The sequence below is a fragment of the Brevibacterium sediminis genome, from assembly GCF_024895295.1.
In the GTDB taxonomy this organism is placed as follows: Bacteria; Actinomycetota; Actinomycetes; order Actinomycetales; family Brevibacteriaceae; genus Brevibacterium; species Brevibacterium sediminis.
The window spans coordinates 115,344-230,016 of record NZ_JAHQRN010000002.1; the positions used below are offsets into that span (position 1 = coordinate 115,344).

104 protein-coding genes and 1 tRNA gene (2 of these 105 only partly in view) are annotated in these 114,673 nt (G+C 65.5%); 67 read left to right on the plus strand and 38 right to left on the minus strand.

Annotated elements, in window-relative coordinates:
* From KTJ89_RS04875 to KTJ89_RS04905, 6 genes are all read right to left on the minus strand, one after another.
* On the minus strand, window positions 1–379 hold the 5' portion of the coding sequence (locus KTJ89_RS04875) for an MFS transporter (protein ID WP_101546367.1). Its footprint begins 833 nt before the window's first position; 379 of the gene's 1,212 nt are visible here — the first part of the coding sequence; the start codon lies at window positions 377–379; the stop codon falls past the left edge of the window.
* Window positions 380–487: 108 nt separating this feature from the next.
* Complete coding sequence (gene pcaDC, locus KTJ89_RS19395) at window positions 488–1,792, minus strand: bifunctional 3-oxoadipate enol-lactonase/4-carboxymuconolactone decarboxylase PcaDC (protein ID WP_445607644.1); 1,305 nt, start codon at window positions 1,790–1,792, stop codon at window positions 488–490.
* A gap of 44 nt (window positions 1,793–1,836) precedes the next feature.
* Complete coding sequence (locus KTJ89_RS04890) at window positions 1,837–3,207, minus strand: lyase family protein (protein ID WP_259356950.1); 1,371 nt, start codon at window positions 3,205–3,207, stop codon at window positions 1,837–1,839.
* Between the two features lie 6 nt (window positions 3,208–3,213).
* On the minus strand, window positions 3,214–3,798 hold the full coding sequence (gene pcaG / locus KTJ89_RS04895; protein ID WP_139907066.1) for a protocatechuate 3,4-dioxygenase subunit alpha: 585 nt from the start codon (window positions 3,796–3,798) through the stop codon (window positions 3,214–3,216).
* Window positions 3,791–4,615 (minus strand): protocatechuate 3,4-dioxygenase subunit beta, encoded by an 825-nt coding sequence (gene pcaH, locus KTJ89_RS04900; RefSeq protein WP_259356951.1) that lies wholly within the window; start codon window positions 4,613–4,615, stop codon window positions 3,791–3,793. Before pcaH ends, pcaG begins: the two co-directional genes overlap by 8 nt.
* A 63-nt stretch (window positions 4,616–4,678) precedes the next feature.
* On the minus strand, window positions 4,679–5,863 hold the full coding sequence (locus KTJ89_RS04905; RefSeq protein WP_259356952.1) for a 4-hydroxybenzoate 3-monooxygenase: 1,185 nt from the start codon (window positions 5,861–5,863) through the stop codon (window positions 4,679–4,681).
* A 288-nt stretch (window positions 5,864–6,151) separates the two neighbouring features.
* Here KTJ89_RS04905 and KTJ89_RS04910 point away from each other — a divergent pair, with 288 nt between their 5' ends.
* The 4 genes from KTJ89_RS04910 to KTJ89_RS04925 all read left to right on the plus strand — a co-directional run bounded on the left by KTJ89_RS04910 (window position 6,152) and on the right by KTJ89_RS04925 (window position 9,361).
* Window positions 6,152–6,757, plus strand: coding sequence for a SipW-dependent-type signal peptide-containing protein (locus KTJ89_RS04910; protein WP_139469219.1), 606 nt, complete (start codon window positions 6,152–6,154; stop codon window positions 6,755–6,757).
* Between the two features lie 65 nt (window positions 6,758–6,822).
* Window positions 6,823–7,473, plus strand: coding sequence for a SipW-dependent-type signal peptide-containing protein (locus KTJ89_RS04915; protein WP_259356953.1), 651 nt, complete (start codon window positions 6,823–6,825; stop codon window positions 7,471–7,473).
* A 14-nt stretch (window positions 7,474–7,487) separates the two neighbouring features.
* Window positions 7,488–8,819, plus strand: a complete 1,332-nt coding sequence (locus tag KTJ89_RS04920) for a signal peptidase I (RefSeq protein ID WP_259356954.1) — start codon at window positions 7,488–7,490, stop codon at window positions 8,817–8,819.
* Window positions 8,816–9,361, plus strand: a complete 546-nt coding sequence (locus KTJ89_RS04925; protein ID WP_259356955.1) for a hypothetical protein — start codon at window positions 8,816–8,818, stop codon at window positions 9,359–9,361. Before KTJ89_RS04920 ends, KTJ89_RS04925 begins: the two co-directional genes overlap by 4 nt.
* 86 nt (window positions 9,362–9,447) lie before the next feature.
* On the opposite strand, the gene KTJ89_RS04930 is transcribed toward KTJ89_RS04925, so the two are convergent.
* Both KTJ89_RS04930 and KTJ89_RS04935 read right to left on the minus strand, forming a co-directional pair.
* Complete coding sequence (locus KTJ89_RS04930) at window positions 9,448–10,284, minus strand: phosphosulfolactate synthase (RefSeq protein ID WP_139907072.1); 837 nt, start codon at window positions 10,282–10,284, stop codon at window positions 9,448–9,450.
* Between the two features lie 69 nt (window positions 10,285–10,353).
* A complete protein-coding gene (locus KTJ89_RS04935) occupies window positions 10,354–11,754 on the minus strand; it encodes an MmgE/PrpD family protein (protein ID WP_259356956.1) in 1,401 nt (466 codons plus the stop codon).
* A gap of 205 nt (window positions 11,755–11,959) precedes the next feature.
* On the opposite strand from KTJ89_RS04935, the gene KTJ89_RS04940 reads away from it, so the two are divergent.
* From KTJ89_RS04940 to KTJ89_RS04955, 4 genes are all read left to right on the plus strand, one after another.
* A complete protein-coding gene (locus tag KTJ89_RS04940; RefSeq protein WP_259356957.1) occupies window positions 11,960–13,015 on the plus strand; it encodes a YeeE/YedE family protein in 1,056 nt (351 codons plus the stop codon).
* On the plus strand, window positions 13,012–13,236 hold the full coding sequence (locus KTJ89_RS04945; RefSeq protein WP_259356958.1) for a sulfurtransferase TusA family protein: 225 nt from the start codon (window positions 13,012–13,014) through the stop codon (window positions 13,234–13,236). Before KTJ89_RS04940 ends, KTJ89_RS04945 begins: the two co-directional genes overlap by 4 nt.
* Window positions 13,237–13,327: 91 nt before the next feature.
* Window positions 13,328–13,861 carry an O-acetyl-ADP-ribose deacetylase gene (locus KTJ89_RS04950; protein ID WP_259356959.1) on the plus strand — a complete coding sequence of 178 codons (534 nt, stop codon included), beginning with the start codon at window positions 13,328–13,330 and terminating at the stop codon, window positions 13,859–13,861.
* 4 nt (window positions 13,862–13,865) lie between these two features.
* Window positions 13,866–14,219: a VOC family protein gene (locus tag KTJ89_RS04955; RefSeq protein WP_259356960.1), complete on the plus strand. Its 354-nt coding sequence runs from the start codon at window positions 13,866–13,868 to the stop codon at window positions 14,217–14,219.
* 18 nt (window positions 14,220–14,237) lie between these two features.
* Here KTJ89_RS04955 and KTJ89_RS04960 read toward each other — a convergent pair whose 3' ends face one another.
* The 3 genes from KTJ89_RS04960 to KTJ89_RS04970 all read right to left on the minus strand — a co-directional run bounded on the left by KTJ89_RS04960 (window position 14,238) and on the right by KTJ89_RS04970 (window position 16,466).
* Entirely contained in the window at window positions 14,238–14,489 is a 252-nt protein-coding gene (locus KTJ89_RS04960; protein WP_139469233.1) for a hypothetical protein, read from the minus strand.
* Between the two features lie 121 nt (window positions 14,490–14,610).
* Window positions 14,611–15,291, minus strand: coding sequence for a response regulator (locus tag KTJ89_RS04965; RefSeq protein ID WP_259356961.1), 681 nt, complete (start codon window positions 15,289–15,291; stop codon window positions 14,611–14,613).
* Window positions 15,288–16,466, minus strand: a complete 1,179-nt coding sequence (locus tag KTJ89_RS04970) for a sensor histidine kinase (protein ID WP_259356962.1) — start codon at window positions 16,464–16,466, stop codon at window positions 15,288–15,290. The genes KTJ89_RS04965 and KTJ89_RS04970 overlap by 4 nt, the downstream gene beginning before the upstream one ends.
* A 152-nt stretch (window positions 16,467–16,618) precedes the next feature.
* Between KTJ89_RS04970 and KTJ89_RS04975 the strand changes: the two genes are divergently transcribed.
* Complete coding sequence (locus KTJ89_RS04975) at window positions 16,619–17,023, plus strand: hypothetical protein (RefSeq protein WP_259356963.1); 405 nt, start codon at window positions 16,619–16,621, stop codon at window positions 17,021–17,023.
* Window positions 17,020–18,528: a multicopper oxidase family protein gene (locus tag KTJ89_RS04980; RefSeq protein ID WP_259356964.1), complete on the plus strand. Its 1,509-nt coding sequence runs from the start codon at window positions 17,020–17,022 to the stop codon at window positions 18,526–18,528. Before KTJ89_RS04975 ends, KTJ89_RS04980 begins: the two co-directional genes overlap by 4 nt.
* A gap of 36 nt (window positions 18,529–18,564) precedes the next feature.
* Here KTJ89_RS04980 and KTJ89_RS04985 read toward each other — a convergent pair whose 3' ends face one another.
* Window positions 18,565–19,323 carry an SDR family NAD(P)-dependent oxidoreductase gene (locus KTJ89_RS04985; protein WP_259356965.1) on the minus strand — a complete coding sequence of 253 codons (759 nt, stop codon included), beginning with the start codon at window positions 19,321–19,323 and terminating at the stop codon, window positions 18,565–18,567.
* A gap of 198 nt (window positions 19,324–19,521) precedes the next feature.
* Between KTJ89_RS04985 and KTJ89_RS04990 the strand changes: the two genes are divergently transcribed.
* The gene (locus KTJ89_RS04990) at window positions 19,522–20,100 is read left to right on the plus strand and encodes a dihydrofolate reductase family protein (protein ID WP_259356966.1); all 579 of its coding nucleotides are present in this window, start codon (window positions 19,522–19,524) and stop codon (window positions 20,098–20,100) included.
* On the opposite strand, the gene KTJ89_RS04995 is transcribed toward KTJ89_RS04990, so the two are convergent.
* On the minus strand, window positions 20,081–20,812 hold the full coding sequence (locus tag KTJ89_RS04995; protein ID WP_172175104.1) for a GTP pyrophosphokinase: 732 nt from the start codon (window positions 20,810–20,812) through the stop codon (window positions 20,081–20,083). The two genes, KTJ89_RS04990 and KTJ89_RS04995, sit on opposite strands and share 20 nt — an antisense overlap.
* Before the next feature lie 81 nt (window positions 20,813–20,893).
* On the opposite strand from KTJ89_RS04995, the gene KTJ89_RS05000 reads away from it, so the two are divergent.
* Entirely contained in the window at window positions 20,894–21,157 is a 264-nt protein-coding gene (locus tag KTJ89_RS05000) for a DUF2277 domain-containing protein (RefSeq protein WP_039207958.1), read from the plus strand.
* Window positions 21,154–21,540 carry a DUF1304 domain-containing protein gene (locus KTJ89_RS05005; RefSeq protein ID WP_139907082.1) on the plus strand — a complete coding sequence of 129 codons (387 nt, stop codon included), beginning with the start codon at window positions 21,154–21,156 and terminating at the stop codon, window positions 21,538–21,540. The genes KTJ89_RS05000 and KTJ89_RS05005 overlap by 4 nt, the downstream gene beginning before the upstream one ends.
* A 16-nt stretch (window positions 21,541–21,556) precedes the next feature.
* Here KTJ89_RS05005 and KTJ89_RS05010 read toward each other — a convergent pair whose 3' ends face one another.
* Window positions 21,557–22,327, minus strand: a complete 771-nt coding sequence (locus tag KTJ89_RS05010) for an IclR family transcriptional regulator (protein WP_259356967.1) — start codon at window positions 22,325–22,327, stop codon at window positions 21,557–21,559.
* A gap of 131 nt (window positions 22,328–22,458) precedes the next feature.
* Between KTJ89_RS05010 and KTJ89_RS05015 the strand changes: the two genes are divergently transcribed.
* The 3 genes from KTJ89_RS05015 to KTJ89_RS05025 are packed head-to-tail and all read left to right on the plus strand — an operon-like array spanning window position 22,459 to window position 26,396.
* Window positions 22,459–23,916, plus strand: a complete 1,458-nt coding sequence (locus KTJ89_RS05015; protein ID WP_172175101.1) for a benzaldehyde dehydrogenase — start codon at window positions 22,459–22,461, stop codon at window positions 23,914–23,916.
* A gap of 28 nt (window positions 23,917–23,944) precedes the next feature.
* The gene (locus KTJ89_RS05020; RefSeq protein ID WP_259356968.1) at window positions 23,945–25,225 is read left to right on the plus strand and encodes an MFS transporter; all 1,281 of its coding nucleotides are present in this window, start codon (window positions 23,945–23,947) and stop codon (window positions 25,223–25,225) included.
* A 4-nt stretch (window positions 25,226–25,229) separates the two neighbouring features.
* The gene (locus tag KTJ89_RS05025) at window positions 25,230–26,396 is read left to right on the plus strand and encodes a PrpF domain-containing protein (protein WP_259356969.1); all 1,167 of its coding nucleotides are present in this window, start codon (window positions 25,230–25,232) and stop codon (window positions 26,394–26,396) included.
* A 3-nt stretch (window positions 26,397–26,399) separates the two neighbouring features.
* Here KTJ89_RS05025 and KTJ89_RS05030 read toward each other — a convergent pair whose 3' ends face one another.
* Both KTJ89_RS05030 and KTJ89_RS05035 read right to left on the minus strand, forming a co-directional pair.
* Entirely contained in the window at window positions 26,400–29,078 is a 2,679-nt protein-coding gene (locus tag KTJ89_RS05030; protein WP_259356970.1) for an ExeM/NucH family extracellular endonuclease, read from the minus strand.
* 241 nt (window positions 29,079–29,319) lie between these two features.
* Entirely contained in the window at window positions 29,320–32,727 is a 3,408-nt protein-coding gene (locus KTJ89_RS05035; RefSeq protein ID WP_259356971.1) for a bifunctional proline dehydrogenase/L-glutamate gamma-semialdehyde dehydrogenase, read from the minus strand.
* Between the two features lie 154 nt (window positions 32,728–32,881).
* On the opposite strand from KTJ89_RS05035, the gene KTJ89_RS05040 reads away from it, so the two are divergent.
* The 5 genes from KTJ89_RS05040 to KTJ89_RS05060 all read left to right on the plus strand — a co-directional run bounded on the left by KTJ89_RS05040 (window position 32,882) and on the right by KTJ89_RS05060 (window position 39,013).
* Window positions 32,882–34,423 (plus strand): FCD domain-containing protein, encoded by a 1,542-nt coding sequence (locus KTJ89_RS05040; protein ID WP_259356972.1) that lies wholly within the window; start codon window positions 32,882–32,884, stop codon window positions 34,421–34,423.
* 51 nt (window positions 34,424–34,474) lie between these two features.
* Complete coding sequence (gene udk / locus KTJ89_RS05045) at window positions 34,475–35,086, plus strand: uridine kinase (protein ID WP_139469259.1); 612 nt, start codon at window positions 34,475–34,477, stop codon at window positions 35,084–35,086.
* Between the two features lie 86 nt (window positions 35,087–35,172).
* Window positions 35,173–36,777, plus strand: coding sequence for an HNH endonuclease (locus tag KTJ89_RS05050; protein ID WP_259356973.1), 1,605 nt, complete (start codon window positions 35,173–35,175; stop codon window positions 36,775–36,777).
* Window positions 36,778–36,909: 132 nt separating this feature from the next.
* Window positions 36,910–37,413, plus strand: a complete 504-nt coding sequence (locus KTJ89_RS05055; RefSeq protein WP_259356974.1) for a hypothetical protein — start codon at window positions 36,910–36,912, stop codon at window positions 37,411–37,413.
* 73 nt (window positions 37,414–37,486) lie between these two features.
* Complete coding sequence (locus KTJ89_RS05060; protein WP_259356975.1) at window positions 37,487–39,013, plus strand: hypothetical protein; 1,527 nt, start codon at window positions 37,487–37,489, stop codon at window positions 39,011–39,013.
* A 19-nt stretch (window positions 39,014–39,032) separates the two neighbouring features.
* Here KTJ89_RS05060 and KTJ89_RS05065 read toward each other — a convergent pair whose 3' ends face one another.
* Together KTJ89_RS05065 and KTJ89_RS05070 are read right to left on the minus strand one after the other, a co-directional pair.
* Entirely contained in the window at window positions 39,033–40,967 is a 1,935-nt protein-coding gene (locus KTJ89_RS05065) for an FAD-binding monooxygenase (RefSeq protein WP_259356976.1), read from the minus strand.
* Window positions 40,968–41,012: 45 nt separating this feature from the next.
* Complete coding sequence (locus KTJ89_RS05070) at window positions 41,013–42,416, minus strand: MFS transporter (protein WP_259356977.1); 1,404 nt, start codon at window positions 42,414–42,416, stop codon at window positions 41,013–41,015.
* 118 nt (window positions 42,417–42,534) lie between these two features.
* On the opposite strand from KTJ89_RS05070, the gene KTJ89_RS05075 reads away from it, so the two are divergent.
* Genes KTJ89_RS05075 through KTJ89_RS05100 form a run of 6 tightly spaced genes read left to right on the plus strand, consistent with a single transcriptional unit; the run spans window position 42,535 to window position 48,942 of the window.
* Window positions 42,535–44,025 carry a fumarylacetoacetate hydrolase family protein gene (locus tag KTJ89_RS05075; protein ID WP_259356978.1) on the plus strand — a complete coding sequence of 497 codons (1,491 nt, stop codon included), beginning with the start codon at window positions 42,535–42,537 and terminating at the stop codon, window positions 44,023–44,025.
* Window positions 43,986–44,726 carry a GntR family transcriptional regulator gene (locus tag KTJ89_RS05080; protein ID WP_139469271.1) on the plus strand — a complete coding sequence of 247 codons (741 nt, stop codon included), beginning with the start codon at window positions 43,986–43,988 and terminating at the stop codon, window positions 44,724–44,726. Before KTJ89_RS05075 ends, KTJ89_RS05080 begins: the two co-directional genes overlap by 40 nt.
* On the plus strand, window positions 44,723–46,228 hold the full coding sequence (hpaE, locus tag KTJ89_RS05085; RefSeq protein ID WP_139907095.1) for a 5-carboxymethyl-2-hydroxymuconate semialdehyde dehydrogenase: 1,506 nt from the start codon (window positions 44,723–44,725) through the stop codon (window positions 46,226–46,228). The genes KTJ89_RS05080 and hpaE overlap by 4 nt, the downstream gene beginning before the upstream one ends.
* Window positions 46,229–46,235: 7 nt before the next feature.
* The gene (gene hpaD / locus KTJ89_RS05090) at window positions 46,236–47,372 is read left to right on the plus strand and encodes a 3,4-dihydroxyphenylacetate 2,3-dioxygenase (protein WP_259356979.1); all 1,137 of its coding nucleotides are present in this window, start codon (window positions 46,236–46,238) and stop codon (window positions 47,370–47,372) included.
* Between the two features lie 11 nt (window positions 47,373–47,383).
* On the plus strand, window positions 47,384–48,169 hold the full coding sequence (locus KTJ89_RS05095) for a fumarylacetoacetate hydrolase family protein (RefSeq protein ID WP_139469275.1): 786 nt from the start codon (window positions 47,384–47,386) through the stop codon (window positions 48,167–48,169).
* A complete protein-coding gene (locus tag KTJ89_RS05100; RefSeq protein ID WP_139469277.1) occupies window positions 48,154–48,942 on the plus strand; it encodes an HpcH/HpaI aldolase family protein in 789 nt (262 codons plus the stop codon). Before KTJ89_RS05095 ends, KTJ89_RS05100 begins: the two co-directional genes overlap by 16 nt.
* On the opposite strand, the gene KTJ89_RS05105 is transcribed toward KTJ89_RS05100, so the two are convergent.
* Window positions 48,933–49,406 carry a DUF6194 family protein gene (locus KTJ89_RS05105; RefSeq protein WP_259356980.1) on the minus strand — a complete coding sequence of 158 codons (474 nt, stop codon included), beginning with the start codon at window positions 49,404–49,406 and terminating at the stop codon, window positions 48,933–48,935. The genes KTJ89_RS05100 and KTJ89_RS05105 overlap by 10 nt on opposite strands.
* A 47-nt stretch (window positions 49,407–49,453) precedes the next feature.
* Here KTJ89_RS05105 and KTJ89_RS05110 point away from each other — a divergent pair, with 47 nt between their 5' ends.
* A complete protein-coding gene (locus KTJ89_RS05110; RefSeq protein ID WP_229664014.1) occupies window positions 49,454–50,179 on the plus strand; it encodes a MerR family transcriptional regulator in 726 nt (241 codons plus the stop codon).
* Window positions 50,180–50,188: 9 nt separating this feature from the next.
* On the opposite strand, the gene KTJ89_RS05115 is transcribed toward KTJ89_RS05110, so the two are convergent.
* Window positions 50,189–52,135, minus strand: coding sequence for an LPXTG cell wall anchor domain-containing protein (locus KTJ89_RS05115; protein ID WP_259356981.1), 1,947 nt, complete (start codon window positions 52,133–52,135; stop codon window positions 50,189–50,191).
* A gap of 891 nt (window positions 52,136–53,026) precedes the next feature.
* Here KTJ89_RS05115 and KTJ89_RS05120 point away from each other — a divergent pair.
* A complete protein-coding gene (locus KTJ89_RS05120) occupies window positions 53,027–54,286 on the plus strand; it encodes a PrsW family intramembrane metalloprotease (RefSeq protein ID WP_259356982.1) in 1,260 nt (419 codons plus the stop codon).
* A gap of 9 nt (window positions 54,287–54,295) precedes the next feature.
* Entirely contained in the window at window positions 54,296–55,486 is a 1,191-nt protein-coding gene (locus KTJ89_RS05125) for a MarP family serine protease (RefSeq protein ID WP_259356983.1), read from the plus strand.
* Window positions 55,487–55,492: 6 nt separating this feature from the next.
* Here the strand turns inward: KTJ89_RS05125 and KTJ89_RS05130 are convergent, their stop codons facing one another.
* The 3 genes from KTJ89_RS05130 to upp all read right to left on the minus strand — a co-directional run bounded on the left by KTJ89_RS05130 (window position 55,493) and on the right by upp (window position 58,254).
* Entirely contained in the window at window positions 55,493–56,434 is a 942-nt protein-coding gene (locus KTJ89_RS05130; protein WP_259356984.1) for an endonuclease/exonuclease/phosphatase family protein, read from the minus strand.
* Between the two features lie 75 nt (window positions 56,435–56,509).
* Window positions 56,510–57,328: a winged helix-turn-helix transcriptional regulator gene (locus KTJ89_RS05135; protein WP_139469285.1), complete on the minus strand. Its 819-nt coding sequence runs from the start codon at window positions 57,326–57,328 to the stop codon at window positions 56,510–56,512.
* A gap of 287 nt (window positions 57,329–57,615) precedes the next feature.
* Window positions 57,616–58,254: a uracil phosphoribosyltransferase gene (gene upp, locus KTJ89_RS05140; protein WP_139469287.1), complete on the minus strand. Its 639-nt coding sequence runs from the start codon at window positions 58,252–58,254 to the stop codon at window positions 57,616–57,618.
* A 73-nt stretch (window positions 58,255–58,327) separates the two neighbouring features.
* Here upp and KTJ89_RS05145 point away from each other — a divergent pair, with 73 nt between their 5' ends.
* The 13 genes from KTJ89_RS05145 (at window position 58,328) to KTJ89_RS05205 (ending at window position 73,830) form a co-directional block, all read left to right on the plus strand.
* Window positions 58,328–58,879: a tRNA adenosine deaminase-associated protein gene (locus KTJ89_RS05145; RefSeq protein ID WP_139469289.1), complete on the plus strand. Its 552-nt coding sequence runs from the start codon at window positions 58,328–58,330 to the stop codon at window positions 58,877–58,879.
* A gap of 11 nt (window positions 58,880–58,890) precedes the next feature.
* Window positions 58,891–59,343 carry a nucleoside deaminase gene (locus tag KTJ89_RS05150; RefSeq protein WP_374990250.1) on the plus strand — a complete coding sequence of 151 codons (453 nt, stop codon included), beginning with the start codon at window positions 58,891–58,893 and terminating at the stop codon, window positions 59,341–59,343.
* 63 nt (window positions 59,344–59,406) lie between these two features.
* Window positions 59,407–59,497, plus strand: a tRNA-Ser gene (locus KTJ89_RS05155).
* Between the two features lie 287 nt (window positions 59,498–59,784).
* Entirely contained in the window at window positions 59,785–61,245 is a 1,461-nt protein-coding gene (locus tag KTJ89_RS05160) for an NCS2 family permease (RefSeq protein ID WP_139469292.1), read from the plus strand.
* A 195-nt stretch (window positions 61,246–61,440) separates the two neighbouring features.
* Window positions 61,441–62,898, plus strand: a complete 1,458-nt coding sequence (locus KTJ89_RS05165) for a xanthine dehydrogenase small subunit (protein WP_259356985.1) — start codon at window positions 61,441–61,443, stop codon at window positions 62,896–62,898.
* Complete coding sequence (gene xdhB, locus KTJ89_RS05170) at window positions 62,898–65,276, plus strand: xanthine dehydrogenase molybdopterin binding subunit (RefSeq protein WP_259356986.1); 2,379 nt, start codon at window positions 62,898–62,900, stop codon at window positions 65,274–65,276. The genes KTJ89_RS05165 and xdhB overlap by 1 nt, the downstream gene beginning before the upstream one ends.
* A complete protein-coding gene (gene xdhC, locus KTJ89_RS05175) occupies window positions 65,273–66,058 on the plus strand; it encodes a xanthine dehydrogenase accessory protein XdhC (protein WP_172174173.1) in 786 nt (261 codons plus the stop codon). Before xdhB ends, xdhC begins: the two co-directional genes overlap by 4 nt.
* A gap of 49 nt (window positions 66,059–66,107) precedes the next feature.
* Window positions 66,108–67,391: a guanine deaminase gene (gene guaD / locus KTJ89_RS05180; RefSeq protein ID WP_259356987.1), complete on the plus strand. Its 1,284-nt coding sequence runs from the start codon at window positions 66,108–66,110 to the stop codon at window positions 67,389–67,391.
* 169 nt (window positions 67,392–67,560) lie between these two features.
* A complete protein-coding gene (locus KTJ89_RS05185; RefSeq protein ID WP_259356988.1) occupies window positions 67,561–68,385 on the plus strand; it encodes a hydroxypyruvate isomerase family protein in 825 nt (274 codons plus the stop codon).
* 35 nt (window positions 68,386–68,420) lie between these two features.
* Window positions 68,421–69,308, plus strand: a complete 888-nt coding sequence (locus tag KTJ89_RS05190; RefSeq protein WP_139469302.1) for a 2-hydroxy-3-oxopropionate reductase — start codon at window positions 68,421–68,423, stop codon at window positions 69,306–69,308.
* Window positions 69,309–69,434: 126 nt separating this feature from the next.
* Window positions 69,435–71,228: a glyoxylate carboligase gene (gene gcl, locus KTJ89_RS05195; RefSeq protein ID WP_259356989.1), complete on the plus strand. Its 1,794-nt coding sequence runs from the start codon at window positions 69,435–69,437 to the stop codon at window positions 71,226–71,228.
* Between the two features lie 112 nt (window positions 71,229–71,340).
* A complete protein-coding gene (gene allB / locus KTJ89_RS05200) occupies window positions 71,341–72,696 on the plus strand; it encodes an allantoinase AllB (protein WP_259356990.1) in 1,356 nt (451 codons plus the stop codon).
* A 144-nt stretch (window positions 72,697–72,840) separates the two neighbouring features.
* Window positions 72,841–73,830, plus strand: a complete 990-nt coding sequence (locus KTJ89_RS05205; RefSeq protein WP_259356991.1) for a DUF559 domain-containing protein — start codon at window positions 72,841–72,843, stop codon at window positions 73,828–73,830.
* A 91-nt stretch (window positions 73,831–73,921) separates the two neighbouring features.
* Here KTJ89_RS05205 and bcp read toward each other — a convergent pair whose 3' ends face one another.
* Entirely contained in the window at window positions 73,922–74,401 is a 480-nt protein-coding gene (gene bcp, locus KTJ89_RS05210; RefSeq protein ID WP_259356992.1) for a thioredoxin-dependent thiol peroxidase, read from the minus strand.
* Window positions 74,398–75,591, minus strand: coding sequence for a glycerate kinase (locus KTJ89_RS05215; protein ID WP_259356993.1), 1,194 nt, complete (start codon window positions 75,589–75,591; stop codon window positions 74,398–74,400). Before KTJ89_RS05215 ends, bcp begins: the two co-directional genes overlap by 4 nt.
* Before the next feature lie 199 nt (window positions 75,592–75,790).
* Here KTJ89_RS05215 and uraD point away from each other — a divergent pair, with 199 nt between their 5' ends.
* The 4 genes from uraD (at window position 75,791) to aceE (ending at window position 80,482) form a co-directional block, all read left to right on the plus strand.
* Window positions 75,791–76,282 (plus strand): 2-oxo-4-hydroxy-4-carboxy-5-ureidoimidazoline decarboxylase, encoded by a 492-nt coding sequence (gene uraD, locus KTJ89_RS05220; protein WP_139469311.1) that lies wholly within the window; start codon window positions 75,791–75,793, stop codon window positions 76,280–76,282.
* Window positions 76,279–76,602, plus strand: coding sequence for a hydroxyisourate hydrolase (gene uraH, locus KTJ89_RS05225; protein WP_181270990.1), 324 nt, complete (start codon window positions 76,279–76,281; stop codon window positions 76,600–76,602). The genes uraD and uraH overlap by 4 nt, the downstream gene beginning before the upstream one ends.
* 155 nt (window positions 76,603–76,757) lie before the next feature.
* Entirely contained in the window at window positions 76,758–77,642 is an 885-nt protein-coding gene (gene pucL / locus KTJ89_RS05230) for a factor-independent urate hydroxylase (RefSeq protein ID WP_139907127.1), read from the plus strand.
* Window positions 77,643–77,737: 95 nt separating this feature from the next.
* Complete coding sequence (gene aceE / locus KTJ89_RS05235) at window positions 77,738–80,482, plus strand: pyruvate dehydrogenase (acetyl-transferring), homodimeric type (RefSeq protein ID WP_139907128.1); 2,745 nt, start codon at window positions 77,738–77,740, stop codon at window positions 80,480–80,482.
* 25 nt (window positions 80,483–80,507) lie between these two features.
* On the opposite strand, the gene KTJ89_RS05240 is transcribed toward aceE, so the two are convergent.
* On the minus strand, window positions 80,508–81,287 hold the full coding sequence (locus KTJ89_RS05240; RefSeq protein ID WP_139907129.1) for an IclR family transcriptional regulator: 780 nt from the start codon (window positions 81,285–81,287) through the stop codon (window positions 80,508–80,510).
* A gap of 162 nt (window positions 81,288–81,449) precedes the next feature.
* Between KTJ89_RS05240 and KTJ89_RS05245 the strand changes: the two genes are divergently transcribed.
* The 3 genes from KTJ89_RS05245 to KTJ89_RS05255 all read left to right on the plus strand — a co-directional run bounded on the left by KTJ89_RS05245 (window position 81,450) and on the right by KTJ89_RS05255 (window position 85,105).
* Complete coding sequence (locus KTJ89_RS05245; protein WP_139469319.1) at window positions 81,450–82,829, plus strand: NAD-dependent malic enzyme; 1,380 nt, start codon at window positions 81,450–81,452, stop codon at window positions 82,827–82,829.
* A gap of 109 nt (window positions 82,830–82,938) precedes the next feature.
* Window positions 82,939–84,246, plus strand: a complete 1,308-nt coding sequence (locus KTJ89_RS05250; protein WP_259356994.1) for a DUF6986 family protein — start codon at window positions 82,939–82,941, stop codon at window positions 84,244–84,246.
* A 34-nt stretch (window positions 84,247–84,280) separates the two neighbouring features.
* Complete coding sequence (locus KTJ89_RS05255) at window positions 84,281–85,105, plus strand: bifunctional allantoicase/(S)-ureidoglycine aminohydrolase (protein ID WP_139469323.1); 825 nt, start codon at window positions 84,281–84,283, stop codon at window positions 85,103–85,105.
* Between the two features lie 108 nt (window positions 85,106–85,213).
* Here the strand turns inward: KTJ89_RS05255 and KTJ89_RS05260 are convergent, their stop codons facing one another.
* Entirely contained in the window at window positions 85,214–86,689 is a 1,476-nt protein-coding gene (locus KTJ89_RS05260) for a malate:quinone oxidoreductase (RefSeq protein WP_259356995.1), read from the minus strand.
* A gap of 214 nt (window positions 86,690–86,903) precedes the next feature.
* On the opposite strand from KTJ89_RS05260, the gene KTJ89_RS05265 reads away from it, so the two are divergent.
* The 3 genes from KTJ89_RS05265 (at window position 86,904) to KTJ89_RS05275 (ending at window position 90,490) form a co-directional block, all read left to right on the plus strand.
* On the plus strand, window positions 86,904–87,965 hold the full coding sequence (locus KTJ89_RS05265; RefSeq protein WP_139907131.1) for a pyridoxal phosphate-dependent aminotransferase: 1,062 nt from the start codon (window positions 86,904–86,906) through the stop codon (window positions 87,963–87,965).
* 2 nt (window positions 87,966–87,967) lie between these two features.
* On the plus strand, window positions 87,968–89,374 hold the full coding sequence (locus KTJ89_RS05270; RefSeq protein ID WP_259357224.1) for an FAD-binding oxidoreductase: 1,407 nt from the start codon (window positions 87,968–87,970) through the stop codon (window positions 89,372–89,374).
* Between the two features lie 108 nt (window positions 89,375–89,482).
* Window positions 89,483–90,490 carry an isopenicillin N synthase family dioxygenase gene (locus KTJ89_RS05275; protein WP_259356996.1) on the plus strand — a complete coding sequence of 336 codons (1,008 nt, stop codon included), beginning with the start codon at window positions 89,483–89,485 and terminating at the stop codon, window positions 90,488–90,490.
* Window positions 90,491–90,499: 9 nt separating this feature from the next.
* Here the strand turns inward: KTJ89_RS05275 and mmuM are convergent, their stop codons facing one another.
* Window positions 90,500–91,435, minus strand: coding sequence for a homocysteine S-methyltransferase (gene mmuM / locus KTJ89_RS05280; RefSeq protein ID WP_259356997.1), 936 nt, complete (start codon window positions 91,433–91,435; stop codon window positions 90,500–90,502).
* A gap of 21 nt (window positions 91,436–91,456) precedes the next feature.
* On the opposite strand from mmuM, the gene tgt reads away from it, so the two are divergent.
* Window positions 91,457–92,713 carry a tRNA guanosine(34) transglycosylase Tgt gene (gene tgt, locus KTJ89_RS05285; RefSeq protein WP_259356998.1) on the plus strand — a complete coding sequence of 419 codons (1,257 nt, stop codon included), beginning with the start codon at window positions 91,457–91,459 and terminating at the stop codon, window positions 92,711–92,713.
* A gap of 228 nt (window positions 92,714–92,941) precedes the next feature.
* Here the strand turns inward: tgt and KTJ89_RS05290 are convergent, their stop codons facing one another.
* Complete coding sequence (locus KTJ89_RS05290) at window positions 92,942–93,703, minus strand: queuosine precursor transporter (protein ID WP_248284022.1); 762 nt, start codon at window positions 93,701–93,703, stop codon at window positions 92,942–92,944.
* Window positions 93,684–96,257, minus strand: coding sequence for a M3 family metallopeptidase (locus tag KTJ89_RS05295; RefSeq protein WP_259356999.1), 2,574 nt, complete (start codon window positions 96,255–96,257; stop codon window positions 93,684–93,686). The genes KTJ89_RS05290 and KTJ89_RS05295 overlap by 20 nt, the downstream gene beginning before the upstream one ends.
* A 95-nt stretch (window positions 96,258–96,352) precedes the next feature.
* On the opposite strand from KTJ89_RS05295, the gene KTJ89_RS05300 reads away from it, so the two are divergent.
* The 5 genes from KTJ89_RS05300 (at window position 96,353) to KTJ89_RS05320 (ending at window position 99,556) form a co-directional block, all read left to right on the plus strand.
* Window positions 96,353–97,423, plus strand: coding sequence for an AI-2E family transporter (locus KTJ89_RS05300; protein WP_139469331.1), 1,071 nt, complete (start codon window positions 96,353–96,355; stop codon window positions 97,421–97,423).
* A gap of 6 nt (window positions 97,424–97,429) precedes the next feature.
* On the plus strand, window positions 97,430–97,777 hold the full coding sequence (locus KTJ89_RS05305) for a nuclear transport factor 2 family protein (RefSeq protein ID WP_259357000.1): 348 nt from the start codon (window positions 97,430–97,432) through the stop codon (window positions 97,775–97,777).
* 86 nt (window positions 97,778–97,863) lie between these two features.
* Window positions 97,864–98,031, plus strand: a complete 168-nt coding sequence (locus KTJ89_RS05310) for a ribbon-helix-helix domain-containing protein (RefSeq protein WP_259357001.1) — start codon at window positions 97,864–97,866, stop codon at window positions 98,029–98,031.
* Window positions 98,028–98,375, plus strand: coding sequence for a VOC family protein (locus KTJ89_RS05315; protein WP_259357002.1), 348 nt, complete (start codon window positions 98,028–98,030; stop codon window positions 98,373–98,375). The genes KTJ89_RS05310 and KTJ89_RS05315 overlap by 4 nt, the downstream gene beginning before the upstream one ends.
* The gene (locus KTJ89_RS05320; protein ID WP_259357003.1) at window positions 98,375–99,556 is read left to right on the plus strand and encodes an MFS transporter; all 1,182 of its coding nucleotides are present in this window, start codon (window positions 98,375–98,377) and stop codon (window positions 99,554–99,556) included. The genes KTJ89_RS05315 and KTJ89_RS05320 overlap by 1 nt, the downstream gene beginning before the upstream one ends.
* Before the next feature lie 134 nt (window positions 99,557–99,690).
* On the opposite strand, the gene KTJ89_RS05325 is transcribed toward KTJ89_RS05320, so the two are convergent.
* Window positions 99,691–99,915, minus strand: a complete 225-nt coding sequence (locus tag KTJ89_RS05325; protein WP_259357004.1) for a hypothetical protein — start codon at window positions 99,913–99,915, stop codon at window positions 99,691–99,693.
* A 58-nt stretch (window positions 99,916–99,973) separates the two neighbouring features.
* On the opposite strand from KTJ89_RS05325, the gene KTJ89_RS05330 reads away from it, so the two are divergent.
* The 5 genes from KTJ89_RS05330 (at window position 99,974) to KTJ89_RS05350 (ending at window position 103,798) form a co-directional block, all read left to right on the plus strand.
* A complete protein-coding gene (locus tag KTJ89_RS05330) occupies window positions 99,974–100,480 on the plus strand; it encodes a GNAT family N-acetyltransferase (protein ID WP_259357005.1) in 507 nt (168 codons plus the stop codon).
* Window positions 100,480–101,055 carry a GNAT family N-acetyltransferase gene (locus KTJ89_RS05335; RefSeq protein ID WP_259357006.1) on the plus strand — a complete coding sequence of 192 codons (576 nt, stop codon included), beginning with the start codon at window positions 100,480–100,482 and terminating at the stop codon, window positions 101,053–101,055. The genes KTJ89_RS05330 and KTJ89_RS05335 overlap by 1 nt, the downstream gene beginning before the upstream one ends.
* Window positions 101,056–101,075: 20 nt before the next feature.
* Complete coding sequence (locus KTJ89_RS05340) at window positions 101,076–101,729, plus strand: HAD family hydrolase (protein ID WP_259357007.1); 654 nt, start codon at window positions 101,076–101,078, stop codon at window positions 101,727–101,729.
* Between the two features lie 126 nt (window positions 101,730–101,855).
* On the plus strand, window positions 101,856–103,379 hold the full coding sequence (adh, locus tag KTJ89_RS05345) for an aldehyde dehydrogenase (RefSeq protein WP_259357008.1): 1,524 nt from the start codon (window positions 101,856–101,858) through the stop codon (window positions 103,377–103,379).
* A complete protein-coding gene (locus KTJ89_RS05350) occupies window positions 103,379–103,798 on the plus strand; it encodes a DUF779 domain-containing protein (RefSeq protein WP_139469337.1) in 420 nt (139 codons plus the stop codon). Before adh ends, KTJ89_RS05350 begins: the two co-directional genes overlap by 1 nt.
* Before the next feature lie 98 nt (window positions 103,799–103,896).
* Here the strand turns inward: KTJ89_RS05350 and KTJ89_RS05355 are convergent, their stop codons facing one another.
* Genes KTJ89_RS05355 through KTJ89_RS05380 form a run of 6 tightly spaced genes read right to left on the minus strand, consistent with a single transcriptional unit; the run spans window position 103,897 to window position 111,639 of the window.
* Window positions 103,897–105,234 carry an alkylhydroperoxidase domain protein gene (locus KTJ89_RS05355; protein WP_259357009.1) on the minus strand — a complete coding sequence of 446 codons (1,338 nt, stop codon included), beginning with the start codon at window positions 105,232–105,234 and terminating at the stop codon, window positions 103,897–103,899.
* A gap of 1 nt (window position 105,235) precedes the next feature.
* Window positions 105,236–106,303 (minus strand): putative FMN-dependent luciferase-like monooxygenase, encoded by a 1,068-nt coding sequence (locus KTJ89_RS05360; protein WP_259357010.1) that lies wholly within the window; start codon window positions 106,301–106,303, stop codon window positions 105,236–105,238.
* A gap of 5 nt (window positions 106,304–106,308) precedes the next feature.
* Entirely contained in the window at window positions 106,309–108,003 is a 1,695-nt protein-coding gene (locus KTJ89_RS05365; RefSeq protein WP_259357011.1) for a dipeptide ABC transporter ATP-binding protein, read from the minus strand.
* Complete coding sequence (locus KTJ89_RS05370) at window positions 108,000–108,860, minus strand: ABC transporter permease (protein ID WP_374990251.1); 861 nt, start codon at window positions 108,858–108,860, stop codon at window positions 108,000–108,002. Before KTJ89_RS05370 ends, KTJ89_RS05365 begins: the two co-directional genes overlap by 4 nt.
* A complete protein-coding gene (locus KTJ89_RS05375) occupies window positions 108,857–109,936 on the minus strand; it encodes an ABC transporter permease (RefSeq protein WP_139907140.1) in 1,080 nt (359 codons plus the stop codon). Before KTJ89_RS05375 ends, KTJ89_RS05370 begins: the two co-directional genes overlap by 4 nt.
* Window positions 109,933–111,639: a TIGR04028 family ABC transporter substrate-binding protein gene (locus KTJ89_RS05380; protein WP_259357012.1), complete on the minus strand. Its 1,707-nt coding sequence runs from the start codon at window positions 111,637–111,639 to the stop codon at window positions 109,933–109,935. The genes KTJ89_RS05375 and KTJ89_RS05380 overlap by 4 nt, the downstream gene beginning before the upstream one ends.
* 192 nt (window positions 111,640–111,831) lie before the next feature.
* On the opposite strand from KTJ89_RS05380, the gene KTJ89_RS05385 reads away from it, so the two are divergent.
* From KTJ89_RS05385 to KTJ89_RS05395, 3 genes are all read left to right on the plus strand, one after another.
* The gene (locus tag KTJ89_RS05385) at window positions 111,832–112,533 is read left to right on the plus strand and encodes a VOC family protein (protein ID WP_172174091.1); all 702 of its coding nucleotides are present in this window, start codon (window positions 111,832–111,834) and stop codon (window positions 112,531–112,533) included.
* Window positions 112,521–113,189, plus strand: coding sequence for a VOC family protein (locus KTJ89_RS05390; protein ID WP_259357013.1), 669 nt, complete (start codon window positions 112,521–112,523; stop codon window positions 113,187–113,189). The genes KTJ89_RS05385 and KTJ89_RS05390 overlap by 13 nt, the downstream gene beginning before the upstream one ends.
* Before the next feature lie 103 nt (window positions 113,190–113,292).
* Window positions 113,293–114,078: a DUF3152 domain-containing protein gene (locus KTJ89_RS05395; protein ID WP_172174085.1), complete on the plus strand. Its 786-nt coding sequence runs from the start codon at window positions 113,293–113,295 to the stop codon at window positions 114,076–114,078.
* Window positions 114,079–114,168: 90 nt separating this feature from the next.
* Here KTJ89_RS05395 and KTJ89_RS05400 read toward each other — a convergent pair whose 3' ends face one another.
* On the minus strand, window positions 114,169–114,673 hold the end of the coding sequence (locus KTJ89_RS05400; protein WP_259357014.1) for a DHA2 family efflux MFS transporter permease subunit. The gene runs 1,244 nt beyond the window's last position; 505 of the gene's 1,749 nt are visible here — the last part of the coding sequence; its start codon lies beyond the right edge, outside the window; it ends in the stop codon at window positions 114,169–114,171.

The following is a 114,673-nucleotide window of genomic DNA, read 5'->3' on the forward strand; positions in this document are numbered from 1 at the left end:
CGGCGACGACGGCTCCGATGCCCAGGTAGGCTCCGTGCGGCAGTCCGGAGACGAAGCGCGCGATGTTGAACAGCCCGGCTGTCGGGGCGAGCATCGAGGCGAGATTGCCCAGAGCGAAGAGACCCATCATGCACAGGAGCAGCAGCTTGCGATCCATATGCGCGGCGATGGTCGTGATCAGTGGTGCGCCGACGACGACGCCGATCGCATAGAACGACACCGCATGCCCGGCCTGGGGGACCGTGATGCCCAGCTCCTCGGCGATCATCGGCAACAGGCCCATAGTCGCGAATTCGGTCACCCCGATGGCGAAGGCGCCGATCGCCAAGGCGAAGACAGCGAACTTGTAGACTCCGCGGGAGACCGGGGCATCACTCATGGGGCTCCTTCAAGGAAACGCGGGATCGGGGAGGCAACCGCACCAGCCTATTGCCCGCAGCGGTTCCTCGGAACCCCTCGGGCGCCCAATGTGACGATTCGAACAGCCTCAGTCGACGTTCGCTTCCTCGGCGTCGTATTCGGCCAGAGCCTGCGAGGCGACGGAGAAGGCGGTGTTGGCGCTCGGCACGGAGCAGTAGATGGCCGACTGGAGGAGGACCTCCTTGATCTCATCGCGGGTGAGCCCGTTGCGCAGCGCAGCCTTGACGTGCATCGCCAGCTCCGCCTCGTGGCCACCTGCGATCATCGCCGTGAGCGTGATCGCCGAACGCATCCGCCGCTCGAGTCCCGGACGGGTCCAGATCTCTCCCCAGGCGTAGCGGGTGATGAGGTCCTGGAAGTCGCTCGTGAAGTCGTCGACCTTCGCATTTGCGCGGTCGACATGGGCATCGGAGAGCACCTGCCGTCGCACGGCCATTCCCGCCTCGCGCACGTCGTCGCGGCTGGCCTCCCGCGGCCCCGAGGCTGTCGGCAGCTCGGGACCGGCTTCCGGGGAAGCGGCTCCGCCGGCCCCTGCGCCGAGTCCCTTGCCCTGCAGAAAGTCAGCGAGCAGACCCGCGGTCACGACCGGAGCCTCGGCTGGCACGAGATGAGCGGCGCCGTCGATGACCTCGAGCAGCGCCCCGGGAACTCCGTTTGCGATCTCGGCGAGCTTCGTCGCCGGAGTCGGCTGATCCTGTGAACCCGCGACTGCGAGCAGGGGACGCGTGATCTCGGGCAGTCGCGCGCGGACATCGAAGTCGGCCAGTGCATAACAGAGGGAAGCATAGGAGAAGCGGTCGGCGTCCTGCAGCGAATGAAGAAGCGCAGCCGAGGCCTCCGGTTCCCGGTCCATGAACCCTTCCCCGAACCAGCGCTGTGCCGAACCGATGACCTGAGTCGGGGTGCCCGAGGTCGCCACCGTCTGGGCGCGTTCCTCCCAGGCCGAGGCCTCACCGATCTTCGCGCCCGTGCAGAACACCGCGATGCGGCCGAAGCGGTCGCCGTGATCGAGCGCCAGCTGCAGGGCCGTTGCTCCGCCGATCGAATCGCCGGCGAGGTCGACGGGAGCGCCGGGGGCGGCCACATCGGGAAGGACCCGATCGAGGGTGCCCAGGACCGCCTCGGCGAGGTCGGACATCGTCACCCGCGGAGTCATGGACGTCCCCGCGGGGACATCGATCGGTGCCGAACGGCCGTGACCGGGCAGGTCGATGCCGATGACCGTCGTCTCCGGACTGAGTGCGGTCAATTCGGTGGCGGCCTGCTGCCATAGGGCTGCCACGGAGGTACCCAGCGAAGGCAGGACGACGAGCACTCGGGCATCGGCAGCGGGGGAAGCTGGTGCGGAAAGAACGGATGCGGTGAGGTCCATGGGTGTCACTTTCTTCGGTCGGTTCTCAAGTCGGGCTGCAGGTCTCAGTCGAAGGACGGCAGGTCGATCTCCTGCGGCCCGGAGCTGTCGATGGTCGCCAGGATGGTGCGGCGAATGTCCTCGGCCTCACCGAGGTAGGACTCGGGGGTGAAGAATTCCTTGATTCCATCCTCGTCGCCGATCTCGGCGCGCAGTGCTGCGACAGGGTCGGAGCCGGGGGCGATGATGGCTGCGCGGGTGTCTTTGTCGATCCGGTCGCCGAAGACGATGCCGAGCTTCTCCCCATAGATCCCGGGAGAGGCGGCGTCGAGGTTCGCGCGCATGGCCTCGGCGTTGACCTGCAGGCCCGCGATCATCTCGTCGAGGATGATGAGCGAGGAGATCGCCAGGGTCATGAGCTCGGACAAGGCCGGCCACTCGGCATGCCAGGCACCGTCGGAGCGTTCTTCGATGGCTTCGGCGGCGGCCGTGGTCAGGGTGGACAGTGATCCGGGGACGCGCATTCCGTTGCGGTGGAGCAGCACCGCCGAGGTGGGATTCGACTTGTGCGGCATCGTCGAGGATCCGCCGGTGGAGGCCAGGGACAGCTCACCGATCTCGGGGCGCACGCCGATGAGGACATCGCGGGCGATGGAGGCCCCGACGGTGACGCATTGGGCGAGGTGGGAGCCCCAAGACAGGATGCGAACGCGATCGGTGTGCCAAGGGACGGGGATCTGGGTGAGTGCCGCGTCGGGACCGACCATCTGCACGTGGAATTCGCGGAGCAGGGATTCGGTGGAGTCGCCGGCGAACCAGCGGATCGCGGCGCGGGTGCCGGCGGCCCCGCCGACCTGCACATAGTCGACGTAGGGCGCCTGACCTTGGACTTCATTGACCTCGGCGGCCCAGGCGGCGGCCTTGAGGCCGAAGGTCGTCGGCAGGGCCGGCTGGGTGAGGGTGCGGGCCAAGCACAGGGTCTTCGCGTGAGCGTCGGAGAGTTCGACGAGGGAGGTGCCGATGACTTCGAGGCGCGCCTGCATCTGCCGCACGACGCGGGAGACGAGCAGGCCGATGGCCGTATCGATGACGTCTTGGCTGGTCAGTCCCCGGTGCAGGCATCGTGAGGCCTCGGGGGAGAGTCGGGAGCGGACGCGGGCGAGAAACGGGATGAGTGGGTTGCCGCCGGATTCGGCGGCCTCGCCCAAGGACTCGAGCTCGGTGTGATCGTCCGTGAGCGTGCGGATCGTGGCATCGATGGCGGCGGCCACCTCGGCGCGGATCTCCGACGACACCAGCCCCACCCGTGCCTGTGCGACGATCCATGCGGTCTCGACTTGGCCGATCGCGGTGATGAACGCGGCGTCGTCGATGGCTTCGGATCCGCGCAGATCGCCGGGGGCGAAGAGAAACCGGGTGTGGGCGGTGTCGGTCATGTCGCTTCAGTCCTCGTGGCTGGGGAATCGGAGGAAGGGAGTTTCCTCCTCACCCTGCAACCGTATGTCGAAGTGCAGCGATCCGTCAGCCCCTCGAGTGGCGATGAGGCGGGTGCGCTCGTCTTCGTCGAGCGAGGACAGGAGCGGGTCGGCGGCCAGTGCCGCGGTGTCCTCTGGCAGGTAGATGCGGGTGAACAGCCGGTTGAGCAGCCCTCGGGCGAAGATGACGACGCTGATGAAGGGTGCCTTGCCCGCTTCGGTGGGGCCGGGATCGACCGTGGAGAAGCTGAACTCGCCTTCCGGGTCGACGGCGGCGCGGCCGAAGCCGGTGAAGGTGAAGCCGTTGCGGCGCAGCGATCCCGTCTCGCGGGGGACAGCGCCGTGCTCATCGGGCTGCCAGATCTCAAGAATGGCATCGGGGACCGGGGCACCGGCCCCGTCGAAGACGGTTCCCGTCAGCTGCACGGCGCGAGCCGAGCCTGGCGGGACGAGCTCATTATCGTGCTCGAAGGGCAGCGCGTAGCCGTAGAACGGGCCGACGGTCTGGCCCGGGGTCGGCGTGAGATCAGGGGTCGTGGGGGTGTCAGTCATCGTCCTCTTCTTCCATCCAGGTCCGGTTGGCGCCGGTGAGCACGATGTCCCAGTTGTAGCCCATGAGGAATTCGTGTTCGGTGATGTTGTGGTCATAGGTCGCCACGAGGCGGTCGCGCGCCTTCTGGTCGGTGATCGACTGGTAGATCGGGTCGAGGGCGAAGAGCGGATCCCCGGGGAAGTACATCTGGGTGATCATCCGCTGTGTGAACTCGGATCCGAAGAGCGAGAAGTGGATGTGGGCCGGTCGCCAGGCGTTGTGGTGGTTCTTCCACGGGTACGGACCCGGTTTGATCGTCGTGAACGAGTAGGAGCCGTCGTCGCCGGTCAGGGTGCGGCCGACGCCGGTGAAGTTCGGGTCGATCGGGGCCGGGTGCTGGTCGCGCTTGTGGATATAGCGTCCGGCCGAGTTCGCCTGCCAGATCTCGACCAGCTGGTTGCGCACGGGGCGGCCTTCCCCGTCGAGGACCCGACCGGTGACGCGGATGCGCTCGCCGATGGGGTCGCCGTCGGCCTGGATCGTCAGGTCGGATTCGAGGGTGCCGATGTCCCGGTGTCCGAAGGCGGGGGAGAAGAGCTCGATCGTCTCGGGGTCGGTGTGGCGGGGGTCCTTCGTCGGGTGACGCAGGATCGATGACCGGTAGGGCCGGTAATCCAGCCGCGGCTGGGTCTCGGGCTTCTTGCCGCCGGCGACATCCTGCTTGTACTGCGCTTCGATGCCGTCGATCTCGGCGGACAGAGTCGCCTGCGATTCGGCTGCGTCGTCGGGGCCTTTCACGGTTTGATCTTCGTTCTCCGAGGACTGGTGCTGACTCATCGTCGAACCTCTCTTCGTCTCTTCGTCGGTTGACATCGTGGTGGGGTCGGTGGGGGGTGCGGGTCAGCCGTGCGGCCAGCCGGTGTAGCACTCGGCCAGGTAGCGGCGACCGTGGTCGGATTCGAGGATGGACCGGAGTTCGCCGAGGCTGCGCTTCGTTTCGAAGGCATCCTGAGTCGGGTCGGTGTGGAGCATCCGTGTCATCTGGTAGGAGAAGTTCTGGGCCTTCCAGACGCGTTTGGTCGCGGTCTGCGAGTAGCCGGCCAGCGCCTCGGCGTCGGAGTCCTTGAGTGCCGAAATGAGAGCGGGGGCGAGCACGGCGACGTCGGCGAAGGCGAGGTTGAGGCCTTTCGCACCGGTCGGTGGGACGGTGTGGGCGCTGTCGCCGGCGAGGAACATCGAGCCGTGCTGCATCGGCTCGGTCACGGCCGAGCGGAAGGGGAGCACGGTCTTGTCGAAGATCGGCCCGGTCTTGAGTTCGAACCCGTCGGGGCCGTCGACGCGGGCCTGGAGTTCGGTCCAGATCCGATCGTCGGACCAGTCGGCGACGTCGGTGTCGGGGGAGGCCTGGAAATACATGCGCTGGACGTTGTCGGAGCGCTGGGAGATGAGTGCGAAGCCGCGTTCGGAGCGGGAGTAGATGAGGACTTCGTGGCTGGGCGGGGCTTCGCAGAGGATGCCGAACCAGGCGAACGGGTACTCGTGGAAGAAGCGCTGCCGGGTGCCGTCGGGGATCATCGAGCGGCATGGTCCGCGAGAGCCGTCGGCGCCGACGACGTAGCGGGCGTCGATGCGCAGTTCGTCGCCGTCCTCAGTGGTGGCGGTGGCCCAGGGACGTTCGGTCTCGATATCGCCGAGGCGGGTGTCCGTGACCGAGTAATAGGTGGGGCGGCCGGTCCGTTCGCGGGCGGCCGAGAGGTCGACGAAGATCTCGTTCTGGGGGTAGAGCCAGACGGATTCGCCGACGAGTTCGGGGAAGTCGAAGTGGTTCGAAGAGCCGTTGACTCGAATGTCGATTCCGTCGTGTCGGTGCCCGTCCGTGTGGACGCGCGATTCGACGCCTGCGGCCTCGAGCATGCGCACGGATCCTGCTTCGAGGATGCCGGCGCGGTGGGTGTGGGCGATGTCGTCGCGGCTGCGGTTGTCGATGACGACGGATTCGATGCCTGCATTGTGCAGCAGGTGCGCGAGCATGAGCCCCGCGGGTCCGGCCCCGACGATTGCGACGTCTGTCTGAAGTTGTGCCACCTTGGCCTCCTTGCCTGTCTCTTCCCAACAGTGTGCGCCCAGTCACGGACGCGAGGCGATGACGTTCTCAATGAATGGGAGGAGGGGGTTGGGGTGGGCGGAGGGGGCCAACGGGATTATCGGTGTGGCGCTTTTGGGCATTACTTCCCAAAGTCACTTTTCGATAACAGATTACAGAAGTGATGGAAAAAAGTTCTACGAAAGTAATTCATAAGTCATCATGAAGTCATTCCCCACAATATTTCATCGTGACAAGGCGCTGGAGCGCCCGACAATGAGGAGTCCCCAGTGACCACAAAGACCACGCGTTCGCGCAAATTCAAAGCCATCCTCGCCGGCGGCATCGTCCTCGGCGTCGGCGCTGCCGTGACGCTGGCGGCCTGGACCGACGACGAATGGGCCGAAGGCGTCTTCGGCGCAGGTTCATTCAACGTCCAGGGCAGCACCGACGGAACGACATTCGCTGACCATGAGAGCAGTGACGGTGCCGCGGCGCTGACTTTCGACCTCGACGGTGGGGACAATATGTCGCCCGGCGATACCGTGGCGGCGCCTTTCGTGCTGCGCCTCGACGGACCGACGAGCTACGACGCGACTGTCTCTCTCGAGTCGGCGGCAGGAGGCGGGGACAACGCTGCGGCGCTGACCTACGCGATCGTTCAGGTCGCCTCGGCGGGTGACTGCTCGGCCACCGCAGAGGGCACTTCGATTGTGCCCGAGGGGACGGCGCTGGACTCGACTACGGGCGCTGCGGAATTCAATCTCACCGCGGGCGCAGACACTGCGACCGGCGACCCGGTCACGCTGTGCTTCCAGGTCACTGCCGGTGACTCGCTGGAGCAGGGGCAGAACACAACCGCTCAGTGGCAGTTCACCGCCACCTCGGCCGAATGACGACGCTGAGCTGATCGATGAGGTCGCTTCTGCCGACGCTGCATAGATTCTTCTCGTCCCGGCGGGTGTCTGAGGACGCCGGCCCGGTCAGTCGACGGCAGCTGCGTCAGCGACGGCAGCTGCGAGGCCGCCGCATCAAAGCGATTCTCGCCGGCGGCCTCGTCTTCGGCGTGGGCGCGACAGCCACGGTGGCCGCGTGGACGGATTCGGAGGAGGCCTCCGGCTCTTTCGAGGCCGGGCGGTTCAATATCGAGCTCCGGGCCGGCGGCGAATGGAACGGCACGAATGAGATGACCTTCAATGCGGGCAACATGTACCCGGGGCAGAAGGTCTACGCGCCGGTGTCAGTGCGCACCACGTCGAATACGTCGATCGACGGCAAGCTCACGGTCTCAGCACGCGGTATCTCCAATCCGAATAGCTTCGCCTCTGCGCTCACATACCGAGCCGTGGCCCGATCGACTTCGGGTGTCGCCTGTAACGCGGGCAATTTTCCTGGTCCGGGCACCTTCGTCTTCGGCAGCGCTGCTGCTGCAATCCCGCTGACCTCCACGACCACAGCCGACTCCACCCAGACCCTCAAAGCCGCCTCAGCGTCGGTCCAGGACTATTGCTTCGAGGTGACACTGGCAAGCAACGCTCCGAGCTCTGCTCAGGGTCTGCAGGCGGGCCACACCTGGACGTTCACAGCCGAGTCCACCGCGCCGGGGAATTGACCATGCCAGGCTCTATGACACGCAAGAGGAACGTGGGTGCATGGCTCGGAGGAGCCGTGCTCAACATCCTCGCCGTCCTCGGCGTAGTCTGCATCGTGCTTGTCGTCCTCAGCTTCGTGTTCAACGTGTCGATCATCATGTTCAAAACCGGGTCGATGAGTCCGACGATCCCGGCCGGATCGGCCTCGCTCGTCCGTGAGATCCCCGCAAAGGACATGAAGATCGGCGACATCGTCACCGTCGATCGCGGGGATAAGGTCCTACCGGTGACCCACCGCATCACCGAGATCCAGCACATTGACGAGTCCACCGGTGCCGTGACTTTCGAGATGAAGGGTGACGCGAACGCCGAGAAAGACCCTGACCCCTACACCGCCGAGACGGTCCGAACGGTGATGTTCTCCGTTCCCGGGGTTGCTCCGATCCTCCAGCAGTGGCGCAACCCGTTCCTGCTCGGCGGCATCACGATCGTGGCGAGCCTCCTCGTCGTGTGGGCATTCTGGCCACGGCGAGATGAGGATGACGAAGACAATCTCGCTGAGGTGGCTCGCCCCCGGGCACGGTCACCGCGGCATGCGATTGCACTGCCAATGGTGTTGGCCATGGCCGTTGGAGGGCAGGTTATTCCTGGGCCATGGTTCGCCGAGGATGCTCTGTCCGTAGACGCGGATCATTCCCTGTCCGCGTCGTCAGGAGCGGCAGATGACATCCTGCGTATGCGCGACTTCGGTGATGCCGAGAAGATGCGCAACCTCAGTCCCGGAAGCTCGGCCACATGGTCGGTTGACGTCTGGGCCGACGCGCCCGAACCTGGAGACATAACGGTCTCAATCGCGTCGGGGGCAGGGGCGGAGGCGCTGGCGGATTCGCTGTCGATCGATGTGCGGGAATGCGCGATGACTGAAGCGGAGGCCCCGTGTCCAAGTGGTTCGAAAATGTTGATTCGCGGAATGCTGCTCAGCGAATTGGAGCCAGCTGTTGACGACGGTCTCAACCTGCTGGAAATGGACAGTTATGACTCTCGCCGAATCGAGATAACGGCGACTCTCGCTGGCGACGCTGATGTTCGCGCGGTAGCTGGCGCCACCGCGGGTGTGCGCGTGTTGGCGGAAGGACTCGGCGACAAGGTTTCGACAGGTCCAGGAGATCCAGGTGATCCTGGCGCGCCGGGCGATTCTGGCTCTGATTCTGATGGCACTGTCGAGGGCGAAGCCGATGGCGGCGGTTCCGGCGAGCTGCCGTGGACCGGAATCGATGGTTGGCAGTGGATTCTGCTCGCAGCATTCTTGCTCGTTGTCACCGGCTCAGCGATCGTGTCGCGAACCAGGAAGGCGAGGATGTCATGACGGGCAGGAACTCGCCGCGACAATCTTGGAGACGAGCTCGTCTGCTGTTGGCAGTAGTCGCATTGCTCGCCCTCGTCGCCGGTCCAGCCGCAGTCAACGGCACCCTCGCCGGTTGGAATGATGAGAAGATAAGCCAGGGGACGTTCACTGCGGGCAAGGTCCCGGCACCGGTGTTGACCGGCAACTGCCAGTTCCGTCCGGGTATTCTTGGTATCGGTGCTAGTGTGCGAGTCTTTTGGAAGCCTCCGGCGGGTTACTCACTCAGCAACATCATTGTCACTGCATCTACGAGCGGTCTTGGGTCCGTCTTGGCACCGATCACCGGCTTCAATCTGACATCGAACACGACCTCGAACAGCGATGGATCGTACACGACAGACGTGCCCACCAACCTACTTGGCGGATTGCTCGGACTCGGATCCGAATTGGAGATAGCCTTTCAGGCCAAACATGCCAGCGGTTGGGTTTCGACATCTGCCTCTGTCGCTAGTAACGCCGGGTTGCTGGGCGGAATCGGCGGAAACTGTCGCAATCTGACGTGATTCCGAGGTCTGACGATCTTTCGTACTGGCAGATGTGCGGGTGTCCGTTCTCGGGGACACCCGCACACATATGCAGCAGTACGGCCTCACGGGCGTGGGTTGATCACCCGACCCCAGGTTGACTTATTGCCCCAGATGTTCTGGCGCAGGCCCTCGAGCTGGAGGATCTGCGAGTGGTCGACGAACAGGTTGCATTCGTTGCCGTAGTTCTTGATGTACCACTCGAAGACCGGTCCGTCGGCGGCTTCGAACATGACGTTCTCGAGGCCCAGACCGTTGATGATCGAGGCGGCCGCGGCGGTGTTCCATTCGTCGACGTTCTCCGTGATGCCCTCGGATTCGATCATGATGATCGAGGCTCCGGCATCGAGCGCCCGCTTGCCGCGGTCGACGAGATCGCCGATGTCCTTTGCGGACTCCGCAGCCAGTTCGGCCTCACCGGAGTCTCCGCCGGAGCCGATCTGGATGCCCAGCTCCGGCTTCGCCTTCAGCCCGGCCTTGACGACCTTCTCGACGAGACGCTCAAGGCCCGAGGTCGGGAGCATGATGAATCCGGTCGAGATCTCGATGACGTCGAAGCCGACCTCCTTGGCCTCCTTGAGATACTGATCGACCGCATCATCTCCGTAGCGCAGGACCGTCTCGATCCATCCGCCCGAGGACACGTACGCCCCGTTCTCATGAGCGATGTCGCTGAAGGCCTTCACCTGATCAGCCGGGACGAGCGAGAACGATCCGCCCGCCCACTTGATGCCGTCGACCCACTGACCGGCGACATCGAAGACGTCCTGCAGATGTCGGGTGCCGAAAGTGGAGTAGTACGGGGCGCGGATCTCGGTCATCCCGATGGTGCGGGGTTTGGCCGAGCGGTGGGCGCGGGGAACGAAGTTCATGGACACATCGAAATCGATGGCGTTCGACATGGTCTTTCCTTTCTTCGGGTGTCGGCGGTCGCCGACGGGGTGCCGGGTTCTCCGGCAGGTGACGCAGCCTCAGCTGCGAGCTTGGGGGACGTGCGCGAGGACCGCGGTCAGCTCTCGGATCTGATGGTTCTCGAAGTCGTGGACAAGGTCGGCGATTTCGTCACGCAGGTCCGCCTCGGCGAAGGGGGACGTCAGGGCATCGAACTTCTTCCGGGCTCCCGTCCAGTCGAGAGGATGCGTGGTGAAACCTTCATAGTCGTCGGTGTTCGCACGGAACTGGGTCCCATCGCCGAGAGTGACGACGAGGTCGGCGCACATCTGCTCGGGGAACCGATCGCTGAACTCCGTGGAGGGAGTGATCGTGACCTTGTGCATGAGGTCCTGGACATCGTCGGCGACAATCCGTTCAGACTCGTACTGCGCCGGATTGAGCTCACCGTCGAGGAGGACGACCGCGAGCATCCACGGCAGCGAATGATCGGCCTCCTCTTTCGTGCGGATGGAGCGCTTGTCGCCTTCTTCGCCGCCGCCGATGATCGAGTATGCGACATCGAAGGTCGTCAGCTCGACGCTGGCGATGGCATCGGCGCGGAATCCCTCCTGGGAGCGGACGTCCTGTGCGGCGTTGAGGGCCGACTGCGAGTGGATCTCCGCATTGTGCTTCTTGATGATCGTGTCCGTGACCTTTTCGAGATCCTCCGCCGACCAGTCGAGCTCGAAGTCCCCGGCCAGGGCCTTGAAGCCCTTGTTGCCCTCGAAGACCTCGGCCGGTCCGGTGATTCCGCGTGAGGCCAGGAGCGCGTTGAAGACGCCTTCCTTCGATACGTGCGGGTACGCCAGTCCCTTCCAATGACTGAGGTCGCCCGTGCGCGTCACCCTGAGGGCTACATTCGCGGTGCCGGCCATGGCGGCAGCATTCGCGATCTGTTCGACGCCCAGGCCCAGTGCCTTCGCCGAGGCGGCCGCCGCAGCGAAAGCGCCCTGTGTCGTGTGGTCGAAGCCGAGGTCTCTCACCGGTGCGACATCCGAGAGCCGGGTGTGGATCTGATAAGCCACGGCGAAGGCCGTGAGAAAGTCCGCGCCCGAGGCGTCGGCCAGCTCCGCGGCCGCGAGGACCGCGCCCATATTGTCCGACGGGTGGTTGGTTTCGCCCTTGGCCAGATAGGCATCCATGAAGTCGAGATATCGGCTCAGGGCGGAATTGAAGAACGCGGCGTGATCGGGGCTGGCCTGGCCCCCGCCGATGAGCGTAGCTCCGCGTCCGTCCCCGAGGTCCTCGATGAGGGTTCTGATCTCCTGCAGCGGGGGAGCGTCCAGGGCGCCGATGGCGACGCCGATGGTGTCGAGGACGCGGATCTTGAGCTGTTCGAGGGCGGTATCGCTGAGCATGTCCAGCGAGGCATCGGCGACGAACTGAGCGAGTGATTGCACCTCTGTCGGTGCGTGGTGCTGGTCCATTGTGACCTTCATTGTGACCCCTCCTTATTAGGTAAGGCGTACCTAAATAATGACTCCAAAAGTATCTTGACGTCAAGATACTTTTGCTGAGAGCTGAGTCACATAGGACTGAATGGGGGTGCTGTGCCCGGCCGTGGTTGACTGATCATTGATTGTTGAGCAAAATGGACGGTTGTTGTGTTCGTCCGCGAACCTGCCGTGAACAGAAAGCAGCTCAATGATCATCACCGGACTCATAGTCGGCCTCGTCCTCGGATTCGTCTTCCAACGTGGGCGTTTCTGCGTGACCGGCGCCTTCCGCGATCTCACGCTGACGGGGAACACGCGCTGGTTCTCCGCCCTCATCGTGCTCATCGCCGTGCATTCCATCGGCCTGTTCCTGCTCAACAGCTTCGGAGTCATCACCCTTGAGGCGGCGCCGTTCCCATGGCTGGCTTCGATCGTCGGCGGACTGATCTTCGGCTGGGCCATGGTCTACGCCGGAGGCTGCGCGACTGGCACCTACTACCGGGCCGGTGAAGGACTCGTCGGCAGCTGGTTCGCCCTCATCTTCTACGCGCTCTTCTCCGCTGTCATGAAGCTCGGCCCGCTCGCCGGCTTCACCGAAGGCATCCGCGGTATCACCCTGGACAACGGCAGCCTGCAGGCGAGCACCGGCATCAGCCCCTGGGTCTTCGTCGCCATCATCTCTGCATTGGCGATCTGGCTGACCGTCCACCATGCCCGCAAACTCAAGACTCCGATGGCCACCCTGCCTCCGCGCAAGACCGGCCTGGCGCATCTGCTCACCGAGAAGCGCTGGAACCCCTTCGCCACGGCCGTGGTCATCGGCATCATCGCCACGATCGCCTGGCCGCTCTCCGCCGCCACGGGTCGCAACTCGGGTCTGGGCATCACCACTCCCTCGGCGAACCTCGTCGGATACCTCACCACGGGTGACACGCAGCTCATCGACTGGGGCGTCATGCTCGTCATCGGCATCCTCGTCGGCTCCTTCATCGCGGCCAGGGCCTCCGGCGAGTTCCGGGTCCGTGTGCCGGACAAGAGCGTGATCATCAAGTCGATCATCGGCGGAATCGGCATGGGCGTCGGCGCAGCCATCGCCGGCGGCTGCACCGTCGGCAACGCGATGGTCTCGACCGCACAGTTCGAATACCAGGGCTGGGTGTCGATGGTCTTCATGATCGTCGGCTCCGGAATCGCAGCGAAGGTCTCCATCAAACCGAAGAAGTCGCAGGCCGCAGAGCCCGCGGCGGAAAGCAGGACAGTATGAAGCAAGTACTCGAAACCGACGGCCAGGTCTGCCCCTTCCCCCTCGTCCAAGCCAAGGACGCGATGACCGGTCTGGAAGCCGGTGACGAACTCGTCATCAACTTCGACTGCACCCAGGCCACCGAGGCGATCCCGCAGTGGGCCGCCGAGAACGGCTACCCCGTCACCCACTTCGACCGGGTCACCGACGCCAGCTGGACCATCACCGTCCAGAAGGCCTGAATCGCAGGAGATGCCAACCACATCGGCCGGCGCAGCTGCAAAGCTGCGCCGGCCGATGTGCAATGTCAGTGCCGATGTCTAGACTCAAGACATGAAGATCACGGTTCTCGAAGGCGATATCACCGAGGTGGCCGTCGACGCGATCGTCAACGCCGCGAATTCTTCGCTGCTCGGTGGCGGCGGAGTTGACGGAGCCATCCACCGCGCGGCCGGTCCCGCGCTCCTCGAAGCCTGCCGCGAGGTCAGGCGGACCACCCATGTGCGCGGTCTGCCGCCGGGCCAGGCCGTGGCCACCTCAGCGGGGGAGTTGCCTGTCCGCTGGGTCATCCACACGGTCGGACCGAATCGGAACGCGGGCGAGGCTGATCCTGAGATCCTCGAGTCCTGTTTCGAATCGAGCCTCAACCTCGCCGAGGAGCTCGGCGCCTCCTCGATCGCGTTCCCGGCCATCGGCGGCGGAGTCTACGGCTGGGCGCCCAGGGACGTCGCCGAGGCGGCTCATTCCGTCATCGTCTACGGACGGTCCCGCGGACGCTGGGACTCGATCGACGAGGTGCAATTCGTTCTCTTCAGCGATCAGATGACCAGCGTGTTCTGCCAGGTCTTCGACCACGATCAGTGGTGATGTCATGAAGGTCAACAGGGTCATTCCCGACATCGCGGTCGACGACCTCGACGCGGCGCGGGAGTTCTATGCGGGCTTCCTCGGGGTGAGCAGCGAGGAATTCAATCTCGGCTGGGTCGCACGCTTCACCTCACCGGGCACCGGCGCCAGCGTGCAGGTGCTCACCGACGATGAGACCGGGCAGACGAATCCCGTGGCTTCGGTGCTCGTCGAGGACGTCGACATTGCCTTTGCCGAAGCCCAGCAACAGGGCATCGAGATCGTCCACCCGCTCACCCACGAGGAATGGGGAGTACGGCGGTTCTTCGTCCGCGCACCCGACGGCAACGTGTTCAATATCGTCGCGCATCCGGAGTGAACCCACGCGGGGCAGTGTTCACGCTGCCCTGTGCCGCACTCTGTGTACGACCGCCAGCGCCAGCGCGCTGACGGCACAACCGGCGGCGATGAGCAGCGGGATTCCGGAGACGGCGGCCTCGACGACATATTCGGGGCCGGTCTGCAGAACCGGACCGACGATCTTGACGAGGAGGAAACCGAGGACGCCGATGAAGAGGAACAGCGCCGCCCTCTTGCCGAGAACCACCGCCAGGGGCTTCGGATACTGATAGGTCTGTGTCGTGCTCATGGTCGATCACCTGATGTTTTCGTCCACGGTCCAAACCATTTGGGCTGTGCCTGCCACGCTACGCCTGCAAGCAGAGTGTGCACTGGGGGATCTGAGGACGTTCGATGGGAGCCGCCAACGTTTACCCGCGTGAAGCATCGCCCGGCCGAACCAGCCCCGTCTCATAGGCGAGCACGATGAGCGCGGCACGGTCCCGGGCATCGAGACGAGTGAGCAGACGACTGACATAGGTGCGAGCAGTGGCGGGGCTGAGGAAGAGTTCGGCAGCGATCTCGTCATTGGTCAGCCCACGCCCGATTCCGCTGAGGACCTCGACCTCCCGTTCAGTCAGCTCATCGAGCCCATGCCCGTCCGGATCGGGTGAATGCCCCTCCGCGACGACCCGCATGACCGCGGCGGTGACAGATGGAGACAACAGGGCATCACCTGCGGCGACCGTGCGGATCGCAGCGCGCAGATCGTCGGGAGAGACGTCCTTGAGTAGGTACCCTGCGGCACCGGCGCGGATGGCGGCGAAGACGTTCTCGTCCTCGTCGAAGGTGGTGAGCACGAGCACCCTGACCCCGTTCAACGCACCATCGTCGACGATGGCCCGCGTCGCCTCGATCCCGTCCATCACGGGCATGCGGATGTCCATGAGTACGACATCGGGGCGCAGCTCCCGCACATGCGACAGCCCTGACCTCCCGTCCGCCGCCTCGGCGATGACCGAAATGTCTCCGTCGCGTTCGGCCAGAGGTCGCAGACCCGCTCGGACCAGCTCCTGATCGTCGACGATGACGACGCGAATCGTCTCGGTCATTCGTTCTCCTCCACGTTGATCGGCAGATGCGCGATCACTTCAAATCCTTCACCGTTCGCTCCGGCACCGAGGCGACCGCCGAGCAGCCCCGCCCGTTCCGACATCCCGCGGATGCCGGCACCGGCGACCGTGTCCGCGGCCCCGCCGTGACCGTCATCGCGGATGCGCATGATGAGCTCGTCGCCGTGTACCTGCCCGGAGATGCGGGCCGCGCTCGCCCCGGAATGGCGGAGCACGTTCGTCACCGATTCCTGGACGATCCGAAATGCCGCGGCGTCGACGGCCCGCGGCAGCCGTGCCGGATCGACATCGAGGTCGACCGTGACGTCGAGGCCGGCGGCTCGGGCCGACTCGATGACGGAGGAGATCGAAGCCAACCCCAGCGCCGAGGCGGGTCCCGGGTCGGTCGCACCCGCGGACTCCTCGCGGAGGACCTTGACCGTGCGACGCAGTTCCCGCAGTGCCTCCGAGGTGGCACCGCGCACCCGTTCGAGTGCGGCCCCGCGGTCGTCCGGGTCCACGGCCTCGGCCGCCACTGAGGTGTGCAGGGAAGCCACGGACAGCGTGTGACCGATCGTGTCGTGGAGGTCGCGGGCGATGCGCACTCGTTCGGAGTGCATCCGCGCCTCGGCGGCTCGGGACTCCTCGGCAGTGGTGAGGGCGGCGATGCGCGCCGACTGCGTACGGGTCTCCCGGACCAAGCGGACCACGGACCCCAGGGCGATCGCGGCGGCTGCCAGGGCAAGTTCAGTGACGAAGCCGTACCCGGTCAGTTGGGCGCGCGGATCGAGGTCGTCGAATCGGTAGAACGTCGACACGGCAATCAAGACCGCAGCACCGAGCACCGCCCATGAGGTGCGCCGCACCTCGGCAGTCGAGTAGAGGGCACCGACCGCGGGCAGGACCATGCCGATCGGCGGCAGATTCAGAGCGTAGTAGGCGAAGATCCCGAACACGGTCACGGCCAGAACGGTCAGCGGCAGACGGCGACGCAGGAGCATCAGGGCACCGAAACCGATCGCCCAGGCGACGCCGGGCAGCGGGGAGGACTCGGCATCGGCGGCGATGACCAGCGAGATCACCAGGGTCACCGCAACAGCCAGGGAGGCATCGGTTAGCCACGGTTCGAGGCGCTCGCGCTCCTCACCCGTCTCACTCACATCTGCCGAACCCATAGTCCAAGACTACGGAGCATTCGCGTCCGCCGCAGTCGTTCGGCGTCGATCGGGCAATCGCCTCCAGGCGACTCGAGCCTCGCCTCGGGGCAGGAGGAACTGACGCCTCAGTGTCGATGTGGCAGATCCGGCCGACCGGAAGAGTGGGGGACATGAATACGACAACACATTCGAAACGTCCCCTGTCCTGGCCGCTCATCGTCGGTCTGTCCTCTCTGGCACTGCTGTGGCCGCTGACCGGACTGTGGCCCATCCTCGGTGACGGTGCCGTCCGCGCCCTCACTCTGCTCGGTCTCACCGGAGCGGTGTGGATCGGGACCGTCGGCTTCGCCCGCGTCGCTCGGCCCGTACTCACCCTGACGATCTGCGGCGCGGCGCACGGCTTCCTCACCCTCGCATTCGGCGGACTGCTCGCCGGGACCGGGCTGATCAGCAGCGGGCCGGCGGTGTTCATGGCACTCATCCCGAGCCTCGGAACGGGCGCAGGGATCGGCGCCCTCACCGGACTGGCAGCCTACGGAATCCAGGCGATGCTCGGGAAGCGGGAGCAGCGATGAGACGGCGCCCGCACGCCTCGGTCGCTGTCGGGGCCGCTGTCGCGGTGGTCGTTGCGGTCGGGCTGGCTGCATGCGGAGTGTCGACCACCTCGGTGACGGAGGCCGAGTTCGACAACGAACTGGCCATCCCACCCTTGGCGGAATCGACGGTCAAGGACGGGGTGCGCACCTTCGACCTTACCGCTGAGAAAGGGTCGACGGAGTTTCCCGGTCAGGACGGGCCGACGGAGACCTGGGGATTCAATGGGTCATTTCTCGGGCCCACTCTGCGGGCCGAACGCGGGGAGAAAGTCGCCGTCGAAGTCGCGAACGACCTCGACGAACCGACGAGCGTGCACTGGCACGGGATGCATCTGCCGGCGACGATGGACGGCGGTCCGCACCAGATGATCGATCCTGGTCAGTCGTGGAAGCCGCACTGGACGATCGACCAGCAGGCCTCGACCCTGTGGTACCACCCGCATCCACATGGAAAGACCGAGGACCACGTGTACAAGGGGTTGGCCGGGATGGTCATCCTCGACGACGATGCCAGCGCCGACGCGGATCTGCCGGACGAGTACGGCGTCGACGATCTCCCGCTCATCGTGCAGGACAAGTCCTTCGACGACGGCGAGCTCGAGCTCAGCGACGACGGGGCCGAACCGGGGATGCTCGGCGACACCGTCATGGTCAACGGCACCATCGGCGGGGTGCAGGAGGTGACATCGGAGAAGGTGCGGCTGCGCCTGCTCAACGGATCGACGGCGAGGACGTACGCCTTCGAATTCCCCGATCGGTCGATGGACCTCATCGCCGGTGACGGCGGACTCCTCGACGGGCCCGCAGAGATCGATCGGCTGAGGTTGGCGCCAGGGGAGCGCGCCGAGGTGGTCGTCGACTTCACCGCAGGTGAGACGGTGCGGATGCGCTCGGCCGAGGTCGACCTCGGCGGGGTGGCGGTGCCGGCGACGATGGGCGGACACGATTCCTTCGACGTTCTCGAATTCCGTGCGGCCGAGACCCTGACACCTGCTCCGGAACCCGCATGGTCGCCGTCGTCGCATGCTGGGGACGATGCCCTAGTTGAGACTGAGGCAGCCACGACTCGGAAGTTCGAACTCGAGGAACGTGAGATCAACGGTGAGCGGATGGACATGAACCGCATCGACGAGGTGGCCTACGTCGGTGACACCGAGGTGTGGGAGGTGCGCAGCAAGCAGCCGATCCCGCACAGCTTCCACATCCACGATGTGCAGTTCGAGGTGCTCTCGGTCGATGGGGAGGCGCCGCCGGTGGAGATGAGCGGAAGGAAGGACACGATCTACCTCGAACCGAATCGCGACTACCGGCTGCTCATGCGATTCGAGGACTTCGCCGACCCGACGATGCCGTACATGTATCACTGCCACATGCTGCTGCACGAAGACGAGGGCATGATGGGTCAATTCGTCGTCATCGAGCGAGGTCAGGAGGCAGAAGTCGGGGTGCCGACCGGGCATGACGGGGCCGGGCACGAGCACTGAGGTGGCGACAGTGCTCGTGCGTCATCGACAGAGCGGTCAGACCGCGGTGTAGCCGCCGTCGATGAGGTAGTAGGCGCCGGTGACGAACGAGGCATCATCGGAGAGCAGGAAGGACACGACCTTCGCTACTTCATCGGCGGTGCCCAGGCGGCCGAGGGGGTGCTTGGCCTTGAGTCCTTCAAGCGTTTCGGCGTCCAGGCTCGATTCGAGCAGGGGAGTCGTGATATAGCCGGGGCCGACTGTGTTGATGCGCAAGCCTTCGGCGCCGTACTCGGCGGCGGCATTCTTCGTGATGCCGACGACGCCGTGCTTGGCTGCGGTGTAAGCGCCGTTATTGATCGCGGCGACGGTTCCGTGAACCGAAGCCATATTGACGATCGCCGACTCCGCTGCGCCGTTCTCGAGCATGGCCGGGATCTGGAAGCGCATTCCGTAGAGGACGCCGTTGAGGTTGACGTCGATGACCTTGTCCCACGAATCGAGGTCGGTCTCGCCGACGGGCACCTGCTTGCCGCCGATGCCGGCATTGTTCACTGCGAAGTTGAGCCCGCCGTAGGTATCGACAGCGAACTGGACGGCCTTCTCCGAGTCTTCCTTCGAGGACGTGTCCTGCTTGATCGCCGAGGCGGTGCCTCCGGCCTCGGTGACCTCACCGGCGACACGCTCGGCTGCCTCGAGGTTGATGTCGGTGATGACGACCTTCGCGCCCTTGGAGGCGAGGTCCTTGGAAATCGCCTCTCCGAGGCCCGATCCGCCTCCGGTGACGAGTGCGACCTTGTTCGTGAAATCTGCCATGGTGGTGACTCTCTTTCTCGAAAATCCTCGGGCCCAGCTGATGTGGCTCTCACCAGGCGTAACGAGGAAGAGTCGGAGAACATTCCGCTGTAAGTCGGCCTGTTCGGTCGCACGGGGCATTGATCGAGGCCGGCAACAATGGTTAACTGGTTGCAATCTGCAACTAGATTGATGATCGTTGCGGCTCGAGGGGGAGCGATGGGAAAAGTGGCATGGGGTTTCACCTGTTCGATCGACGGATTCATCGCCGGGCCAGGCCATGACATGTCGTGGCTCTCGGCCTCCGAGCCGAACGCCGAAGGCACCACCGAGGGCATGGCGTCGAAAGTCGCCGTCATCATCTCCGGCCGCAGCGGCTACGACGCGGCCAAGGCGCAGGCCGCCGAACGCGATGAGCTGACGTCCGAGCCATACGGAGGTGCGTGGTCGGGGACGGAGTTCATCCTCACTCATCGTCCCGAGGATTTGGCCGGGGACGCCTCGGTGACCGCGCTGAACTGCACCATCACCGAGGCGGTCGAGCGTGCCCAGCAGATCGCCGGTGACCGCGACATCCAGATCATCAGCGCCGATATCGCCCGGCAGGCACTCGAGGTCGACCTCATCGACGAACTCCAGGTCTACGTCGCCCCGGTCTTCCTCGGCGACGGCACCCGGATCTTCGATGTTCCCGGCGGACGGCGGGTCGATTGGGAGCTCGAGGCGATCGATACGGCGAATGCCCGCAGCTTCGGTCGGACGTACCGACCCAAGAGGCCTAGCCCTCCCGCCGACTGAGGTCCCAAAGGATCCGCAGAGCCTCCTCGTCGAACTCCTCACCGGAATCGACATCCGGTGAACCGCTCCTGACCTCGGCGTGGAGGCGTTCCATCTTCCGGTCGAGTTCGCTGGCCGCGTCGGCCGCCTCGGTGAGTTCGCCGACGAGACGTTCGGGAACGTCGCCGTCGAATTTGTAGTGGATCTTGTGTTCGAGGCTCGCCCAGAAGTCCATCGCGATCGTGCGGATCTGCACCTCGCAGATGACCGGGGTCGGCCCGCTGCGGAGGAACACCGGGACCTCGAGGATCGCGTGCAGGCTGCGGTAGCCGTTGGGCTTCGGCTCTGCGATGTAGTCCTTGACTTCGACGAGGCGGACGTCGTTCTGCGCGGTGAGCAGCTCGAGGACGTGGTAGGTGTCGGCGATGAAGCTGCAGGTGATGCGGATGCCTGCGATGTCGGTGATCTCGCGGCGGATGATCGCGGTGTCGAGCGGCAGGCCCCGACGGTGGACCTTCTCCAGCAGGCTCCGTGGCGACTTCACGCGAGAGGAGATGTGCTCGATCGGGTTGTAGCTGCGCGTGTGGACAGACTCCTCGCGCAGGATCGAGATCTTCGTGAGCACCTCGTCGATGACGAAGCGGTGGTGCATGATCAGCTGCGAGAAATCCAGGCGCAGCTGACGGATGCTTTCGATCTGCTGTGGTGTCAGGGCGGTCTCTGTTGGCGTCATCTCTTTCCGGATCTCCATTGTGGCCTCAGTGTATCGGCGGAACATCTGTTCTGTGTCAGTGCCGAGGAGTACCGTTTTGGCATGTGCAGAAACATCAGGACCCTCCATAATTTCGAACCTGCCGCCACCTCCGACGAAGTCCACGCCGCCGCACTGCAGTATGTGCGCAAGATCGCCGGCACGACGAAGCCCTCGCAGGCCAATGCTGAGGCCTTCGACGCTGCTGTCGAGGAGATCGCCCACACCACCCAGCACCTCCTCGATGCGCTGGTGACGAACGCGCCGCCGAAGAATCGAGAGGAGGAAGCGGAGAAGCGGCGAGCCAGATTCGCGGCTCGCGCATGACGATCGCCGGACTTGTCCTCGCCGGCCTCGCCGCCGCCCTGCACGTCTTCATCTTCTACTTGGAGTCCATCGCCTGGACGAGTCCACGTGCCCGCGCCACGTTCGGCACGACCGAAGCCGAGGCTGCGGCGACGAAGTCCCTGGCCTTCAACCAGGGCTTCTACAACCTCTTCTTGGCCCTCGCTGTGTTCATTGGCCTCATCGTCTTCGGCGCAGGCTCTGCCGCGGTCGGTCTCACCCTCGTCTTCGTCGGGGCAGGATCGATGCTCGCCGCAGCGCTGGTGCTCGCACTCTCAAGCCGTGAGCTGCTCGCCTCCGCGCTCAAACAGGGCACGCTGCCGTTGTTCGGTGTGGTCTGCCTGCTCGTCGGTGTGCTGGTCTGAGTCGCAGCGATCTGACTCAGCCGGCGAATCGATGATCGGCGGTAAGGTCCTGCGTGATCCTCGCCGAGGCGGTCCGCAGGACCCGCATGATCGCGGGCACGCCTTTACGGTGCTCCGAATCGATGACGACGCCGAGCCCGGCGATCGCCGCCCCGCCGGCGTCGAAGACAGGAACCGTGATTCCTGTCGTGCCCTCATCGATATGGCCGGAGAGCTCGGCGAAATGGTGAGAGCGGATGGAAGTGAACATCTTGTGCAGAGCTGCAGGATCCGTTGTCGTCTTCTCCGTGATGGCAGACAGCGGCCCCCGCAGATACGCCTCACGCTGATGCTTCGGGGCATAAGCCAAGAGCACGAGTCCACACGATGACGCATGAGCCGGCAGCCGACCGGCGGTCTTCGACCGGTGGATGACCGCATTCGGCGCCGACATGCGCTCGATGATGAGCACCTCCCGCTCCCGCAGAATGCCCAACTGGGTGTTCTCGCCGACGAACTCGTGTACACCCATCATGTGCGGTCTGGCCACCGAAGCCAGATCGACGGCATCGGAGGCGCGGTTCGACAGCTCCCACATCCCGACGCCGATCCGGATGCGGCCGTTGGGGTCGCGCTGGAGCAGATCGTGACGCATCATCTCACCGATGAGTCGGTAGGCCGTCGACTTCGGCAGTTCGGCACGCTCGGCGATCTCGTCGGTGCTCAGGCTCTGATGGTCCGGGTCGAAGGATGCGAGCACGCGCACGAGCCGATCGATCATCGAGTCGCCGGAAGGAGAGTTCGCCATGCCTCGGATTCTAGCGGTTCTCAAGAAAAATTCTCAATGAATGGGAGCACTGTGGCTTCGGGTGGTCCCGGTCACTACTCTGACGAGAGGTGCACCACAGTCCCGCCCCGACAAAGAAGTGAGGACAGACAATGACTGATTTCCTGGGAACCGACTGGCACGAGAAGATCTTCACCGGCACCTGGGCCGCCGGCTCAGGAGAGACCTACGATGTCATCGAACCGGCCACTGGTGAGACCCTCGGCCGCCTCGGTGCCGCCAGCGCCGACGACGTCACCGCCGCCGCCACGCGAGCCGCCGCTGCACAGAAGGAATGGGCGAAGACCACCCCGGCCGAACGGGCTGCAGTGCTGCGCCGCGCCGGTGCTCTGTGGGCCGAACACGCCGAAGAGCTCTCCGGATGGATCATCCGCGAAGCCGGCTCCATCCCGCCGAAGGCCGCACTCGAACTCTCCTCGGCCGAAGCCATCTGCTTCGAATCCTCCGCCCTGCCCAGCCACCCCAAGGGGCAGGTGCTCACCTCGAACGAACCCCGGTGGTCCTTCGCCCGCCGAGTGCCCGCCGGAGTCGTCTCCGTCATCGCCCCGTTCAACTTCCCCCTCATCCTCGCCATGCGCTCCGTCGCCCCGGCCCTGGCATTGGGCAACGCGGTCCTGCTCAAGCCTGACCCCCGCACCGCCGTGTGCGCCGGAGTGGCGATCGCGAAGGTCTTCGCCGAGGCGGGACTGCCCGAAGGACTGCTCCAGGTCCTGCCCGGCGGTCTCGACGCCGGTGAAGCCGTCGTCGCCGCACCCGAGGTCTCCGTCATCTCGTTCACCGGCTCCACCGCGGCCGGACGCAAGGTCGGCGAAGCCGCCGGTCGCCTCCTCAAACGCTGCCACCTCGAGCTCGGGGGCAACAATGCGCTCGTCGTCCTTCCCGGAGCCGAGGTCGGTCCCGCCACCTCGGCGGGGGCCTTCGGATCGTGGATGCACCAAGGCCAGATCTGCATGACCACAGGCCGCCACCTCGTCCACGAATCCATCTACGACGAATACATCGAACAGCTGGCCGAACGCGCCCGCAACCTGCCGGTGGGCAACCCCGCCACCGAGGAGGTCGCGATCGGACCAATCATCGACGAGAAACAGCGCACCCACGTCCGCGACATCCTCGACAAAGCCATCGCCGACGGTGCCACACTCGTCGCCGGCGGGCCGGGCGAAGGGGCCTTCGTCCCGCCCACGGTGCTTACCGACCTCAGCCCTTCGAACCCCGCCTGGGCGCAGGAGATCTTCGGACCCGTCGCCCCGGTGGCCCGCTTCTCCACCCTCGAAGAAGCCGCCGAGATGGTCAATGCCAGCGAATACGGACTCTCCTTGGGCATCCTCGGCGATGTGGGTCTGGCCATGGACCTCGCCGACCTCGTCGACACAGGGAAGGTCCACATCAACGAACAGACCGTCTCCGATGAGGCCAACGTCCCCTTCGGTGGCATGAAGGACTCCGGCAACGGATCCCGTTTCGGCGGGGCTGAGGCCAACATCGAAGCCTTCACCGAAACCCAATGGGTGACGATGCGCTCGTCCATCGCGCCTTACCCGTTCTGACCTGCACGACAACACCCCGGAGACACCGATGTCCGCAACCACCCCGTCCGCATCCACGACCGGTTCCGCCTCGGCGGGCCGCTGGCCGGCCGTCCTGTGCTGGCTGGCTGTCGCTTTGGAGGGCTTCGACCTCGTCGTCCTCGGCGCGGTCATCCCTGAGTTGCTGGCCACCGAGGCCCTCGGATTCACCCCCGAGGCGGCCACGATGGTGGCCACGCTCAGCCTCGTGGGAGTCGGCCTCGGCGCCGTATCCGTCGGCCCCGTCGTCGACCGGATCGGACGGCGGTGGGCGATCATCGGCTGCGTCATCGGCTTCAGCGTCTTCACTCTGCTCGTCGCGTTCGCTCCGAACGTCGCACTGTTCACCACCTTCCGGTTCATCGCCGGACTGTTCCTCGGTGCCGTCATGCCCAGTGCGCTCGCCTACATCAGCGAGTACAACAAGTCGGGTAAGACCGGAAAGGCCACGACGCTGACGATGACCGGCTACCACGCCGGCGCCGTCGCGATCTCCCTGCTCGCCGTCGCCTACTCCCACAACTGGCACCTGCTCTTCCTCGCCGGCGGAATCGCCGGCCTCGTCATGGTGCCCCTCCTGATCTGGAAGCTGCCCGAATCCGAAGTCTTCCTCATCGCTCAGGAGCTCAGACGCAACCCCGCTGCCGCGCAGGCGGTGGATGTCGGCGCTGCTGATCCGTCCGGCACCGTCGACGCGCAGGCGAAGACAGGAATGGCGGGACTTTTCGAGGGCAAGCTGGCGCTGGTGACCATCGGCGTGTGGGCAGCGAGCTTCATGGGACTCCTGTTGGTCTACGGACTCAACACCTGGCTGCCGAAGATCATGGCCGACGCCGGCTACGAGGTCTCGGATTCGCTGGTCATGCTCTTCGTCATGAATATCGGCGCCGTCGTCGGGCTCGTCCTGGCCGGCTGGTTGGCCGACAAGCACGGGACGAAGAAGATCGTGCTCATGTGGTTCGTCCTGGCTGCCATCTTCCTCGCCGCACTGTCGATTCCGATGACCAGCCAGGTGCTGCTCAACATCGCGGTGTTCATCACCGGAGTCTTCGTCTTCTCCGCCCAGGTGCTCGTCTACGCCTTCGTCTCGGCCATCTACCCGGCTCAGGCCCGCGGCACCGCGCTGGGCATGGCTTCGGGCATCGGGCGGATCGGTGCCATCGTCGGTCCGTTCATCACCGGCGCCCTCGTCACCGCGGGCATCGCCTATCCGTGGGGCTTCTATCTCTTCGCCGTCGTGGCAGTCCTCGGGTTCGCAGCCATGGCGATCGTGCCGAAGTCGCTACGCTGAAAGCATGACTCGGTGGATCGATGCCACGTTCGTTCGCGGCGGCACAAGCAAGGGACTCTTCTTCAGCGAATCCGCGCTGCCACCTTTGGGCACCGGCGGGGACACGGCGGAGTGGGACACGATCTTCTGCCAGGCGATGGGCTCGCCCGATCCGTTCGGCCGTCAGCTCGACGGAATGGGCGGGGGAATCTCCTCGCTGTCGAAGATCGTCGTCGTGGCCGCCTCGGCGAGGGATGGGGTCGACCTCGACTACACGTTCGGTCAGGTCTCCGTCACCGAGGCGGCCGTCGACTATTCCGGCAACTGCGGAAATCTGTCGTCCGGGGTCGTGCCTTTCGCGCTGTCAGTGGGTCTGATCACCGCAGCCGACGGATGGAATGTCTTCCGGCTGTTCAATACGAACACGCAGAAACTCGTCGACGTCGGCCTCGGCGTCGTCGATGGGCAGGCCGACGTTACGGGAGATCTGGTGCTGCCCGGAGTCAGCGGAACGGGCGCACCGGTCGAACTCATCTATCCCGACCCGGCTGGCAGCCGCACCGCCGGGCTCCTGCCGACGGGGAAGGCAGCCGAGTCCATCACTGCCGGTGGGGCGATGTTCGAGGTCAGCCTCGTCGACGCCACCCTGCCCGTCGTCATCGTCCCGGGTGCTGCGATCGGACTCAAGGGCATCGAATCTCCGGAGGAGATCGACGCGAACAAGCACGCGATGGGCATGATCGCGGAGCTGCGCCGCAACGCCGCTGTGCGGATGGGGCTGTGTGAGTCACCGGAGGAAGCGCCGGACGTCGTGCCGAAGGTCGCCGTGGTCACCGCCCCACAGCCCACCCGACTGCTCGACGGAACGACCCTGGCCGCCGAGGAGGCCGACCTGCTCGTGCGGATGATCTCCATGGGTCAGACGCACAAAGCCGTGCCCGGAACCGGAGCCATGTGCCTGGCCGCGGCCGCGCAGATCCCGGACACGATCATCAACCGCATCATCCGACGCTCCAGGCCCGGGTCCGACACCGGGGACGAAGACAAAAATGTCGGGCCGGAAGTGCGGCTGGCCACCCCTTCGGGCGTCGTCACGGCCGGTGCCGTCTTCGACGCGGACACGGTGACGGCCACCTCCCTCTTTCGCACGGCACGAGTGCTCATGCGGGGGCAGGTGGCCGTCACCGACTAAGCGTCACCAACCGTTGTGGCGACCGTTCTTCCCGGCGTTCTTGCCTCCAGGGTGATCACCGTCGCGGCTGCCCCAATGGTTGCCGTTCTTGCCACCGTTCTTCCCCGCGTCCTTTCCGCCGGGGTGGTCGCTCGAACCGTCGGCGTCGGCGTTTTCCGCAGCGTCTGCTCCGGCGTCGTCGTCCCCGCCTTCATCTGAGGAGTCGAAGAGGCCGACGACGACCGGATCATGGTCGGAAGCCCGGAACTGGTCCGGAGCGAAGAGGTCGCTGACGTTGTAGTTGAACCGGCTGTATTCGAGCGCCAGGGACTCGACCGAGTTGATGTTCCAGACGTCGGCCCCGGTGACGGAGCCGAAGGCCGTTGCCTCCGCGCCTGCACCGTCGGCTTCGTCCGAGGCGTCGAGGGCGAGGACATGGTCGAGGCTGCCGGTGCGCGAACCGAAGACATACGTGGATTCGTCCGTCTTCTCCGCCGCGATGTCCTTGTATCCGGCCTCGTAGAAGACCTGCATAGGGTCCTCCTGAGTGTAGGAGTTGAAATCGCCGAGGAGGTAGACCAGGCCGCTGTTCGCTGCCTCCTGCTGGTCGCCGGCGAACCCGACGAGTGATTCGGCCTGCTTCACGCGGTCGGCGTTCGACGCGCCCTGACCGTCACCGGAGTCCTCGTTGCCCGGACCTGAACCGGATCCCTTGGACTTGAAGTGGTTGGAGATCGTCACGAAGGTCTTGTCCTTTTCGATCTCACCAGTACCGTCCTTCGGCGCGAACGCCTGGGACAGGGGTTCGCGGGCATTGGAGAACGCATCCTGGTCATCAAGGATCGTGGATTCGTCCTGCGGGGCCACCTCGGCGGGTTGGTAGATCAACGCCGTGCGGATGACATCCTCATCGGACGGAACGGCGGCAGGGGAGTCGACGAAGTCCCATTTCTCGGTTCCGGCGGCCTCGTTGAGACGCTTGACCAGGGTCGCCAGCGCGTCGTCGCGGTCCTTGCCGAACGCGGCGGAATTCTCGATCTCCATGAGCGAGACCACCGAAGCGTCGAGCTTGTTGATCGCGGTGACGATCTTCGTCTCCTGACGCTTGAGACTCTCCGCATTCGCGGCACCGCGGGCATCGCAGCCGCCGCGGACGGTGATGTGGTTGCCCTCGCGGTCGTCGTAGTACTGGCAGCCAGAGAGCTGGTCACCGGTGGTGGTGAAGTAGTTGAGGACGTTGAAGCTGGCGAGGCTGACCTGCCCGCCGACGGCCTCGGGGGCCTCGGTGCGAGTGTCGGTGAAGGTGGTCGGCTGGACCGCCTCGGCGTTGTCCCCGGTCAGACGGGTCGTCGGCTGGAATCGCCACTTCTCGTGATCGAAGCCGAGCACGACCGGGGAGGTGAAGTTCGCCTGCGCACCGACGCGGACCGGGTCCTCTTTGCTGAGGTAGGGCAGGGGGATGTCCTTGTCGGCCTTGAGGAAGTTCACGGTGGCGCCGTCGTCGAGGACGACCTCACGGTCGAGGTTCGCGGCTTCCAGAGCCTTCGCCTCGGGGGTGCCGGGGCGGTGGACGTCGGTGGGCTGGTCGAGCGTGCCCTCACCGGTGGCGAGGACGACCTCGCCGTACGTATTCGTGTTGTAGTTGTCGGCGACGGTCAGCGATTCGCTCGGCTGCAGGAGCATGCCTTCGAGGGATTCGCGCTTCTCGTCTCCGGCAGGAAAGGCGTCTTCGACGGGTTTGACCGCCTCGGCGGGTTCGTCGACCGTTTTGAGACCGGACGCGGATACGGAGATCTGGGTCTGACCGTAGTGTTCGGATACGGTGCCGGTGACCTCGACGTGGTCGTCGATGCTGATATCGGCGACGGTGTCGGGGGAGTAGACGAAGATGCCGTCGGATGCTGCACCGTCGGCACGGTCGGCTCCGCCGGTGCCCGGGGTCTGGATGTAGTAGCCGTTCAGCCCGCCCTCGGGGTAGGCGGCGGTGACGACACCGCGGGTGGTCACGGTCTTGCCTTGGATGGGGCTGGCGTCGCCCGTGCCCTGGATGTCGGCGATCGGCGTGACGCCTTCGGGAGTTTCGCCGTCGTCGCCGTCGTCGCTGCCTTCTCCGCCGTCGCTGCTGTCGGGCAGGGCGTTCGGGGTGGGGGCTGCCGACTTCCACGCGTCGCCGGTGAGCTGGATCGACTGGCCGCCGGCGGCAGTCGCACCGGTCGGTTGGGCTTCCTGGCCGATGACGGGCGCGGGGGTGAAGGTGTTCTTCGTGCCGGTGACGCCCTTGCCGTCGACGACGCCGCCGATCTGCTGGAAGTCGACCAGCTCGCCGTCATCGTCGATGACGAAGGCGCTCGAGCCGTACTCGCCGTCGGCGGCCGAACCGGCCTTGACGGAGTTCGTGATCGGCACGTCGATCGCGACGGCACCGGAATCGCCGACCGTCGTGTCCTCGGGCACGGTGACGGTGTTCTCCTGCGCCTGAACGCTGCCGCCGCGTGTCACCGAACCGAAGGTCCACCCGGAGATGTCGGTGCCGGGGTCGGCGGCGACTTCGATGAAGTCGGTCTCGAGGGTGTAGGCGATTTCGGAGATGCGGATGTCGCTGTCTGCGGCGGCGTCTGATGCGACTGCCGGTGCGAGGGGGAGAGCCAGGCCCGCAACGAGACTGAGCGCCGCGGCGGAAGAGAGAGTGGTCGTGACTTTCATGGGAGCCTTTCGGGCGGATGAGCGGCTGTGCGCACCGTGTCGATCACGTGCGCAGTCCCTTGCACCCTAGCGGCTCACTCATCGACGACAGCGGCGAAGATGTGAACAGCTTGTGAACAGTCGAACAGTCCACTGAGTGCCACGGGTGGCACTCATCCTACACAACCCGCCCTGCCCCAGAACTACCTGACGGCGGCCCAGCAACCTCGCGCGAGGTTGCTGGGCCGCCGTCAGGTAGCAATTAGGAGGTGAGGGTGGCGGCGAGCTCATGGAAGTCGCGGCTCGGGTTGCCGAAGCGGTGCAGGGTCATCGACACCGCCTGCTCCTGCACGTAGTACCGCAGCTCCACCCGCCCCGAGGTGGTCACCGGCTCATCGATGATCGCGACCTCCGGGCGAGGCGCGGCCGCAGCCAGCAGTTCGTCCTCGAACCGACCGAGGACGCGGATGCGGGCACCCACCGTGTCGTCGTAGCGACCCTGTCCGACCATCTCGGCGAACAGATCCGCCGACTCCGTGCGGGCGGGGACACCGGCGTTCGTCACGGCGATCTTCACCTCGGCGGGCACATCCTCGGCGACGGACAGCTGCACCGTCGACCCCACCGTGGTGGCGGCGTGGAGGGAGCGTTCGAGATCGAACAGGCTCGCCTGGGCAGTGACGCGCAAGGTGACCGGCCGAGGACGGTAGCGGAAGATGTTCGCCTCCGCGCGCAGTCCCGTATGGTCCTTCGCCGCACCGAATTCGGCCTCGAACCAGCGCTTGTCATCGGCCTTGGCCGCCTCGAGATTCTGGCTGCCGGCATCGGCGAAGTGGCCGAAGAGCATGAGATAGTTCGGCCCGCCGGCCTTCGAACCCAGGCCGACCGAGGACTGCTTCCAGCCGCCGAACGACTGCCGACGCACGATCGCACCGGTGATTCCGCGGTTGACGTAGGCATTGCCGACCTCGACGCGGTCGAGCCAGGTGGTGACCTCCTCGGGGTCGAGGGAATGGATGCCGCCGGTGAGGCCGAAGTCCACGGCGTTCTGGAACTCGATGGCCTCATCGAGGTCCTTGGCATGCATGAGACCGAGCACCGGACCGAAGACCTCGGTGAGGTGGAAGAAGGAACCGGGCTTGACCCCGTCCTTGATACCCGGGCTCCACAGACGACCCGAATCGTCGAGCTGCTTGGGCTCGAGCAGCCAGGATTCTCCAGGTTCGAGCGACGTCAGCGCCCGACGCAGCTTGTCCGAGGGATCCTCGGTCAGCGGACCCATGGTCGATGCGAGATTCGACGGCCAGTCGACGACCATCGACGAGGCGGCATCGATGAGCTGGCGACGGTAGCGCTCGGAATCGTAGGTCGAACCGACCATGATGCCCAACGAGGCGGCCGAGCACTTCTGTCCGGCATGTCCGAAGGCCGAATACACGAGGTCGGCCATGGCGAGGTCTCGGTCCGCCGCCGGGGTGATGACCAGGGCGTTCTTGCCCGAGGTCTCTGCATTGACGTGGAGTTCGGGTCGGAAGGACTTGAACATCGCTGCGGTCTCCGACGCACCGGTGAGGATGACCCGGTCGACGTCGGGATGCGAGACGAGGTGCTGGCCGAGGTCCCGCTCGACCGGGGCGCACAGCTGCAGCACGTCCTTGGGCACGCCGGCCTGCCACAGGCAGTCGATGATGAGCGCCGAACAGTGCGGGGTCGGCTTCGACGGCTTGTGGATGACAGCAGATCCCGCCGCCAGCGCCGCCACGGTGCCGCCGGTGGGAATGGCCACCGGGAAGTTCCACGGGGGAGTGATGACGACCATCTCATCGGGAGTGAAGGTCGCGCCCTCAATGTTCTCGAGCTCGAGCGAATTCAGCGCGTAGTAGCGGATGAAGTCGATGGCCTCGGACACCTCGGGATCGGACTGCGACGGCATCTTGCCGACCTCCGCGGCCTCGACGGCGATGAACTCGCCGCGACGGGCAGCGAAGATGTCCGCGGCGCGGTGGAGGATCTCGGCGCGACCGGCGGCGCCGAGGGCCCGCCAGTCGGCAGCCGCGGCGCGACCGCGGGCGATCATCTCATCGAGCTCGTCCGTGGATTCGACCTTGGGCGCGTTCGGACGATCGTCGAGGTAGCCGGGGGCGGTCGCCTCGGCGATGATGCTGCGCACCCACTCCTGGTTGGCCGGAAGGGACGGGTCGGTGTCGGGTTCATTGAAGAACTGGGTCGGCACCACGGTCTCGCCGAGTGTTTCGGTCGACCGGTTCTGGTGGCGGTTCGGGGCCGGTGCGGTCTCACCCTCGGTGTCGAGGATCGATTCGAGCTGGTCGACCGAGGCGGTGAACCGGTCGGCTTCGCGCTTGAACACGTCGTTGCCGTTGGCGAGGTCGAAGATGCCGGACATGAAGTTCTCGGACGCAGAGTTCTCTTCAAGCCTGCGCACGAGGTAGGAGATCGCGACGTCGAACTCCTTCGGATGAACGGCCGGAACGTAGAGGAGGAGGTCTCCGACGTCCTCGGTCACGGCGGCGGCCTGCTCGCTGGCCATACCCTGGAGCATCTCGAACTCGACGCGGTCGGTCACGGAGCGTTCGACGGAGAGGTGGTGGGCGAAGGCGATGTCGAAGAGGTTGTGCCCGGCCACGCCGATGCGCAGCCCCTTCATCCGCTCCGGGGTGAACAGCCAGTGCAGGACTCGCTTGTAGTTCGCGTCCGTGGACTGCTTCGAATCGCACGTCGTTGCAGGCCAGCCCGCGATTTCGGCGTGCACGGTCTCCATCGCCAGGTTCGCGCCCTTGACGAGGCGGACCTTGATCCCGACTCCGCCGTTCTCGACACGGCGGGAAGCGAATTCGCTCAGCCGCTGCACCGCTCCGAGCGCATCGGGCTGGTAGGCCTGGATGACGATTCCGGCCTCGAGATCCTTGAATTCCGGTTCGGAGAGCAGTCGCGTGAACACCGCGATCGTCAACTCGAGGTCCTGGTACTCCTCCATGTCGAGGTTGACGAACTTCGCGCCGGTCGGGGCCTTCGCGGCCTGCTGGTAGAGCGGACGGAGGCGGTCGACGACATAGTCGACGGTCTCGTCGAAGGCCCACATCGAGATCTGCGAGGCCACGGAGGAGACCTTCACCGACACGTAGTCGACATCGTCGCGGGCGAGCAGCCGGTGGGTCTGCTCCAAGTGATTGTCGGCTTCGCCGTCACCGAGCACGGCCTCGCCGAGGAGGTTGATGTTGAGCCGGTGACCGTCGGCGGTGAGGGCGGCGACGGTCTTGCCGAACTGCTTGTCCCGGGCGTCGACGACCATGTGGCCGACCATCTGACGCAGGCGAGTGCGGGCGGCGGGCACGACGACCTGCGGGGCGATCTTGGCCAGTGCGGCACCGGCCTTGATCTGCGCGCGGTCGAGGTACGACATCGTCTCAGGTGCCAGCTTGCCGACCTCGGCCAAGGCGTCGGCGGCGGCGTGGACGTCGTCTGTGCGCACGACCCGATCGACGAACCCGACGGTGAAGTCGAGGCCGTTGTCGTCGGAGAGGACGGCGGAGAGGCGTTCGGCCGCGGGGTTCTTCGCCGTGGTCATCGACGTCGACACTCGCAGCCACCGGCGGACGGTGTCGATCGACTGGGCAGTGAGCGTGGCGAGGTCGGTTTCGGTGTGCAGCAACTGTGCTCCTTCGGTGCTCGGATTCGGTGCTCTCACGCGTCGGCGCTGACCGTGGAACCTGGGTGTGAGATCAGTATGCGCCGCCGAAATCCGGGGGTGAAGAGGTGTAGTCGACCGCTGTGAATGTTTGAGTCAGAAGTTCTAGAATGGAGGGATGTATTCCGCTGAGTTCCGGCGTGACGCCGTGGCGCTGCTGACGACGTCGACCCTCGCCGAGGCGGCCGCGCGCACGGGAGCATCGCCGTCGACCCTGCGTCGTTGGGCGAGCCGATCCGACCTCGCGGATCGTCCCCGCAGCGGCCGCCCGCCGATCCAGGAGACCGCTGACCGGGTCGTCGAAGCACTCGTTGCCACCGCGGGGGCCAGGATCTCCGGACGGGACTATTCGACTCGTGCCCTGGCCGAGGCGACGGGGTTGAGTCAGAGCATCGTCTCCCGGTCGGTGCGGGCGCTGACGGTCCCCGTCGCCGAGGTGGCCGGTGCCTCGGAGCTCATCCTCGCGGCCAGCGGGTTTCCCCTCGTCATCGTCGGCGTTCGCAGGAACGATGCAGGTGGGGGCGGAGATCGTGGAGAATCCGCGACGATTGTGCCGCCTCGGCGAATTCAGCGGCGCATCGCGGGAATCACCGCGGCCCTGCGCACCGCGGGCGTCGGGCGGTGGGCGCAGCGTTTCGACAGCGAGCATCGGCAGGTGCCAACCGCCGAACTGCTCGCCCTGCTCGACGGTGATGGTGACTTCCTCGTGTTCGACCCCCTCGGCGAGGTTCCTGACGATCTCTCCGGCGGGGCGGGAGTCCGGGTGAGGGCGTGCGCGGATTTCGACGATTTCGTCACCGCCCTCAAGACCCGCCTCGGCGAGTGTCAGGACATTCCCGGGGCCCTGCTCGATCTGCTTGCCGACCGCGTCCGGAACGGACTCGAAGGTGTGCTGTGGTGGGAATCGGCTCCGTATGAGCCTCAGAGAAGTTCCATTACTTCTGACTCAATGGAGATATCCTCGTGGCTGCCGAAGGAGACCCGATCGATCACCGAGCATCTGGCGATCGCGCTGCGCGAGGAGATCATCGACTCCGGATATGAGCCGGGGGACCGGATCAATCCGCGCCTGCTCTCCCGCCGAATGCAGGTGCCCAGGGCCTCGGTCGATGCGGCGCTGCGAAGGATGGTCGACGACAAACTGCTCGACGGATCCCGCGGCGGCGCGCGGATTCCTTTGATCACGACCGTCGACGTGCTCGACCTCTACGCCGCGCGCATGGCCATCGGGGAGGTTGTGCTCAGGTCCCTGGCCCTGCGTCCGCAGCGCTACCTCGTGCCCGTGCAGCTGGCCCTGCGACAGGTCGAAGCCTCGGCGCCGACGCGCAGCGGAATCGACGTCGAGGACGCCGACCTCCACTTCCAACAGGAGCTGGCCCGTGCTTCGGGCCCGCGGGAATCGGCCCGTGCCTTCGAAGCCCTGACTCTGCGGCTGCGCCTGTTCATCTCCATCTTGCAGCTCGACTATTCTCCGGCCAGCGACCGAATCGTCAGCGACGATCGGGCCATGTTCCGTGCACTCAGCCGGACCGATGCGAAGACGGCGATCGAGGTCTGGCGCGGCAAGGTCGACAATGCGGTGAGACATATGGCCGGTCTGCTGGGCAGGCGGCGCTTCGACCAGGAACTGTGGACCCAGCTGACCCGCAGCCTCGGGTGAGTACGGAAGCCGGGACCCGCCTCGGCGGAGGTCGTGGTCTATATTTGTGCCGTGGAGACTTTGGTTGTGGGCGTGGCCGGCGGAACCGGCAGCGGAAAGACGACGCTGACTCAGGCGCTGTTGGACAAGTGCGAAGGACCGCCGTCCGTGCTCTTCCACGACAACTACTACAAGCGGCGCGACGAGCTCACCTACGAGGAGCGCGAGAAGGTCAACTACGACGATCTCGACGCCTTCGACAACGACCTCTTCGTCGACCATCTCACCGCGCTGCGGAACTCCGAGGCGGTCGACAGCCCCGTCTACGACTTCTCGATCCACAACCGCAGCGACGAGACGACGCGCGTCGAACCCGCGCCGGTCATCATCGTCGAAGGCATCCTCATCTTCGCCGAACCGCGCATCTGCCGGCTGCTCGACATTAAGCTCTTCGTCGACACCGACGCCGATGTGCGTCTGCTGCGCCGGATCAAACGCGATGTCGTCGACCGTGGGCGTACCCTGCAGTCGGTGGAGGACCAGTACTTGGGCACGGTCAAGCCGATGCACGAACTCTACGTCGAGCCGTCGAAGCGCAATGCCGACCTCATTATCCCCGACGGCGGCCACAACATCGTCGCTATGGACATGATTCTCAACCGCATCCAGCGCGGAGTCGGCTGAGGCTGAAATAGGGTCTGACCTGGCCGTATTGGGTCATTCGGGGCCGTTCGCGAAGTCGTGTCAGTGCCGACGGGTACCGTTTTCATATGGACGTCGACCCCGCACGGGAACCAGCGCCGGTTCCGGATCCGCTGACCGAGATCACTCGGTTCGGTGAGCTCCTGCGCGGTCTTGACCCGGGTGGCACCGAGGCTGAGACACTCGAGCGGATCACTGCGCTCGAGGAGCTCAAGTCTGCCGTCGTCGCCGCACAGTCGCGGGAGGCAGTGGCGTTCGAAGCGCTGCGCATCGAGCGGGACCGGCACAACAGGGTGCCCGCGATCGACTGCGGAAAACGTGCCGGAGACGAGGTCGGGCTGGCGAAGAAGGTCTCGCCCGGATCGGGGCGGAAGTTCCTCAGCACCGCCCGCTCGATCGTCATCGGGATGCCCAATACCTTCAAAGCCCTGTCCAAGGGGGAGATCTCCGAGGACAAGGCGCGCATCATGGTCGATGAGACCGCGGTCCTTGCCGCCGCCGATCGGCGCAAGGTGGACACGCGGATGAAGCGCAGTCTGGAACCGTCCGGGTTGCGCAGCCTGCGCGCCGAAGTGCGTGCGCTCAGTGCGGAGATGGACGCCGAGGCGGCTGCGAAGCGGGCAGCGAAAGCTGAGTCCAATCGTCGTGTGAATCTGACCGTGATCGATGACGGGATGGCCAGGATCTCTGCGATCCTGCCGCTGGCTCAGGCCGTCGCCGCCTATGAGAGTCTCCGGGCCGGAGCCGAGTCGATCACTGCCGCCGGTGACGCAGGCGGACGGAATCGCCAGCAGGTGCTCGCCGACACCTTCGTCGAACGATTGAGCGGCCAAACGAGTGCGACGGCGGTGCCTGCGGAGATCCATGTGCTCGTCGAGGCCGAATCCCTGCTCTCGGACGGCCTCGTGCCCGCCTGGCTGCCCGGGTTCGGACCGCTGCCGGCGCAGACGGCACGGAAGTTCATCGCCGCGAACGAAGCAAAGATGTTCATCAGCCGGATCTTCACCCGTCCCGACGACGGGCAGTTGGTGGGGATGGATGCGAAGAGTCGGGAGTTCACCGGCCGACTGCGGCAGATGATCACCTTCCGCGACGATGTGTGCCGGACACCGTGGTGCGACGCCCCGATCCGGCATGCCGATCATGCCCTTCCCGTTGCCGCTGGCGGAGCCACCACCTGGGAGAACGGTTCAGGACTGTGTGCATCCTGCAATTACGCGAAGGAACATCCCGGGTGGAAGCATGAGGCCACAGCGGACGGGCTGCGCGTCACCACGCCGAGCGGACGATCCTACGAGGTGACTACGCCCGCGGTGGTCCGCCGCATGCGGTTCCCGCGTCCCGAAGCGGTGTCCGAACCGGGTGGTTCGCCGCCGGGGCCGGATTGGCGGCAGACCTTCTCCCGTTTCCTCGAACCCGATAGGGATGAGGCCAGGAGAGTGGTCGGGAAAGACCAACCGCAAGAGGCAGCTCAGCCGGACCCGCCGGTCGAATACCAGACGATCGAACCGAAGTGCGTGCTGCCCGAGCAGCTGCCACCGCGCTATTGCACCCGTGCCGAGAAGATCGCCGGTTGGCGCAGCCGCAATTCGCACCGACGACCGAGTGCACAGGACTGCAACGGCAGCCCGGTCGAAAGGCAATTGGTTCGGATGGTGTTCGGGCCCGACTGAGCCGCGTGTCGGATCTGGAACATCGCGGGAACACCTGTCACACGGACACTGCAGAGAATCGTAGTTATGGACAGGGCGGGTAAGAGCGGCAGCACACGACTGACGACGGCGCGGGGGCGAAGTCTCAACCTCGTGGCGCGTGTGCTCCCATTAGGGGCGGTGGCCTGCTGGGTGATCACGATCTTCGTGCCGGTCCTCGACAGCGGAGGCCCCGGATCGATGCAGATCCGCGTGACGTCTCTCGGTTTCTCGCCGATCGATATGAACGACCTTGACGAGGTCTACCTCGTGCTCTGGATCGTCATCCTCACCGGCGCGTTCACTGCTTGGCTGCTGTCAGCGTCGAAGTGGTGGTCGATCGCGGCCATCGTTCTGGGCACGGTTCTGGGACTGCGACTCCTGCAGATGGTCGCCGATCCGCCGATCATGATGTGGGACGGCCAGACGGCCGACGGCATGCCCACAGGAGGCATGGAGGTCGCCTACCCGGCGGCAGGGTTCGGCCTCTGGGTACTCGGCAGCCTGCTGTTCTTCGCCGCCGGCATCTGCGGTCTGGTCGCAGCCTCCCAACAGGACCACCACCGTCGTGAACGGATCAAACGCTGCATGTCGAAGCGTCATGGTCCCGCCGGGTGAGGCTCGATCCGGCCGACTGCTTGTGCGATTCGCGCAAGCGCTGTCACTGTCAGCTCTCTGTCTGTGGATCGTCATGCTGTGGGTTCCAGTGGCTGCCAGCCCTGAGGACACGTCGGAAGAGCCGCAGCCGCCGCGCATCATCGTCACTGCTCTCGGCGGACCGCCGTTCGACCTCGATGAGGCTCGGGGCTCGATGGTCCTGGTCGCCGCCGGCGTTCTCATATGTGCGGCTGCTTCGCCCCTGCTCACCGTCAGGTCTCGGCCCGATTCGCACCCGTGGCCGGACGTCGTCGGGCGCCTATGGTCGGTGGGAAATTTCTTTCTGAGCGTCTGCGTCTTCCTCGTATCGGCCGACATGTTGGCCAATATGCCGACGATCATGTGGGACGCCGTCGATGATCGCGGACGCCCGGTCTTCGGGATAGTCGTCGCCGAACCGGCGCTGGGCGCAGTCCTTTGGGCTATCGGGGGCCTCAGTCTGCTGGCCGCGGGAGTCTGCGGCCTCCTCGGCGAGGTCAGGCGGAGGAAGACAGCACCCGCTCACTTCGCAAACGCCAGAATCACCCCGTGGCCCCACGGGAACCGAACACATCGCCTCGCACAGCGGCTGCCGTGGGTCGCGCTCGCCTGCTGGGTGCTGATGATCTGGGTGCCGCTCTTCGACAGCGGCGACCATGGTGATGATCGATTGACGGTGACATCGTTCGGACGGGTACCCTTCGATCTCGCCGACCTCACCCCGGGTGTCATCCTGCCCTGGGTGGTCGTTCTCGCCTGCGCAGCGACCGCGAAACGGTTCGACACCTTTGCCCACTGGCCTCTTTTGTCGGTGGCAGTCGGAGTCGGTCTGTTCATCCAGCAGGTGACTATGGTCATCGATCTTCCGCGAGAGCGCGTCGAAAGCACCGACGCCGCCGGTGAAACGCTCAGTGCCATTATCGTCGGGTATCCGTCAGCAGGTCATTATCTCTGGACGATCGGCTGCTGGGCACTCATCGCCGCAGGCATCTGCGGACTCCTCAGCGATCGACGGCGGATCGACCGGCAGATGCAGAGGCAGGCACAGCGTCCGACGAAAAAGATCAACCGCAGACGCCAACGCAAGCTGCAGCAGTGGGCCCGGCTGCTTCCGTTCACCGCGGTCGGAGTGTGGACCGTGACTGTCTTCGTCCCCGTCGTCGACAGCTTCAACGACGACGGTCCGCGCATTCGAGTGACTTCACTGGGAGAATGGACGATTGATGACGGCGGTGACGTCGATCTGTTCTTCCTGATCATCTGGGCACTCGTGGTCGCCATCGCCGCGCTCGGGGCCGCCTTCGCCCCTGCCCGCTGGTGGGACGTGACAGCTGTGATCATCGCAGCACTCATCGTCCTGGTCCTCTTCAGCTACCTCGCCAGTCCTCCGGTGCTGATGTGGGACGGGCAGCTGCCTGACGGAACACCGACCGGAGGGATGGAAGTCGGTCGCCCGTCGTTCGGCTTCGGGCTGTGGCTCATCGGCGCCGCAGCCCTCGTCGCAGCTGGGATCTGCGGACTCCTCACGCAGACCAAATGCGTCCGGCCAGCAGTCCAGGGACCACCAGCCGGAGGCGTTTGAGAACAGAATCGTTCCGAAATCACTTCACGGGTTCGAAGACTCCCGCGAAATAGTCGCCGATCTCGGTATGTGCGTCCAAGGGGAAGACGCCAGAGACATACTGGTCGGGTCGGACCACGACGACGGCACCATCGCGGCTGATCTCACGGGCTTCGAAGATGTCCTCGTCGGGCAGGGTCGCGTAGATCTTCTCCACGTATTCGAGGTCAAAGGCACCGATATTCGGACGGAATACCTTCGGCACATCGGGGAACGCGAACTCCTTGTGCTCCTGCTGGTAGATGACGCTGAGCTCGACGAGCGCATCGAGGTCCTCACCCTCCCTGCGGTAAGCGACCAGGGGAGAGGCCTGATCCGATTCGAGCCACGCAGCCAGAGCTGCCACCTTCGACTCACCGCCCGAGTTGCCAGCACTGCCGTCGACGACCGGAGCGGCCCGATCGGCGAAGACATAGACCCTCCAGCGACCGTCGGCGCGGGCCTCATGTCCGAGGTGGATGAAGTTCGCATCGCAGCTGCGCTTGACCCGAGCCGACTTGAACCGCTTGCCGATCGGGAATCCGGCCGCGAGCTCCTGATGAGTCGTCGGCGTCGTGATCATCGACTCCGTGTACTCGGTCATGAACCCTGCCGGGAACTCCGCGGTCTTGACGTAGAAGTCCTCGAGGTAGGTCTTGTCCGGCAGCTCCTCCTGCGGAGTCGCCATGAGCGTCGACCATTCCTTGTCGAATTCGATGAGGTTCTTCGCCGCCACCTGACGTTCGGCCGAATAGGTGCGCAGCAGTTCCGTCGACGACCGTCCGGAGATGACCTGGCCGAGCTTCCACGCGATGTTGAAGCCGTCCTGCATCGACACGTTCATTCCCTGACCGGCTTTCGCCGAGTGAGTGTGGCAGGCATCGCCGGTGATGAACACGCGCGGACACTGAGAATCGGGCGCGGTCTCGTCGGTGTCGTCGAAGGCATCGGTGAGCCGGTGCCCGACCTCGTAGACCGAATGCCAGGCCACGTTCTTCACATCGATGCTGTAGGGCGAGATGATCGCATTCGCCCGGCGGATGATCTCGTCGATGCTCGTCGACCGCACCTTGCGCGCATCATCCTCGGGCACCTCGCCGAGATCGACGTACATCCGGAACAGATGCCCGCCCTCGCGGGGGATGTGGAGGATGTTTCCGTGCTTCGACGAGATCGCGCACTTGGTGCGGATATCGGGGAAATCGGAATTCGCGAGCACATCCATCACGCCCCAGGCGTGATTGGCCTGGTCACCGGACATCGTCCGTCCGATCGACGATCGGACCTTCGACCGGGCACCGTCGCAGCCGACGACGTAGCCGGCGCGGATGGTGCGTTCCTCCCCGGCGCGCTCGCCGGCCGTGTAGCGGACGGTGACCGATACCGGATGGTCCTTCGCCGAGGCGGCCGCGGCGTCCTGGTCGACCGCGAGGTCGACGAATTCGATCCCATAGTCGGGTGTGATCTTGCCGGGGGACTGGGCTGCGAACTGGGCGAAGTAGTCGAGCACGCGTGCCTGGTTGACGATGAGGTGGGGGAATTCGCTGATGCCGTGCTCGTCATCCTTGGGCCGACCGGTGCGGATGATGTTCTCGGGGTCCTCCGGATCCGGATTCCAGAACGCCATCTCGGTGATGTGATAGCCCTCGCGCATGATCTCCTCGGCGAAGCCGAACGCCTGGAAGGTCTCGACAGAACGGGCCTGGATGCCGTCGGCCTGACCGATGACCAGCCGCGAATCGCGCTTCTCGATCATCCGAGTGTTCACGTGCGGGTACTGCGACAGCTGTGCCGCCGCGATCATCCCCGCAGGGCCGCTGCCGACGATGAGGACATCGACTTCATCGGGCAGATCATCTGCGCGCTCGATCCCGTAGCCAGCGGCTTCCTCGATCCGCGGGTCCGCGGACACGTAGCCGTTCTGATGGAAATGCATGTCAACCTCCGGTTCGTGACACGTCGTCGTGATGTTTGAATGCTATCAGTTCATATACGATCCGGTGTCGGCGGGGTGGTGCCGATCACCGTCATCGCTGGTCAGCTGCGGCGACCCGATTCCGATGATCGGGCTCACTGACTGCTCGTCCTCGTGGTCTGGACCGAGCGGAATGCCGGTGCGATCACGCAGCAGCAGAGTCGCGGCGAGGGCGAGCACGGCGACGACGCCCAGGTACACCGCCACCGAGGCGGTCGTTCCCGTCGATGACACGAGCCCCTTCGCGATCGTCGGAGCAAAGGCGCCGCCGAGGATCGACCCGATCGCATAGGACACCGAGACCCCGGAGAAGCGGACGCTGGAGGGGAACAGCTCGGCGTACATCGCCGGCTGCTGACCGTAGGTGAAGCCCAGACCGACGGTGAGGACGACGAGACCGAGCAGGAGCATGCCCACCGAGCCGGTGTTGACCAGCGGGAACAGAGAGAAGATACCCGCGAACAGGAGGATCCAGCCGAGGATGTAGGTGTTCCGGCGTCCGATCCTGTCCGAGACGGCTCCCGCGATGATCGTGAAGACCAGCCAGGACACCGCCGAGGCGGCGACGGCCCAGAGCACGGGACCGCGTTCGAGGCCGATGGGTCCGGTCGGATCTGTGGCGTAGTTCTGGATGTATCCGCCGGTGGTCATGTACCCGGCGGCGTTGTTGCCCGTGAACACGAGGGAGGCGAGGATGACGAGCAGCCAATGGCTCTTGATGAGCTTGCCCAGCGGGTTCGTGACCTGTTCCTTGCGCTCGGCGATCTCGTGGAAGACCGGGGATTCCTCGACTCCGCGGCGGATCCAGTAGCCGACGAAGACGAGCACGATGGAGAGGAAGAACGGAACCCGCCAGCCCCATTCGAGGAAGGCATCGCCCGGGGCGATCGAGGTCATCAGGGCGAGCACGCCCGAGGACAGCAGAAGGCCGATGGACACCCCGATCTGCGGGAAGGAACCGCGCAGTCCGCGTGACTTCTCATCAGCGTGTTCGACGGCGAGCAGAACGGCTCCGCCCCATTCTCCGCCGGCCGAGATTCCCTGGACGATGCGCAGTGCGATGAGCAGGATCGGAGCCAGGACGCCCGCGGTTTCGAAGGTCGGCAGGAAGCCGATGAGCGCGGTCGCGGCACCCATGGCGATGAGGGTGATGATGAGGACCACCCGGCGGCCGAGCTTGTCACCGAAATGTCCGGCGAGGAATGCGCCCAGAGGGCGGAAGAGGAAGCTGATCCCGACCGTCGCGAAGGCGACCATGGTCGAGAGCGTCGATCCGAGCGGGCCGAAGAAGAGCTCGTTGAAGATCAGTCCCGAGGCCGCCGCGTAGAGGAAATAGTCGTACCACTCGATGCTCGTGCCGACGATCGTCGCGAATGCCACCCGGGTCTGAGTGTGCTTCTGTGCTGCCATGACTCCTGTGTCCTGTCGTGCGTCCCGACCACGTTCTCTGTGGCCTGGATTACTTGTTCCCGGGAACCGTATCATATACGATCTGTGGTGAAGCCAATCGAAATGAGGTGTGAGATCGATGTCGACTCCAGCAGGTGTTCCGACCCGTCCGGGCAAGATCATTGCCGTTCATGTGGCCTACGAGTCCCGTGCGGCACAACGAGGAAAGCGCCCCGCCCAGCCGTCATACTTCCTCAAGGCGGCCAGCTCCGTCGCCGCCACCGGCCAGACCATCGAACGCCCCGCCGGCACCTCGCTGCTCGCCTTCGAAGGTGAGGTCGCCATCGTCATTGGCACCGCCGCCCGCAACGTCACCGAGGCCGAGGCCTGGTCGTATGTCGCCGGCGTGACCGCGTCGAACGACTTCGGCCTCTACGACATGAAGACCCCGGACAAGGGATCGAACGTGCGCTCGAAGAGCCGCGACGGATACACCCCGCTGGGCCCCGAACTCATCCCCGCCGCCGAGGCGGCCCCCGACTCCCTGCGCCTGCGCACCTGGGTCAACGGCGAGGTCGTCCAGGACGACGGCACGCGAGCCGATCAGCTCATCTTCACCCTCCCGCGCATCGTCGCGGACCTCAGCCAGCACCTCACCCTCGAGCCCGGCGACGTCATCCTCACCGGCACCCCTGCCGGATCCTCCGTCGTCGCCCCCGGTGACACGGTCGAGGTCGAGGTCACGGCCGCCTCGGCGAACGGCGAAGAACTGAGCTCCGGACGACTGACCACCACAGTCGTCGACGGCCCCGGGGACTTCGACGAGCAACTCGGCAGTCTGCCCGCAGTGAACGAAGCACTCACCGTCGACGCCTGGGGCTCACGCGAAGCCGCCGGACTCGCCCCGGAGGGTGATGCCGATGAAACTGCCGCGACGGCACTCGGCGATGACCTCGTCGCCAAACTCACCGAGGCTCCGACCGCGGGCCTGTCGGCTCAGCTGCGGTCGCGCGGACTCAACAATGTCGTCATCGAAGGCGTGGCCCCGCTGAAGCCGGGCGCGAAGATCGTCGGCACCGCGAAGACGCTGCGCTTCGTGCCCAACCGCGAAGATCTGTTCAAATCCCACGGCGGCGGTTTCAACGCCCAGAAGCAGGCCTTCGACTCGATCCGCTCCGGCGAGGTCGTCGTCATCGAGGCCCGCGGCGAATCCGGTTCGGGCACCCTCGGTGACATCCTCGCCCTGCGTGCGAAGTCGCTCGGCGCCGCCGGCGTCGTCACCGACGGGGGAGTCCGTGACTCCGCCGAGGTGGCCGAGATCCTGCCCGTGTTCTCCACCGCGAAGCATCCCGCCGTGCTCGGCCGCAAGCACGTGCCGTGGGAATCGGACGTGGCTGTGGCCTGCGGAAATGCCACCGTCCTGCCCGGCGATGTCATCGTCGCCGATGACGACGGAGCTATCGTCATCCCTCGTGACCTCGTCGAGGAAGTCGTCGACGCGGCACTGGCGAAGGAGATCGAGGACGGCTGGGTGGCCAAACAGGTCGCCGCCGGCAATCCGATCGAAGAGCTCTTCCCGCCCAAGGGCGAATGGAAGGCGAAATTCGACGAGTGGAAGGCCTCACGGTGACTGCGACTGCGTCCCTGAGCAAGGCCGAGACCGCCTATCGGTGGATCCGCGAACGCGTCGCCGACCAGACCTATCAGCCCGGGCACAAGCTCGTGCTTGCGCAGATCGCACTCGAACTCGACACCTCAGTGGTGCCGGTGCGCGAGGCCATCCGCCGCCTGGAAGCCGACGGGCTCGTGACCTTCGAGCGCAATGTCGGGGCTCGTGTGGCCATGGTCGACCAAGGGTCCTACACCCAGTCGATGGAAACGGTTGCGATCCTCGAGGCCGCGGCCGTCGCCCAAGCACAGGGCCACCTCGGTGCCGATGATCTCGATGCCGCGGAGCAGATCAACGATCGGATGCGGGCTCTGCTCGATGATTTCGAGCCGGCCGAGTTCACCCGGCTCAACCACGAGTTCCACGAAATGCTCTACCGGCGCTGCCCGAACGAGCGGCTGTGCACCCTCGTCGAACTCGAGTGGGACCGGCTCAACCACCTGCGGGATTCGACGTTCTCCTTCGTCCCCGAACGGGCGCTCGAGTCGGTGGAGGAACACTCCCGCATCGTCGCCCTCATCCGGGCTCGCGCCTCGGCGCAGGAGGTCGAACGGGCCGTGCGCGAGCACCGCTCGGCCACTCTGCACAGCTTCCAGAACTCCCAGACGACCACAGCCCCAACCACGGATTTGCAGACAGATTCACGAAAGGACAAGTCATGACACAGTCCACCACCCCGCCGGCAGATATGCCGGAGAAGATCCGCCACTACATCGGCGGAGAATTCGTCGACTCCATCGACGGAGACGAATTCGATGTCCTCAACCCGGTGACGAACGAGCCCTACATCAAGGCCGCCTCGGGCAAGAAGGCCGATATCGAAGCCGCCGTCGCAGCGGCGAAGACGGCCTTCGATGAGGGCCCATGGCCGCGGATGCTCCCGCGTGAGCGTGCCCGCATCCTCAACAAGATCGCCGATATCGTCGAATCCCGCAAGGACGAACTCGCCGCCATGGAGTCCTTCGACTCCGGACTGCCGATCACCCAGGCCAAGGGCCAGGCGGCGCGCGCGGCGGAGAACTTCCGTTTCTTCGCCGACCTCATCGTCGCCCAGGTCGACGACGCCTTCAAGGTCCCCGGCCGCCAGGCGAACTACGTCAACCGCAAGCCCATCGGCGTGGCCGGACTCATCACCCCGTGGAACACCCCGTTCATGCTCGAGTCCTGGAAGCTGGGACCGGCGATCGCGACCGGCAACACCGTCGTGCTCAAGCCCGCAGAGTTCACCCCGCTCTCGGCCTCCCTGTGGCCGGGCATCTTCGAAGAGGCCGGCCTGCCCACCGGTGTGTTCAACATGGTCAACGGCTTCGGCGAGGAGGGCTTCGCCGGCGACTCGCTCGTCAAGCACCCCGACGTGCCGCTCATCTCCTTCACCGGTGAGTCGAAGACCGGCCAGACGATCTTCGCCAACGCCGCCCCCTGGCTCAAGGGCCTGTCGATGGAGCTCGGCGGAAAGTCCCCGGCTGTGGTCTTCGCCGATGCGGACATCGAGGCTGCCGTCAACGCCACGATCTTCGGTGTCTTCTCCCTCAACGGGGAGCGCTGCACCGCCGGTTCGCGCATCCTCGTCGAGCAGTCGATCTACGACGAATTCGTCGAGCGCTACGCCGCCCAGGCCAAGCGCGTGAAGGTCGGTCTGCCGTCGGATCCCGCCACCGAGGTGGCTGCGCTCGTCCACCCCGAGCACTATGAGAAGGTCATGTCCTACGTCGAGATCGGCAAGTCCGAGGCCCGCCTCGTCGCCGGCGGCGGACGCCCCGAAGGATTCGAGACCGGAAACTTCGTCCAGCCGACCGTGTTCGCCGATGTGAAGCCCGACGCGCGGATCTTCCAGGAGGAGATCTTCGGCCCCGTCGTTGCGATCACCCCGTTCTCCTCCGACGAGGAGGCCCTGGAGTTGGCGAACAATACGAAGTACGGTCTGGCCGCCTATATCTGGACCTCGGACCTCAAGCGCGCCCACAACTTCTCCCAGGCCGTGGAGTCGGGAATGGTGTGGCTGAACTCGAACAACGTCCGCGACCTGCGCACCCCCTTCGGCGGCGTCAAGGCCTCGGGACTCGGCCACGAGGGCGGCTACCGGTCGATCGACTTCTACACGGAACAGCAGTCCGTGCACATCAACCTCGGCGAGGTCCACAACCCCGTCTTCGGAAAGCAGTGAGCCAGCCATGACCAAACGCACTGATATGACCCGGACCTCGGCCGGCTATTTCGTCAGCCAGGAGACGGGCATCTCCACCGACAACCCCGTCGCCACGCCGCAGGCGAGCCCGCCCGACATCCTCCGCTGTGCCTACATGGAACTCGTCGTCACCGACCTCGCCGCGTCGCGGGAGTTCTACGTCGACGTACTCGGACTCTATGTCACCGAAGAGGACGAGAACACGCTCTACCTGCGCTCGACGGAGGAGTTCATCCACCACAACCTCGTCCTGCGCAAGGGCGAGGTCGCCGCCGTGGCTGCGTTCTCCTACCGGGTGCGCAGCCCGGAAGAGCTCGACAGGGCCGTGGCCTTCTACACGGAACTCGGCTGCGATGTCCGTCGCAACCCCGACGGGTTCGTCAAGGGCGTGGGCGACTCCGTGCGCGTGGTCGACCCCCTCGGCTTCCCATACGAGTTCTTCTACCAGTCCGATCACGTCGAACGCATGTCGTGGCGCTACGACCTGCACATTCCCGGCGAACTCGTCCGCCTCGACCACTTCAACCAGGTCACCCCGGATGTGCCGCGGGCGGTGAAGTACATGCAGGACCTCGGCTTCCGTGTTACGGAGGACATCCAGGACGAGGAAGGCACGGTCTATGCCGCGTGGATGCGCCGCAAGGCCACCGTCCACGACACAGCGATGACCGGCGGAGACGGGCCGCGCATGCACCATGTCTGCTTCGCCACGCACGAGAAGCACAACATCCTCTCCATCTGCGACAAGCTCGGGGCCCTGCGCCGATCCGACTCGATCGAACGCGGACCCGGCCGCCACGGTGTCTCGAACGCGTTCTACCTCTACCTGCGCGACCCCGATGGTCACCGCGTCGAGGTGTACACGCAGGACTACTACACCGGCGACCCGGACAACCCGGTCATCACGTGGGACGTCCACGACAATCAGCGCCGCGACTGGTGGGGCAACCCCGTCGTGCCGTCCTGGTACACGGACGCCTCCCTCGTCCTCGATCTCGACGGCAACCCGCAGCCCGTGCATGCCCGCACGGACGATTCGGAGATGGCCGTGACGATCGGTGCCGACGGGTTCTCCTACACCCGCGCAGATGAGAACGAGGGCAAGCTGGGCAACCAGCTCTGAAAGGAATCCACATGCTCGATGAGGCAACGATCGCGGTCATCGCCGACGATCTCGCTCAGGCGGAGCAGACTCGGTCGAAGATCGGTCTGCTCACCGCGAAGTATCCGGACATGACGGTCGAGGACTCGTATGCGGTGCAGAACGAATGGCGCCGTCGCGGTGAAGCCGCCGGTCGTCGACTCTATGGTCACAAGATCGGACTGACCTCGAAGCCGATGCAGCAGGCCACCGGCATCACCGAACCCGACTACGGAGCGATCTTCGCCGATCAGGTCTATGACACCGGGTCCGTGATCGACCATTCGCAGTATTCGGGCGTACGCATCGAGGTCGAACTCGCCTTCGTGCTGCGCGACGAACTGCGCGGACCCGACGTCAGTCTCTTCGACGTCCTCCGGGCCACCGAATACGTCGTCCCCGCACTCGAGGTGCTGTCCTCGCGCATCGAGATGGAGGGCCGCACGATCGTCGACACCATCTCGGACAATGCGGCACTGGGGGCGATGGTCCTCGGCGGCCGTCCCGTTGCCGTCGATGCCGTCGACCTGCGTCGCGTGAACGCCCTGCTCTACCGCAATGAGACGATCGAGGACTCCGGAGTCGCCGCCGCCGTCCTCGACCATCCGGCCCGCGGAATCGTGTGGTTGGCAAACAAACTCGCCGAGCACGGAGATGTGCTGCAGGCCGGAGAGACCGTGCTCGCCGGGTCGTTCACCCGCCCCATGTGGGTGCATCCCGGCGACACCGTGCACGCCGACTACGGAGAGCTGGGAGTCATCACATGCCGTTTCGAGTAGAGCTTCCGCAGACCTTCGCCGACCGGGTGGCCGGCCTCGGCGACGGGGAGTACCTGGCCGGGATGTGGGTGTGCTCGGGTTCGCCCGTGGCCGCCGAGATCGCCGCCGCCTCGGGAATGCAGTGGGTGCTCATCGACGCCGAGCATTCCCCGATCGGACTCGAGACGACGACGAGTCTGCTGCGCGCGATGAACGGCTACCCGGCGACCCCCGTCGTGCGGGTGCCGGTCAACGACACGGTGCTCATCAAGCAGCACCTCGACCTCGGCGCGCAGAATCTGCTCGTGCCGATGGTCGATACGAAATCCGACGCCGAGGCGGCTGTGGCGGCCGTCCATTATCCGCCGAAGGGTGTGCGCGGGGTCGGTTCGGCCCTGGCCAGGGCCTCCCGGTGGAACGCCGTGGACGGGTACCTGGGGCGCGCCGATGAGTTCGTGTCCCTGACGGTGCAGATCGAATCGGCGACCGCGGTGGACAACGCCGCTGAGATCGCCGCGGTCGACGGAATCGACCAGATCTTCGTCGGGCCCTCCGACCTGGCTGCGTCGATGGGTCTGCTCGGCCAGCAGACCCATCCGGACGTCACCGATGCGGTGGCCAGGACCTTCGAGGCAGTGAAGGCCGCCGGTAAACCCGTCGGTGTCAACGCCTTCGACCCCGAGCAGGCACGGAAGTACCTGGAGGCCGGAGCGTCCTTCGTCCTCGTCGGAGCCGACGTCGGTCTGATGATGAACGGCGCCCGCGCCTGGGCCGACACTTGGGTTCAGGACTGAGCTCGCTCCCAGCGGTGCCGGGCATCATCGTGGGCGGCGATGAGGAGTTCGTCGACCTGCTTCTCAGTGCGTGAGCCTGGATTCACGACCGCTACCCACCCCTGCCTGCTATACAGCGGGTGGGGGTGGATTGCGTCTGTGACGGACTGCTGACCCGGGGTGTCCGCGTTCGCGTCGACGTCGGGGCCGGGCTCGCCGAAGAGTGCGGAGAACCGGGCACGCCCGATGTGGAGATTGAGCCTCCAGCGATCGGGAGCCGAGAGCTCGGAGGCCGTGTCGTCGGGGTAGTCCTTGGTGATGATGGTGGCGAACGGCTGAGTGTTCGCAAGCACTTCTCCGTCGGGAGCGAAATAGAAGAAGTGGTCTCCCCAGGTCAGCTCGGGGTACGGGCCGCCGGCCTCGGGAGCGATGTGGAGCAGTCCGTCGAGAGTGTGGAAACGGTCGATGATCTCGTGCATACTCATGGTTCAAGTGTGCACTTGAAGTGCTTATGTCGGGTTTTTGTCGGGAGGTGATCACTCTGCGCACTGCGGACGTGGCTTCGCTCAGCGGGTATTCGGTGCAGCAGATCCGTCAGCTCGAATCCCGCGGTGTCATTCCCGCAGCCGCTCGGGAGGACAATGGCTACCGGCGGTATTCAGACGTGCATGTCAGTGCATTGTCCGCATACCGTGATCTTGCTTTCGCCGTCGGTCCTGTTGCGGCCCGATCGGTGATGACCGAACTTCCGCGGCTCGATCCCCGTGAGGCGATCGCCCTTCTCACCGGCAAAGTGACTGAAGTGGACGAGCATCGACGTCAGGTCGTTGCAGCACGCTCGATGCTGCTCTCGATCCAGTCAGAAGCTGAAACTGCCGGCGAGCATGGGCGCGAGACGACCGACGAATCGATGACGATCACCGAACTTGCTGAGGCGGTGGGCGTGCGTGCATCCACGTTGCGATACTGGGAATCGGAGGGACTGACTACCCCGCACCGGGTGGGCTCCGGAGCTCGAACCGCGCGTCTCTATCGGTTCGGAGCGATCAGAGATGCAAGGATCACTGCCGCGCTGCGGTCCGGAGGGTACGGCATTCACGAGATCCGCGAAGCTTTGGCAGTGGTGCGAGGGCTCGGTGATACGAGCTCGATGCTCGCCGCACTCGACGACAGACTGGACGATCTGGCGTTGCGTGGGGCGGCGGTCTTGCGAGCCGGGGGTGTTCTCGCCGGCACGATCGGCGGAGAACACCCCTGAGCTCACTTCTCAGTTCGTCTCGCGGCGGCTGCCGGAAATCAACAGGATCGTCGAGCCGAGTCCGACGAGGACGATGCCCAGGCCGATGAGCATCCCGTTGCCTGTCGTGCCGGTGCGGGGCAGCTCACCGGATGGTGCCGGGGCCGCCGGAGATGCGGGGGTCTCGGGAGTTTCCGCGACCGGTTCGACCGGAGGAGATTCGGGTTTCTCCGGGGCCTCAGGATTCTCCGGCTGTTCCGGGGGAGCCGGAGGGGTGCTTGGCTCCTCCGGCGGCGTGCTGGGTTCTTCCGGGGGAGTCGACGGCTTCTCCTCGGGCGGACGGTGCACGGTTTCGGCAGGAACGCCCCAGTCGCTCGTCCACGCCTTGGTGACGTCGCTGCCCTCGATCGCCGTCACATAGGTGACCCAGCCGACGGGCATGTCGATCGGCTCCGTGTCGATCTCGACGCGGCCATCCTCGTCGGCGTTGACGGTGAAGTCCTGCACGGACAGCTCGGTGCCGTCGGGCTCCTTCGACTGCGCGGGCTCGGTCTCCACGTGGTAGGCGGTGATGGTGAGGACGGCTTCGGAACCCGGTCGCAGACCGGTCACGACCACCTCGTCGTGGGTCGATGTCCCCTCGAGCACCGCCTCGGTGTCGGCGGTCGGAGTCCACGGAACGAACCCCGTCTCACGGGGTTGGCCGTGGATTCCCTTCCATTCCTTCGTCGCCTTGTCCCCGGCGATCGTCTCGGTGAAGTACAGCCAGCCGCGGAAGTCCTCGGGCACGGTGATCTCGTCGGATGTGTGGGTGCCGTTGCCGACATTCTTCGAGGTCACGGATCCGATTTCGCGAGCGTCATCGTTCTTGATGCCCTGCCTCGGTACCGTCGCGGTCTGCCACAGGGTGTGTTCGACGGTGACGGCGTGGTCGCCGATGAGGCCGGAGACGGTGAATTCGTCGGTGACCGTCTCACCCGGTGTCGGTGTCTGGTCGGAGATCTCGGTGGTCACCTTCGGCTGGGAACTCAGCTCCAGTGACGCCTTGTCCGTGACGGAATCGGGGGTGTCCGAGGTGATGACTCGCTGTACCCGAGTGCCGGACGTCGGTTCGAAGACGCGCACGGTCTGCGGAGCGACCTTCGCCGAGGCGGTCACGGACAGAGTGCCGGGGGCGCTCGCCCGCAGCGTCGTGGTCACGGGGTCCTTCCCCGTGGTCACGGTCGTCGGGGCTTTCGCCGTGCCGGTGGTCTTGAGCGTGACAGGAACGTCGGGGACCTGTGCACCTGAGGCGCTGAGCAGGGACACCGTCAGCGTCGCCTCATCGGTGGGAGTACCGAGGACCTTCGGCTTGTCAGTTTTGTCGGAGGCCCAGGAGTCAGGAGAAGTGGTGGATTCCGGGGCGGCATAGGGTTCGAGCACGGGCATGCGCATGACCGGCTCGAGGCTGATGTCGAGGGTGTAGGGACCGGCCAACTTCTTGGCCTCGGCGAGGATCGTCGAGTGCTTCTTCGCGGCCGCCGCGAACTTCTTGCCCAGATCGGCCGGCTTCTGCGGTGGCACCTTGTGATCGTGGGGGAGCGCCTTGTCGAGTCGGGCCATCGCGCTCAACGCGGCCTGCACATCTTTCGACGTCGAGCCGGCATATTCGTGCAGTGCCCACGCTGTGCGAGCCGAGGTGACCGTGTCGGCCTTCGCATTCTTGAAGTATTTCGGCAGCGGAGACTTCTTGCCCGCATCGATGCAGTAGGCGGAGGTGTCAGGGAAGGTCCGGTAGGAGCCGTACCAGGTCTTGCCCTGTTTCGCATGGTGCCAGATGCCCGGACCGTAGGCGTTGGGCGCGGTGTGCACCGGAACCTCGCCGAGGCCGACCGGCGGTCCCGCGGCCATGGCCGGTCCCAGCCCGATGAGCGAAGCGATTGTGAGGACGGTGAGGAGCAGCGCGGTGCGCAGCGATGCGATTCTGAGAATAGTCATGGACCGATTCGACATTGGGCGCTGGCTGGTCATCTAGGGCTGATTGAGGGGCTGTGGATACCGGTTTGAGCGTCCACAGGTTCTGACGTGTGAGTGGGGGAGGTGCTGGTCGTTGCAGGGAGGGGAGTGGCCCCGGGGAGGAACGGCAGCGTCGGGTGCGTGTGGTGGGCGATGCCGACCGTCGGGCGACGGTCGTGGGTGCAGGGGCGGTCTGACGGCCGTCTGGTTCCCCCGCCGACACAGAGTCGACGAAACTGCGTCCATCCACAGTCGAAAATGGTTGAGTGGGGCGGGGGACGTCGTTTGAAGAACGTGGCAGTCGGCTGAAGTGTTGCTGGACGGATACACGGCGGGGCCGTTCACGGCGGGCTGGGACTCTAGACTGAGGTGAGCGGAAATTCCCCCATCGCAGAAGGACAGACTATGTCGGCACAGAACGGTCCCGGTTCGCAAAGACCGCAGCCGCCCCAGGTGCAGGGCCCACCGAACCCGAACGTGCCCCCGGCACAGGGACAGATGCCGCCTCAGGGCCAGGTCCCTCCGCCGCAGCCACACAATTCGCAGCAGGGTCAGCCGCAGAACCATGATCGGTTCCGGCCGCGACCACAGGGGTCGCAGCAGCCGAACCAGCAGCAACCCGGCGGGTCGCGGCCGCAGCAGCCGCCCATGCAGGGACAGAATCGGCCCCCAGCGCCGGGTCGACCCATGCCGCCGCAGAACCAACCGCCTATGCAGGGACAGCCGATGCCGGCGCCCGGCCGACCCATGCAGCCTCAGATGCAGCCGGTCCCCGGCCAACCCATGCCCGGTCAACCGGTGATGTACGCGCCCCCGCCTGCGCAGGCCCGCGTTTATGCTCAGCCGCGGTTTGCTCCGACGGTGACGCAGGAGATGCGTATCCGTGCAGGCATGCAGGCACCCCAGCAGGTCGTCACCGACACTCCCTGGACCGGCGCCGTGCGGAAAACACAACCGGAGACCGAACCCGACTCGACCGGAAACATCGTCCGGCTCGTTGCCGCGATCCTCGTACTCGTCGGGCTTGTCATCGGCCTGGCGCTACTTGCCCTGCTCGGCGGACTGAGCTTCGGCATCCGCCTCTTCGGTCTCATCGGACTCGCGGCGATCCCTCTTCTCGGCATAATCGCCTACGTCCTCTGGCTCGACCGCTGGAGACCGCAGCCGAAGCTCCTCCTGGGCATCTGTCTCCTCTGGGGTGCTGTCGCCTCGGTTATCCTCACCCTCGGCTTCTCACTCGTCGGTGAGGTCGCGCTCTATATGATCGGCATCAATGGTGTGCCCGACGTCATCGGTGCGGTGATTCAAGCTCCGATCCTCGAGGAATCGACGAAGACCGTCCTCCTCCTCGTCATCGTCCTTGCCGCTCGCCGCTATTTCGAAGGGCCCCTCGACGGGCTCGTCTACGGTTCGCTCATCGGTGCGGGCTTCGCCTTCACAGAGAACATCCTCTACCTCGGCCAGTCGTGGAACGACGGCGAGTTTCTGGGCCTCGCCATGACGTTCGCCATGCGTTGCCTCGGATCGCCGCTGCTCCACACGGCGTTCTCAACCTGCGCTGGTGTGTCGATCGGACTTGCCGCCCGCAAATGGCCGTGGTGGTCACTCATCCTCATGTGGCTGCCCGGACTTGCACTCGGCATGATCCTGCACGGTTTCTGGAACGCCTCGATGACGTTCCTCGGTGTCCTCGGCCAAGCGACCAGTGACGTGATGGGCGGAATGCTTCCGCAGATCATCGGCCTCGTCGTCCTCAGCGTCATCCTCTCCGCCGCCTGGGTGACGCTCGGTCTCATCCTGCGCCGCAGCGAACGCATGCACACTCAGAACATGCTCGGTGACTATGCGAACTCCGGTTGGCTCACCCATGCCGAGGTCGACATGCTCGGCACCTGGAAGGGCCGGAAGAACGGACGCGACTGGGCGAAGTCGTTCCCGGGCGGCAAGGAGGAGATGAAGACCATGATCCGCACCTCCGGCAAGCTGTCGACGACGCGGATGCGCGTGCTCGCCGGAATCGGCGGAGAACAGGAACGCAAGATCGAACGGGCCGAACTCCAGCAGTTCGCCGACGCCCGTGAACGTCTGCTCGCGGCCTCCAAACAGACCGCCTCCCAACAGACTGTGCGGTAAGTTCCAGCGGTGACGATCTTCGACATTCTCCTCATCGTCCTCGGCATCGGGGCACTCTTCGCCGGGTTCCGCCAGGGCATCATCACCGCCCTCGGAACGGCGGCGGGCTTCATCGTCGGCTGGATCCTCGGCCGATTGCTCTCCCCGTTCGTCGAATCGCTGAGCGCCGGCACCGACGTCATGGACAACCAGGGCGTGCTCATGCTGCTGGCCTCGATGCCGTTGGTCCTCAGCGTCCTCTTCGCCTTCGCCGGCAGCGGCATCGGGGCGTGGATCAAGAACAATATGGACTCCGACCTCGGCCAGGGCATCGACGCCGTCGGCGGCACCGTCACCGCCGGAATCGTCTATGTCCTCGTCATCTGGCTCGCCGCCGGATTCATCCGCACCACCCCGCTCGTCGAACCCAACCGCTGGGTCGCCGACTCCTCCGTCATCGCCGCGATCGACCGCACCATTCCCTACTCCTCCCAGAACGCCCTGGGCGGACTGGCGAAAGGACTGAGCGCCTCCGGATTCCCTCAGGTGTTCTCCGGGCAGCCCGAACAGATCCGCGGAGTCGGAGAACCCGACGAAGGCATGGTCGACGTCGGACGCAGCGTCGAGGACTCGGTCGTCAAGATCACGACGACGGCCACCAGCTGCGCCACCGGTTCGGAAGGCTCCGGCTTCGTCTATGAAGACGGACTCGTCGCCACCAACGCCCACGTCGTGGCCGGATCCACTGAGTTGGCCGTACAGGTCGGGGGCAAGGGCAGGCCCTACCGCGCCGAGGTGGTCGAATTCGACGCCGAAGCCGATGTGGCCGTGCTCCGGGTCCAGGGTCTCGATGCTCCCGCTCTCGACTTCGGCAACGGGCTCGGACCGGGAGACGACTCCGTCGTCGTCGGATTCCCCGCGAACGGTCCCTATACGATCTCACCGACCCGAGTGCGGGAGAAGATCAACGCCCGCGGACTCGACATCTACGATTCGCAGTCGGTCGTCCGCGAGGTCTATGCACTGCGCGGAATCGTCAGGGAAGGCAATTCGGGCGGCCCGCTCATCGATGCCGACGGAAACGTCGTCGGCATGGTCTTCGCCCGCTCCGCCACCGATGACGAAACCGGCTACGCCCTCACCCGAGCCGAGATCGCCGACGAACTCGACGCCGGTGCCGTCGAGCGCGCACCGCAGCCGACGGGGCAGTGCACGAACTGACCCCGACTACTTGAGGTCGAGTCCGGCGAGGACGGCGCGGTGGTCGCTCGACCCGCGTTCGAGTACCTCGTCGGAGGTGGCGTCGAAACCTCGGTAGAGGACATGGTCGAGCCGGGTGACGGGGAACTGGGAGGGCCAGGTGAAGCCGAAGCCGCCTCGGGCCTCTTCCCGGGTATCCTGCAGCGGCGGCACCAAGGTCTCCATATTGTTGTCCGTCGTCGCCGTGTTGAAGTCGCCGGCGACGACGACATGTTCGGCACCATCGGTCTCCACCGTCGTGGCAAGGCGGCGCAGAGCGGCATTGCGCATCGATTCGTGGCCGGGGCGCACCGAAGGCATATGCACGGCGTAGAAGCGGATGTCACCGTGATCGGTCGAGATCGTGGTCGCGAACGCGCGCGGCCACTGCAGGCCGAGGTCGACCTCCTCGGGCTCCGACATCGGCCACTTCGACCATACGCCGATGGTGTCGACGACCTGCGAATGCTCGAACGAGGAGTCGAGCTCCTTGTGGATGATCTTGCCGGATAGGGATTCGAGTTCCTGGATCGTGACGATGTCCGGATCACGGTCGACGATGTTCTGCGCGGCAGCCGTGGGCTGCGGCATCCTCGCCCCCACATTGTGAGTGGCCACCGTCAGGTCCGGATCACCGGAATCCTCGTTCGGCAGCAAGGCGGGGCCGAACATCCCCGTCCACACCAGAGCGGGCACGAGGAACCCGATGGCCGAGAGCCACGAGAAGCGGATGAGGAACATGAGCAGCACGAGCGCGAGGAAGACGCCCGTCCACGGCAGCACCGATTCGAGGATGAGCGCGATGCCCATCCGCGTCGGCAGCAGATCGTGGAGAAGCAGGAATGCCGCATAGAGGATCCCGAAGATCAATGCGGTGATGCCCTTCGCGGGGCTGTGCCTTCTGCGCGGTGAGGAATATGCCTGGTTCATCGATCAACGATCTTAACCGGGAAGTCTGGCCCCACGCTGGAAGCGACTTGCGACGCGGCTCACAGCCGCACGACGTCAGCGACGCGCAGTCGCGCTCCACACAGTCACATCGGGGTGGGTGTCGTAGCGATAACCCGAACCCCTCATCGTGCGCACCACGGAGGCATATTCGCCGAGGCGGCGCCGCAGTCGGCGGATGTGGACGTCCACGGTGCGTTCGTCGGGAACCTCACCGCCGGACCATACCGCGGTGATGAGGTCCTCACGGGGCAGGGTCTCATCGGCATGGGAGACGAGGGTGGCGAGCAGGTCGAATTCCTTCGTCGTGACATCGACGAGGTCGCCGTCGATGCGGACCTCGCGGCGAGGGATGTCGATGCGCAGACGTTCGCCGGTGGCCTGGGTGTAGGCGTCGCCGGCCCGTCCGCCGAAACCGCGGGGTGAGGGAGCTGCCGGAGCGGCCTCCTCACGCAGGGCCGGCGGGTGGATGCGGTTGGGAATGCGCGAACGCACGGGGCCGTGTGTCGCCGCCGGTGCACCGGTCGCGGCGGGGGAGCCGTTGGCCACGGCTCGCACGGCGTCGATATCGCTGCCGCGGCCCTCCGGTGCCAAGGCGATGACGGCCTGGGTCTCGGCCTGGCTGGCGAGTTCCTTGGCGTAGGCCTGCAGCTCAGCGGCGATCGCGGAGAGGTTCGTGCCGTCGGCTGCGGCCTTGGTCTCATCGAGTCCGATGTAGACGATGATTCCGCGGGCGGCCTTCGGCGAGGGGACGACTCCGGCAGGCCCGTAGGTGTGCGGTGGGTTCTGCGGGTCGACTGCGCTCAACCTGGCTCCTGCACGTCGAGTGGCCACTGCACTGCGGGGGTGGACGTAGGCGGGTTCTGGATTCGGCATAGCTGTCCTTTGCTCCGACCATGAGGTCGATATGACTGGAAGAGTCCGCTGCTTGAGTGAACTCGTTCGAGGCCGGACAGCGGGAGTACGATCACCGACCACGAACGCAGGGCATACACATATGTGCGCCCGGCATTCGCATCTGATGGATCGTCGAAGTCATGACTTCATTATTTGTCACAAAACTTCGGCCGCGCAAAGGAAAACCCGAAAATGAGACGACTGTGACGAAATATGACGTCACAGTCGCCGGGGTCGACGACCGAAATCATCATCCGCAGGTGCCGTCAGTCGACGATTCCGTACATCCGGTCCCCGGCATCGCCGAGTCCGGGCACGATGTAGCCCTTCTCGTTGAGCTTCTCATCGAGTGCCGCGGTGTACACCTTCACCTCGGCGGAATCGCTGTAGTCGCGCTCGATGCGCTGGACGCCTTCAGGGGCGGAGACGAGGCACACGGCGGTGACGTCGCGAGCTCCGCGAGCGAGCAGGAAGTCGATGGCCATGGCCAGGGTGCCGCCGGTGGCGAGCATCGGATCGACGACGAAGATCTGCCTGCCGGTGAGGTCATCAGGCAGGCGATCGGCATACGCGCTGGGCTCGAAGGTCGTCTCGTCGCGGACCATTCCGAGGAAGCCCACCTCGGCAGTGGGCAGGATGCGCAGCATTCCGTCGAGCATGCCGAGCCCGGCGCGCAGGATCGGGACCACGACGGGGCGGGGCTCGGCGATGCGGGTGCCGACGGTCGTCGTCACCGGAGTCGAGATCTCCTTGTCTTCGACGGCCACCGAGCGGGTCGCCTCATAGGCGAGCAGCATGACGAGCTCTTCGGTGAGCTGTCGGAAACGAGCGGAATCCGTATTCACATCGCGCAGAGCGGTGAGTTTGTGGGCGATGAGCGGGTGGTCGGCTACGTGAAGATGCATACCCCAAATGGTACGGGAGAACTTCGGGCTCAAGGCAGTGGTCAACGCGGGGCGAAGCGTTCACAATGGAGGCATGTCGTACTTCACTGAGATCCTGGCCGATTCCGGCGATGGCTTCCGCGCCCTCGATGTCGACGTCCGTGACGCGAACGACCTCGACGACCTCGTCGATATGATGCGTTCGGCAGCCGGCGATGACGGAGAGGCCGTGGCCGTCATCGAACACGAAGACGAATGGTTCGGGCTCGTGCGCCTGTGCCGGAACAATGAGGTCAAGGTCTTCCTGTCCGATCTCGCCGCGGCCGAGGCGAGCCCGTTCGCGGAGATCTTCGCCGACTTCCTCGACTCCCGCCCCGACGCCTATGACGCCGAGCCCGAAGAGGACTTCGGGGCCGAGGAGGATGAGGCCGCCGTCGACGAGGAGGACGACGAAGACGAGGTCGAAATGCTCGAGTTCGACGCCGATGCCGAATGGGGCGGAGACGCCGATATCTACTCCGACCGCGGAGTCCCCGCCGCCACCCTCATCGATCAGGTCGAAAGCTATCGGTCCGACCCGGCCCGCGTCGTCGCCCATGTCGGTGAGACCGTCGGCTTCGCCGATCAGCTCGAGGCCGCACGCTGACCGCTGCGTCCGTGACCCGGCTCGATGAATGGATGGGTCATGCCCTCGCCGAGGCGGCCCTGGCGCCCGCTCATGACGACGTTCCCGTCGGGGCCGTGGTCATCGACGGTGCCGGTGAGATCATCGGGCGCGGTCACAATCGACGCGAGATCGATGCCGACCCGCTCGGCCACGCCGAACTCATGGCTATCTCAGCCGCCGCCTCGGCGAGGGGCGAATGGCGCTTGGACGGCTGCATCCTCGTCGTCACGCTGGAACCGTGCGTGATGTGCGCCGGAGCCCTCGTCGGTTCCCGCATCGACAGGGTCGTCTTCGGGGCCTATGACGACAAGGCCGGGGCGGTCGGCTCGGTCTGGGATCTGCTGCGCGACCGCGCCGCACTGCACCATCCGGAGGTCACCTCGGGCGTCCGGGCGGAGGAGAGCCGGGCCCTGCTGAGGGAGTTCTTCGCGGCCAGACGCTGACGTGTCCCAGCTCACGGCGAACCGATTTGGACGCAGAAAGTCCACCGCTGTACAGTTGTCGGCGGTGGCGTGTCCGAGCGGCCGAAGGTGCAACACTCGAAATGTTGTGTAGGGCAACCCCCTACCGTGGGTTCAAATCCCACCGCCACCGCCAAGGGAAACCCCTGATCAGACGCTTCTGGTCAGGGGTTTCGTCTGTCTCGTCGAAGGATGGCATCGGCGCGGGCAGAGGTGTGATGATTGACACACCAGGGTCGAGCGGCGAGACTTGCTCGGTGAAACAGAAAGAGTTTTCCGGGATATGGAATTACTTTTCGGTATCCCGGTCCGGTACCCGGGGCTGAAGACTCGACTGTTTCATTGCGCATGTTCAAGGCGCAGGGCCGTCGACGATGATGTCGCCGGCTGACCAAATCGAACAACCTGAGGTGGTCCATGAAAATGGCTGACAACGACCAAGCGGTGCAGACCGCATCTTCGAGACCGGGGCTTCTCGACAAATTCTTCGAAATCACCCATCGAGGCTCGACGATCAGACAGGAGATCCGCGGAGGCATCGTCGCCTTCGTCGCGATGGCCTATATCGTCGTCCTCAATCCGCTCATCCTCGGCGGTTCCCAGGACATCGCCGGAGACAGCCTCGACTTCGCCCAGCTGACCGCGGTCACCGGGCTCGTCGCCGGCGTCATCACGATTCTCTTCGGCGTCGTCGCCCGACTGCCCTTCGGTCTGGCCGCAGGCCTGGGCATGAACAGCTTCCTCGCCGTCTCAGTCGTCCAGGAGGTCACCTGGGCCGATGCGATGGGACTGGTGGTCATCAACGGCGTCATCATCGTCGTCCTCGGTGCCACGGGCATCCGCACCGCGATCTTCAACGCCGTCCCGCATGCACTGAAGATCGCGATCACTGTGGGCATCGGACTCTTCATCGCCTTCATCGGCTTCGTCAACGCCGGGTTCGTCACCCGCACCCCGGCCGGCCCACCCGTCCAGTTGGGTCAGGACGGATCGATCGGCTCCCTGCCGACGCTGGTCTTCGTCTTCGCGCTCGTCCTCATCGGCATCCTCGTGGCGCGGAGGATTCCCGGCGGCATCCTCATCGGCATCATCGTGGCCACGATCGCCGCGATCATCATCCAGGCGTTCGCGAAGCTCGGCACCGTCGGCGACCCGGTCAATCCGGACCCGCTGGGCTGGAACCTCTCAGCTCCGGAATTCCCGAAACAGGTCATCGCCCTTCCCGACTTCGGTCTCATCGGCGCCTTCGACCTCGTCGGCGGCTTTCAGCACATCGGAGTCCTCGCGGCCACGATGCTCGTGTTCACCCTCGTGTTCACGAACTTCTTCGACGCCATGGGCTCGATGACCGGACTGGCCCGCAGCGCCGGACTGCAAACTGAGGACGGAATGTTCCCGCGCATCCGCGGAGCCTTCATCGTCGAAGGTCTCGGCGCGGTCTTCGGCGGCGGTGCCTCTGCCTCGTCGAACACGGTCTTCGTCGACTCCGCAGCCGGAATCGCCGAAGGCGCTCGCACGGGTCTGGCCGCCTGCATCACCGGTGTGCTGTTCCTGCTGTCGATGTTCTTCTCACCGCTCATCGCCGTCATCCCGATGGAAGCCGGAGCCGCTGCGCTCGTCGTCGTCGGCGCCATGATGGTCACGCAGATCCGTGAGATCGACATGACCGACTTCCGCACCTCGCTGCCGGTCTTCCTCACCATGGTGACGATGCCGCTGACCTATTCGATCGCCAACGGCATCGGCGTCGGATTCATCTCCTGGGCGCTCATCCACGCCATGAGCAACCGTGCCCGTCAGGTCCACTGGCTGCTGTGGGTCGTCTCGGCCGGATTCGTCCTGTACTTCGTTCGCGGCCCGATTTCGGCTATCTTGGGGGCATGAGAACAATGGTTGGACACTCAGCTTGGGGAAAGGGTCAGATCGCCCACGGGGCTTGACCTGCGGGGACGCCGAGTCCCCTCTTCCGCGTTCTTCTGCGCTGTTCGCATGGATAACCAGAGGCTCGAAGAACGAAGCAAATTGTTCCAACCATGCACTGTGCGCCTCAGTGGAGAGGCGCGGGAGGTGTGAAGTGCGATGTCCGCAGCGACAACGGACCAGTCAACTGCCGAAGTGACAATCAACGGGACCGTCCGCGAGTTCGACGGCCCACCCCATACGAATGCGCTGGACTTCCTGCGCGGTCAGGGGCTGACCGGAGCGAAGGAAGGCTGCGCCGAAGGCGAATGCGGGGCCTGCGCGATCATGGTCGCCCGCCCCGATGAATCCGGCGGAACCCGCTGGACCTCGGTGAACTCCTGCCTGCTGCCGGCAGCAGCCCTCGACGGGGGAGAGGTCGTGACCTCCGAAGGTCTGGCCGACGGAGACACCGTCCACCCCGTCCAGGAAGAGATGGCCGTGCGCGGCGGATCCCAATGCGGATACTGCACCCCCGGCTTCATCTCCTCGATGGCCGCCGAATACTACCGGCCCGACCGCTGCGAGGACGGCTTCGACCTCCACTCCCTGTCGGGCAACCTGTGCCGCTGCACCGGCTACCGCCCCATCCGCGATGCCGCGAATGCGCTGGGACAGCCCGCCGCCGACGATGCGCTGGCCGCCCGCCGTGACCGCCCGGCCCCGTCGGTTCGAGCCACCGACTACCAGCGAGCCGACACCGCCACCGGGAAGATCGGACGCTACCGTCGTCCCGCCACCCTCGCCGAGGTGACCTCCATCCTCAGCCAGGATCCCGAGGCCACCGTCGTGGCCGGGGCCACCGACTGGGGCGTCGAGGTCAACATCAAGGGAGCACGCGGTAAGAACATCCTCGCCGTCGACCGGATCGAGGAGATGCGCGGAATCCGCCGCACCGAATCGTTCGTCGAACTCGGCGCCTCCCACACCCTGTCCGAACTCGAACGTGAGCTCGCTGGAGACATTCCGCTGCTGGGCAAGCTGTTCCCACAGTTCGCCTCCCGCCTCATCCGCAACGGGGCGACCATCGGCGGCAACCTCGGCACCGGTTCGCCCATCGGCGACACACCGCCGGCTCTGTTGGCCCTCGAAGCCGAACTCGTGCTCACCTCGGTGCGCGGGGCGCGAACCGTGGCACTGGCCGACTATTTCACCGGATATCGGCAGACGGTGCGGGAGTCCGATGAACTCATCACCGCCATCCGCATCCCGCTGCCGCTGTCCCCGCTGACGTCGTTCCAGAAGATCGCCAAGCGCCGTTTCGACGACATCTCCTCGGTGGCGATCGGCTACGCCGTCGACATCCAGGACGGATTGATCGCCAAGGCTCGGATCGGCCTCGGCGGAGTCGCGGCCACCCCGCTGCGCGCCACCGCCACTGAAGCCCTCCTCGAAGGCCGGCCTTGGACAGTGGAGACCGTGCACCAGGCGGCCGAGACCCTCGCCGCCGAAGGCACCCCGATGGACGACCACCGGGCGAGTGCGAAGTACCGGACCGCGATGCTGCGGTCCTCCCTCGAACGCTTCTACGCCGAGCAGCTCGGCCACCCGGCCGTGACCAGCAAGGAGGTCCAGTGATGAGCCAGCTCTCCCAGCGCCCCGCCGACCCGGTCGTCGGCGAACGCCACCACCATGAAAGCGCCTTCGGTCACGTCACCGGTACCGCGCTCTACACCGATGACCTCGTCGGACGCCTCACCGGGGTCCTCCACGCCTTCCCCGTGCAGTCGACGACCGCGCACGGCCGCCTCGGCGCCATCGATATCGAACCCGCCTATGCGGTGCCCGGAGTCGTCAAGGTCATCACCGCCGCCGATATCCCCGGCGTCAACGATCAGGGCGTCAAACACGATGAGCCGATGCTGCCGGTCGACGAGATCATGTTCTTCGGCCAGCCCCTGGCCTGGGTGCTCGCCGAGGATCTCGAAGCCGCGAAGGAAGGCGCGGCGGCCGTCACCGCCGAGGTCGAGGAACTGCCGTCACTGGTGACCGTGCGCGATGCCATCGCCGCCGACAGCTACCACGGCAAGCCCCTGTCGATCGACAAGGGCGAGGTCGACTCCGCGTTCGCCGATGCCGCTCATGTCTTCGAAGGCGAATTCGAGTTCGCCGGTCAGGAGCACTTCTACCTCGAGACGCAGGCCTGCCTGGCGCATGTGGACGAGAACGAACAGGTCTTCATCCAGTCCTCGACCCAGCATCCCACCGAGACTCAGGACATCGTCTCCCATGTCCTCGGAGTTCCCGCCCACGAGGTGACCGTGCAGTGCCTGCGCATGGGCGGCGGCTTCGGCGGCAAGGAGATGCAGCCTCATGGCTACGCAGCCCTGGCCGCGCTCGGTGCGAAGCTCACCGGCAGGCCGGTACGGCTGCGTCTCGACCGCACCCGAGATATCACCATGACCGGCAAGCGGCATGGTTTCCACTCGTCGTGGAAGATCGGATTCACCGAGGAGGGGAAGATCCTCGCCCTCGATGCGACGCTGACCGCGGACGGCGGGTGGAGCCTCGACCTCTCCGAGCCGGTGCTCACCCGCGCCATGTGCCATATCGACAACGCCTACTGGGTGCCCAACATCCGGGTCACAGGCCGCATCGCCAAATGCAACAAGACCTCGCAGACGGCGTTCCGCGGATTCGGCGGCCCACAGGGCATGCTCGTCATGGAAGACATCATCGGCCGTGTCGCCCCGCAGCTGGGGCTCAGCGCCCGCGAGCTGCGCCGCCGGAACTTCTACGCGCAAGGTCAGGACACCCCCTACTATCAGCCAGTGCGTCATCCCGAGCGGATCGGGGCGTGCTGGGACCAGCTCATCTCCCAATCCGATCTGGAAGCCCGCGAGGCTGAGATCGAGGCATTCAACTCGGGCAGCGAGCACATCAAACGCGGTCTGGCGATCACCCCGGTGAAGTTCGGGATCTCGTTCAACCTCACCGCATTCAACCAGGGCGGGGCGCTCGTGCTCGTGTACAAGGACGGTTCCGTCCTCGTCACCCACGGCGGCACCGAAATGGGGCAGGGGCTGCATCAGAAGATGCTGCAGGTCGCGGCCACCACCCTCGGCGTGCCGCTGTCGACTGTGCGTCTGGCGCCGACGCGCACGGACAAGGTGCCCAACACCTCGGCGACGGCGGCGAGCTCCGGATCCGACCTCAACGGCGGAGCGGTGAAGAACGCCTGCGACCAGATCCTCGATCGGCTGCGGCAGGTGGCCGCGGGCATCCTCGGAGCACCCGCCCATGAGGTGGAGATCTCGCGGGGAATCGTATCCGCGCTGTCCTCACCGAAGACGGTGACCTGGGAAGAGCTCATCAACACCGCGTACTTCCAGCGCATCCAGCTCTCAGCCTCAGGTTTCTACCGCACCGAGGGACTGCACTGGAACCTCTCGCAGATGCGCGGCGAACCGTTCAAGTACTTCGCCTACGGGGCCGCAGTGTCCGAAGTCGAAGTCAACCGCTTCGACGGCTCCTACACCCTGCGCCGCGTCGACATCGTCCACGACGTGGGAGACTCCCTGTCACCGCTGCTCGACCTCGGACAGATCGAGGGCGGCTTCATCCAGGGCGCCGGCTGGCTGACCCTGGAGGACCTGCGCTGGGACGAATCGGACAAGCCGAGCCGCGGCCGCCTGGCCACTCAGGCAGCGAGCACATACAAGATTCCGAGCTTCTCCGAAGTCCCCGAGATCTTCAACGTCACCTTCCTCGACAAAGCACATGAAGAAGGAGCCGTGTACGGGTCGAAGGCCGTGGGCGAACCCCCGCTCATGCTCGCCTTCTCCGTCCGCGAAGCCCTGCGCGAGGCCGTCGGTGCCTTCGGGCGACCCGGCCACAGCGTCGACCTCGCGTCCCCGGCCACACCGGAAGCGGTGTTCTGGGCGATCGAAGAAGCCCGCGGGCAGGACTCGGGGGCGGCCGCCTCGGCGAGGGAAGGACAACGAGTTCCGTCATGACCTGGATGGACACCGCAGCCGAGCTTCGCGCAGCTCGGGTGCCGGCTGTCCTCGTCACTCTCGCCGCGGTGCGCGGGCATGCCCCGCGCGAGGCGGGAGCGAAGATGATCGCCACCGCCGATGACCTGTTCGGGACCATCGGCGGGGGCAATCTCGAGATGACGGCCCTCACCCGTGCCCGGGAGCTGCTCTCCGAGGGGCAGACGGCTCCGGAGATGCTCACCCTGCGGCTCAACGACAAGGCTCCGGCCAAATACGGTCGCCAATGCTGCGGCGGAGAGGTCACCATGCTCTTCGAACCCCTGCCCGTGCCCGCATCGGTGGCGATCTTCGGGATCGGCAACATCGGACTCGAGCTCACCCGGATCCTCGCCCGCCACGATCTCGACCTGACTGTGTCCGATTCACGGCCGGAACAGCTCGAGGCCCTCGATGAGTTGGAGGAGCCGGTGGCGCGGATCCGCCGCGAATTCGCTGTCGTCGGGGAAGAGGTGATCACGGAGCTGCCGGCCGGAGCACACGTGGTCATCATGACCCATGACCATGCCGAGGACCTGCACTTGTGCTCTGCGGCGCTGACCCGCGGCGACCTCGGATCGGTCGGGCTCATCGGCTCGAACGCGAAATGGCAGCGCTTCCGCAAGAACCTCGCCTCCGAAGGCTTCGCGCCCGAGGCCATCGACACCATCCGGTGCCCCATCGGACTGCCCGACCTGCCCGGCAAAGCACCCGCGACGATCGCCGTGAGCGTCGCCGCGGACCTGCTCGGCCGCATGGCTTGACTCTTCACCACCACTGACTTTCACCACCACTGACTCAAGGAGAACCACTGTGGTCATCTACCGTGCCCGCGTCTTCGATACGCCGGACAACCCATTCACTGGCGGCCGGCTGCGTTCGGCGGCCGATGTCGCCCTCGTCGTCGACGACGGGCTCATCACCTCCCGCACCGATTTCGACTCCGCCCGGGCGGCCCACCCTGACGCCGAGGTCGTCGACCTCCGCGACGGTGTGCTCATCCCCGGACTCATCGACACGCACGTCCATCTGCCGCAGGTCAGGGCCATCGGCCATCTCGGGCGGCCGCTGCTCGACTGGCTCGACCAGTGCGCCCTGCCCGAGGAGGCGAAGCTTGGGGACCCCGCCTACGCGAAGGCGGTGGCCGGTGAATTCCTTACGGGACTGATCTCGGCGGGGACCACCTCGGCGATGGTCTTCGGTTCGCACTTCGCGGGCGCCATGGACACCTTCTTCGCCGCAGCTTCAGCGTCGGGGCTGCGGATCACCTCCGGGCTGGTGACGAGCGACCGGAACCTGCCCGATGCGCTGCTCACCGACGTGGAGCGTTCGACCGAGGAGAGCCAAGCGCTCATCGACCGGTGGCACGGAAAGGGACGACTGCGCTACGCGGTGACCCCTCGATTCTCGTTCTCTGCGGGACCGGAGCTGCTGGCTGCCGGCGGCCGCCTCGTGGAGGAGAACCCGGGCATCTGGGTGACCTCGCACCTGAACGAGAACGTCGATGAGATCTCCGGGGTCGCGCAGATCCACCCGGAGGCTCGTGATTATCTCGATACGTACGACCGGGCAGGACTCGTCGGCCGGCGCACCGTGCTCGCGCACAACGTCCACCCGCAGGATCGGGAACTGGCGCGGATGGCCGAAGCCGGGTCGGTGGTCGCGCACTGCCCGACCTCGAACTCGGCTCTGGCCAGCGGCTTCTTCCCGCTGCGCCGGCACATCGAGGCCGGCGTCCGGGTGGCCCTGGGCACCGACGTCGGGGCAGGCACGGGCTTCAGCCTGCTCAAGGAGGGCGTGCAGTCGTACTTCATGCAGCAGCTCGACCCGGCCGGGGGAGTGGCCTTGACCTCCGCGCATCTGCTGCACCTGGCGACCTCTGCCGGGGCCGAAGCGCTCGAACTCGATGAGGTCGGGGTGCTGAGTCCGGGCAAGCGCTTCGACGCCGTGCTCATCCGCCCGGCCGAGGGCCAGCCCTTGGACGTCGGCATCCGCCACGCCGCCGACGACGGCGACGCCTTGGCGAAGATCTTCGCCATGGGCACCCCGGGCGACATCGCGGACGTCTGGGTCGGCGGCGTCTCCCTCCACCCCTAATTGCTACCTGACGGCGGCCCAGCAACCTCGCGCGAGGTTGCTGGGCCGCCGTCAGGTAGTTCTGGGGAAAGGTCTTGACGGGAGCTCCACGGGCGACTTATGCTGATTTCACGGAATGGAAACATACTTCCACAATACGGAAAACAGCGGCAACTCAAAGGAGAGCTCCATGTCCCAGAACTTCACCTCACCTGGCAGCTACGTCCTCAACTGCTCGACCCTGCTCACCGAACTGCCCGTTCTCGAGCGCGCCCAGGCCGCGAAGGACGCCGGTTTCGACGACGTCGAATTCTGGTGGCCCTTCGACGGGAACCCGAGCCCATCCTCGGCGGAGGTCGATGAGTTCATCGCCTCCCTCGAATCCGCAGGCGTCGCCCTCAAGGGCCTGAACTTCTGGGCCGGAAACATGGCAGCCGGCGATCGCGGAATGGTCTCGATCATCGGCGCCGAAGAGGACTTCGCGAAGAACGTCGACATCGTCGTCGACATCGGCCGCCGCACCGGCTGCCGCGCCTTCAACGCGCTCTACGGTCTGCGCACCGACGGACAGGGCCCGGCCGCTCAGGACGCCACCGCCGCCGCCAACCTGGCGCTGGCCGCCGGCAAGGTCGCCGAAATCGGCGGATCCGTCCTCGTCGAACCCGTCTCCGGAGCCGAGGCCTACCCGCTCAAGCGCTACGCCGACGCCGCCGAGGTGGTCTCCCAGGTCCGAGCCGACGGACCCGAGAACATCGCCGTGCTCGCCGACTTCTACCACATGCACGTCAACGGCGACGACGTCGCGGTCGTCATCGAAGCCGAAGCCGCGAACTTCGGCCACATCCAGATCGCCGACGCCGACGGCCGCGGGGCACCGGGAACCGGGTCGCTGCCGCTGCGCCAGTGGATCGACCGCGCCTACGAGCTCGGCTACACCGGAGCCGTGGCGCTCGAATACAAACAGGACCGCGCCACCGCCTTCGACTGGCTCGACCGCGCCGCCCAGACCGCCTGAACATCACCACCGACGACTCGAAGGAAACCCCCACCATGTCCAAGACCATCGCTTTCATCGGACTCGGCATCATGGGCCTGCCCATGGCCAAGAACCTCGTCAACGCCGGATTCGACGTCCGCGGCTTCAACCGCACCCCGGCCAAGGCCGACGCCCTCGCCGAGGCGGGAGGCAGTGCCGCCGCCACCATCGCCGAGGCGGTGGACGGGGCCGACGTCATCATCACCATGGTTCCCGACTCACCCGACGTCGAAGCCGTGCTCACCGGCGACGACGGAATCCTCGCCCACGCGTCCGCCGGGGCCACCTGGATCGACTTCTCCACCATCCGCCCCGATGTCGCGAAGGACCTGGCCGAACAGGCCAAGGCCGCCGGCCTCAAACCGCTCGATGCCCCCGTCTCCGGAGGGGAGCCAGGAGCCATCGACGGTGTCCTCTCCGTCATGATCGGCGGCGACCAGGCCGACTTCGACGCCGTATCCGATGTCTTCGACGCCGTCGGGAAGACCATCGTCCTCGTCGGCCCCTCGGGAGCCGGCCAGACCGTCAAGGCCGCGAACCAGCTCATGGTCGCCGGCAATATCGGACTCCTCGCCGAAGCCGTTGTCTTCCTCGAAGCCTATGGAGTCGAAACGGGTGCGGCGCTGCAGGTCCTCGGCGGCGGGCTGGCCGGATCCAAGGTGCTCGATCAGAAGGGGCAGAAGATGCTCGACCGCTCCTTCGACCCCGGATTCCGGCTCGAACTCCACCACAAGGACATGGGCATCGTCACTGCCGCCGCCCGTGAGGCAGGAGTGGCGATCCCGCTCGGCGCCACGGTCGCCCAGCTCGTCGCCGCAACCGTGCAGCAGGGCAACGGAGGACTCGACCACTCGGGTCTCTTCACCGTCATCGAAGCCCTCTCCGGCAAGAACGAGAACTGAACGACCGCCTCGGCGAGGCCACACCAGCCGGGCGGGGTCGTCGGCCCAACGACACCGACGGTCCCGCCCAACCATGAACCGAGCCGGCGACAGCGTCGTCGCCGGCTCACGAACAAAGGACGAACAATGACACGCATGCGCGCAGTCGACGCCGTTGTGCTCATCCTCGAGAAGGAAGGCGCCACCGAGACCTTCGGGCTGCCGGGGGCGGCGATCAACCCGCTCTACTCGGCGATGAAGGCCCACGGCGGAATCCGCCACACCCTTGCCCGGCACGTCGAGGGGGCCTCGCACATGGCCGACGGATACACCCGGTCGGCACCGGGCAATATCGGAGTCTGCCTGGGCACCTCGGGTCCGGCAGGCACCGACATGATCACCGGACTCTACGCCGCGGCTGCAGACTCCCAGCCGATCCTGTGCATCACCGGCCAGGCACCCGTCGCCGTGCTCGACAAGGAGGACTTCCAGGCCGTCGACATCGCCTCGATCGCGAAGCCCGTGACGAAGATGGCCAAGACGGTGCTCGAAGCCGGACAAGTGCCCGGCGTCTTCCAGACCGCGTTCCAGCTCATGCGCTCTGCCCGTCCCGGCCCCGTGCTCATCGACCTGCCCATCGACGTGCAGCAGACCGAGATCGAATTCGACATCGACACCTACGAACCGCTGACCCCGGCCAAGCCCGCGGCCACCGCGGCGCAGGCGGAGAAGATCCTCGACCTCATCGCCGAGGCGGAGCACCCGATCATCATCGCCGGCGGTGGAATCATCAACGCCGACGCCGCCGCCAGGCTCGTCGAATTCGCCGAACTCACCTCCATCCCGGTGTCACCGACCCTCATGGGCTGGGGTGCGATCCCCGATGACCACCCGTTGGCCGCGGGCATGGTCGGAATCCAGACGCACGTGCGCTACGGCAATGCGTCCTTCCTCGAATCCGATCTCGTCATCGGCATCGGCAACCGCTGGGCCAATCGCCACACCGGGAATCTGGACGTGTACCGCAAGGGTCGGAAATTCGTCCATATCGACATCGAACCCACCCAGATCGGACGCGTCTTCGCCCCCGACTACGGGGTCGCCTCCGACGCCGGAGCCGCCCTCGACGCACTGCTGGCTGCCGCACGCTCTCGGTCGGGCGGGCTGCCGGACTTCACCGGTTGGGCCGGCGAATGCACGGCACGGAAGTCGACCGAGCACCGGAAGACGAACTTCACCGAGGTGCCGATCAAACCCCAGCGTGTCTATCAGGAGATGAACCAGGCCTTCGGCCGCGACGTCACCTACGTCTCGACGATCGGGCTCAGCCAGATCGCCGGCGCCCAGATGCTGCACGTCTACCGACCTCGGCACTGGATCAACGCGGGACAGGCCGGGCCCCTGGGCTGGACCGGACCGGCCGCGCTCGGTGTGGCCAAGGGCAAGCCCGGCGAGACCGTCGTGGCGCTGTCGGGCGACTACGACTTCCAGTTCATGATCGAAGAGCTCGCCGTCGGTGCGCAGCACCAGATCCCCTATGTCCACGTCGTCGTCAACAACTCCTACCTCGGTCTCATCCGCCAGTCCCAGCGCGGATTCGAGATGGACTACGAGGTGTCGCTGGCATTCGAGAACATCAACACCGCCGGTTCCGCATCGTCCGGTTACGGAGTCGACCATGTGGCCGTCGCCCAGGGGCTCGGGTGCAAGGCGCTGCGGGTCGAGGACCCCGAACTCATCGGCGAAGGCCTGCGCGTGGCCAAGGAGCTCATGGACGAACACCAGGTGCCCGTGGTCGTCGAGGTCATCCTCGAGCGCGTCACGAACATCTCGATGGGAACCGCCCTCGATCAGATCAACGAGTTCGAGACGCTCGCCCAGACCCCGGCCGACGCTCCGACGGCGCTGAGCCCGATGGGCGAACTGGCCGCAGCGAAATAGGCAAGGCCGAACCCGCCGGAGGGCTGGGCCGAACCGCCCGAGCCGAGTAGGCTAGAACGGTATACCGAAACTGAATCCACCGGCCCCCAGGGGCGGGCGACCGAGGAGGAACATGAGCAACGACGCCGACTTCGACCTGATCATCCATGCCGAGAAGGCTCTGCTGCCCGAGGGCATCGAACCGGTGACGATCGGGGTCAGGGACGGGAAGATCGCCGAGATCGCCCGCGGTGGACAGGATCTGGGCACGGCCGCCTCGGCGGAGGTGAAAGTCATCGAGATCGCGGATGATCAGGTGCTGCTGCCCGGTCTCGTCGACTCCCACGTCCACGTCAACGATCCCGGTCGCGCCGAATGGGAGGGCTTCGCCAGCGCCACCCGCGCGGCCGCGGCCGGGGGAGTGACGACGATCGTCGACATGCCGCTGAACTCGCTGCCACCGACGGTCGACGTCGCAGCCCTGGAGACGAAACGGGCGGTCGCCGAGCCCAAGGCCTTCGTCGACGTCGGCTTCTGGGGCGGGGCGATCCCCGGCAACACCGCGGATCTGCGCCCCCTGCATGAGGCCGGCGTCTACGGGTTCAAATGCTTCCTCGAGGACTCCGGCGTCGAGGAGTTCCCGCCGCTGGAACCGGCGGAGATGACGGCGGACATGGCCGAGATCGCCTCCTTCGACGGAATGCTCATCGTCCATGCCGAGGATCACGAGGTGATGACCTCGGCACCGAAGAACTCGGGTCCGAGGTTCGCTGACTTCCTCGCCACGCGCCCCCGCGAGGCCGAGAACGTCGCGATCGCTCGCGTCATCGACGCTGCTCGGGAGACCGGTGCCCGGGCGCACATCCTGCACCTGTCCTCGGCGGATGCGCTCGATCAGATCGCTGCGGCCAAGGCTGAAGGGGTCAAGCTCACCGTCGAGACCTGCCCGCACTACCTCGTCTTCACTGCCGAGGAGATCCCGGACGGGGCGACCACGCACAAGTGCTGCCCGCCGATCCGCGAGGAATCGAACCGGGAGGCGCTGTGGCAGGGCCTCATCGACGGCACGATCGACTGCATCGTCTCCGACCATTCGCCCTCGACGGCCGAGCTGAAGCTGCTCGACACGGGCGACTTCGGTGCGGCGTGGGGTGGGATCTCGTCGCTGCAGCTGGGACTCTCGCTCGTGTGGACCGAAGCCGCGAAGCGCGGAATCGAGCTCGCCGAGGTGGTCCGCTGGATGTCCGCGGCACCGGCGGCCGTGGCTCGGGTCGAAGGCAAGGGTTCGATCGCCGAAGGCAATGACGCGGACTTCGCCGTCTTCGCCCCCGACGACGAGTGGACCGTGCGGGCGACGGAGCTCTGGCATCGCAACCAGATCAGCGCGTACGACACCCGCACCGTCCGCGGTCGGGTCACGCAGACGGTGCTGCGTGGGGCCCCGGTCGACTTCGAGACCCCGGGAGGCCGCCTCCTCAAAGCCCGCTGATTTACTACCTGACGGCGGCCGTGCCACCTCGCGCGAGGTGGCACGGCCGCCGTCAGGTAGTTGTGGGGAGAAGTTATCCACAGATTGCTCTCGGTTATTGTCTTTTGAAGGTCAAAAGTGCAGTTTGGTGTCATGTACTTAAGTATGACGACGCAGAAGCTCTATCGGCTCGGGTTCACCAAAGACGAGATTCGGCGCGGGGAGAAGTGCTGCCTCGAACGCGTAGCGCGAGGACGATATGTGGCCATCGGCTCCTGCACGGACGCGCGACATGAGCCGATCTGGTCGGCACTGAGTGAAGAGGACTTCGAGGAGTTCGGCCACCACGGCGACATGCGTGATGAGATCGAGCGTCTTCGCGTACTCATCCGGACTCGTGCTGAGAAGATCCACACCGCTTCTGGACGGTGGCGAGTGACGAAGGGGCGTGAGGTCTTCTCGCATCTGTCGGCGGCGCTCATCCACGGCCTCCCGATCGCCTATCCGGCCGAGTCCAGGGTGGAGGTGCTGCGTCCCAACATCAGCCGCAAGTACAAGCACCTCTATGTCCGGGACAGAGAGGTTCCGTCACCACATCGCCAGATGGTCGGCATCTATGCGGTGACGACGATGGAACGGACGCTCATCGACGTCGCCCGCGACTACGGACCCGATATGTCGGTGCCGATGCTCGACGAGGTGATCCGCCGACGCCGCACCGCGCGATTCCGCATCGAGGCGGTGCTGGCCGAATGCCCCGAACTACGCGGGGACGCGGCGGTGCTGCGCGCCCTCGACCTCACTGATGGCAGGCGCGAAGCCCCGTCGGAGTCGATCGCAGCAGTGCGCTTCTTCGAACACGGAATCATCGGCTTCGAACCACAAGTCGAATTCTTCGACCACTCCGGAGGCGTTGTCGCCCGAGTCGACTTCTGCAATCACGATGCCCGTCTGATCATCGAGATCGACGGCATGGAGAAGTACACGATGAATGGACGTTCGCCGGAAGAGAGCATCGCCGCGGAGAAGGCGCGTCAGGCCGCACTCGAAGCCAGGGGGTACACGATCATCCGGCTCACATACGGCGATCTCTTCCGCGCGGCTCCGTTCGAGCGGATCCTCGGAGAGCTCGCCACCCGTCTGCGCACGAACTGAGTGCCCGGAAACGCTCCCAGACGCAGGTGGCGGCGGCGGTGCCACCTCGCGCGAGGTGGCACCGCCGCCGCCAGGTAGTAATTAGGGGGGGTCAGGCGTTGAGCTCTTCGCGGAGGCGGGCCACGTGGCCGCGGGCGTCGACGTTGTACTCGGCGTGGGTGAGCGTGCCGTCGGCGCCGATGACGAAGGTCGAGCGCTGGGTGCCCTGGAACGTGTGCTCGCCGACCGTCTTCTGTCCATAGCTGCCGTAGGCCTTCGCCACCGCAGCACCCGGGTCGGAGAGCAGCGAGAAGGTCAGCCCCTCCTCGGCGGCGAACTCCTTGAGCGATTCGGTGTCATCGGGGGAGACCCCGAGGACCTCGAAGCCGGCGGCCGCCAGCGCCGAGAGGTTGTCCCGGAAGTCGCAGGCCTCCGTTGTGCACCCCGGCGATGCGGCCTTCGGGTAGAAGTAGAGGATGACGCTGCGGCCGGCATAGTCGGCCTTCGACACCGTCCGCCCGTCGGCGTCGGTGAGCGTGAAGTCGGGAGCGATATCTCCGACGGTGAGCTGAGTCTGAGTGGTCGTGGTCATGGTGCGTCCTTTCGTCGTTGAAATGGTGCGTCCGGCGGCGCGCTGAGTGCGCACGCCTGCGCGGCCGTGTCCTCGATGAGCGCTTCGGCGCGCTCGGACAGGGTGGTGAGGTCCGCCGGTCCCGGTGCGATCGACAGCGCCGCCGTGATCCCGGCTTCCCGACATTCCGCGGCGGTCAGACCGACCCGACCAGCGATGACGATCACCCTCGCCGAGGCGGGGGCATGGTCCCGCACGGCCGCGACGACCTTCCCGCCCAGGGATTGGGAATCGAAGGACCCCTCTCCGGTGAGTACGAAATCGGCGTCGGCCAGAGCCTCGGACAGTCCCACGGCATCGGCGACCATCGTCGATCCGGGCACCACCTCGGCGCCGAGCAGCGTCGTCAGCGCCAGCGGAATCCCGCCGGCAGCCCCGAATCCCGGAGTCGCCGCCAGGTCTTTCGCCTCGGCAGAGGTGCCGGTGAGCACCTCCGCCAGGTGAGCGAGTCCGGAATCGAGCACGGCCACCGAGTCCGCGTCCGCCCCTTTCTGCGGACCGAAGACCGCAGCGGCCCCACGGGGCCCGGTGAGCGGATTGTCGACGTCGACGGCGATGCGCCACCGCACGGCCGTCGCCCTCTGGTCCAGCCCCGAGGTGTCGACCGCAGCGATCGCGGCCAGGCCGCCTCCGCCCGGCGCGACCGGCTGACCTGCGGCATCGGTGAAACGGGCGCCGAGGGCGGCCAGTATTCCGGTCCCGCCGTCCGTGCTCGCCGAGCCGCCGATGCACAGCAGGATCTCCTCGACGCCGAGGTCGAGCGCCGCGGTCGCGATGAGCCCGACACCATAGGTGTCGGCGCGTTCGGGCCGCAGCTCCACGTCCGAGACCTGCGGCAGGCCATTGGCTTGGGCCGCCTCGATGACCGCGGTCTTTCCGTCGGGGGAGAGGCCGAAGTCCGCCGAGGCGGTCCTGCCCAGGGCATCGACCGTGTCGACGGTGCGCGGCCGGGTTCCCCAGACGGCGAGCAGGGCGTCGAGCGTGCCCTCCCCGCCGTCGGCGAAGGGCAGTTCGGTGACTCGTGCGCTGGGGAAGACTGCTCGAGCTCCGCGGGCCATGGCGGCTGCGGCGGCCGGAGCGGAGGCCGAACCCTTGAATGAGTCAGGGGCGCAGACGATTGACGGGGTCTGATCTGTCGTTGTCAGGCTCATGCACTCATTCAACCTCATCGTCGATGGCCGGGTGTGCGGCGGTTGCCACACGAACAGTATCCACTATACGGAAGAAAGTTTCCACAAAAATGTGTGAGCAATTTGACATTGCCGATGACGCCCAGCAGACTCGGAGCAGTTGTTCGGAAATGGTATTCCGAACGGTGAAAGTCATTCAGCGCCTGCCAAGGAGGTCACCGTGGACCTGGCCGAGTTCAACCGACTCCCAGCCGATGATGCCCGCGGAATTCTGCGTCCCTGCCTCGACGTCGACCGGTGGATCGACGCGATCGTCGACGCCCGCCCCCTGGCCGACCTCGACTCCGCCGAGGCGGCGTCCCGCGCCGCCGCACCGCTGACCACCGCCGAGATCGACGCGGCGATGTCCCATCATCCGCGCATCGGTGAGAAGGCGAAGGGTGACAGCGCCGAGGCGGCCCATTCGAGCCGTGAACAGGCCGGACTCGGCACCTTGGAAGCAGACGTGCAGTCCCAGCTGGCCGCGGGCAACGCCGCCTACGAAGACCGCTTCGACCGCGTCTTCCTCATCCGCGCCGCCGGTCGCACCCCTGAGGAGATCCTCTCCGAACTGCAGCGCCGCATGGACAACACCGACGAGGATGAGACCGCCGAGGTCGGGCAGCAGCTCATCCAGATCGCCGAACTGAGACTCGAAGGGATCCTCTCATGAGCTTCATCACCGCCCACGCGCTCGACTCCATGGTCGGCACCCCCGCCGCCGACCTCGAGGTCACTCTCTACTCCGGTGCCGAAGTCATCGTCTCGGCCCGCACCGACGACAACGGGCGAGTCTCCGACTTCGGCCCCGACCACCTCGAGCCGGGGGACTACCGAATCGTCTTCGGCACCGGCGACTACTTCGCTGCCCGCGAGATCGATCACTTCCACCCCGTGGTCACCATCGACTTCACCGTCCAGGCCGGGCAGGAGCACTATCACATTCCCCTGCTGCTCAGCCCCTTCGCCTACAGCACCTACCGCGGCAGCTGAGCCGCGCCCACAATCGCTCACAGGGGAAGCAGGCCCCCTGCAGGATCTCCATCCTCAACAAACCGCCGAAGCCGACCGGTCCCTGCCGGCAGGCCTCGCCAAACGAATGGTCACGGCGTGTGCAGGTGCGCACGCCGACGAACTGGAGGAAGAAAATGAGCAAGGTCCGACTGACATCGAACCAGTACGGCAAGGCGGAGAACCGACTCATGCGGGTCTACCGCGACACCGACCGCCACGAGATCCGCGATCTCAATGTCACCTCACAGCTGTGGGGCGACTTCGAGACCGCTCACACCGAAGGCAACAACGAGCACGTCGTCGCCACCGACACCCAGAAGAACACGGTCTTCGCGAAGGCCAAGGAGCTGGGCGTGAGCTCGCCCGAACAGTTCCTCATGGGCCTGGCCGACCATTTCACCTCAAGCTTCGACTGGGTCACCGGCGGACGCTGGGAAGCCGAAGAATACGGCTGGGACCGGATCAACGACCACAAGCACTCGTTCTACAAGTCCGCACCCGAAGTCCGCACCGTCGTCTTCACCCGAGACGGCGACAAGGACACGCTGATCTCCGGCTTCAACGGACTCACCGTGCTCAAGACCACGGAGTCGGGCTTCGTCGGCTACCCGAAGGACAAGTACACGACCCTGCCGGAGACCCAGGACCGCATCCTCGCGACCGATATCGCCACCCGGTGGATCTACAACACCACCGACCTCGACTTCGAAGCCGTGTACACCAAGGTCAAGGAGATCATCCTCGACTCCTTCACCGATCACTTCTCCCACGCCCTGCAGCACACGCTGTACCAGATGGGCGAGAAGGTCATCGAGGCCGTGCCGGAGATCGACGAGATCCGCTTCTCCTGCCCGAACAAGCACCACTTCCTCTATGACATCGAACGTTTCGGGCTCGAGAACCCGAACGAGGTCTTCATCGTCGCCGACCGCCCCTACGGCCTCATCGAAGCCACCTTCACCCGTGAAGGCGTCGACGAGAACAAGGACGCATGGGCACAGGTCGCCGGCTTCTGCTGAGATCTGAACATCACCTGCTGAGACAGGACTTTCCATCTCCGGGCTCCCGGGGTACTGTTCCGGGAGCCCGGACCCCGTGAGAAGGAAACCCCGATATGACACAGGACACAACCTCGGCGAGTCCGAGGGGAAACGTCGACGAAGAGGTCGATGAATGGATCGAGTCCTGGGAAGGGCTCGTCGACGCGCGCGGAACCCAGCGCGCGGGCGAGATCATGGAGGCGCTGCGTGCACGCGCGGCCACGAACTCCGTCGCCCAGCCCAAGGTCACCACCACTGACTACGTCAACACCATCCCCGTTGACCAGGAACCGTTCTATCCCGGCGAGGAGAAGGTCGAGCGCCGCTTCCGCAGATGGCTGCGGTGGAACGCCGCCATGCTCGTCCATCGGGCGCAGCGGCCCGAGATCTCCGTGGGCGGGCACATCTCCACCTACGCCGGCGCCGCCACGCTCTACGAAATCGGATTCAACAACTTCTTCCGCGGTCAGGACCACCCCGGCGGTGGCGATCAGGTCTTCTTCCAGGGCCATGCCTCACCGGGAATGTACGCCAGGGCGTTCCTCGAGGGCCGCCTGACCGAGGCCGACCTCGACGGGTTCCGGCAGGAGGTCTCGCGTGCCCCGCACGGACTGAGCTCGTATCCGCACCCACGGCTGATGCCGGAGTTCTGGCAGTTCCCGACCGTGTCGATGGGTCTTGGCCCGATCAACGCTATCTACCAGGCGCAGATGAACCGCTACCTCCACAACCGCGGCATCTCCGACACCTCGGATCAGCGGGTGTGGGCGTTCCTCGGCGACGGCGAGATGGACGAACCCGAATCGCGCGGCGCCCTGCAGCTGGCCGCGAACGAAGGGCTGGACAACCTCACCTTCGTCATCAACTGCAACCTCCAGCGTCTCGACGGACCCGTGCGCGGAAACGGCAAGATCGTCCAGGAGCTCGAGGCGACCTTCACCGGCGCCGGCTGGGACGTCATCAAGGTGCTGTGGGGCCGCGAATGGGACGACCTGCTGGCCAAGGACCGCACCGGCGACCTCGTGAAGATCATGAACGAGACCCTCGACGGTGACTACCAGACCTTCAAGGCCGAGTCCGGCGGATTCATCCGCGACAACTTCTTCGGCCGGACACCTGCGACGAAGGGGCTCGTCGACCACCTCTCCGACGACGACATCTGGAACCTCAAGCGCGGCGGCCACGATTATCACAAGGTCTTCGCCGCCTACCAGAAGGCCGTGAACACCAAGGGCAAGCCGACCGTCATCCTCGTGCAGACCGTCAAGGGCTACGGCCTGGGCACGACGTTCGAGTCCCGCAACGCTACGCACCAGATGAAGAAGTTCACCGCCGACGACGTCAAGGCCTTCCGCGATCGGATGGACATTCCGATCAGCGACAAGGTCATCGACGAGGACCCGTACGCGGTGCCCTATTACCACCCGGGCAAGGATTCCGAAGAGATCCAGTACATGCTCGACCGTCGGCGTCAGCTCGGCGGATTCCTGCCGGCACGCAAACCCGAGCACAACAAGATCACCCTGCCCGCGCCCAGCGACAAGGCGTTCGCACAGACGAAGAAGGGCTCGGGCCAGCAGATGGCCGCCTCGACGATGGCCTTCGTCCGGCTGCTCAAGGACCTCATGCGAGAGAAGGGGCTGGGCGAGCGGATCGTGCCCATCATCCCCGATGAGGCCCGCACTTTCGGCATCGACGCGTTCTTCCCGACCGCGAAGATCTACAACCCGAACGGGCAGAACTACCTCGCCGTCGACCGCGAGATGTTCCTCTCGTACAAGGAGGCCACCAGCGGTCAGCTCCTCCACGTGGGCATCAACGAGGCCGGTGCCGCGGCCGGATTCACCGCCGCGGGAACCGCGTACTCCACCCACGGCGAACCGATGATCCCGATCTACGTGTTCTACTCGATGTTCGGGTTCCAGCGCACCGGTGACGCCTTCTGGGCCGCCGGCGACCAGATGACCCGCGGGTTCATCATCGGCGCCACCGCCGGACGCACGACCCTGACTGGTGAGGGCCTGCAGCACGCCGACGGACATTCCCCGGTGCTCGCGGCCACGAACCCGGCCGTGCGCGTCTTTGATCCGGCCTTCGGCTATGAGATCGGGCACATCGTCCGCGACGGTCTGCATCGCATGTACGGAGAGCACGACCTCGGCGAGGACGAGCGCAACGTCATGTACTACCTCACCGTGTACAACGAGCCGATGCTCCAGCCGGCCGAACCGGAGGACGTCGACGTCGAGGGCATCCTCAAGGGCATCCACCGCGTCGCCGAGGCGGCCCCCGGCGACCGTCCGCAAGCGCAGCTGCTCGCCTCCGGTGTGGCCGTGCCCTGGGCTCTCGAGGCCCGGGACCTGCTCGCCGCCGACTGGGGCGTCGATGCCGCCGTGTGGTCAGTGACCTCATGGGCGCAGCTGCGCCGCGACGGCCTCGAATGCGAAGCCGCGGAGCTCAGCGCCGCCGACGGCACCGAGTCGGCCGACCGCGTCCCGTACGTGCGTCAGAAGCTGGAGGGTCAGCCTGGCCCGATCGTGGCCACGAGCGACTTCGACTCCACCCAGCCGGATCTCATTCGGCCGTACCTGGACCACGATTTCGCGACGCTCGGCGCCGACGGGTTCGGTTTCTCCGACACCCGCGCCGCCGCGCGCAGGCACTTCAAGATCGACGCGCACTCGATGGTCGTGCGCACCCTGCAGCTGCTTGCCAAGCGCGGTGAGATCGACGGATCCATTCCCGCCGAGGCGGCTCGACGTTATCGTCTGAACGACGTCAACGCCGGCACCTCGGGAACGGCCGGCGGAGACTCCTGACCCGGTCCGGGAGCTGAAGCCAGAGTCAGCGGCCGCTCTGCATCTCTGCGGAGATGCGGGCGGCCGCGTCTTTGAGCAGGGGCACGGCGCGATCGGCGAACGACTGGTCGACGCGGCTGATCGGACCCGATACGGAGATCGCCAAAGGAGCGGGGGAGTCCGGGATAGCCATGGCGAAGCAGCGCACGCCGAGCTCCTGCTCCTGCTCGTCGATGGCATAGCCGCGCTCACGGATGCGGCCCAGCTCGGCCTCGAGGTCTTCGATCGTCCCGATGCTGTATTCCGTGGGGGTGGGCATGCCGGCGGTGGCGGCGATATGCCGGACCTGCTCGGACTCGAGCCCCGCGAGAATGGCCTTGCCGACCCCGGTGGCATGCATATGGGCACGGCGTCCCACCTCGGTGAACATCCTCATCTGGCGTTCGGAGGCGACCTGATCGACGTAGACCACCATGTCTCCGTCCATCGTCGCCACATTCGCCGACTCCCCGAGCTCGGCGACGAGCTCGCGCAGATAAGGGCGGGCGACGGCACCGAGCTGGGAGCCGGCGATATCGCCGAGTCGCACCAGCCCGGGCCCGAGCGCATAGCCGCGGTCGGGCAGCTGACGGACCACACCGAGGTTGACCAGGGTGTTGAGCAGACGATGGATCGTCGGCAGGGGCAGATTGACGTCCGCGGCGATATGGCTCAGCGTCGCCGATCCTGCGGAGTTAGCGATGCACTCAAGCAGTCCGAACGCGCGTTCGACGGACTGCACGCCGCCCTTGGACTGGCGGATCGCCGGGGTGTCCTTGCTGCTCATCGATGTTCCTTAATCTGTGGTGAGTCTCGGCAGTGAAACTCCGTTCAGTCTAGTCCCGAAATGGAAGAAACTTTCCGAATCCACTGACACCGTCTAGTATTTCCACTAGGCAAAAGTTATTATCCATAATACGGAAACTCGATATCAAGGAGGATATTGCCCATGGTCGCCACCAGCCCCGGATACTCCATCACTCTGCGCGTCGGCACCCAGGTCGGTCAGGCCTCGACCTCCGACCTCGTCGCCGCGGCCGCCGCCGCCGGCGCGTCAGTCACCGCCCTCGACGTCGTCGAGTCCACTCCGCGCTCGGTCATCATCGACGTCAGCGCCGATACCCGCGACGTCGCCCATGCCGACGAAGTCTCCGATGCGCTGGGTGCCCTGCCCGGAGTCGACGTCCACAAGGTGTCGGACCGGACCTTCCTGCTCCACCTCGGCGGCAAGCTCGAATCCACCCCGAAGGTGCCCCTGCGCAACCGCGACGACCTCTCCCGCGCCTACACCCCGGGTGTGGCCCGTGTGTGCAAGGCGATCGCTGAGAACAAAGAGGATGCGCGTCGGCTGACGATCAAACGCAACACCGTCGCCGTGGTCACCGACGGCACCGCGGTGCTCGGCCTCGGCGATATCGGCCCCGAAGCGGCCATGCCGGTGATGGAGGGCAAAGCCGTGCTGTTCAAGCAGTTCGCCGATGTCGACGCCTGGCCGGTGGCCCTCGACACGAAGGACACCGAGGAGATCATCTCCATCTGCAAGGCCATCGCACCGGCCTACGGCGGAATCAACCTCGAAGACATCGCTGCCCCGCGCTGCTTCGAGATCGAGGCCCGGCTGCGCGAGGAACTCGACATCCCCGTCTTCCACGATGACCAGCACGGCACCGGCGTCGTCACCCTCGCCGCGCTGAAGAACGCGCTCAAGGTCGTCGACAAGAAGATCGAGGACCTGCGCATCGTCGTCTCCGGAGTCGGCGCGGCCGGCAACGCCATCATCCGCCTCCTCCAGGTCGCCGGTGCCGCGAACATCATCGCCTGCGGCCGCGACGGGGCGATCGGCCCGGACTCGACGGTCGACACCGACCACAAGAAGTGGCTGCAGGCGAATACGAACCCCGAAGGCTTCTCCGGCACCCTCAAGGAAGCCGTCGTCGGCGCCGACGCGTTCATCGGCGTCTCCGCCCCGAATGTGCTCGACGGTGACGATATCGCGGCGATGAACAAGGACGCGCTGGTCTTCGCCATGGCCAATCCCGACCCCGAGGTGGACCCCGCCGAGGCGGCGAAACACGCAGCCGTCGTGGCCACCGGCCGCAGCGACTTCCCGAACCAGATCAACAATGTGCTCGCGTTCCCCGGAATCTTCCGCGGACTCCTCGACGCCGAAGCCCGCGACGTGGATGAGAACATCATGGTTGCCGCCGCCGATGCCATCGCCTCGTGCATCCCCGAGGACGAACTCCACCCCGGCTACGTCATCCCCTCCGTGTTCGATCCCGAAGTCGCGAAGAAGGTCGCCGAGGCGGTCGCCCGAGTCTCGTCCTGAAACCCCAGAGAGCCTTGCGTGCCTGGGGACGGAGAATGAGAGACAATGAGGCCAGGTCAGGCATCGCCGCCTCGCCGTCGAACCCCGTGCAGAGAAAGAGAATGTGAAAGTGGAACGATCAACACTCGCCGATATCGACTCACTGCTGGGAGACACGGACGAGCTTCTGGCGACCGCGTACCCCGGTGATCGCGACGTCCGCCAGCCAGTGCACACCGTGTACGTGCCCGGACACCGCACGAGTGCCGACCTGCCGTACCAGTGGGGGCAGCAGGCGCTCGAATGCGTCGAGGCCCACGGCGGAATGCTGCAGCTGGCCGAACGCGTCATCACCGCCGCCCGGAAGGAATCCGGTCCCGCGATCCCCGGTCAGGTGCCCAGCATCCACCAGGTTGCCCGGGAGGCCGAACTCCTCGCCGAGGCGGTCACCGCGAAACTCGAACGTGAGCCGATCGAGGACCTGCGTCTGGACTTCGAAGACGGATTCGGCGACCAGGGGGATGAGACCGAGGATCGGTGGGTCGTCCAGGCCGCCCGCGATGCGGTGGCCGGCCGCGCGGAGAAGGCAGCCCCCGGCTTCGTCGGCATCCGGTTCAAATGCATGGAGTCAGCGACCCGGGAACGCGGTCTGCGCACTCTCGACCTGTTCCTCTCCGAACTCATCAAGGCAGGCGGCAGCCTGCCGGAGAATCTCGTGCTCACCCTCCCGAAGGTCAGCACCGTCGATCAGGTCCGGGCGATGGTGCTCGCCGCGCGAGCGCTGGAAGCCGAGCACAGCCTCGGTGAAGGGACTATCACCTTCGAGATCCAAGTCGAGACCCCGCAGCTCGTCCTCGCCGCCGATGGCACCGTGCCGCTGGCGACGGCGCTGCAGGCCGGGGCCGGGCGCGTGACTTCGCTGCACTACGGAACCTATGACTATTCGGCGTCGATGGGAGTGGCTGCGGCCTACCAGGCGATGGACCATCCGGTCGCGGATTTCGCGAAGAACCAGATGATGCTCGCCGTCGCGGGCACCGGAGTCCACCTCTCCGACGGGTCGACGAACATCCTCCCGCTCGGCGAACCCGCAGAGGTCCACCACGCGTGGGCGCTGCACGCCGGCCTCGTCCGCCGCCACCTCAAACGAGGGATCTACCAGGGCTGGGATCTGCACCCGCACCAGCTGCCGACCAGGTTCCTGGCGACCTTCGCCTTCTACCGCGAAGGCGGGCCACGGGCGGCGCAGCGCCTGCACGACTACGTGTTCAAGGCGGATTCGACGGTCCTCGACGAACCCGCGACCGCGAAGGCGCTCGCCCGCTACCTCGACCGAGGGCTCGTCTGCGGAGCCCACACCGAGGAGTTCGTGACCTCGCGGACGAACCTCAGCCTCACCCAACTCGGGCAGCTCGCCCGCACCGGCTCGCTCGACTGAGCCCACTGACCACCGACCGAAGGAGACCCTGCCCATGACGACGACCGACCCGTACACCTACTGGGCCCCGACCGGCGGCCACCCGCCGCAGTCCGATCTGCTCACCGACCGTGCCCTCGTCACCGAGGCCTATACGGTCATCCCGCGCGGAGTGATGCGCGATATCGTCACTTCAAATCTGCCCGAGTGGACCGGGACCCGGTCGTGGGTGCTGAGCAAGCCCGTGGCCGGGGGCGCGGTGACGTTCTCGCAGACGATCCTCGAAGTCGCACCCGGCGGCGGCTCGCAGGCGCCGGAACCGCAGCCCGAGGTCGAAGGGTTCCTCTTCGTCATGGCCGGAACGCTCGAGGTCACCCATGAGGGCACCGCGCACACGCTGACTCCGGGTGGGTTCGCGTTCCTGCCCGCCGGATCGACGTGGTCGGCGACGTCCACTGGCACCGAGGCGGCCCGCTTCCACTGGGTGCGCAAACGCTACCAGCCCGTGGCGGGACTGACCCCTGAGGCGAAGTTCGGCAACGAAGCCGATGTCGAACCGTCGCCGATGCCCGGAACCGACGGACGCTGGCGCACGACCCGCCCGCTCGACCCGGACGACCTCGCCTACGACATGCACGTCAACATCGTCACCTTCGAAGCCGGAGCGGTCATCCCGTTCGCAGAGACGCATGAGATGGAGCACGGCCTCTACGTGCTCGAGGGCAAGGCCGTCTACCGTCTCAACGGCGACTGGGTCGAGGTGCAGGAGGGCGACTTCATCTCCATGCGCGCCTTCTGCCCGCAGGCCTGCTATGCCGGAGGGCCCGGACGCTTCCGCTACCTGCTGTACAAGGACGTCAACCGCCAGGTCGAGCTCTGAGCTTCTCGACGCTCCGAACTCCTGAGGGAACGCAAGAAGCGGCTGGTCGGAAAGGATTCCGGCCAGCCGCTTCTCCTGTATGTCAGTCGCCTGAGTGCGTCAGTCCACTCAGATGAGCTGCAGGGTCCGCGAGGTGTACTCGGAGACCTCCCTGAGTAGCGTCTCGTCATCGACGAGGTCGCGGCCGAGCGACGGGATCATGTCCTTGAAGCTCTTCTCCCAGCCCGCGAACTCGCGCGGGAAGCAGGTCTTGAGCAGTTCGATCATGATCGGCACCGCGGTCGAGGCACCCGGTGAAGCACCGAGCAGGGTCGCCAGCGAACCGTCGGCGGACGAGATGAGTTCGGTGCCGAACTGGAGGACGCCGCCCTTCTTCGGATCCTTCTTCATCACCTGCACGCGCTGACCGGCCTGGATGAGTTCCCAGTCGGCGGGGTCGACGGAGGGGATGAAGGTCTGCAGGGCCTCGAAGCGTGCCTTCTTCGTTGCGGCGAGCTCACCGAGGAGGTACGTGACAAGATCCGTGTTGTCCTTGGCGACATTGAGCATCGTGCCGATGTTGTTTCCGCGCACGGACAGCGGCAGATCGGTGAAGCGGCCCTTCTTGAGGAACTTCGGCGAGAAGCCGGCGTAGGGGCCGAACATCAGATAGTCCTGGCCGTCGACGACACGGGTGTCGAGGTGCGGCACCGACATCGGGGGAGCATCCTGAGCGGCCTGGCCGTACACCTTCGCCTGGTGGCGGGCGACGAGATCCTGGTTCGCGGTGCGCAGGAAGTAGCCGGAGACCGGGAAGCCGCCGTAGCCGCGTCCCTCCGGGATGCCGGACTTCTGCAGCAGCGGCAGTGCACCGCCGCCGGCGCCGACGAAGACGAACTTCGCGCCCACCTGGTGGGTCTCGTGCGAGAGCAGATCCTTCACGGTGAGAGTCCAGCCGTCGGAGGAACGGTCGAGGTCGGTGACCTGGTGGCTGGTGCGCACGGTCGCGCCCTTGGCGGCGACGTAGCTGAGCAGCTGAGACGACAGAGAGCCGAAGTCGACGTCGGTGCCCTGCTTGATGCGCGAGATGCCGTTGACCTGACCGGGACCACGGCCGGAGAACATCAGCGGCAGCCATTCGGCCTGAGTGTCCGCGTCCTCGGTGTATTCCATGTCCGCGAACAGCGGATTGCGCACCATCGTCTCGTAGCGGTTCTTGATGTAGTCACGTCCCTTGTCGCCGCGTCCGTAGCTGACGTGGGCGATGGGATTGATGAAGGTCGTCGGATCGGTGATGACACCGGTGTCGACGAGGTGCGACCAGTACTGGCGCGAGTGGTGGAACTGCTGGTTGATGTTCGAGGCCTTCTCCAGGTCGATCTGACCGTTGGAGTCCTCGGGGGTGTAGTTGAGTTCGCAGAGTGCGGCGTGGCCGGTCCCGGCGTTGTTCCAGGGGTCGGAGCTCTCCGTTGCCACATAGTCGAGCTTCTCGTAGACACGGATGTCCCAATCGGGCTGAAGTTCGGTCAGCATGGCGCCCAGAGTGGCGCTCATGATGCCGCCGCCGATCAAGACGACGTCGACTTTTTCCTGCGGTGAGGGCATTTGGACTCTCATTCCTCGTCTCTGACTACATGTATTCGTCTCTCAGGGTACTCTCCGGCATCGGCCCACCTGTAACCCGGGAGGAGGGAACGAAGCGTCGCGAGAGCATTCTCACAGCGGATGGACGTCCGCCCTGCTCGCCTTTATCCGACCATTCGGACGCTTTGGCAAGACAGTCTGTGTTGCCCGCCACAAGATATGCAACTATGGGCACATGTCCAAACGTTTCCAGCTCCGTGACGCGCTCGCCGAATTCCCTCCCTACGTTCCCGGCAAGCCTCCCGTCGCATCCCCCGGCCTGACCCCGTACAAACTGTCGTCGAACGAGAACCACCTGCCGCCGCTGCCGGGTGTCGTCGAATCGGTGGCATCCGCCTCGGCGATTCCGGGGAACTACCCCGATCCCACCGCAGCCGCGCTTGTGGCCGATATCGCCTCCCACCTCGATGTCGAACCCGCCGAGGTGGTCCCCGGCGCCGGGGCCTCCGAGGTCCTCACGGCGCTGACGAACATCACCCTCGAAGCGGGCACGTCCGTGGTCTATCCGTGGCCGTCGTTCGAGATGTACCCGATCCTCGCCTCGGCGCGGGGCGCGGAGAAGCGCCCCGTCGACCTCCTGGAAGACGGTCGGCACGACTTCGCCGGGCTGGCCGCGGCGATCGATGACACGACCCGCCTCGTGCTGCTGTGCTCGCCGAACAATCCGACCGGTCCGACGATCACCGATGCCGAACTCGAGGGATTCCTCGCCGAGGTGCCCGAGTCCGTCATCGTCGTCCTCGACGAGGCGTACCTCGAATTCGCCACCGAGGCGGCCGACTCCCTCGCCGCTCGCGCCAAGCACCCGAATCTCGTGCTCGCCCGCACCTTCTCGAAGGCGCACGGCCTGGCAGGTCTGCGCGTGGGCTACGGCATCGCCGACGCCGAGATCGCCTCGGCGATGCGCCAGGTCATCGCCCCGTTCTCCGTCACCGCCGGTGCCCAGGCCGCCGCCCGGGAATCCCTGGCTCGCGTCGACGAGGTGGCCGTGCGCGCCAAGGAAGTCGCCGCGGTGCGCGACCGGTTCGCTCACGATCTGCGGGAGCTGGGTCTGTCCGTGCCCGATGCTCAGGGCAACTATGTGTGGATCGCGCTCGACCCCGAGGCGGCCGTCGCCTTCGAAGGCGAGTGCGCGAAGCAGGCCGTGGCCGTGCGTCGTCTGCAGGGCGGTGTGCGTGTGAGCATCGGACCCGATGAGGCTCTCGAGCGCGTGCTCAAGGTCGCCGCGTCGCTGTGACGATGAGTGCGGAGACGACGGTGGGCACGGACCTGGACGGACTTGCGGCCGAGCTGAGCGCAGGCGCCCTGGTCACCGATCGGGATGTCATCGACTCCTATTCGGCGGACAAGGCCCTGTTCTGTCCGGTGGGGACCGCCTCGGCGCTCGTGCGAGCTGCCGACGTCGATGATGTGGTCGCGGTGATGCGCTTCGCCACCGCGCATCGGATCCCGGTGGTCACTCAGGGTGCCAGGACGGGTTTGTCGGGGGCGGCGAACGCCACCGACGGGGCGCTCCTGCTCAACGTCGCGAAGCTGAACGCGATCGTCGACATCGACGAGGTGAACCAGACCTGCCGTGTCCAGCCCGGTGTCATCAACCAAGACCTCAAGACCGCGCTGGCGGAGCACGGTCTGTCGTATCCGCCGGATCCGGGGTCGGTGGCGATCTCCACGATCGGCGGGAACGTCGCGACGAACGCCGGCGGCATGTGCTGTGTGAAATACGGGGTGACGCGAGACTACGTGCGCGGTCTGACCGTGGTCCTCGCCGACGGGACAGTGACCCGGTTGGGTCGGCAGACGGCGAAGGGTGTGGCCGGTCTCGATCTGGCGGGTCTGTTCGTCGGGTCCGAGGGGACTCTGGGAGTCATCGTCGAGATCACCCTCGGGCTCAGACCTCTGTTGACTCCGCCGGTGACCGGTGTCGGGATCTTCCCGGACTTGGAATCGGCCGGGCATACGGTCTCTGAGTTCATGGCCTCCGGGGCGGCCCCGTCGATGCTCGAGCTCATGGACGGAGGCACCGTGGGCATGATCAATGCCTATGGTGATTTCGGGCTGCCCGACGGGGCCGGTGCGCTGTTGTTGGTGCAGTCGGATGCTCCGGGGCAGGCCGGTGTGACCGAGCTGGAATCGTTCGAGGCGATCGCCAGAGCGCAGGGTGCCGATGAGGTGTTCTTCTCCGATGATCCGGCGGATTCGGAGATGCTGGTCGCGGCTCGTCGGGCTGTGTCTCCGGCGATGGAGAAGTACGTGTCGGGGCTTGGTGGGGGAGAGCTCATCGATGATGTGTGCGTTCCCCGGTCCCGCCTCGGCGAGTTCTTCGCCAGGTTGGATGAGATCGCGGCCCGGCATTCGGTGGAGGTGTCCACGGCCGGGCATGCCGGGGATGGGAATATGCATCCGAGTGTGCTCTTCGATGCCCAGGATGAGGCGAGTGTGGCCGAGGCGAAGGAGACGTTCGCTGAGATCATGCAGCTGGGTCTCGATTTGGGTGGGACGATCACGGGTGAGCATGGGGTCGGGTATCTGAAGAAGGACTGGCTGGTGCGCGAACTCGATGCGGGTGCGCGGGCGCTGCAGACCTCGATCAAGGCGGCGGTGGATCCGTTGGGGATCCTCAACCCGGGCAAGATGCTCGGCTGATTCTCCTCTTCATGTCTCGGAATGTGACGGTTCGCGACCGACTGTGACCGGTCGCGGCCGGCCCCGTCAGGGCGCGGCCTAAGGTGCTGGGAAAAGAGAGGAATCCCCATGACGCTCACCCAGCTGCCCGTTCTCGACCTCAGCCTCGCCGATGACCCCGCGACCGCCGAACAGTTCCGCGAGGACCTGCGTCGCGTCACTCACGAGATCGGCTTCTTCTACCTCACCGGCCACGGCATCCCCGACGCCGAATTCAGCCGCATCATCGATGTCGCCGGCCGCTTCTTCGCACTGCCGGAGGACGACAAGCTCGCGATCGAGAACACGAACTCCCCGCACTTCCGCGGCTACACCCGCACCGGCGGCGAACGCACCCAGGGCCGCGTGGATTGGCGCGAGCAGATCGACATCGGCCCCGAACGCGCACCCGTGGCCGAACCGGTCAACGGCTTCGACCATCTCACCGGACCCAACCAGTACCCGGAATCGCTGCCCGAGCTGCGGGAGGCCACGGACTCCTGGCATGCGCAGCTGAGCGAGGTCGGCGCACGCCTCCTCGAACAGTGGGCGCTCAGCCTCGGCCAGCCCGGCGATCATTTCGCCGACGCGTTCGCCGAGGATGCCGAATCCTTCATCAAGATCGTTCGCTATCCCGAAGCCGAGTCCGAGTCCGTGACTCAGGGGGTGGGCGAGCACCGCGACGGCGGCACCCTGACCCTGCTCTACCCGCAGCCGGGCACCACCGGTCTGCAGGTGCTCACTGACGACGGTTGGATCGATGCGGATCCGATCGAGAACACCTTCGTCGTCAACATCGGCAAACTCCTCGAAGTCGCCACGAACGGCTACCTCAAGGCCACCGTCCACCGGGTCCTGCCGACCGGTCCCGGCCAGGACCGCATCTCCATCCCATTCTTCTATAACCCGGCGCTCAGCGCCCGCCTGCCCGAGGTCGCACTGCCCGACGAACTCGCCGCCGAGGCCCGCGGGGTCACCGACGACGAACGCGACGCCCTCCACGCCGTCTATGGGGAGAACGCCTTTCTCTCCCGACTGCGCTCCCACCCGAACGTCGCCGAGAAGTACTATCCGGAGCTCGTCGGCGCTCAGGGGTGAGGGATCGCGTCAGCGGCTGGTCCGCTCCGACAGCTCTGCGATGTCGTCGGGACGGACCCGGCAGCAGCCGCCGATGATCCGTGCGCCGAGGCGGGTCCACTCCGCCGCCGGCCACGACCCGACGCCGGGCTCCGCGCCGTCGTGCCACGTCAGAGTGTCCGCGTCGTAGGTTTCGCCCGAGTTCGGGTAGGCGATGAGCGGCAGGTCTGTGTGCTTGGACAGTTCGCTCAGCGCCGGGGTCACGAGGGACGGGCGAACGCAGTTGACCCCGATCGCATACACGCTCGCCGAGGCGGCCACCACCTCGGCGAGGTCCGCCAGGGTGCTGCCGTCGGGCATGGTCGGGGCGGTCGTGTCCGTGGTGCCCTGTAGAGTCACGGTCACCCAAGCCGGAAGGCCGATGTCCTCGGTCAGAGCGATGAGGGCGCGGATCTCATCGAGGCGCGGTTGGGTTTCGATGGCGAGCAGGTCCGCACCCGCCTCGGCGAGGGCTTCGATGCGCGGACGATGGAAGGCGGTGTAATCCTCAGGACTCCGGTGATAGCTTCCCGTGTACTCGGCGCCGTCGCCGAGCGCCGCACCATACGGGCCGACAGACCCGGCGACGAGGATACTTGTGCTTGGTGCGGCACAGCGATCTGCCGCAGCGCGCGCGATGCGCACGCTGTCGCCGGTGATCCGGCTGCCCTCCTCGGCGCTGATTCCCGCCGCGGCGAACCCGAGCGGCGTCGCCTGGTAGCTCGCGGTCGTGAGTATCCGGGCTCCGGAGTTCGCGAAGGCGGTGTGCACAGCGCGCAGGGTGTCGGGGACACGGCGGATGAGCTCGGCCGACCACAGTGCATGGTCGAGGTCGATGCCGCGATCCTCGGCGGCACTGCCCAGCCCGCCGTCGATGACGATGGGGGCGGCCACCTCGGCGAGGGTGAACATCTGGGTGAACGTCATGGACTTAGTTAAGCTTGTCTGGTGACTACAGACGAAACTCCGGCAGCATCCGAGACCGCCCCCATCAACGACCGATCGCAGTTCGGCTTCGAGGTGGGCACCCGCATGGACACGGGCGGCCGCACCGGAGTCATCCGCACCCCGCACGGCGACATCCAGACCCCCGCGTTCATTCCCGTCGGCACGAAGGCCACGGTCAAGGCCGTGCGCCCCGACGAGGTCGCCGAACTCGGCGGTCAGGCGGTGCTCTCGAACGCCTACCACCTCTACCTGCAGCCGGGATCGGACCTCATCGACGAGGCCGGCGGGCTGGGGAAATTCATGAACTGGCCCGGACCCACCTTCACCGACTCCGGCGGATTCCAGGTGATGAGTCTCGGCTCGGGGTTCAAGAAGGTCATCTCGATGGAGTCGACGGGGGAGCAGAACGACGAGCTCGTCGCCGTCGGCAAGGAACGGCTGTCGAACGTCGACGATGACGGGGTCACGTTCAAGTCCCACCTCGACGGATCGATGCACCGGTTCACGCCGGAGATCTCGATGCTGGTGCAGCACGAACTCGGCGCCGACATCATGTTCGCCTTCGATGAGCTGACCACGCTGGTGAACACCCGCGGCTACCAGGAGGAATCGCTCGAGCGGACCCGGCTGTGGGCGATCCGCTGCATCAAAGAGCACTTCCGCCTCACCGAGGAGCGGTCGCACCGGCCCTACCAGGCGCTCTTCGGGGTGCTGCAGGGCGCGCAGTACGAGGATCTGCGGCGCAAGGCCGCCCGCGACCTGGGCGCGATGGACTTCGACGGCTACGGCATCGGCGGGGCACTGGAGAAGGAGAACCTCGGCATCATCATCCGCTGGGTGTGCGAGGAACTGCCGGAGAACAAGCCGCGGCACCTGCTCGGCATCTCCGAACCCGACGACCTGTTCGAAGCGATCAAGACCGGCGCGGACACCTTCGACTGCGTCTCGCCCTCCCGCGTGGCCCGCAACGCCGCGATCTACACCCGCGACGGCCGGTACAACCTCACCGGCGCGAAGTACCGCCGCGACTTCGGCCCGCTCGATCCCGACTGCACGTGCTACACGTGCCAGAACTACTCACGGGCGTACCTGCGGCACCTGTACAAGGCGAAGGAGATGCTCTTCTCCACCCTGTGCACCATCCACAACGAGCACTTCGTCGTCTCGCTCGTCGCCGAGATCCGCCAGGCGATGATCGACGGCCGCTTCGACGAGCTCGAAACCGAAGTCCTCGGCCGCTACTACGCGAAGAAGTAGCCGCGCTTCAGGCGGTCGCTGCGGTCGCCCGCCGGCCCGTACCGGTCAGTCATCGACTTCTGATCAGCACATCGAGTTCTATCCCGATGACCTGATCAGAAGTCGATGTCGGCCAGGGACAAAACTCGATCACACTCGCCGACAACCGCTTTCCGTTCGGGCTGACCACTGGGCGTCCGGTGCATCAGTTCGCGAACGCGCGCCGGTCGGCTAAGGCGTCATTGAAATCTACGCTTCAGCCGCGTCGAGTTCGTAGCTGGGTTCGTGGCGTTTGACGAGCTTGATGACCCGGTAGGTCACGGGCAGGAAGATGATCTCGACGGCGACCTTGTAGACGAAGCCGACGATGATGTAGTTGAGGAAGTCGAGCCCCGGGATGACACCGGCGAAGGCGATGATGCAGAACAGCAGCGTGTCGACGAACTCGCCGACACCGGTCGACGTGAGCAGCCGCACCCACAGCTTCGACTCGCCCATGCGCTTCTTCACCGCCACGAGCACCCACGAGTTGAGCAGCTGGCCGACGAAGTAGCCGACGAGGGAAGCCGCGACGATGCGCGGGTAGAAGCCGAGCACGGCGGCGAACGCGTCCTGGTTCTCGTACCCGGGCCCCGGAGGCGAGATGAGCACGAGCCAGAAGACGAAGGTGGCCAGGATCTGCAGGGCGAATCCGGTGATCACGGCTTTGCGAGCGGCTTTGAAGCCGTACACCTCGCTGATCACATCACCGAGGATGTAGGCGATCGGGAAGAGGAACGCGCCGCCGTCGGTGACGATCGGACCGAAGCCGATGACCTTCGTGGCCGAGATGTTCGAGATGATGAGCACCGCGCAGAACACGGCGAGGAAGACCGCATAATAGCGGCCCCGGGAGGAAGCGAAAGCTGCGAATCGTGCAGCCGAGGTGGTGGTGTGCGCCGGATCGGTGGTGCGATCCGGCTGCCCAGACTCGGACTCGGAACGCCCAGACTCAGGACTCTTCTGCGACAACGGTGATTTCCTTTCCTCCGGTGACCGTGAGCAGCTGCTCGTACGTCAGAGGCACCATCGAATTCGGTGTCCCCGCGCCGGCCCAGAGAACAGGATAGTCCTTCAGCGACACATCGACATAGGTCGGAATCGGCCCCGGATGACCGCAGGGAGCGACCCCGCCGATGACCTGCCCCGTGGCCTCGCGGACGAGTTCCTTCGACGCCCGGTCGAGGGAGTCGACGCCGATGAGTTCGGCGACATGTGCGGTGTCGACCCGGTGGGCGCCCGAGGCCATGATGAGCACGGGTTCGCCGCCGGAGGAGAAGATGAGGCTGTTCGCGATCGCTCCGACCTCGATGCCCAGCGTTTCGGCCGCTGCGGCCGCCGTCGGCGTCGAGCCGTCGAAGATCTCGATGCGCGGATCGATGCCCGCAGCCGCGAGATCGGCGGCGACCGCCTCGTGGTTGGGGTGATCCCACCTCGCCGAGGCGGCTCCGGACTCGGTCTCGGTGGTTTCCTCCCCGTCGACCTCGGTCACGGGTTCCGCGAGGCCGCGACGGCGCAGCAGCGGGGCGACATCCGGGCGGGTGCCGAAGAAGCGTTCGATCGCCGCCATCGGGTCGACAGAATAGCCGGGGGCGAGGATCGCCTCGCGGAAGGCATCTCCGGCTTCTCGGTTGAGTCCGCCCTGGGACTCGAACCATTCGCTCACCCAGGCGGCGATGACTTCGGAGTAGAGGTAGGAGTAGTAGCCGGCCGCATACCCGGAGGCGAAGATGTGCCCGAAGTACGTCGACCGGTAGCGCGGCGGAACGAGCGGCGAGAAGCCGGCCGCGGCGAGCACCTCCGATTCGAAGGACAGGACTTCGGTGATGTGCTCTCCGGCCTCGAGCGAATGCCAGGACAGGTCGAGCATGGCAGCGGCGAGATATTCGATCGTGTCGAATCCCTGCCCGAACTTCTCCGAGGCGATGAGCGCGTCGACGAGTTCGGCCGGCATCGGCTCGCCCGTGTCGACGTGCTTGGCGAAGTGGGGGAGGACCTGCGGGTGGAAGCGCCACATCTCGTTGAGCTGGGATGGGAATTCGACGTAGTCGCGGGGGACGGCGGTGCCGGCCGTCGACGGGTAGGTGGAGTTCGCGAAGAGCCCGTGGAGGACGTGGCCGAATTCGTGGAAGAACGTCGTCAGCTCGGTCGGATTGAGCAGCGTGGGCCGGCCCGGACCGGGCTTGGCGAGGTTGAGCGAGAGGGTGACGACCGGCAGCAGCCCGGTCAGCCGGGAGGCCGGAACCAGCTGGTCCATCCAGGCCCCGCCGCGCTTCGTATCTCTCGAGTACGGGTCGATGAGGACGAGCCCCAGGTGACGTTCGTTGACATCGGTGACCTCATAGACGCGGACGTCCTCATGCCAGGCGGTGACGCCCTCGTACGGGGAGAACGTGATTCCGTACAGTCCGGTGGCGGCCCGGAAGACGCCTTCGGTGAGGACTGTGTCGAATTCGAAGTACTTGGCCACCTCGTCGGGGTCGATGCCGAATTCGTCGGCGCGGAACTTCGCAAGGTAGTACTTGACGTCTTCGGACGCGACCGTCTCGAGGCCGTAGCGCTCCTTGACCTGCGCAAGTTCCTCATCGAGTTGGGCATTCGCGGGATTGATGAGAGAGGAGACGATATCGGCAGCGGCATCGGGGTTGCCGGCCGTCTGATTGTCGATGGTGAAGGACGAGTAGGAAGGGTATCCGAGCAGATGCGCCTTCAGTGCACGCAGCGCCGTGGTGTCGGCGACCTGGGTGCGGGTGTCGCCGTCGCCGCCGCGGGATCCACGGGCCATCGAGTTGTTCAGCACGTGCCGGCGCGTCTGTGCTGTGCTCAGGGATTCGAGCACACCCTGCTGGGTGAAGTTGTTCAGCGGCAGCAGGTAGCCGTCGACGCCGCGCTCGGCGGCACGATTCGCCGCTGCCGCAATCTGATCGTCGTTCATCCCGGCCAGGGAATCGGCCTCACTGAGGTGGACGGCCAACTCGCGCGTATCGAGCTGCAGAGCGCGGGAGAAGGAGTTCTCCAAAGTGGTCAGTTCGGCCGCGATCGTGGCCATCTGCTCGCGTTCGTCCTCGCCGAGGCGGGCGCCCGCACGCACGAACTGATCGATGGTCAGTTCCTGCTGACGCTTGTCCTCGGGGTTGAGGTCGGAGACCGAAACCTGCTCGATGCGGTGGAAGAGGTCGACGTTCAGCAAGATCTCGGTCTCGGTGGCCGACAGGAGCTCCCAGGTCTCGGAGATGGCGTCGGTGAGTTCGGGACGCAGATGATTCGACTCGATGGCTGCCGCCACGGAGGCGATGCGGGTCATCGGCACGGACGCGGATTCGAATCTCACCGTGGTGGAGAAAAACGTGGACTCGGCGTCGTCGGCGATGATGGCAGCCACCTCGGCGCGGGCGAAATCGGTCGCCGTGCGAACCGCGGTCAGCAGCGTCTCCGGGGTGACTGCGGCGAAGTCGGGCAGCGAATAGTCGGACTGCGGGTCGAGGAACGCTTCCCAGACATCGATGCTGTTCGGATCTGCGCTCATGCTCGACGATTCACTTTCTGAAGCGGTTGGGGGTTCGCTCCGATCCTAACGTGAGTCGACCGACCAGTGCATGATCGCTGGTTACACTGGGTTCCATGGGCACTGGGCAGGGCAAGTCCCTCACACTCAACAGCGCGTTCCGGCTCGGTTTCACCGGCGCCCTGGGCGTCGGGCTGGCGATCGTGGTGATGACGGCGCTGCAGTCCGTAGCGACCGTGATCATCTATATCGGTCTGGCACTGTTCCTCGCTCTCGGTCTCGAACCGATCGTGCAGTGGCTCGTCGACCGCAAGGTTCCGCGGTCGCTGTCGGTGCTCATCGTCGTCGTGGCCTTCATCCTCATCGTCGTCGGCGTCGCACTGCTCATCGCCCCGGCCGTGATCAGTCAGATCCAGACGTTCGTCGCGGATCTGCCCGGAATCGTGGCGAACCTTGCCACGACCGGGTGGGTGACGGAGCTCGAAGAGCAGTTCACCGGCGCGATCGACATCGATGCGGTGTTCGCCAACATCGCGGACTGGGCCTCGGATCCGAAGAATGTGCTCTCCCTCGGCGGCGGCGTCGTGTCGATCGGGGCGGGAATCCTCAGCTTCCTCACCGGCGTGATCATCGTCGTCATCCTCACCATCTACTTCGCCGTGTCCATGCCGACGATCAAATCCGCAATGTTCTCCCTGGTCGCAGCCTCATCGCGGCCGACGGTCGAATCCGTCACCGAGGAGGTCACCCGATCCATCGGACGTTACGTCCTCGGTCAGGTGTCCTTGGGTGTCATCAACGGCGTATGCTCGGCGATCTTCCTCACCATCATCGGTGCCCCGCTGCCGGCGCTGTTGGCGTTCGTGGCGTTCCTCGCCTCGCTCATACCCCTGGTCGGCCCGATCACCGGGGCGATCATCATCACCGCGTCCTGTCTGATGGTCTCGCCCGGGCTGGGCATCACAGCCGGAATCTACTACCTCGTGTACATGCAGGTCGAGGCGTATCTGCTCAGCCCGCGGATCATGAACAAGGCTGTCGACGTGCCCGGTGCCCTCGTCATCATCGCCGCGATCGCCGGCGGAACCCTCGGCGGTGTGCTCGGTGCGGTGGTCGCAGTGCCGGTGGCCGCCTCGGCGCTCATCATCATCCGCAAGGTCGTCGTCCCGGCGCAGGCGAAGAAGTAGTATTTCATGCCTCATGCATGTGACCTGGTTGACCGGCATATCGCAGCGTTCAACGCGGGCGATGTCGAGGAGCTGCTGGCTGACTTTGCTGAGTCTGCCACCTGGGTTACCGGTGACTACACCGTTCCGGAAGGCGGTCTTCGAGAGTTTTTCACCGGAGCAATGCAATCGCTGAGGCCGCGGCTACGCCTGCGCCGGATCATCGACGGTGGTTCGTCCATCGCCGTCGAGATGCGCGAAGACTGGTCTCATCAAAGCGAGGCGAAGAGTGCGGGGCTCGTCGCCATCTTCGACCTGGCCGACGGGCAGATCGCCCGGGCCACAATTTATCGGGAAGGCTCGGCTGACGCTTAGCTGAGCCTTCCGGCTCTACTGGCAGAAATGGAGTCCCTCCACGACCATCAGCTTGCTAAGGCTACTTAACTAGTACACTAGTGTTCATGGTCGCAGGAAAACAACAGTTCAATATCTGGCTGCCGCCTGAGCTGGTCAAGCGGGTCAAACATGCTTCGGTCGATGCCGAGGTCTCTTTGTCCGTCTTCGTCGAAAGGGCCATTGAAGACCATCTCTCTAGTCTTGCGGCAGATGAAGAAGGGAGTCCTCCGTGAAAGTACTGCCGATTCGGTACAGCAAGAATGTTGAGGCCGCGACGGAGTTCTACTGTGCACTCGGGCTGGAAATTGGTTCGTCGTCGCGTCCGGGCAACTGGGTCGAGATGCCTGCCGCCGCAGGTGTGTTGGCCATCCACGCGGCGTCAGCAACCGAAGGCGGAAGTTGCGAACTGGCTTTCGAGACTGACGAGCCTTTGGACGAAGTCGCTACTCGGATGTCGGCTGCAGGGCATGAAACAAGTCCCGTGATTGACGAAAACTTTGGACAGTCGCTTCGTCTGTGCGACCCGGACGGAGTCTGGGTGCAGGTCAATCGGTACGATCGCGAGTTATATACATAGTGCCAGACGAGAACCGAGGGCGCGGCAGTGTCGCCGCGCTGGCCGTAGGCATCATCGCGGTGGAGTTCGCCACTGCCGTGTCGCGCTTCGTGGCTTCGACTCTGCTTCCGGTGATCGCCCCGGATCTCGATGCTCGCGATCAACTCGCACTGTTGCTAGCGGGAACGAGTCTTGGACTTTTCGTCGCAATTCCATTGATCGGACCGGTGGTTCGCGGTCTGGGAACAAAGGGCGCACTCAGCCTCGGAGTCCTCGGCTATCTCGGTGGATTAGCGTTGTCTGCGGCGGCGTCTGTGAGCTGGGTATTCACGATTGGCCAGTTCGTCAGCGGCTCAGCTGGTGGCCTGCTCGCACTCTTCGGGTTCAGTGCCGCCATCAAGCACCTGGAAGATTCGATTCGTGTGAAGGTCGTCGCCATTTCAGCCTCGATGTGGATCTTGCCCGCGCTGATCGGCCCAGTCGCTACTTTGGGGCTTGAACATGTCATTGGGTGGAGGTGGGCGTTGCTGGTGCCCGCACCCATCGTGCTTATTGGGCGACTCCTCATCGTCAGCGCAGTGAAGAACGATGATTTGTCGCCTGCATCCAGGCCGCCGGTTCGGCGAATGTTTTTGATTCCGGTCGGTGCGGCCTGCGTGATGTTCGGGACACACTCTCTGATTCTTGTTTGTGTTGGAGTCGCTGTTTCCGCGCTTGGCCTTGCGGCGGTCATGCCACGAGGGACGTTGCGGCTGAAGAGAGGGGTTCCTTCGGCGCTGGTTGGGATGTTGCTATTCGGTTTCGGCTATTTCGGAGCGGACAGCCTCATTACTATCCTCTTGACGGACGGATTCAAGGTGAGCCTGGGTAAGTCGGCTATCGTGCTCAGCGCGGCACCGCTCGCGTGGGGCGTGACAAGTCTGATTCTGACGGCCGCAGCCCGCGGATTCATTTCAGTTCGACTGTCTCAATCGGGACTGCTGGTAGCGGGGGTGTCAATTGCTGCATTGGTGTTGGGCGTCGAATTCTTGCCCTCCTATTCATCGGCATTGACCGCGTGGACTCTCTCTGGAGTTGGTGTGGGATTGGCCTACCCAAGTCTTTACGTTCTGGCCAGTAAGCCTCAGGCTGGGGGCGTAGGCCCGAGCGAACTCGCGGTCGCTGTAATTGCTGCTGAGGATTTCGGAGGATTGGAGGATTGATGGGGAAGACAGTTGGCGGAGCCGTCAGCTCATTCGACGGAAGCGGCGGGCTTTCTGTGGCCTATGCGCTGTTTTCGATTGCACTTGTTGCTTCCACATTTGCAGCGGGACGGGCCAAAGGCGAGGACTGAGCGTCAGTCGTGGTCGTCGTGGTGGTCGGAACCGATCCGGGTGACGAGGGCGTGGATGATGAGCTTGACGATGAAGTATGTGCCGAAATAGCCGACTGCTGCGACGGCGAGCGTGACGAGCAGGTTGGACTCCCCGGTGCCGACCACCGACAGCGTGGCGAACACCGTGACGGTGATCGCCGCGAGATACGGGATCAGTCGGAGGACGGGGGACTCGGGCTCGCTCATGGGGCTGAGTCTAGCAACGGGGTACCGGAGCATCGATGCGGAGTCTAGGGTGGAGCCCATGACTGAAGCCGACTGGAGAGCTCAGCGCGACGATGCCGTGCCTAAGGATGTGGAACGGCTGCTTGCAACCGTGCCGGAATGGTTCGGCAGACCCGAATCCAACGCCGAATACATCGACGACGCGCGCCGCATGGAGACGTGGACGGTCCGCGACGAACGTGGCCGAGTCGTCGGAGTCACGTTGGTGACGCATCACTTCCCGCAGACCAGCGAAATCCATTTCACCGTCGTCGACCGCTCCTTCCATGGCGAGGGAGTCGGGACTGCGATGATCGAGGCCATCACCGAGGATGTGCGGGCCCGAGGGGCGCAGCTGCTCGAAGTGAAGACCCTCGGCCCGTCGAAGGACGATCCGAACTATGGACGGACCCGACACTTCTACGAGAAGATGGGCTTCCTGCCTCTGGAAGAGACCGACCTGTGGGGAGCGGACACGCCCTGCCTGATCATGGTGAAGCCGGTGGGACATCATGTTCAGGGTGGTCAGGAGGCAATGGGTGGCTGATGCTCACACCTCATCGACTGCCTCCGTGGCCCCCGACTGATCCGGAATTCGGCGCGATCCGACTGCGGCGCGTGGAACTTCGTGATGCTGTTATGGCCCGTGACCTGTCCACCGATCCGTACGTGCCGCTGACGGGGACTCTGCCCGGGCACGCCAGCCGTGAGGAGGCTGAGTCCTGGGTTCGGAGACAACAGGGGCGTCACGCAGAAGGGCGGGGTTTCTCGTTCACGATCGCGCGGCGCTCCGACGATGAGGCAGTCGGCAATTGCGGTCTGTGGCTCAAAGACCTTGCAGACGGCCGAGCCAGTGCAGGCTACGCGATCGCGCCCTCGTCGCGACACCGCGGATACGCTGCTGAGGCGCTCGTTGCACTGACGAACTTCGCCTGGATCATTCCCGGGCTGAGCCGAGTCGAACTCTTCATCGAACCGGGGAACACCGGGTCTCTGCGGACCGCTGACAGAGCAGGATATGTACGCGAACGAGTGCTTGTGGAACACCAGGAGATCGGCGGCACTCGGCGAGACATGGTGCTGTACGCCGCAAGTCGCCCACCTTCGGAGTCGGTTGAATGAGATCGAATAAAGCTAGGGACTTGACCGAAAAACTCAACGGCATTCGCGCCATCGTCTTTGATGTCGGCGAGACTCTGGTCAATGAGACCCGAAGTTGGTCGGAGCTGGCGAACGAAGCGGGAATCTCGGAGTTCACTTTCTTCTCTGTGTTCGGGTCACTGATCGAAAGGAGAGTTGATCATCGAAGCATATGGAACGAACTGGGAGTGCGACCGCCCACAGCGAAAACTACAGTCACACTTGCAGACCTCTACGCAGACGCAGCTGCGTGCATCGAGGCAGTCAAGACATCTGGAAGAATCGTGGGTATCGCGGGCAATCAGCCAAATGGAGTTGAGCGACAGCTAAGGGCTAACGGACTGTCCCCTCACTTTCTGGCTTCATCGGCAACATGGCGTGTGAGCAAGCCGGAGCCCGAGTTCTTTGATCGCATAGTCGATGCCGCAGGTGTTGAGGCTGGTCAGATTCTCTATGTCGGAGACAGAATCGACAATGACATCGTCCCTGCGAAGCAAGCAGGAATGATGACAGCATTCCTCCAGCGGGGGCCTTGGGCTGTCATCCAACGGAAGTGGTCGGAAACGAGAGCCGCCGACTTCTGGCTGGAATCGCTCGAAGCACTAACAGAAGGCCTGTGTGGAACGGACTCTCAGAACTCGATCACGAAGCAATGACGGCTATTGTCCGCACCCGGGTTCCGACCTAAGGTGAGAGGACACGGACACATCCGCTCCGCGCCTCCGACCGCCATCGGACGAGGCACGTGTTGTGGGGTGGATGGACTCACACGAAGGAGTGTCATGGCAGTCTACTCAGCACCCGGTACCGACGGCGCGCTCGTCACGTTCAAGCCCCGTTATGAGAACTACATCGGAGGAGAGTGGGTGCCGCCGAAGGACGGCAACTACTTCGAGAACATCACCCCCGTCACCGGGCAGGCCTTCACCGAGATCCCCAGCTCCACCGCAGATGATGTCGAGACCGCACTCGATGCAGCCTGGGCAGCGGCACCGGCCTGGGGCAAGACCTCGGTCGCCGAACGGTCGAACATTCTGCTCAAGATCGCCGACCGCATCGAATCCAATCTCGAGATGCTCGCCGTCGCCGAAACCTGGGACAACGGAAAGGGAATCCGTGAACCCCTGGCAGCAGACCTCCCGCTGGCCGTCGATCACTTCCGCTACTTCGCCTCAGCCATCCGGGCGCAGGAAGGCGGCATCTCACAGATCGACGACGACACCGTCGCCTACCACTTCCACGAGCCCCTCGGTGTGGTCGGACAGATCATTCCCTGGAACTTCCCCCTGCTCATGGCCACATGGAAGCTCGCACCGGCGCTCGCCGCCGGCAACTGCGTCGTCCTCAAACCTGCCGAGCAGACTCCGGCGTCGATCCTCGTCCTCGCCGAACTCATCGGCGACCTGCTGCCTCCCGGCGTCCTCAACATCATCAACGGATTCGGCGTCGAAGCCGGCAAACCGCTGGCGTCGAACAAACGCATCCGCAAGATCGCCTTCACCGGTGAGACGACGACCGGCCGTCTGATCATGCAGTACGCCTCGCAGAACATCATCCCGGTCACCCTGGAGCTCGGCGGCAAGTCACCGAACATCTTCTTCGACGACGTCATGGCCGCCGACGACAGCTTCAGAGACAAGGCGCTCGAAGGCTTCGCGATGTTCGCTCTCAACCAGGGCGAGGTCTGCACCTGCCCGTCGCGTGCACTCGTCCAGGACTCGATCTTCGACGACTTCGTCGCCGCCGGCGTCGAACGCGTCCGCTCCATCAAGCAGGGCAACCCGCTCGACACCGACACCCAGGTCGGCGCACAGGCCTCGAACGACCAGTTCGAGAAGATCATGTCCTATCTGAATATCGGCAAGGATGAAGGCGCCGAGGTGCTCATCGGCGGCGACAAAGCCGAACTCGACGGTGACCTTGCCGGCGGCTTCTACATCCAGCCGACGATCTTCAAGGGCACGAACAAGATGCGCATCTTCCAGGAGGAGATCTTCGGACCCGTCGTGGCCCTGACCTCGTTCTCCGACTACGACGACGCGATCGCCACAGCCAATGACACGCTCTACGGCCTCGGCGCCGGAGTCTGGGCCCGCACCGGCAACACCGCCTACCGAGCCGGACGCGACATCCAAGCTGGCCGCGTCTGGGTGAACAACTACCACGCCTACCCGGCCCACGCCGCGTTCGGCGGATACAAGTCCTCGGGCATCGGACGCGAGAACCACAAGATGATGCTCGACCACTACCAGCAGACGAAGAACCTGCTGGTCAGCTACTCCGAAAATGCACAAGGATTCTTCTGATGAGTGAAACAGCCGAAACAGCCGCTCTCGAATCGACACCGACGATCGAGGGCGAAGAGAAATCGCGAGTGGCGATGACTCAGGCCGCCATCGACCTGCTCGCCGACCTCGTCGACAAACACGGACAGCTCATGTTCCACCAGTCCGGTGGCTGCTGTGACGGCTCGTCGCCCATGTGCTTCCCCGAAGGCGACTTCCTCACCTCGGAAGCCGATGTGCTGCTCGGCCACTTCGACCTGCCCATCGACGATGCCGAGAAGGCCGGACTGGACTTCTGGATGTCGACGGAGCAGTTCGAGTACTGGAAGCACACACATCTGACGATCGATGTGGTGCCGGGACGGGGGAGCGGCTTCAGCGTCGAATCACCGACGGGAAACCGCTTCATCATCCGCTCGACGCTCATGGACGTCGGCTGAGACCACGAGCACTGTCTCCTGCGGGTGGATCCGCCTCGATTTCTCCAGAGGTTTCGAGGTGGATCCACCCGCAGAATGCATCTGTGCTGAAGACGCGGTCACTTCCCGGCGTTCAGCACCTCGGGTTCGCCGAGGGAGAGCATCAGTCGGTTCGCCCAGTTGAAGAAGGCGGCACAGCTGAGTGCGTCGATGATGTCGCCGTCGTCGAGACCCGCCGCACGCAGCTGCTCGACGTGTGCGACGCCGAACGCCTGCGGGGTCAGGGTCAGCGCCACCGAGGCATCGACGACGGCATCCCACACCTGATCACCGAGGTGGCTCTTCGTGCCGATTCCCTCGTCGAGGAGGCGCTGGACGACGTCACGACGCCCGGATTCCTCGGTGGCCCGATCGGCGTGGACCGACGCACAGAACAGGCACCCGTTGTGCCGCGAGGCCGCTGTCGCGGCGAGTTCGCGTTCGGCCCGGCCGAGCCCGTCGGTGGTGTTGAAGAAGATGTCGAAGTCGGTCAGGGTCCGTGCCTTGAGTGCGGCAGGATCCCTCGCCAGCAGCCGGAAGTACGGGTTCTTCGCCCGTCCGGCCTCGATGAGGGCATCCCGTTGGTCATCGCCGAGGTCCGACTCGGCGACGGGAGCGATCCACGGCACCCACCCGAGCCCACCTTGCTGGAACAGCTTCGGGCGGTGGAGATTCGGATACGTCTTCACCCTGTCGCCGACGGCCTGCAGAGCTTCGTCCACTCTCGCCGAGGCGGGGCCGTCGTCGGCATCGTCCGTCTCGTTCGCGGATTCGCCTTCCGACCGGTCCGCCTGGTGCGGTTGAGTATCCGCGGTCGCTGAGGCCGCCGCATCGGTGAGCGCGGCGAGTCCGGTGCTGATGCGGATCTGGAAGTTGAGGAACGACACGAGCTGAGCGAGAGTGACGATGCCGTCCTCGTCCCATCCCGCCTCGAGCAGAAGCGCGAGGTGACCCGGGCGGCTGTCGCGCGGATGGAGAACGAGAAGATGAGCGAATTCGAGTCCTGCCGTCAGCTTCTCACCGAGTCTCTCCGCCGTCGCCTCGGCGGCAGTCAGCCACGGCCCGGGAACGTTCTCTTCGGCCAACGCCGCGGATTCGAAGATTCCGTAGGGACCAGCTGTGCCGGCAGGCGAGGTCGCCTCGTCGAGGAGTTCGGCGACCGCCCAGGACACGGACTCGTCTTCGTCACGCAGGAGATCACGGTAGAACTCCTCGGCCCGAGTCGAACCGAGCAGACCCGCGGTGAACGCGGCGACCGCATAACGGTCGCGGAAGCTCACGCTCTTCGGATCAGCGGGTTCGAGCAGAGCCTCGAAACTCAGCTGCGCGTTCTCCTTCGCCTTCGCCCGGTGGCCGCGCAGCTCATCGAGAGGATCGTTCGCCGCGATTCCGGCGAGGAGGTTGATGATATCTGCCATCTCAGTGCACCTTCTCCTTGGTCACGGAGAACCCGAGGGCGGGTGCCACCTCGGTGGCCAGCAGTTCGATGGACCGCAGAGCGGTCTCGTTCGTCGCCGGAACCGAGTGCACCTGGAAGCTGACGTCGGTGGCACGATCGAGGACGCGGTCATGCTGCAGACGTTCGCTCACCTGCTCGGGCGTGCCGAGGTAGGTGTCGGTGGCGACGAGGAGCTCATCGAGGCTCAGTCCGGAGGTGTCATAGCCGACGAGGCGGTCGGCCTCGGCCCGCAGCGCTGGCTCGGTGATCTCGCGCAGCCGGGACAGATCCTCGGCATCGGCGACCACGGCGGTACGAGAGGCGAGGATACGCGGTTCGGCCCCCTCGGGCAGCTGGGAGAGATAGGTATCGATGACCGGCAGCTGCACCTCGTCGAGGAGTGCCGCCGGATTGTCCTGGGGACGCGGCTGAGTCCGCGAGAGCATGAGACCGTCACCGGCAGCACCTGCCGCCCCGGCTCCGCCGGCGGAGAACGTCGCCTGCCACAGTCGTCGCTCGAGGCTCGGACGCTGCCCATCGGGAGCGGGGTAGAGACCATGGTCGGTGGGCAGCCGGTCGCCTGAGAACAGTGTGCGCAGGGTCGCGAGATTGTCGGCGAAGACCTCACGACGCTCATCGAAGCTCGTGCCGAAGGCGGGGAACGACTTCGGGTTCCCGCCCGAGCCCAGACCGATCTCGAGGCGACCGCCGGAGAGCTCGTCGAGGACGGCGGCGTCTTCGGCCACGCGCACGGCATTCTCCATCGGCAGGGTGATGATCGCGGTGCCCAGAGAGATTCGGGTGGTACGGGCGGCGGCGTGGGAGAGGAAGACGAGCGGGGACGGCAGCCCGCCCTCGGCCGCGGAGAAGTGATGCTGGGCGACCCAGGCCGAATGGAAGCCGAAGTCCTCGGCCGCCTCGATCTGTTCGAGGGCGAAGCGATAGCGGTCTGCGGCGGGGGCGTCTTCGAGCAGGCGGGTGAAGAATCCGAGCTTCGGTCCGCCTACCTGAGTGTCGGTCGCCTGAGTGTCGGTGGGTTGCGGGGTCATGGTTCTCAGCTTTCTGCTGCTGCAGTGAGCAGGGTCGGGGTCGCCGGTCGATTGTTCGCAGGCGCTGCGGCGACCGACAGCGTCGCGGGACGGGGGATCGCCTCGAGCAGAGTGCGGGTATAGGCGGAGCGCGGGCGAGTGAAGATCTCTTCGGTCGCGCCGTCGTCGACGAGGTGTCCGTGCGACATCACGGACACCGTATCAGCGATCTGGCGGACGACGGCGAGATCATGGGTGATGAAGACGTAGGTCAGACCGAGCTCCCTCTGCAGCTCGTCGAGCAGTGTGAGGATCTGCGCCTGCACGGTCACGTCGAGGGCCGAGACAGCCTCGTCGAAGACGACGAGTTCGGGTTCGACGATGAGGGCGCGGGCGATCGCCACTCGCTGCAGCTGACCGCCGGAGAGTTCGGCGGGACGCCGATCGAGGAAGTCCGCAGGCAGCGCCACCCGGTCCATCGCTTCGGTCACGAGCCGCGGTCGGGAGGCGCGATCGCCGAGGCGGAAGTTGCGCAGAGGCTCCGTCAGCGTCGACCGGATCGAATGCTTGGGATCGAGAGTTGAGAACGGGTTCTGATGGACGAGCTGCACGGTGCGCCGGAACTCCCGCAGCCGCTGCCGTGAGGGACGACCACGTCCGAGCTCCGCAGCATCGAAGTCACCGATGCGCACATGCCCGGACTGCGGGGCGAGGAACCCGGACAGCGCCTTGCCCGTGGTGGTCTTGCCCGAGCCGGACTCGCCGACGAGACCGTGCGTGGTCCCGCGCGCCACGGTGAAGCCCACACCCTCGATGCCGGTGATCCGATCATCCGTACGGTCGAAGACATGGGTGAGCGATTCGACGGAGACGAACGGGTCTGTGGACTCCCTGGTCGCCTCGGTGCGGGCAGTTCGTGCCTTTGTCTGCAGTGCGGGAGCATCGGCGATGAGACGGGTGGTGTAATCGGTGGCCGGGTCGGAGAAGACCCGTCCGGCCGGCCCCGATTCGACGATGCGTCCGCCCTGCATGACCACGACCTCGTCGGCGCGTTCGCCGGCGACGGCGAGATCGTGGGTGATGAAGAGGATGCCCATCGCGGTCTCGGCGCGCAGTTCATCGAGAAGGTCGAGGACCTGCTTCTGGACGGTGACGTCGAGGGCGGAGGTGGGTTCGTCGGCGATGAGCAGGCGCGGGCGCAGCGCGATGGCAGCGGCGATGAGCACACGCTGCCGCATCCCACCGGAGAGCTCATGCGGGAACTGGTCGGCCCGCTTCTCCGGCTGGTCGATGCCGACCCGGTCCAGGAGCTCGACGACCTGGGCGCGAGCCTCGGCGCGGCCCGCGCGACGGTGGATGCGCAGCGCCTCGGCGACGGACTTGCCGACCGTCTGCAGCGGATTGAGCGAGGACCCCGGATCCTGTGGGACGTACCCGATCTGAGATCCGCGCACACCGCGCCAACCGGAGGTGCCCAGGCTGAGCAGATCAACCTCGCCGAGGCGGATCCGCCCGGCCGCGACCCTGGCCGAGGAGGGAAGGAGACCGATGACGGCGTTCGCCGTCGTCGACTTCCCCGAACCGGATTCCCCGACCACGGCGGTCATCGAACCGGGACGGACCGCGAGATCGAGCTCGCTCACGGCCGGTGCCGCGGAGCCGCCTCGGTGGGAGTATTCGACGGACAGGCCGTCGATGCGCAGCAGTGAGGAGTCGGTCATGATGTCACCTTTCGCAGGGTGTTGCCGATCTGGTGGGTGGCGAGCACGATGGCCATGACCACGAGGCCGGGCAGCACTGTCAGCCACCAGGCGGTGGCGACGAAATTGCGGCCTTCAGCGATGATGAGTCCCCATTCCGGGGTGGGCGGCGGGGTGCCGTAGCCGAGGAACCCGAGCGTGGAGATCTGGAGGATCGCCGAACCGACCTGGAGGACCGCCAGCGAGAGCACGGGAGAGATCGAATTCGGGAGGATATGGCGAGTGAGGACGGAGAAGAAGGTGCCGCCGGAACCGTAGGCCGCGGCAACGAAGTCGCTCGTATTGATCTGCACCGCCTGTGACCTGGCGAGACGCGCGAACTGGGCGATGGCGGTGACGCCGACGGCGATGGCCGCGTTGATCGTGCCGAAGCCGAGGACCACGACGATCGAAAGGCTGAGCAGGATCGCGGGGATGGACAGCAGCACATCGATCAGGCGCATGAGCACATCGTCGATGAGTCCGCGCCGGGTGCCGGCGATGAGCCCGATCGTGGTGCCGATGATCAGCCCGACCCCGACGGCCACGAGCGCGGCCAACAGGGACTGGGAGGCGCCGTAGACGACTCGGGTGAAGGCATCCCTGCCAGTCTGGTCGGTGCCGAACCAATGCTCGAGACTCGGTGCCAGCAGGGCAGGGGTGTCTCCGCCGTCGTTGGGGTCGAAGTGGGTGAAGAGCCCGGGAGCCAGCGCCCAGGCGACGGCGATGAGCAGAACCAGAGCGGAGACGATGGTCGCCGGGGAGAGCGCGGCGCGTGCCCGGCCGCCGCGTGCGCGCCGGGTCTCGGTGCCCTGGCCGCGGGTGAAGACGATGCTCACGAGTTCTTCTCCTTCGTCTCGTCATCCCATTCGAGGTCGACGCCGACGCTGGCAGCGGATGCCGTGAGAGCGCGACGTGTCGGTTCGTCGTGGCTGCGCAGGGCCCTGCCCGCCGAGGCGGAGCTGCGTTTCGTGCGCAGCCGGACGTCGATGACGGGGTAGAGGAGGTCGACTGCGAGGTTGATGATGACGTAGCCGAAGGTGGCGATGACCACGACGGCCAGGAGGATCGGATTGTCTCGGTGGGTGACCGCTTGGGCGGTGATGAGTCCGATGCCGTTGCGGCCGAACACGGTCTCGGTGACCACGGCGCCGGCGACGAGTTCGCCGAAGACGAGGCCGATGATCGTCAGCCCCGGCAGCACCGCATTGCGGGCGACGGTGTGGACGAGGATCCACAGTTCGGAGGCGCCCTTCGCGGTGGTGACCTTGACGAAGCCGGAGGCCTGCACCTCGGTGATGGAGCGGATGAGCACCTGGGCGATCGGGGCCGAGAGCGGAACCGCCACGGTCAGGGTCGGCAGTACGAGCGCCTCGGCGGGGCCGGGATCGACGACTGAGACGACGCCGAGTTGGAAGGAGAAGACCTGGATGAGCAGGATTCCGAGCCAGAACACCGGGATCGAGATGAAGAGGCTGGGCACCGAGTCGAGGACCCGGCGCACCCGAGCCGTCGGCCCGGTGGACGGTCCGAAGGTGGCGAAGACGGCGATGATCACGGCGAGGACGAGGGCGGTGACGAACCCGGAGGCCGCGAGGACTGCGGTCGACGGCAGAGCCGCAGCGATGATCGTCGACACGGCCGCACCGGTCTGGACCGAATAGCCGAAGTCGCCGGTGAGGAACCCGGTGAGGCTGAGGACGTAACGCGACCACCAGGAGTCGTCGGCACCGGTGGCCGCACGGATCTCAGCGATCTGGTCATTGGACAGACCCAGCGCCGGATCGGCGAAGCGGGCAGTGACGCCGTCGCCGGGGATGAGGCTGAGCAGGATGAACGCCGCTGTGAACGCGAGCAGCAGCACGAGGATCGCTTGGCCCAGGCGCAGGAAGAGGTAACGGGTGTCGAGGATCATTTCTCTCCTGCCAGCCAGGTGCTGTAGAAGTCGGGCCGTCCCACGGGTTCGGTGGCGAAGCCGTGGACGCGGCGGCGGAAGGCGAAGACCTGCGGCTCTTCGAAGAACGGCAGCACATAGGCCTGGTCGACGAGGTAGTTCTGGACCGCCTCGGCGGCCTGCTGGCGCTTCTCCTGGTTCGGTTCGGACGCCAGCGTTTCGAGGAGTTCGTCGACCTTCGCATCGAGCGAATCGTCGTCGGCGTCGGGGCGGTCGGCTCCGTTGAGGAAGACATCGCGGTTGACAGACGAGTAGTTCGAGCGCAGGTTGTCGAAGTCGGCGCGGGCGACCATGGAATGGTAGATCTGCACGGTGTCGAGTTCGAGGGCGTCGAGGGTCTGTTTCGATTGGTCGCCGGGATTGATCGACAGGCGTACGCCCACACGGCGCAGCTGCTGTTGGATGAGGGTCTGGACCTCGTTCGACCGCGGCTGCGGCAGAGCGATATTCACCGTCAGCGCCAACGGCTGCCCGTCTTTGACACGGTAGCCCTGCTCGTTGCGCTCACTCCACCCGGCCTCATCGAGGAGGCGATTCGCCTTGTCCGGGTCGAAGTCCCACGACCCCGACTGGTCGACATACCCCATGGCGCCCTTGGCCAGCAGACCGGTGGCCAGCGGGTAGTTCGGGGTGAAGAGCTTGTCGACGATCTCCTGGCGATCGATGGCGGCGATGATCGCTCGCCGGACGTCGATATCGGCAAGCAGGTCGTGGCGGAACCGGAAGTTGATGCTGTTGTTGATTCCGTTCGTCGCCTTCGCATAGAGGCGCAGCCCCTGCTCGGTCACACGGGACTCGTCCGGAGCCTGGACGTCGCGGACGCCGTCTGCCTGTCCGGAGAGCACTGCTCCGATGCGCACGGAGTATTCGTTGTTGGTCAGATAGTCGATGCCGTCGAGGTGGGCTCGGCCCTGGTGCTTCAGATGCGGGGGAGCCCAGTCGTAGTCTTCGCGGGCACGGACGGAGAGCTTCGTGCCGATGGTCTCGGCCGTGATGTGGAAGGGCCCGCAGGTGTGGATCTGCGTGGCTCCGCCCGGGCCGAAGCCTTCGGCGTCGAGGTAGAGAGTGGAATCGGCGAGCAGTCCTGCGTTCATCGTCGACGTCGCCTGCGCGAAACCGGGGGAGGGGGCGGAGAAGTGGAACCGAACCCGATGCTCGTCGAGGACTTCGCTGCGCTCGTAGTTCGAGATCTGCTCGGACACCGGCAGCGTGCGTGCTTCGTCGCCGAGACCGAACAGGTCGAAGTTCTTCGCCACATTCTCAGGTGTCAGCGGTGAACCGTCCGAATAGGTCACGCCTTCACGGATGGTGAATGTGTAGGTCGTGGCATCGGCGTTCGTCTCCGGCAGTTCGGTCGCCAACCACGGATAGAGCTCGAGTGTCTTCGGATCCTGCCACAGCAGGCGTGCGGAGATGTTGTTCATGATCCCGCCGTTGGGGTAGAAGCCGACCGACGGCGGGTAGAGCAGGGTCCAGGTCTGGGGTTCGAAGTAGGTGAGCACTCCACCGCGGACGGGTTCACCCTCGGCCAGCGAACCGGAGTCGTGAGGTGTGCAGGCGCTGAGGGTGAGCAGAGTGCCGAAACCGAGACCGAGGCTGAGGACCGAGCGGCGGTCGAGGCGGCGCTGAGTCAGACTCGCGGAGGCGGAGAGACGGTCCGGCATGGAAGAGGTCCTTCGGGCAAGTGGGATGGAACAGAGGGAGCTGAGTGTGATAGTTCAACAATATGCGGACATCGCAGGTGTCGTTGACGGCAGACAGAGGCGGTGTCCGGCGTGGAGCCCGAAGTGGATGCGCATGCCATGAGTAAAGCGCATCCGTGCAATTACCGTCAATCCGGGGCTTAATATTGAGACATGTTGAACAGTGCGGAATTCGATCATCTCGTTATCGCCGTCCCAGATCTGCAGAAATATGTTGAGCAATGTGAGGGCCGTCTGGGGGTGAGTGCGGTCGACGGTGGTGCGCATCCGGGCTTGGGCACGGCCAACGCGCTGCTCGGACTCGAGCTCAGCGATGAACTCTCCGATTCGCTGGGACTCACACGTCAGAGCGGTCCGAAACCGCTGACGTACCTCGAGATCCTCGGTCCCGACCCCGAGCAGGACCCGGTGCTGGCGGCCGCGCGGTTGGCCGGGGTCACGGCGCCGACCGTGCAGAGGTGGGCGATCCGTCCGGACGATTTCGACGGCTTCGTCACGGCCGCTGCGCGGTCACGGGAACCGCGCGTCCGCCTCGGCGAGGTCCATGACATGACCCGCCGAAGACCGGACGGAGCCGTTCTCGACTGGCGCCTGACCAGGCACACCCCGCTGCCGTGGTCGGGGATCCAGCCGTTCCTCATCGACTGGAAGGACTCCGAGCATCCCGCGATGCAGGAGATGCCGTCGGTCCGACTCGAGCGCCTGTGGGGCGCGAGCGAGGACCCGGATGCGGTAGGTTCGGTCCTCGACTTCTTCGGCATCGGACTCGACATCATTGCCCTCGATGTCGAAGAAGGGGAGACTGAGGGCCTACACGCTCATCTGAAAGGTCCGGGTGGATCATGGACTCTCTGAACACCATTCCCGCGCAGCTCGACCACCTCATCATCACGGTGCCCGACCTCGACGCCGGGGTCGCCGCCGTGGAAGAGGCCACCGGGCTGCGCGCGGTTCCCGGCGGTTCGCACCCGGGGCGAGGGACCGCGAACTATCTGCTCGGACTCACCCCGAATGGTTGGCCGGAGGGAGCCCACACCTACCTCGAGATCCTCGGCCCCGACCCGCAGCAGGAGCCGCTCGCCGACGGCACCCTGCCGCTCGACGCTCATCTGGCCGCCGAGCCGACCTTGCAGACCTGGGCCATCCATCCGCCGGCGTTCCTCGCGAAGATCGCGGCCGCGAACACCGCGGGCATCGATTTCGGCGAGGTCCAGGACATGGCTCGGGACACCGCCGAGGGCGACCGCCTCGAATGGCGACTGACCACCCGATCTCCATTGCCGCATGATGGTGCGCAGCCGTTCCTCATCGACTGGGGCGAATCCGTCCATCCCGCCGAGGCGGCCCTGCCCGCCCTCGAACTGCTCGATTTCCGTGTGGAATCGCCGGAGCCCGAGGCGGCGCGGCAGGTGCTCGAGGTACTCGGGGCCGGTGACACCGCGGTGGTCGAGGGGCCGGTCTGTCGTCTGCGTGCCAGGTTGCGCGGGCCCGGCGGCGTGCTCGAGTTCTGACTTCGCCGAAAAATGGGCTGAGTGTCGAGACACGGGTGTGTGCGCACGTTTCTCGACACGCAACCCGTTTCTCGATGAATCGGCAGGAGATAGACTCACAGGCGTGCTCAGTCGAACCCGTCTCGCCTCCCGTCCACGCCTCCGCACCCTGACCTCGCTTGTCGCTGTCTCACTGGTCGTCGGACTGAGCGCCTGCGCGCCCGCCGCCGACGAAGAGACGCGGCCGACTCCGAAGGCGGCCGAAACGCAGGCCGCTTCGCCGGACCCGAGCGACTCAGCCGAGGCCAAGCCGAGTGAGTCGCCCACGCCCACCGAGACCGCGAACGTCGAGGATGCAGGAGCGGCCGGAGTCAGCGAAGACGATATCGACGATCATGGCAGCGGAAAATGGGACCGGCCGAAAGAGGAGACCGGACCCAACCGCGACGAGGGCAAGACGTTCAAGGTCGCCCTGCGCGTCGAAGACAACCTGCCCATCGACGTCGATGAGGCCGGCGACTTCATCATCAAGACCCTCCAGGACGAGCGCGGCTGGCAGGACATGGACGACGTCTCCATCGAGCTCGTCGATGAAGGCCAGGACACGATGATCTCCATCGCCAGCCCCGATACCGTCGACGAGATGTGCTTGCCGCTGCGGACCCTGGGCAAGCTCTCATGCCGCAATGGACCCAACGTCATCCTCAACGCCAAGCGCTGGGTCTCCGCCACGGAGGAGTTCGACGATATCGTCCAGTACCGGCAGTACCTCATCAACCACGAGGTCGGTCACGCTCTCGGCCACGGCCACGAATCCTGCCCCGGACCGGGCAAGACCGCACCGCTCATGCAGCAGCAGACGAAGGGCCTGCAGGGGTGTGAGCCGAACGGATGGCCCTCGAAAGGCTAGTTCCGCGGCAGTCGCGGACAGACTCCGGCCGCGATACAGCGCAGGCCCCGCAATTGCGGGGCCTGCGCTGTCATTGTGTAGACGTGCGTATCAGTGCTTGGGCGAGCGGGGCCGCAGAGAGTAGTCTTCGGCACCTCGCGTTGCCGTCTCGTACTCGATCTCATCGCTGACGGAGCTCGTGCCCGAGGGGGCCAGCGAACCAGGCTGTTCGACGACAGCGATGCTGTCGGTCGCGACGACCTCACGCTGATGGTCCGTCGGGGCGCCCGCATCGATCTTCGTGGCCAGAGCCTTCTCACGAACGAACATGAGGATGACTGCCGCGATGATTCCCAGCGGGCAGACCCACAGGAAGATCGGCACCAGCGCATCGCTGTACGCATTGACGATGATCGAGTGGATCGGATCGGGCAGCGACTTGACCACTTCGGGGGTCAGTGAGTTCGACCCCGTGCCCTTCATCGCCTGGGCGCCCTGGGGTCCCAGGGACTTGATGCCGTCCTCGAGGTTGGATGCCAGCCGCGAGGTGAAGAGCGAACCGATCAGCGACATGCCCAGCGTGCCGCCGATCTGCCGGAAGAAGTTGTTCGACGCC

Coding starts and splice junctions, on each gene's coding strand:
- pcaDC (WP_445607644.1), bottom strand. CDS start 1,792: ATGGACCTCACCGCATCCGTTCTTTCCGCACCAGCTTCCCCCGCTGCC.
- KTJ89_RS04890 (WP_259356950.1), bottom strand. CDS start 3,207: ATGACCGACACCGCCCACACCCGGTTTCTCTTCGCCCCCGGCGATCTG.
- pcaG (WP_139907066.1), bottom strand. CDS start 3,798: ATGACTGACACCCCCACGACCCCTGATCTCACGCCGACCCCGGGCCAG.
- pcaH (WP_259356951.1), bottom strand. CDS start 4,615: ATGAGTCAGCACCAGTCCTCGGAGAACGAAGATCAAACCGTGAAAGGC.
- KTJ89_RS04920 (WP_259356954.1), top strand. CDS start 7,488: ATGACACGCAAGAGGAACGTGGGTGCATGGCTCGGAGGAGCCGTGCTC.
- KTJ89_RS04925 (WP_259356955.1), top strand. CDS start 8,816: ATGACGGGCAGGAACTCGCCGCGACAATCTTGGAGACGAGCTCGTCTG.
- KTJ89_RS04930 (WP_139907072.1), bottom strand. CDS start 10,284: ATGTCGAACGCCATCGATTTCGATGTGTCCATGAACTTCGTTCCCCGC.
- KTJ89_RS04935 (WP_259356956.1), bottom strand. CDS start 11,754: ATGAAGGTCACAATGGACCAGCACCACGCACCGACAGAGGTGCAATCA.
- KTJ89_RS04940 (WP_259356957.1), top strand. CDS start 11,960: ATGATCATCACCGGACTCATAGTCGGCCTCGTCCTCGGATTCGTCTTC.
- KTJ89_RS04945 (WP_259356958.1), top strand. CDS start 13,012: ATGAAGCAAGTACTCGAAACCGACGGCCAGGTCTGCCCCTTCCCCCTC.
- KTJ89_RS04950 (WP_259356959.1), top strand. CDS start 13,328: ATGAAGATCACGGTTCTCGAAGGCGATATCACCGAGGTGGCCGTCGAC.
- KTJ89_RS04955 (WP_259356960.1), top strand. CDS start 13,866: ATGAAGGTCAACAGGGTCATTCCCGACATCGCGGTCGACGACCTCGAC.
- KTJ89_RS04960 (WP_139469233.1), bottom strand. CDS start 14,489: ATGAGCACGACACAGACCTATCAGTATCCGAAGCCCCTGGCGGTGGTT.
- KTJ89_RS04965 (WP_259356961.1), bottom strand. CDS start 15,291: ATGACCGAGACGATTCGCGTCGTCATCGTCGACGATCAGGAGCTGGTC.
- KTJ89_RS04970 (WP_259356962.1), bottom strand. CDS start 16,466: ATGGGTTCGGCAGATGTGAGTGAGACGGGTGAGGAGCGCGAGCGCCTC.
- KTJ89_RS04975 (WP_259356963.1), top strand. CDS start 16,619: ATGAATACGACAACACATTCGAAACGTCCCCTGTCCTGGCCGCTCATC.
- KTJ89_RS04980 (WP_259356964.1), top strand. CDS start 17,020: ATGAGACGGCGCCCGCACGCCTCGGTCGCTGTCGGGGCCGCTGTCGCG.
- KTJ89_RS04985 (WP_259356965.1), bottom strand. CDS start 19,323: ATGGCAGATTTCACGAACAAGGTCGCACTCGTCACCGGAGGCGGATCG.
- KTJ89_RS04990 (WP_259356966.1), top strand. CDS start 19,522: ATGGGAAAAGTGGCATGGGGTTTCACCTGTTCGATCGACGGATTCATC.
- KTJ89_RS04995 (WP_172175104.1), bottom strand. CDS start 20,812: ATGACGCCAACAGAGACCGCCCTGACACCACAGCAGATCGAAAGCATC.
- KTJ89_RS05000 (WP_039207958.1), top strand. CDS start 20,894: ATGTGCAGAAACATCAGGACCCTCCATAATTTCGAACCTGCCGCCACC.
- KTJ89_RS05005 (WP_139907082.1), top strand. CDS start 21,154: ATGACGATCGCCGGACTTGTCCTCGCCGGCCTCGCCGCCGCCCTGCAC.
- KTJ89_RS05010 (WP_259356967.1), bottom strand. CDS start 22,327: ATGGCGAACTCTCCTTCCGGCGACTCGATGATCGATCGGCTCGTGCGC.
- KTJ89_RS05015 (WP_172175101.1), top strand. CDS start 22,459: ATGACTGATTTCCTGGGAACCGACTGGCACGAGAAGATCTTCACCGGC.
- KTJ89_RS05020 (WP_259356968.1), top strand. CDS start 23,945: ATGTCCGCAACCACCCCGTCCGCATCCACGACCGGTTCCGCCTCGGCG.
- KTJ89_RS05025 (WP_259356969.1), top strand. CDS start 25,230: ATGACTCGGTGGATCGATGCCACGTTCGTTCGCGGCGGCACAAGCAAG.
- KTJ89_RS05030 (WP_259356970.1), bottom strand. CDS start 29,078: ATGAAAGTCACGACCACTCTCTCTTCCGCCGCGGCGCTCAGTCTCGTT.
- KTJ89_RS05040 (WP_259356972.1), top strand. CDS start 32,882: ATGTATTCCGCTGAGTTCCGGCGTGACGCCGTGGCGCTGCTGACGACG.
- KTJ89_RS05050 (WP_259356973.1), top strand. CDS start 35,173: ATGGACGTCGACCCCGCACGGGAACCAGCGCCGGTTCCGGATCCGCTG.
- KTJ89_RS05060 (WP_259356975.1), top strand. CDS start 37,487: ATGCTGTGGGTTCCAGTGGCTGCCAGCCCTGAGGACACGTCGGAAGAG.
- KTJ89_RS05065 (WP_259356976.1), bottom strand. CDS start 40,967: ATGCATTTCCATCAGAACGGCTACGTGTCCGCGGACCCGCGGATCGAG.
- KTJ89_RS05070 (WP_259356977.1), bottom strand. CDS start 42,416: ATGGCAGCACAGAAGCACACTCAGACCCGGGTGGCATTCGCGACGATC.
- KTJ89_RS05075 (WP_259356978.1), top strand. CDS start 42,535: ATGTCGACTCCAGCAGGTGTTCCGACCCGTCCGGGCAAGATCATTGCC.
- KTJ89_RS05080 (WP_139469271.1), top strand. CDS start 43,986: ATGGAAGGCGAAATTCGACGAGTGGAAGGCCTCACGGTGACTGCGACT.
- hpaE (WP_139907095.1), top strand. CDS start 44,723: ATGACACAGTCCACCACCCCGCCGGCAGATATGCCGGAGAAGATCCGC.
- hpaD (WP_259356979.1), top strand. CDS start 46,236: ATGACCAAACGCACTGATATGACCCGGACCTCGGCCGGCTATTTCGTC.
- KTJ89_RS05095 (WP_139469275.1), top strand. CDS start 47,384: ATGCTCGATGAGGCAACGATCGCGGTCATCGCCGACGATCTCGCTCAG.
- KTJ89_RS05100 (WP_139469277.1), top strand. CDS start 48,154: ATGCCGTTTCGAGTAGAGCTTCCGCAGACCTTCGCCGACCGGGTGGCC.
- KTJ89_RS05105 (WP_259356980.1), bottom strand. CDS start 49,406: ATGAGTATGCACGAGATCATCGACCGTTTCCACACTCTCGACGGACTG.
- KTJ89_RS05115 (WP_259356981.1), bottom strand. CDS start 52,135: ATGACTATTCTCAGAATCGCATCGCTGCGCACCGCGCTGCTCCTCACC.
- KTJ89_RS05120 (WP_259356982.1), top strand. CDS start 53,027: ATGCGTATCCGTGCAGGCATGCAGGCACCCCAGCAGGTCGTCACCGAC.
- KTJ89_RS05130 (WP_259356984.1), bottom strand. CDS start 56,434: ATGAACCAGGCATATTCCTCACCGCGCAGAAGGCACAGCCCCGCGAAG.
- KTJ89_RS05135 (WP_139469285.1), bottom strand. CDS start 57,328: ATGCCGAATCCAGAACCCGCCTACGTCCACCCCCGCAGTGCAGTGGCC.
- upp (WP_139469287.1), bottom strand. CDS start 58,254: ATGCATCTTCACGTAGCCGACCACCCGCTCATCGCCCACAAACTCACC.
- KTJ89_RS05145 (WP_139469289.1), top strand. CDS start 58,328: ATGTCGTACTTCACTGAGATCCTGGCCGATTCCGGCGATGGCTTCCGC.
- KTJ89_RS05160 (WP_139469292.1), top strand. CDS start 59,785: ATGGCTGACAACGACCAAGCGGTGCAGACCGCATCTTCGAGACCGGGG.
- KTJ89_RS05165 (WP_259356985.1), top strand. CDS start 61,441: ATGTCCGCAGCGACAACGGACCAGTCAACTGCCGAAGTGACAATCAAC.
- xdhB (WP_259356986.1), top strand. CDS start 62,898: ATGAGCCAGCTCTCCCAGCGCCCCGCCGACCCGGTCGTCGGCGAACGC.
- xdhC (WP_172174173.1), top strand. CDS start 65,273: ATGACCTGGATGGACACCGCAGCCGAGCTTCGCGCAGCTCGGGTGCCG.
- KTJ89_RS05185 (WP_259356988.1), top strand. CDS start 67,561: ATGTCCCAGAACTTCACCTCACCTGGCAGCTACGTCCTCAACTGCTCG.
- KTJ89_RS05190 (WP_139469302.1), top strand. CDS start 68,421: ATGTCCAAGACCATCGCTTTCATCGGACTCGGCATCATGGGCCTGCCC.
- gcl (WP_259356989.1), top strand. CDS start 69,435: ATGACACGCATGCGCGCAGTCGACGCCGTTGTGCTCATCCTCGAGAAG.
- allB (WP_259356990.1), top strand. CDS start 71,341: ATGAGCAACGACGCCGACTTCGACCTGATCATCCATGCCGAGAAGGCT.
- KTJ89_RS05205 (WP_259356991.1), top strand. CDS start 72,841: ATGACGACGCAGAAGCTCTATCGGCTCGGGTTCACCAAAGACGAGATT.
- bcp (WP_259356992.1), bottom strand. CDS start 74,401: ATGACCACGACCACTCAGACTCAGCTCACCGTCGGAGATATCGCTCCC.
- KTJ89_RS05215 (WP_259356993.1), bottom strand. CDS start 75,591: ATGAGCCTGACAACGACAGATCAGACCCCGTCAATCGTCTGCGCCCCT.
- uraH (WP_181270990.1), top strand. CDS start 76,279: ATGAGCTTCATCACCGCCCACGCGCTCGACTCCATGGTCGGCACCCCC.
- pucL (WP_139907127.1), top strand. CDS start 76,758: ATGAGCAAGGTCCGACTGACATCGAACCAGTACGGCAAGGCGGAGAAC.
- aceE (WP_139907128.1), top strand. CDS start 77,738: ATGACACAGGACACAACCTCGGCGAGTCCGAGGGGAAACGTCGACGAA.
- KTJ89_RS05240 (WP_139907129.1), bottom strand. CDS start 81,287: ATGAGCAGCAAGGACACCCCGGCGATCCGCCAGTCCAAGGGCGGCGTG.
- KTJ89_RS05245 (WP_139469319.1), top strand. CDS start 81,450: ATGGTCGCCACCAGCCCCGGATACTCCATCACTCTGCGCGTCGGCACC.
- KTJ89_RS05255 (WP_139469323.1), top strand. CDS start 84,281: ATGACGACGACCGACCCGTACACCTACTGGGCCCCGACCGGCGGCCAC.
- KTJ89_RS05260 (WP_259356995.1), bottom strand. CDS start 86,689: ATGCCCTCACCGCAGGAAAAAGTCGACGTCGTCTTGATCGGCGGCGGC.
- KTJ89_RS05265 (WP_139907131.1), top strand. CDS start 86,904: ATGTCCAAACGTTTCCAGCTCCGTGACGCGCTCGCCGAATTCCCTCCC.
- KTJ89_RS05270 (WP_259357224.1), top strand. CDS start 87,968: ATGAGTGCGGAGACGACGGTGGGCACGGACCTGGACGGACTTGCGGCC.
- KTJ89_RS05275 (WP_259356996.1), top strand. CDS start 89,483: ATGACGCTCACCCAGCTGCCCGTTCTCGACCTCAGCCTCGCCGATGAC.
- mmuM (WP_259356997.1), bottom strand. CDS start 91,435: ATGACGTTCACCCAGATGTTCACCCTCGCCGAGGTGGCCGCCCCCATC.
- KTJ89_RS05295 (WP_259356999.1), bottom strand. CDS start 96,257: ATGAGCGCAGATCCGAACAGCATCGATGTCTGGGAAGCGTTCCTCGAC.
- KTJ89_RS05300 (WP_139469331.1), top strand. CDS start 96,353: ATGGGCACTGGGCAGGGCAAGTCCCTCACACTCAACAGCGCGTTCCGG.
- KTJ89_RS05305 (WP_259357000.1), top strand. CDS start 97,430: ATGCCTCATGCATGTGACCTGGTTGACCGGCATATCGCAGCGTTCAAC.
- KTJ89_RS05310 (WP_259357001.1), top strand. CDS start 97,864: ATGGTCGCAGGAAAACAACAGTTCAATATCTGGCTGCCGCCTGAGCTG.
- KTJ89_RS05325 (WP_259357004.1), bottom strand. CDS start 99,915: ATGAGCGAGCCCGAGTCCCCCGTCCTCCGACTGATCCCGTATCTCGCG.
- KTJ89_RS05330 (WP_259357005.1), top strand. CDS start 99,974: ATGACTGAAGCCGACTGGAGAGCTCAGCGCGACGATGCCGTGCCTAAG.
- KTJ89_RS05335 (WP_259357006.1), top strand. CDS start 100,480: ATGCTCACACCTCATCGACTGCCTCCGTGGCCCCCGACTGATCCGGAA.
- adh (WP_259357008.1), top strand. CDS start 101,856: ATGGCAGTCTACTCAGCACCCGGTACCGACGGCGCGCTCGTCACGTTC.
- KTJ89_RS05350 (WP_139469337.1), top strand. CDS start 103,379: ATGAGTGAAACAGCCGAAACAGCCGCTCTCGAATCGACACCGACGATC.
- KTJ89_RS05355 (WP_259357009.1), bottom strand. CDS start 105,234: ATGGCAGATATCATCAACCTCCTCGCCGGAATCGCGGCGAACGATCCT.
- KTJ89_RS05360 (WP_259357010.1), bottom strand. CDS start 106,303: ATGACCCCGCAACCCACCGACACTCAGGCGACCGACACTCAGGTAGGC.
- KTJ89_RS05365 (WP_259357011.1), bottom strand. CDS start 108,003: ATGACCGACTCCTCACTGCTGCGCATCGACGGCCTGTCCGTCGAATAC.
- KTJ89_RS05375 (WP_139907140.1), bottom strand. CDS start 109,936: ATGATCCTCGACACCCGTTACCTCTTCCTGCGCCTGGGCCAAGCGATC.
- KTJ89_RS05380 (WP_259357012.1), bottom strand. CDS start 111,639: ATGCCGGACCGTCTCTCCGCCTCCGCGAGTCTGACTCAGCGCCGCCTC.
- KTJ89_RS05385 (WP_172174091.1), top strand. CDS start 111,832: ATGTTGAACAGTGCGGAATTCGATCATCTCGTTATCGCCGTCCCAGAT.
- KTJ89_RS05390 (WP_259357013.1), top strand. CDS start 112,521: ATGGACTCTCTGAACACCATTCCCGCGCAGCTCGACCACCTCATCATC.